The organism is Desulfovibrio psychrotolerans (genome assembly GCF_013340305.1).
Classification (GTDB): domain Bacteria; phylum Desulfobacterota; class Desulfovibrionia; order Desulfovibrionales; family Desulfovibrionaceae; genus Halodesulfovibrio; species Halodesulfovibrio psychrotolerans.
On the sequence record NZ_BLVP01000036.1, the window covers coordinates 1 to 95,343 of the forward strand.

General features: G+C 57.4%; 105 protein-coding genes and 1 tRNA gene. 64 read left to right on the top strand and 42 right to left on the bottom strand.

The features are described from left to right. Positions 1–255 (bottom strand): hypothetical protein (locus HUV26_RS16715; RefSeq protein WP_205245156.1); only part of this gene is annotated, 255 nt, incomplete at its 3' end. 42 nt (positions 256–297) lie between these two features. Between HUV26_RS16715 and HUV26_RS14495 the strand changes: the two genes are divergently transcribed. After that, a complete protein-coding gene (locus tag HUV26_RS14495; RefSeq protein ID WP_205245157.1) occupies positions 298–792 on the top strand; it encodes a hypothetical protein in 495 nt (164 codons plus the stop codon). Further along, positions 773–1,654, top strand: a complete 882-nt coding sequence (locus HUV26_RS14500) for a hypothetical protein (RefSeq protein WP_174410859.1) — start codon at positions 773–775, stop codon at positions 1,652–1,654. The genes HUV26_RS14495 and HUV26_RS14500 overlap by 20 nt, the downstream gene beginning before the upstream one ends. An 81-nt stretch (positions 1,655–1,735) precedes the next feature. Here HUV26_RS14500 and HUV26_RS14505 read toward each other — a convergent pair whose 3' ends face one another. Continuing rightward, the gene (locus HUV26_RS14505; RefSeq protein WP_174410860.1) at positions 1,736–2,650 is read right to left on the bottom strand and encodes a sulfite exporter TauE/SafE family protein; all 915 of its coding nucleotides are present in this window, start codon (positions 2,648–2,650) and stop codon (positions 1,736–1,738) included. 295 nt (positions 2,651–2,945) lie between these two features. On the opposite strand from HUV26_RS14505, the gene HUV26_RS14510 reads away from it, so the two are divergent. After that, positions 2,946–4,028 (top strand): TOBE domain-containing protein, encoded by a 1,083-nt coding sequence (locus HUV26_RS14510; protein ID WP_174410861.1) that lies wholly within the window; start codon positions 2,946–2,948, stop codon positions 4,026–4,028. Positions 4,029–4,131: 103 nt separating this feature from the next. Here the strand turns inward: HUV26_RS14510 and cmk are convergent, their stop codons facing one another. From cmk to HUV26_RS14525, 3 genes are all read right to left on the bottom strand, one after another. After that, positions 4,132–4,800 carry a (d)CMP kinase gene (gene cmk, locus HUV26_RS14515; protein WP_174410862.1) on the bottom strand — a complete coding sequence of 223 codons (669 nt, stop codon included), beginning with the start codon at positions 4,798–4,800 and terminating at the stop codon, positions 4,132–4,134. Further along, the gene (gene hisC, locus HUV26_RS14520; RefSeq protein ID WP_174410863.1) at positions 4,790–5,914 is read right to left on the bottom strand and encodes a histidinol-phosphate transaminase; all 1,125 of its coding nucleotides are present in this window, start codon (positions 5,912–5,914) and stop codon (positions 4,790–4,792) included. The genes cmk and hisC overlap by 11 nt, the downstream gene beginning before the upstream one ends. 146 nt (positions 5,915–6,060) lie before the next feature. Next, positions 6,061–6,507: a universal stress protein gene (locus HUV26_RS14525; RefSeq protein ID WP_174410864.1), complete on the bottom strand. Its 447-nt coding sequence runs from the start codon at positions 6,505–6,507 to the stop codon at positions 6,061–6,063. Between the two features lie 284 nt (positions 6,508–6,791). Here HUV26_RS14525 and HUV26_RS14530 point away from each other — a divergent pair, with 284 nt between their 5' ends. Next, complete coding sequence (locus HUV26_RS14530) at positions 6,792–7,283, top strand: hypothetical protein (RefSeq protein WP_174410865.1); 492 nt, start codon at positions 6,792–6,794, stop codon at positions 7,281–7,283. Between the two features lie 105 nt (positions 7,284–7,388). On the opposite strand, the gene HUV26_RS14535 is transcribed toward HUV26_RS14530, so the two are convergent. Next, positions 7,389–7,886 carry a CinA family protein gene (locus HUV26_RS14535; RefSeq protein ID WP_174410866.1) on the bottom strand — a complete coding sequence of 166 codons (498 nt, stop codon included), beginning with the start codon at positions 7,884–7,886 and terminating at the stop codon, positions 7,389–7,391. 315 nt (positions 7,887–8,201) lie between these two features. Between HUV26_RS14535 and HUV26_RS14540 the strand changes: the two genes are divergently transcribed. Together HUV26_RS14540 and HUV26_RS14545 are read left to right on the top strand one after the other, a co-directional pair. Next, the gene (locus HUV26_RS14540; protein ID WP_174410867.1) at positions 8,202–9,386 is read left to right on the top strand and encodes a cytidine deaminase; all 1,185 of its coding nucleotides are present in this window, start codon (positions 8,202–8,204) and stop codon (positions 9,384–9,386) included. Between the two features lie 168 nt (positions 9,387–9,554). Continuing rightward, positions 9,555–9,905, top strand: a complete 351-nt coding sequence (locus HUV26_RS14545) for a PilZ domain-containing protein (RefSeq protein WP_174410868.1) — start codon at positions 9,555–9,557, stop codon at positions 9,903–9,905. Positions 9,906–9,917: 12 nt separating this feature from the next. Here HUV26_RS14545 and HUV26_RS14550 read toward each other — a convergent pair whose 3' ends face one another. From HUV26_RS14550 to surE, 4 genes are all read right to left on the bottom strand, one after another. Next, positions 9,918–10,709, bottom strand: a complete 792-nt coding sequence (locus tag HUV26_RS14550) for a substrate-binding periplasmic protein (protein ID WP_174410869.1) — start codon at positions 10,707–10,709, stop codon at positions 9,918–9,920. Positions 10,710–10,868: 159 nt separating this feature from the next. Beyond that, a complete protein-coding gene (gene gap, locus HUV26_RS14555) occupies positions 10,869–11,870 on the bottom strand; it encodes a type I glyceraldehyde-3-phosphate dehydrogenase (protein WP_174410870.1) in 1,002 nt (333 codons plus the stop codon). Positions 11,871–11,885: 15 nt separating this feature from the next. Then, entirely contained in the window at positions 11,886–12,809 is a 924-nt protein-coding gene (gene fba / locus HUV26_RS14560; RefSeq protein WP_174410871.1) for a class II fructose-1,6-bisphosphate aldolase, read from the bottom strand. Between the two features lie 390 nt (positions 12,810–13,199). Further along, the gene (gene surE, locus HUV26_RS14565; RefSeq protein ID WP_174410872.1) at positions 13,200–13,961 is read right to left on the bottom strand and encodes a 5'/3'-nucleotidase SurE; all 762 of its coding nucleotides are present in this window, start codon (positions 13,959–13,961) and stop codon (positions 13,200–13,202) included. Positions 13,962–14,109: 148 nt separating this feature from the next. Here surE and HUV26_RS14570 point away from each other — a divergent pair, with 148 nt between their 5' ends. The 6 genes from HUV26_RS14570 to sucD all read left to right on the top strand — a co-directional run bounded on the left by HUV26_RS14570 (position 14,110) and on the right by sucD (position 21,796). Next, entirely contained in the window at positions 14,110–15,150 is a 1,041-nt protein-coding gene (locus HUV26_RS14570; protein WP_174410873.1) for a 3'-5' exoribonuclease YhaM family protein, read from the top strand. Further along, on the top strand, positions 15,135–15,782 hold the full coding sequence (tmk, locus tag HUV26_RS14575) for a dTMP kinase (RefSeq protein ID WP_174410874.1): 648 nt from the start codon (positions 15,135–15,137) through the stop codon (positions 15,780–15,782). Before HUV26_RS14570 ends, tmk begins: the two co-directional genes overlap by 16 nt. A 175-nt stretch (positions 15,783–15,957) precedes the next feature. Further along, complete coding sequence (locus HUV26_RS14580) at positions 15,958–17,277, top strand: histone deacetylase family protein (RefSeq protein ID WP_174410875.1); 1,320 nt, start codon at positions 15,958–15,960, stop codon at positions 17,275–17,277. A 58-nt stretch (positions 17,278–17,335) separates the two neighbouring features. Next, positions 17,336–18,550: a tetratricopeptide repeat protein gene (locus HUV26_RS14585; RefSeq protein ID WP_174410876.1), complete on the top strand. Its 1,215-nt coding sequence runs from the start codon at positions 17,336–17,338 to the stop codon at positions 18,548–18,550. Between the two features lie 172 nt (positions 18,551–18,722). Continuing rightward, positions 18,723–19,565 carry a lactate utilization protein gene (locus tag HUV26_RS14590; protein ID WP_174410877.1) on the top strand — a complete coding sequence of 281 codons (843 nt, stop codon included), beginning with the start codon at positions 18,723–18,725 and terminating at the stop codon, positions 19,563–19,565. 143 nt (positions 19,566–19,708) lie between these two features. Then, complete coding sequence (sucD, locus tag HUV26_RS14595; RefSeq protein WP_174410878.1) at positions 19,709–21,796, top strand: succinate--CoA ligase subunit alpha; 2,088 nt, start codon at positions 19,709–19,711, stop codon at positions 21,794–21,796. 80 nt (positions 21,797–21,876) lie between these two features. On the opposite strand, the gene HUV26_RS14600 is transcribed toward sucD, so the two are convergent. Together HUV26_RS14600 and HUV26_RS14605 are read right to left on the bottom strand one after the other, a co-directional pair. Beyond that, the gene (locus HUV26_RS14600) at positions 21,877–24,318 is read right to left on the bottom strand and encodes an ArnT family glycosyltransferase (protein ID WP_174410879.1); all 2,442 of its coding nucleotides are present in this window, start codon (positions 24,316–24,318) and stop codon (positions 21,877–21,879) included. Beyond that, on the bottom strand, positions 24,308–24,928 hold the full coding sequence (locus HUV26_RS14605; protein ID WP_174410880.1) for a phosphatase PAP2 family protein: 621 nt from the start codon (positions 24,926–24,928) through the stop codon (positions 24,308–24,310). Before HUV26_RS14605 ends, HUV26_RS14600 begins: the two co-directional genes overlap by 11 nt. 153 nt (positions 24,929–25,081) lie before the next feature. On the opposite strand from HUV26_RS14605, the gene HUV26_RS14610 reads away from it, so the two are divergent. Continuing rightward, a complete protein-coding gene (locus tag HUV26_RS14610; RefSeq protein WP_174410881.1) occupies positions 25,082–26,533 on the top strand; it encodes an MATE family efflux transporter in 1,452 nt (483 codons plus the stop codon). On the opposite strand, the gene HUV26_RS14615 is transcribed toward HUV26_RS14610, so the two are convergent. From HUV26_RS14615 to HUV26_RS14625, 3 genes are all read right to left on the bottom strand, one after another. Further along, positions 26,508–26,792: an MTH1187 family thiamine-binding protein gene (locus tag HUV26_RS14615; protein WP_174410882.1), complete on the bottom strand. Its 285-nt coding sequence runs from the start codon at positions 26,790–26,792 to the stop codon at positions 26,508–26,510. The genes HUV26_RS14610 and HUV26_RS14615 overlap by 26 nt on opposite strands. 74 nt (positions 26,793–26,866) lie before the next feature. Further along, positions 26,867–28,627 carry a motility associated factor glycosyltransferase family protein gene (locus HUV26_RS14620; protein ID WP_174410883.1) on the bottom strand — a complete coding sequence of 587 codons (1,761 nt, stop codon included), beginning with the start codon at positions 28,625–28,627 and terminating at the stop codon, positions 26,867–26,869. Between the two features lie 194 nt (positions 28,628–28,821). Continuing rightward, a complete protein-coding gene (locus HUV26_RS14625; protein ID WP_174410884.1) occupies positions 28,822–29,379 on the bottom strand; it encodes a nucleoside/nucleotide kinase family protein in 558 nt (185 codons plus the stop codon). A 248-nt stretch (positions 29,380–29,627) separates the two neighbouring features. Between HUV26_RS14625 and HUV26_RS14630 the strand changes: the two genes are divergently transcribed. Continuing rightward, complete coding sequence (locus tag HUV26_RS14630) at positions 29,628–31,826, top strand: hypothetical protein (protein WP_174410885.1); 2,199 nt, start codon at positions 29,628–29,630, stop codon at positions 31,824–31,826. 119 nt (positions 31,827–31,945) lie between these two features. Here HUV26_RS14630 and HUV26_RS14635 read toward each other — a convergent pair whose 3' ends face one another. Together HUV26_RS14635 and HUV26_RS14640 are read right to left on the bottom strand one after the other, a co-directional pair. Then, positions 31,946–33,682: a YcaO-like family protein gene (locus tag HUV26_RS14635; protein WP_243451409.1), complete on the bottom strand. Its 1,737-nt coding sequence runs from the start codon at positions 33,680–33,682 to the stop codon at positions 31,946–31,948. Positions 33,683–34,016: 334 nt separating this feature from the next. After that, a complete protein-coding gene (locus tag HUV26_RS14640) occupies positions 34,017–34,466 on the bottom strand; it encodes a hypothetical protein (RefSeq protein ID WP_174410886.1) in 450 nt (149 codons plus the stop codon). A 292-nt stretch (positions 34,467–34,758) separates the two neighbouring features. On the opposite strand from HUV26_RS14640, the gene HUV26_RS14645 reads away from it, so the two are divergent. From HUV26_RS14645 to HUV26_RS14655, 3 genes are all read left to right on the top strand, one after another. Next, positions 34,759–35,652, top strand: a complete 894-nt coding sequence (locus HUV26_RS14645; protein WP_174410887.1) for a deoxyribonuclease IV — start codon at positions 34,759–34,761, stop codon at positions 35,650–35,652. Between the two features lie 124 nt (positions 35,653–35,776). Beyond that, complete coding sequence (locus HUV26_RS14650) at positions 35,777–36,226, top strand: hypothetical protein (protein WP_174410888.1); 450 nt, start codon at positions 35,777–35,779, stop codon at positions 36,224–36,226. Between the two features lie 99 nt (positions 36,227–36,325). After that, on the top strand, positions 36,326–36,889 hold the full coding sequence (locus HUV26_RS14655) for a GNAT family N-acetyltransferase (RefSeq protein WP_174410889.1): 564 nt from the start codon (positions 36,326–36,328) through the stop codon (positions 36,887–36,889). A gap of 141 nt (positions 36,890–37,030) precedes the next feature. Here HUV26_RS14655 and HUV26_RS14660 read toward each other — a convergent pair whose 3' ends face one another. Next, complete coding sequence (locus tag HUV26_RS14660) at positions 37,031–40,234, bottom strand: DEAD/DEAH box helicase (protein ID WP_174410890.1); 3,204 nt, start codon at positions 40,232–40,234, stop codon at positions 37,031–37,033. Positions 40,235–40,491: 257 nt separating this feature from the next. Here HUV26_RS14660 and HUV26_RS14665 point away from each other — a divergent pair, with 257 nt between their 5' ends. Next, positions 40,492–42,159, top strand: a complete 1,668-nt coding sequence (locus HUV26_RS14665) for a peptide-binding protein (RefSeq protein WP_174410891.1) — start codon at positions 40,492–40,494, stop codon at positions 42,157–42,159. A 22-nt stretch (positions 42,160–42,181) separates the two neighbouring features. Then, entirely contained in the window at positions 42,182–44,332 is a 2,151-nt protein-coding gene (locus HUV26_RS14670; protein WP_174410892.1) for a RelA/SpoT family protein, read from the top strand. Positions 44,333–44,541: 209 nt separating this feature from the next. On the opposite strand, the gene HUV26_RS14675 is transcribed toward HUV26_RS14670, so the two are convergent. The 16 genes from HUV26_RS14675 to HUV26_RS16950 form a co-directional block, all read right to left on the bottom strand. Further along, positions 44,542–45,198 carry a GNA1162 family protein gene (locus HUV26_RS14675; RefSeq protein WP_243451410.1) on the bottom strand — a complete coding sequence of 219 codons (657 nt, stop codon included), beginning with the start codon at positions 45,196–45,198 and terminating at the stop codon, positions 44,542–44,544. An 11-nt stretch (positions 45,199–45,209) separates the two neighbouring features. Then, on the bottom strand, positions 45,210–45,749 hold the full coding sequence (locus HUV26_RS14680; protein WP_174410893.1) for a DUF4810 domain-containing protein: 540 nt from the start codon (positions 45,747–45,749) through the stop codon (positions 45,210–45,212). Continuing rightward, positions 45,746–46,066 carry a hypothetical protein gene (locus HUV26_RS14685; RefSeq protein WP_174410894.1) on the bottom strand — a complete coding sequence of 107 codons (321 nt, stop codon included), beginning with the start codon at positions 46,064–46,066 and terminating at the stop codon, positions 45,746–45,748. Before HUV26_RS14685 ends, HUV26_RS14680 begins: the two co-directional genes overlap by 4 nt. A 3-nt stretch (positions 46,067–46,069) precedes the next feature. Further along, the gene (locus HUV26_RS14690; protein ID WP_205245158.1) at positions 46,070–47,050 is read right to left on the bottom strand and encodes a CsgG/HfaB family protein; all 981 of its coding nucleotides are present in this window, start codon (positions 47,048–47,050) and stop codon (positions 46,070–46,072) included. Between the two features lie 454 nt (positions 47,051–47,504). Continuing rightward, a complete protein-coding gene (locus HUV26_RS14695) occupies positions 47,505–48,488 on the bottom strand; it encodes a PDDEXK family nuclease (RefSeq protein WP_174410895.1) in 984 nt (327 codons plus the stop codon). A 94-nt stretch (positions 48,489–48,582) separates the two neighbouring features. Beyond that, a complete protein-coding gene (locus tag HUV26_RS14700) occupies positions 48,583–48,912 on the bottom strand; it encodes a GrlR family regulatory protein (protein WP_174410896.1) in 330 nt (109 codons plus the stop codon). A 436-nt stretch (positions 48,913–49,348) separates the two neighbouring features. Next, the gene (locus tag HUV26_RS14705; RefSeq protein WP_174410897.1) at positions 49,349–50,419 is read right to left on the bottom strand and encodes a site-specific integrase; all 1,071 of its coding nucleotides are present in this window, start codon (positions 50,417–50,419) and stop codon (positions 49,349–49,351) included. Between the two features lie 203 nt (positions 50,420–50,622). Beyond that, positions 50,623–50,937: a hypothetical protein gene (locus HUV26_RS14710; protein WP_174410898.1), complete on the bottom strand. Its 315-nt coding sequence runs from the start codon at positions 50,935–50,937 to the stop codon at positions 50,623–50,625. A gap of 3 nt (positions 50,938–50,940) precedes the next feature. After that, positions 50,941–51,132 (bottom strand): hypothetical protein, encoded by a 192-nt coding sequence (locus HUV26_RS14715; RefSeq protein WP_174410899.1) that lies wholly within the window; start codon positions 51,130–51,132, stop codon positions 50,941–50,943. Further along, entirely contained in the window at positions 51,129–51,599 is a 471-nt protein-coding gene (locus HUV26_RS14720; protein WP_174410900.1) for a hypothetical protein, read from the bottom strand. Before HUV26_RS14720 ends, HUV26_RS14715 begins: the two co-directional genes overlap by 4 nt. Further along, positions 51,596–51,820 (bottom strand): Lar family restriction alleviation protein, encoded by a 225-nt coding sequence (locus HUV26_RS14725; protein WP_174410901.1) that lies wholly within the window; start codon positions 51,818–51,820, stop codon positions 51,596–51,598. The genes HUV26_RS14720 and HUV26_RS14725 overlap by 4 nt, the downstream gene beginning before the upstream one ends. 8 nt (positions 51,821–51,828) lie before the next feature. Next, a complete protein-coding gene (locus HUV26_RS14730; RefSeq protein ID WP_174410902.1) occupies positions 51,829–52,314 on the bottom strand; it encodes a hypothetical protein in 486 nt (161 codons plus the stop codon). A 2-nt stretch (positions 52,315–52,316) separates the two neighbouring features. Continuing rightward, the gene (locus HUV26_RS14735; RefSeq protein ID WP_174410903.1) at positions 52,317–52,496 is read right to left on the bottom strand and encodes a hypothetical protein; all 180 of its coding nucleotides are present in this window, start codon (positions 52,494–52,496) and stop codon (positions 52,317–52,319) included. Between the two features lie 64 nt (positions 52,497–52,560). Further along, positions 52,561–53,322 carry a hypothetical protein gene (locus tag HUV26_RS14740; RefSeq protein WP_174410904.1) on the bottom strand — a complete coding sequence of 254 codons (762 nt, stop codon included), beginning with the start codon at positions 53,320–53,322 and terminating at the stop codon, positions 52,561–52,563. 27 nt (positions 53,323–53,349) lie between these two features. Next, positions 53,350–53,757: a hypothetical protein gene (locus HUV26_RS14745; protein WP_174410905.1), complete on the bottom strand. Its 408-nt coding sequence runs from the start codon at positions 53,755–53,757 to the stop codon at positions 53,350–53,352. Positions 53,758–53,773: 16 nt separating this feature from the next. After that, positions 53,774–53,908 (bottom strand): hypothetical protein, encoded by a 135-nt coding sequence (locus tag HUV26_RS16950; RefSeq protein ID WP_274602468.1) that lies wholly within the window; start codon positions 53,906–53,908, stop codon positions 53,774–53,776. Positions 53,909–53,996: 88 nt separating this feature from the next. Here HUV26_RS16950 and HUV26_RS14750 point away from each other — a divergent pair, with 88 nt between their 5' ends. Next, positions 53,997–54,269: a hypothetical protein gene (locus HUV26_RS14750; RefSeq protein WP_174410906.1), complete on the top strand. Its 273-nt coding sequence runs from the start codon at positions 53,997–53,999 to the stop codon at positions 54,267–54,269. 395 nt (positions 54,270–54,664) lie between these two features. Here HUV26_RS14750 and HUV26_RS14755 read toward each other — a convergent pair whose 3' ends face one another. From HUV26_RS14755 to HUV26_RS14770, 4 genes are all read right to left on the bottom strand, one after another. Further along, positions 54,665–55,063, bottom strand: coding sequence for a protein-export chaperone SecB (locus HUV26_RS14755; protein WP_174410907.1), 399 nt, complete (start codon positions 55,061–55,063; stop codon positions 54,665–54,667). Positions 55,064–55,072: 9 nt separating this feature from the next. Further along, positions 55,073–55,591 (bottom strand): type II toxin-antitoxin system MqsA family antitoxin, encoded by a 519-nt coding sequence (locus HUV26_RS14760; protein ID WP_174410908.1) that lies wholly within the window; start codon positions 55,589–55,591, stop codon positions 55,073–55,075. Between the two features lie 14 nt (positions 55,592–55,605). Further along, positions 55,606–55,914 carry a type II toxin-antitoxin system MqsR family toxin gene (locus HUV26_RS14765; RefSeq protein WP_174410909.1) on the bottom strand — a complete coding sequence of 103 codons (309 nt, stop codon included), beginning with the start codon at positions 55,912–55,914 and terminating at the stop codon, positions 55,606–55,608. Between the two features lie 281 nt (positions 55,915–56,195). After that, positions 56,196–56,741 carry a helix-turn-helix domain-containing protein gene (locus HUV26_RS14770; protein ID WP_174410910.1) on the bottom strand — a complete coding sequence of 182 codons (546 nt, stop codon included), beginning with the start codon at positions 56,739–56,741 and terminating at the stop codon, positions 56,196–56,198. Positions 56,742–56,824: 83 nt separating this feature from the next. On the opposite strand from HUV26_RS14770, the gene HUV26_RS17020 reads away from it, so the two are divergent. Then, positions 56,825–57,043 (top strand): helix-turn-helix domain-containing protein, encoded by a 219-nt coding sequence (locus HUV26_RS17020; protein WP_373869066.1) that lies wholly within the window; start codon positions 56,825–56,827, stop codon positions 57,041–57,043. A 542-nt stretch (positions 57,044–57,585) separates the two neighbouring features. After that, positions 57,586–57,939, top strand: a complete 354-nt coding sequence (locus HUV26_RS14775) for a hypothetical protein (RefSeq protein WP_174410911.1) — start codon at positions 57,586–57,588, stop codon at positions 57,937–57,939. Positions 57,940–58,446: 507 nt separating this feature from the next. On the opposite strand, the gene HUV26_RS14780 is transcribed toward HUV26_RS14775, so the two are convergent. Then, complete coding sequence (locus tag HUV26_RS14780; protein ID WP_174410912.1) at positions 58,447–58,689, bottom strand: hypothetical protein; 243 nt, start codon at positions 58,687–58,689, stop codon at positions 58,447–58,449. A 139-nt stretch (positions 58,690–58,828) separates the two neighbouring features. Between HUV26_RS14780 and HUV26_RS14785 the strand changes: the two genes are divergently transcribed. From HUV26_RS14785 to HUV26_RS14945, 33 genes are all read left to right on the top strand, one after another. After that, positions 58,829–59,224 carry a hypothetical protein gene (locus HUV26_RS14785; protein WP_174410913.1) on the top strand — a complete coding sequence of 132 codons (396 nt, stop codon included), beginning with the start codon at positions 58,829–58,831 and terminating at the stop codon, positions 59,222–59,224. A gap of 3 nt (positions 59,225–59,227) precedes the next feature. Beyond that, positions 59,228–59,626 (top strand): hypothetical protein, encoded by a 399-nt coding sequence (locus HUV26_RS14790; RefSeq protein WP_174410914.1) that lies wholly within the window; start codon positions 59,228–59,230, stop codon positions 59,624–59,626. A 285-nt stretch (positions 59,627–59,911) separates the two neighbouring features. Continuing rightward, the gene (locus HUV26_RS14795) at positions 59,912–60,919 is read left to right on the top strand and encodes a hypothetical protein (RefSeq protein WP_174410915.1); all 1,008 of its coding nucleotides are present in this window, start codon (positions 59,912–59,914) and stop codon (positions 60,917–60,919) included. 4 nt (positions 60,920–60,923) lie between these two features. Beyond that, complete coding sequence (locus HUV26_RS14800; protein WP_174410916.1) at positions 60,924–61,607, top strand: DUF6475 domain-containing protein; 684 nt, start codon at positions 60,924–60,926, stop codon at positions 61,605–61,607. A 191-nt stretch (positions 61,608–61,798) separates the two neighbouring features. Then, a complete protein-coding gene (locus tag HUV26_RS14805; RefSeq protein ID WP_174410917.1) occupies positions 61,799–62,278 on the top strand; it encodes a hypothetical protein in 480 nt (159 codons plus the stop codon). An 847-nt stretch (positions 62,279–63,125) separates the two neighbouring features. Next, complete coding sequence (locus tag HUV26_RS14810) at positions 63,126–63,761, top strand: tyrosine-type recombinase/integrase (RefSeq protein ID WP_174410918.1); 636 nt, start codon at positions 63,126–63,128, stop codon at positions 63,759–63,761. Further along, entirely contained in the window at positions 63,739–63,933 is a 195-nt protein-coding gene (locus tag HUV26_RS14815) for a helix-turn-helix domain-containing protein (RefSeq protein WP_174410919.1), read from the top strand. Before HUV26_RS14810 ends, HUV26_RS14815 begins: the two co-directional genes overlap by 23 nt. Before the next feature lie 325 nt (positions 63,934–64,258). After that, on the top strand, positions 64,259–64,879 hold the full coding sequence (locus HUV26_RS14820) for a hypothetical protein (RefSeq protein WP_174410920.1): 621 nt from the start codon (positions 64,259–64,261) through the stop codon (positions 64,877–64,879). Then, complete coding sequence (locus HUV26_RS14825) at positions 64,879–65,091, top strand: hypothetical protein (protein WP_174410921.1); 213 nt, start codon at positions 64,879–64,881, stop codon at positions 65,089–65,091. The genes HUV26_RS14820 and HUV26_RS14825 overlap by 1 nt, the downstream gene beginning before the upstream one ends. Next, positions 65,076–65,396 (top strand): phage holin family protein, encoded by a 321-nt coding sequence (locus tag HUV26_RS14830; RefSeq protein WP_174410922.1) that lies wholly within the window; start codon positions 65,076–65,078, stop codon positions 65,394–65,396. Before HUV26_RS14825 ends, HUV26_RS14830 begins: the two co-directional genes overlap by 16 nt. A 3-nt stretch (positions 65,397–65,399) precedes the next feature. Continuing rightward, positions 65,400–65,753, top strand: coding sequence for a helix-turn-helix domain-containing protein (locus HUV26_RS14835; protein WP_174410923.1), 354 nt, complete (start codon positions 65,400–65,402; stop codon positions 65,751–65,753). Between the two features lie 222 nt (positions 65,754–65,975). Continuing rightward, complete coding sequence (locus tag HUV26_RS14840; RefSeq protein ID WP_174410924.1) at positions 65,976–66,530, top strand: terminase small subunit; 555 nt, start codon at positions 65,976–65,978, stop codon at positions 66,528–66,530. Beyond that, positions 66,520–68,445, top strand: a complete 1,926-nt coding sequence (locus tag HUV26_RS14845) for a phage terminase large subunit family protein (protein ID WP_174410925.1) — start codon at positions 66,520–66,522, stop codon at positions 68,443–68,445. The genes HUV26_RS14840 and HUV26_RS14845 overlap by 11 nt, the downstream gene beginning before the upstream one ends. Then, positions 68,445–68,948 carry a hypothetical protein gene (locus HUV26_RS14850; protein ID WP_174410926.1) on the top strand — a complete coding sequence of 168 codons (504 nt, stop codon included), beginning with the start codon at positions 68,445–68,447 and terminating at the stop codon, positions 68,946–68,948. The genes HUV26_RS14845 and HUV26_RS14850 overlap by 1 nt, the downstream gene beginning before the upstream one ends. After that, on the top strand, positions 68,948–70,507 hold the full coding sequence (locus HUV26_RS14855) for a phage portal protein (RefSeq protein ID WP_174410927.1): 1,560 nt from the start codon (positions 68,948–68,950) through the stop codon (positions 70,505–70,507). The genes HUV26_RS14850 and HUV26_RS14855 overlap by 1 nt, the downstream gene beginning before the upstream one ends. After that, positions 70,464–72,344, top strand: coding sequence for a phage major capsid protein (locus HUV26_RS14860; RefSeq protein ID WP_174410928.1), 1,881 nt, complete (start codon positions 70,464–70,466; stop codon positions 72,342–72,344). The genes HUV26_RS14855 and HUV26_RS14860 overlap by 44 nt, the downstream gene beginning before the upstream one ends. Positions 72,345–72,397: 53 nt before the next feature. Next, positions 72,398–72,589 carry a hypothetical protein gene (locus tag HUV26_RS14865; protein WP_174410929.1) on the top strand — a complete coding sequence of 64 codons (192 nt, stop codon included), beginning with the start codon at positions 72,398–72,400 and terminating at the stop codon, positions 72,587–72,589. Positions 72,590–72,591: 2 nt separating this feature from the next. Next, on the top strand, positions 72,592–72,885 hold the full coding sequence (locus tag HUV26_RS14870; RefSeq protein ID WP_174410930.1) for a head-tail joining protein: 294 nt from the start codon (positions 72,592–72,594) through the stop codon (positions 72,883–72,885). Further along, the gene (locus HUV26_RS14875; RefSeq protein WP_174410931.1) at positions 72,882–73,406 is read left to right on the top strand and encodes a phage tail protein; all 525 of its coding nucleotides are present in this window, start codon (positions 72,882–72,884) and stop codon (positions 73,404–73,406) included. Before HUV26_RS14870 ends, HUV26_RS14875 begins: the two co-directional genes overlap by 4 nt. Before the next feature lie 2 nt (positions 73,407–73,408). Further along, positions 73,409–73,927, top strand: a complete 519-nt coding sequence (locus HUV26_RS14880; RefSeq protein ID WP_205245159.1) for a hypothetical protein — start codon at positions 73,409–73,411, stop codon at positions 73,925–73,927. Then, positions 73,905–74,576 (top strand): phage baseplate assembly protein V, encoded by a 672-nt coding sequence (locus tag HUV26_RS14885; RefSeq protein ID WP_174410933.1) that lies wholly within the window; start codon positions 73,905–73,907, stop codon positions 74,574–74,576. The genes HUV26_RS14880 and HUV26_RS14885 overlap by 23 nt, the downstream gene beginning before the upstream one ends. 51 nt (positions 74,577–74,627) lie before the next feature. Further along, positions 74,628–74,963, top strand: a complete 336-nt coding sequence (locus tag HUV26_RS14890; RefSeq protein WP_174410934.1) for a GPW/gp25 family protein — start codon at positions 74,628–74,630, stop codon at positions 74,961–74,963. Further along, positions 74,960–75,874: a baseplate assembly protein gene (locus HUV26_RS14895; protein ID WP_174410935.1), complete on the top strand. Its 915-nt coding sequence runs from the start codon at positions 74,960–74,962 to the stop codon at positions 75,872–75,874. The genes HUV26_RS14890 and HUV26_RS14895 overlap by 4 nt, the downstream gene beginning before the upstream one ends. Further along, the gene (locus tag HUV26_RS14900) at positions 75,867–76,553 is read left to right on the top strand and encodes a phage tail protein I (protein ID WP_174410936.1); all 687 of its coding nucleotides are present in this window, start codon (positions 75,867–75,869) and stop codon (positions 76,551–76,553) included. Before HUV26_RS14895 ends, HUV26_RS14900 begins: the two co-directional genes overlap by 8 nt. Further along, entirely contained in the window at positions 76,546–78,768 is a 2,223-nt protein-coding gene (locus HUV26_RS14905; RefSeq protein WP_174410937.1) for a phage tail-collar fiber domain-containing protein, read from the top strand. Before HUV26_RS14900 ends, HUV26_RS14905 begins: the two co-directional genes overlap by 8 nt. 9 nt (positions 78,769–78,777) lie before the next feature. Continuing rightward, positions 78,778–79,236, top strand: coding sequence for a phage tail assembly chaperone (locus HUV26_RS14910; RefSeq protein ID WP_174410938.1), 459 nt, complete (start codon positions 78,778–78,780; stop codon positions 79,234–79,236). Positions 79,237–79,250: 14 nt separating this feature from the next. Continuing rightward, positions 79,251–80,459, top strand: coding sequence for a phage tail sheath C-terminal domain-containing protein (locus tag HUV26_RS14915; protein ID WP_174410939.1), 1,209 nt, complete (start codon positions 79,251–79,253; stop codon positions 80,457–80,459). Further along, entirely contained in the window at positions 80,459–80,968 is a 510-nt protein-coding gene (locus HUV26_RS14920; RefSeq protein ID WP_174410940.1) for a phage major tail tube protein, read from the top strand. Before HUV26_RS14915 ends, HUV26_RS14920 begins: the two co-directional genes overlap by 1 nt. An 8-nt stretch (positions 80,969–80,976) precedes the next feature. Beyond that, positions 80,977–81,219 carry a phage tail assembly protein gene (locus tag HUV26_RS14925; protein ID WP_174410941.1) on the top strand — a complete coding sequence of 81 codons (243 nt, stop codon included), beginning with the start codon at positions 80,977–80,979 and terminating at the stop codon, positions 81,217–81,219. Between the two features lie 126 nt (positions 81,220–81,345). After that, on the top strand, positions 81,346–83,253 hold the full coding sequence (locus HUV26_RS14930) for a phage tail tape measure protein (protein WP_174410942.1): 1,908 nt from the start codon (positions 81,346–81,348) through the stop codon (positions 83,251–83,253). 9 nt (positions 83,254–83,262) lie between these two features. Further along, entirely contained in the window at positions 83,263–83,658 is a 396-nt protein-coding gene (locus tag HUV26_RS14935) for a phage tail protein (protein ID WP_174410943.1), read from the top strand. Beyond that, entirely contained in the window at positions 83,658–83,870 is a 213-nt protein-coding gene (locus HUV26_RS14940; protein WP_174410944.1) for a tail protein X, read from the top strand. The genes HUV26_RS14935 and HUV26_RS14940 overlap by 1 nt, the downstream gene beginning before the upstream one ends. Positions 83,871–83,873: 3 nt before the next feature. Beyond that, positions 83,874–84,869 carry a contractile injection system protein, VgrG/Pvc8 family gene (locus HUV26_RS14945; RefSeq protein WP_174410945.1) on the top strand — a complete coding sequence of 332 codons (996 nt, stop codon included), beginning with the start codon at positions 83,874–83,876 and terminating at the stop codon, positions 84,867–84,869. Between the two features lie 112 nt (positions 84,870–84,981). Here the strand turns inward: HUV26_RS14945 and HUV26_RS14950 are convergent. Then, positions 84,982–85,077: transfer RNA gene (locus HUV26_RS14950), tRNA-Ser, on the bottom strand. A gap of 315 nt (positions 85,078–85,392) precedes the next feature. Between HUV26_RS14950 and HUV26_RS14955 the strand changes: the two genes are divergently transcribed. Further along, the gene (locus HUV26_RS14955; protein ID WP_174410946.1) at positions 85,393–85,989 is read left to right on the top strand and encodes a rhodanese-like domain-containing protein; all 597 of its coding nucleotides are present in this window, start codon (positions 85,393–85,395) and stop codon (positions 85,987–85,989) included. Between the two features lie 350 nt (positions 85,990–86,339). On the opposite strand, the gene tadA is transcribed toward HUV26_RS14955, so the two are convergent. Both tadA and HUV26_RS14965 read right to left on the bottom strand, forming a co-directional pair. Further along, positions 86,340–86,882 (bottom strand): tRNA adenosine(34) deaminase TadA, encoded by a 543-nt coding sequence (gene tadA / locus HUV26_RS14960; RefSeq protein WP_174410947.1) that lies wholly within the window; start codon positions 86,880–86,882, stop codon positions 86,340–86,342. A 1-nt stretch (position 86,883) separates the two neighbouring features. Next, positions 86,884–87,540: an LOG family protein gene (locus tag HUV26_RS14965; protein WP_174410948.1), complete on the bottom strand. Its 657-nt coding sequence runs from the start codon at positions 87,538–87,540 to the stop codon at positions 86,884–86,886. A gap of 219 nt (positions 87,541–87,759) precedes the next feature. Between HUV26_RS14965 and HUV26_RS14970 the strand changes: the two genes are divergently transcribed. From HUV26_RS14970 to HUV26_RS15005, 8 genes are all read left to right on the top strand, one after another. Beyond that, positions 87,760–89,367, top strand: coding sequence for an MBL fold metallo-hydrolase RNA specificity domain-containing protein (locus tag HUV26_RS14970; protein ID WP_174410949.1), 1,608 nt, complete (start codon positions 87,760–87,762; stop codon positions 89,365–89,367). A gap of 13 nt (positions 89,368–89,380) precedes the next feature. Continuing rightward, positions 89,381–89,953: a 16S rRNA (guanine(966)-N(2))-methyltransferase RsmD gene (rsmD, locus tag HUV26_RS14975; protein WP_174410950.1), complete on the top strand. Its 573-nt coding sequence runs from the start codon at positions 89,381–89,383 to the stop codon at positions 89,951–89,953. Further along, entirely contained in the window at positions 89,929–90,441 is a 513-nt protein-coding gene (gene coaD / locus HUV26_RS14980; RefSeq protein ID WP_174410951.1) for a pantetheine-phosphate adenylyltransferase, read from the top strand. The genes rsmD and coaD overlap by 25 nt, the downstream gene beginning before the upstream one ends. Before the next feature lie 12 nt (positions 90,442–90,453). Then, entirely contained in the window at positions 90,454–91,386 is a 933-nt protein-coding gene (gene miaA / locus HUV26_RS14985) for a tRNA (adenosine(37)-N6)-dimethylallyltransferase MiaA (RefSeq protein WP_174410952.1), read from the top strand. Between the two features lie 139 nt (positions 91,387–91,525). Further along, a complete protein-coding gene (locus HUV26_RS14990; protein ID WP_174410953.1) occupies positions 91,526–92,707 on the top strand; it encodes a murein transglycosylase domain-containing protein in 1,182 nt (393 codons plus the stop codon). Between the two features lie 126 nt (positions 92,708–92,833). Next, positions 92,834–93,433: an OmpH/Skp family outer membrane protein gene (locus HUV26_RS14995; RefSeq protein ID WP_174410954.1), complete on the top strand. Its 600-nt coding sequence runs from the start codon at positions 92,834–92,836 to the stop codon at positions 93,431–93,433. Positions 93,434–93,700: 267 nt separating this feature from the next. Then, positions 93,701–94,684, top strand: coding sequence for a class II fructose-bisphosphatase (gene glpX, locus HUV26_RS15000; RefSeq protein ID WP_174411074.1), 984 nt, complete (start codon positions 93,701–93,703; stop codon positions 94,682–94,684). Between the two features lie 154 nt (positions 94,685–94,838). After that, entirely contained in the window at positions 94,839–95,300 is a 462-nt protein-coding gene (locus HUV26_RS15005; RefSeq protein WP_174410955.1) for a hypothetical protein, read from the top strand. Positions 95,301–95,343 lie beyond the last annotated feature (43 nt).

Here is a 95,343-nt window from a genome sequence, read left to right on the forward strand (position 1 = left end):
GGATGTCTCCGGCAGAATACGAAAACAGTCAGGCATATCAAAAAGTGGCTTAACCTGCTCTCCACAAATATGTAGCAGGATCAGGGTTATACATTTGGCGATCCGGACCCGGATTACGGCGAGGCGGGAGAGCGTCTGGCACAGGAGCAGAAGCATTACGAATGGCTGAACCTGCAAATAGAGCACGATTTGGATCAGGCCTGCCGCATGGCTGATAATGCCGTGGACACTGTGCTGCGGGATTGGGTGCTGCACCGCAATGCCTATGCGGCCAGCCTGAACTGTAGTCAGGAACTTGTGCGCGACTATGCGCGTATTGCCGAAGCCTGGGAAGATACTATGCATAACCTGCTCCAGCAATTCCGCACGTTGTTTGGTGATGCCCCCCGTGTTGTTCCGTTTCCAGCGTATTGGACAGAGTATCCGGTGTTTCCGGATGATGACAAACGGCTGGACGTGAATTTTGATGCAGAGGCTGAAACGCTGAGGGCGCTTCAAGCAGAGCATGATACCGTTATGCGCAGGATCGATGCTGTGCGGGATGCTGTGCATACGCAAAAGACCAGGGAGTTGCAGGCACTGGAAGAATATATCCGTACCCTTGAAGGAAGAGCGGCTTTGGCGGCTGGCGTACCTGAAGAAGATATTATGTCCGATGATTCCGAAGCCTGTGATGATGACGACGCGGAAGGCTCTCCCGGCGTACCTTTCGGCGAGCCTCTGACTACGGACGAAGAAGAGGATGATGCCGTATTTGAAGAGGAAGGCCCGTATGCTCCCGAAAAGGCATAGGCAGCCGTTTCGCCGTATGCAGGAAGAAGGGGCGGCAGGGGCGTTGCGCCGTATGCTGCAAGGCCGGTTGCGGGAACACGCCCGTGAGGCCGTACACCGCGGAATGCCCCCCCGTGCCCGGTATCGACCGGGCAGAGAGGGGGGAACCTTTCTTCTCTCTGCCGTTATCGTGATTATAAGCCTGTGTATTGCCGGGGTGGCTCTCTGGTATTTTCTTCAGCCTCCGGTGGAGGTGGCTGCGTATCATAGGGTGTTGTTGCTGGACCGGTCCGACCCTCTTTCCCGTACGCAGGCAGAGGGGCTTCGGTCCATTGTGCAGCAGGTGGAGCGCGAAACTCCCGACGATGGCAGGGTTTCGGTGTATTATCTGGACAGCCTTTCCGGCGTGTATCTGGAGCCGCAGGTGAGTGCTGTGGCTCCCAAAAGGCATCAGGGCAATCTCATGCACAATGAGCAATTGGCCGAACAGTGCTTCCGCAAAGAGTTTATGCCCGGAATTGCCGATGCAGTTATGGCTGTGCAGAATGCCTCCAACACCGAAGAATCGCCCATTGTGGAAACGCTTGCGCGAATATGCCGTGACCCCGGCTTCTCTCCCCGGATGCGCGCCAGGAGCATGGTGCTGCATTCTGATATGCTCCAGAACTCCGGGCTATGCACCGAGTACGGGCGCACGGATGCTCCCCGGTGCACGCAGGCACTGTTAGCTGCGCATATGCCTGACCTGTCCGGAGTGAATGTGGAAATTCTGTATCTGCGGCACAAAAAGTATGAAAAACAGCAAACGCCTGAGCATATGCAAATGTGGATTTCACTGTTCCGGAACGCGGGGGCTTACGTGCGTCTGGAGCAGATTTTCTGAGCGGTACATGCCCAAAAACCCGGCGGGCAGCCAGTAAACTTCCCGCCGGGTTTCAATATTCCGCCGTTCGTTGATTGTCCGTCAGCTTAGGAAGAAGTCTGCCGCGTACTTTCCGGCCGTGAACAGGATAACCCCGGCCAGCATCCACTTTATGGCCCGTGCTGGAACGTGTTTCTGGCAGCGCGCTCCAAAGTACATCCCCGCAAGCCCGCCCAGCCCGAACAGGATTCCGAGCAGCCAGTCGGGTGCCACGGACATGCCGGGATAAAAGGGTGCCAGTGCCTGATAGAAGGCTACTCCGGCGATGGATGTCATGAACGTGCCCAGAAGGCATGCTCCGGCGATGGCATGTACCGGAAGTCCGAAAAAGGTGACAAGAAACGGGGCGATGATGGCGCCCCCGCCGATGCCGTATACCCCCCCCACAATGCCTACGATAAAACTGAGCAGTGCTATGCCCCGGAAGGAAACCTCGTAGCGTTCGCCCGCATAGGTGTAGCCAATGCGTGAGAGGCTGAACCGCACGTCTGTAATGGTGCAATGTGTATCTGCATGACGTATTCCCGGTGCTCCTGCCGTTGTTCCGTTTTTCTGTGCGGGCGGTGAGACCAGGCTCTTTACCATTCGCAGACCGATGTACAGAAGCACTGCCGAGGCGAAAAGTTTGAAGGCCGCAGGGTCAGGCAGGTAGGTAACGCGGATGAAAGCGCCGATGAAAACTCCCGGCAGCGTACCCAGAACAACAGTCCATGCCAGCGGCCAGACCATGCGGCCTTCCTTCCAGTAGCGGTACACGCCGCCCGGGGTGGCCACGATGTTGAAAAGCTGGTTGGTGGCGCTGACAGAGGGGTTTGTGTACCCCAGAAATGATATCTGGAACGGTAGCAGCAGAAAGGCACCGGAAACTCCACCCATGGACGTGAAAAAGGAGATGCAGAACGCCACAAGCGGGGGCACCCAGATGGCAACTTCTATTCCGGCGGTACTGAAAAGCATGTTCCCTCCGTGTGGTGCGTTGTGCTGTTGCTGTGTCTGTCTGCCAAGGGCAGCGGGATGCCCGGTGAGCATGATGATAACAAATTTGAATGAACACGAAAATTCTTATTTTCGTGATATGTAGAAATTCTTACTACGCTTGTCAACGGGGAATCTGTGGGTAACCTGTTGCCCGCGACGGGCTTGTCCTGTACCTATGAAGTGGCGATGCCGTATCCCCGCGCAGGCAGGATATGGCGTTGCGTGCGGCATGATCCCATGCCGCACGGTTTTTTTCCGGGAGATTGCGAAAAGTATGAAGGACAAGTACACGCCCCACGAGTCTGAAGAGGGGCAGGGGCTGGACACGGCACAACTGGGACTGCTTGAAGAGGAGTTTTGGCGGTGGGCGCAGCATGCGGTCCGTAATGATGTGCGTTACTCGCGGTTGCGGGTGCTGCTGGTCTTTCTTGTTATCCGTTATACCGGCGCAAAGCTCAGCGAAGTGCTGGGCATGAACCCCCGCAAGGATCTGGACTGTTCTCGGCAGGTGGCGGTGTTCCGTAATGGAGATCCGGCAGAATATGGAGCAGCGGTTGCGGAGGATGCGGATTCTTTAAAGCTTGTGGTCCGCGAGGTTCAGGTTTCCGAAAAGCTCTGCGGCGGTGTCCGCAGCGTGGCGGAAGCGATGGAGTCTTTCGGCGGATTGCCCGAATCGCTGAGCATGGACCCCGGATTCGTGCGCAGGAAGTTTTATGAGCGGGCGTCCGCCTGCGGGTTTTCCAAGGAGGCGGGGGGGCCGGAAATGATCCGCAGAGCCCGTGCCATGGAGCTCAAACAGGGTAATGTGCCGCTGGCGGCGGTACAGGCCATGCTGGGCCATTCTTCGCCCAACCTCACATCTGCCTATGTTTCTTTTTCCGATGAGGAGATCAGGCTGGCAACGCGCCGGTATCTTGAAAAAGAATCCGGAAGGGGTACCAGTGCCCGGAACAGTTTTTACGGCAGGGTCGGCACCATAGTGCGGGGTGATATCCAGTCCCGTGTGGAGGTGGTGACTCCAGAGGGCCACAATGTGGTTTCCGTGATAACGAATGATAGTCTGGACAGGTTGGGGCTGTATCCGGGAGTTATGCTTGTGGCGGAAGTAAAGGCCCCATGGCTTATCGTGCAACGGAGCGACAGTCCCCCGGTTTCCAGCGCGGAAAACAGCATGCATGGTACGGTGGTAAGACTTTCTTCCGGAGCGGTGAACACGGAGTATGTTATCCGCGTTTCCGAGAGCACGGAGCTGTGTGCCGTTGTCTCTTCAGGCGGTGCCGAACGGCTGGGGCTGAATGAAGGCGATCCGGCGTGGGTGCTGTTCAGCAGTTATGCCGTTGTGCTGCATCTGGACTGAGTGCCCGGTGCCTGATTTCCGCATCTGAACACGCCTGGGCGTTTTTTCGCAAAGCCACGCCAGCTGCGGCTAACCGGCGGGTTTGGCATGGGGATATGTGCAGCTATACCCTGCCTGCGTGACGCATAATTTCTTCAAACACGCCGTTTATGTCCAGTGCGGTGGTGTCTACAATCACGGCATCGTGCGCAGGGCGCAAGGGGGCTATGGCCCGGTTGCGGTCCTGTTCGTCGCGCAGGCGTATCTGCTCCGTCAGTTCCGCAAGGTCGGCGGGTTGCCCCATGGCGGCAAGCTGTTCATGGCGTCTGCGCGCCCGTTCCTGCGGAGTGGCATCCAGAAAAATCTTGCAGGTGGCGTTGGGAAACACCACGGTGCCCATGTCCCTTCCCTCGGCAACCAATGAAGTTTCCGCCCCCATGGCCTGCTGCGCGGCTTTCATGGCATCGCGCACGGGGGCCAGCTTGGCGACCACAGAGGCCAGCATGCCTACGGTTTCGCTGCGTATTTCCTGCCCCACGGGAACCCCGTTCACCGCGAGAACAGAGTCTGCCCCCGTGCCGGAGAGAGAAAAGCGGAACCCCGCAAGCTGTGCGCGCAATTGTTCATCGGTCAGGTTTTCCGCCTCTGCTCCGAGCTTCCAGCCCAGCGTGCGGTACATGGCCCCTGTGTCCAGATAGGCAATGCCCAAAGCCTGCGCCACGCGTCTGGCAAGAGTGGTCTTGCCAACGCCTGCGGGGCCGTCCAAGGTGATGATGCGGTGGCTAACGGGCATGCATAATCTCCCGGAAGGCTCCGATGAATGCGGAGTTCTCCTGCCTGCTGCCCACCGAGACGCGCATGTGGCGGGGCAGACCGTATCCCTTGTTCAGCGGGCGCAGGATGATCCCCCGGCGCAGCAGTTGCTCGTGCAGTTCGCCGCCGTCAATCGGGGCCTGAAACATGATGAAATTGGCGCGGGAAGGATAGACCGTGCACCCCAGCGCAGCCAGTTCCCTGTTCAGGTACTCGCGTCCCTCTGCGGTTACACGGAGTGTTTCATTATAGAACACGGTGTCTTCCATAGCCGCCATGCCGGCATGTTCCGCAAGAATGTTCACGCTGAACGGCGGGCGTATGCGTTTCAGGTAGTCGGCCAGTTCAGGCTGCATGGCACCGAATCCCAGCCGCAGACCCGCAAGCCCCATGCTTTTGGAAAAGGTGCGCAGTACGCAGACATTGGGATGCTGCATCAGTCTGGGCAGCATGGAATAGGCATCGCGGTCGCCGGTAAAGTCCATGTATGCTTCGTCCACAACCAGCAGACACTGCTCAGGCAGGCGGCCTGCAAGGGTGACAATTTCTTCCACGGGGGGAGTGTACCCGGACGGGTTGTCCGGCGTGGTCACAAAGACAATGGCGGTGTTTTCGTCCGTGAGGCCGACCAGAGCATCCCAGTTGAAGGAAAAATCTGCATTCAGCGGTGTCTGGCGCAGTTCCACCCCGCACAGGCGCGCAAGCACTGTGTACATGGAAAAACAGGGGTCAAAGGCCACAATGTTGTCCGTACCCGGTCGTGCCTTGGCGCGGATGAGCAGGTCGATTACCTCGTCCGAGCCGTTGCCGGTGACAACACATTCGGCCGGCAGTCCGAAGAAAGCCGCAATGCTGCGGGCAAGTCGGGGGTTGCCGGACTGGGCGTAGCGGAATACATGCCCGGCATGGGAACGGATGACCTGCTGCACAAGGGGAGACGCGCCCAGCGGATTTTCGTTGCTGGCAAGCTTTACCACGGTATCCAATCCGTAGCGTTCCTTGATTTCGTCAATGGACAACCCAGCGGAGTAGGGCGAAAAATCCATCACTTCAGGCCGAACCTGCGAAGTGGCGCGGCATCTGGCAGCGGTCATGCTGTGCTCCTTGTGCATCGTTTCAAATCGGCAAAAAAGGGCGGTTCCTGCGAACCGCCCTTGAATAGACCAGAGGAGGGGGGATGGGCAAGCGGACTTTACGCGGTTACGTGCCCAGCGTAAAACGCTGTCCCGCGTTTACAGAGTTACAGTTCGGTGGGGCGCACGGTGAGCACAGGAATGTTGGCTCCCTTCACCACTTTTTCCGCCACGGAACCGAACAGAATGCGGTCTATGCCTTTGCGACCGTGCGTGCCCATGATGATCATGTCCACCCCTTCGCGCTCGGCAGTGGCAAGAATTTCTTCCGCAGCATACCCGGTGACAACCTTGCCCGTGGTGGGAATGTCGCTGAAGTTGGTGGTGAGGAAGGCTTCCATGGACTTCTCAGCGCCGGAAACAATCTCTCCTACAAAGTTTTCAATGGAGTTGGGCGGAACATGAAAGCCCACGTACTGGCTGAGCGAAGGGGCGGCATATACCACCACCAGCGAGGCTCCAAGTTTTGTGGCAAGCAGGTTTGCGTAATCGGCGATATGCTTGCTGTGATCCGAAAAGTCCACGGCAACGAGAATCTTGTTTATGGCAGTCATGGCAACCTCCTGAGGCTGGGTGCAGTTCTGAACATCCGCCATCGGGCGGAAGTGTGTTCTAATGTTTTTCAATATAAACACATTTTGCGCCGCATAGACAAGGAAAAGGTTGTACGCTACCCTGAACATATCGCTGTACACAGTGTGCATGTGGTTCCGCCTTGCGGCAGAAAATGCCGGGTATTTTTTTGGCAAAACTACATATTTCAGCAGGTTGCTGAGGCGAGCTGTGTTGGCAAACTTTTTGCTGAATCCTGACAAAACCCTAACGAAGGGGTGCGCCAATGAAGATTCGTTCGGAACAACTGGATGCCCTGTTGCAACAGGAAGAGCTCAAGAAGCGGCCTAAGGCTGCGGAAGGGTTCGGCGATCTGTTTGCGCAGGAGCTGGAGCGTCAGGAAGGCGCTTCGGCGGCACAGGGTGCCGTGCCTCCCGTGGGGGCTCGGGCCATGGTCCTGAATCCGTTGCTGATGGCGAACCCGGTCGAAGAGACCGGTGCGGTGCAGGGTGCGGATGAGGCTGCTGAGGTGGCTGGCAGGCTGGACGGCATGCTGGACAAGTGGGAACACTATTCCCGGCAGATCGGAGCCGCCGGAGAGGCTGACCTGAAAGGCGCGCATGGAACGCTGGAAGCCATTTCCGGCGAACTTTCGCAACTGAAGGAGCAGAATCCGGACCTTGCCGATCGCTATCCCGGTTTGGGATTGGTGGTGAATGAACTGGAGGTGATGTCTTTCACCGAGCGGTTCAAACTGAACAGGGGCGACTACGTGTAGCGGCCTTGTTGTCGGCGGGTTTACCCCGCATGGCCTGAAAGGAACGGGGGAATCTCCGTTCCTTTTTCGTTTCTTGCCAGAACCGGTGCGGGAAAGCATTTTCCGCTACCGATATGCAGACTCCAGCAGGTCAAGCAACATGGGTATGGAGGCAAGAACTGTCTGTTCCCGCACGGCATGGCGCGGACCGGAAAAATGGTGACGTTGAGTTATGATGGTGCCTCTGAGGGTTGCAGCCAGCCATACAGTGCCCACGGGTTTTTCCGGAGAACCGCCTGTGGGACCGGCAACGCCGGACACGGCAATTGCCATATCCGTGCCCAGCACGGCGCAGGCGCCCTGAGTCATGGCGCGCACGGTCTGCTCGCTGACAGCGCCGTGTGTGTCCAGAATAGAACGCGGCACCCTGAGCACATTTTCCTTAACGGCATTGGCGTACGCGACTATCCCGCCAGCAAACCATGCTGAAGAACCGGAAACGTCGGTGCATGCTGCGGCAATAAGTCCGCCGGTGCATGATTCGGCTGTACCGAGCAGCAGCCTCCTTTCGGCAAGCAGTGTGCCGAGGCGCTCAATGAGCAGATGCCTATGTGTTGCGTCCATGCGTCCTCCCTTTTTATTGATGGCTGGCCTTTTCCTCCAAGCAGGGGGAGGATGCAATCCATTGAAATCTGCCATTGAAACCTGGCATTGAAATTTGGCTTTGAAATTATCCCTGGCTCCGGAGCGGGGCTATTTACGGCGGGCTAGCATGGTTTTCTGCCTGCCGCAAGGCAGTGCAGCCCCGCTTGTCTGCCGGCTTGTCTGCCCGGTTGTCTCAGAAGAGCGCGCGGGCTATGCTGGACCAGCTTGTTGCCCTACAGTTTTTAGCCATACCGCCGATGAGTTGCGAAAGAACCAACTTTTGAGGAGTCGCCTATGATGTTCCGTACAATAACCACGCAGGGCGTTGCCGCCGTTTTGTTCTGGGTCTACCTGCTTGCGGCGGGCATGGCCGTGTATTCCGCTCCGGCGCAGGCACAGCCTCCCCTGCGGGTGGTGTACGGCTTTGACCGGGAATATCCGCCGTTCAGCTTTGAAGAGGCACAGGGAAAGCCTGTGGGGTTTGACGTGGATCTCATTCAGGCTGTTCTTAAAGATGAAAATGTACAAATCACCATGCGCCCCCTGACATGGGACAAGGTGCAGGTGGAGCTTTCTGCCGGAACCATTCAGGTAACTTCGGGTATGGCCAAAACCAAGCAGCGCCTGTTGCTCTACCGTTTTGCAGACAGGCCCAGTATGCCCATGCAGGTGAAGCTGTTCACCAAGCCTGCTGCGCGGGTGGGCAATATAACCTTACTGCGCGGGCAGACCGTTTCCGTGGAGAAGGGGTCGTATCAGCAGCGGGTGCTGGAGGAGTTCGGCGGGCTGAATATCAAGCTCTATGATTCCAAGGTAGAGGCGCTCAAGGCATTGGAGCGGGACGAGGTGATCGCCTACGGCGGACCGGCACAGACGGCATACTACTACATAGACCGGCTGAAATTGGGCCCCATAAGTGCCGTGGGAACGCCGCTGGTGGTGGCGGATACCTATTTTGCCGTGAACCGTGATGCCGAGCGGCTGCTGGAGATGGTGAACAAGGGGATGCTGCGGGTTATGCAGAGCGGCGAGTACGACCGCATTTACCGCAAATGGTTTGTTCCCACCTTCTATGTGGAAGAGTATCAGAAGATGTTCGAAGCCGCACGCAACGCGGCTATAAACGCGTATTCCCCATACTCCAAAACCCCTGTGGGCGCAGCGGTGATGACTCGTTCCGGCCGAATTGTTACCGGCTGCAACGTGGAGAACGCCCAGTTTAACGAATCCATCACCGCCATACGCACGGCCGTGCTTAAAGCGGTTTCGGAAGGCGAGTACGAATTCAGGGCAGTGGTGGCGGTTGCGCCGGACGGTTCCGTACAGGCACCCTCTGCAGCCGACAGGCAGTTTCTCTTCGAGTTCGGACGTGGTATACTCTGCGCTGTAGAACCGGAAAAAGGCAGAGTGGAAATGTCCATGGTCTCGGAGTTATTGCCTTATCCGTATGCCAGCAGGCCGGAATCGTATCAGTACTGATCAATGTATGGTGGCCTGTGGTGGTGTCGGGCACGCTCCGGACGTAATGGCGGGAAGAGGATTTTCTGAACCGGGCTGCGTTGCCGCTCTCCGGTTTCCCCATTGGGAAGAGATTCTCCCTGCCGCAGGAAGGGTATGGGCCTGCATACTCCGGAAAAGGAGGGGATGATGCCCAACAGAAGAAAGCGGAGCCGTGTATTCGGCGCTTACGAAGGCATGTTGGAGGTCCGCGGCGTTCCGTGGCCCGTTCGCACAAGGGATATCTCGCTCAAAGGGGCGCTTATTGTGGCTTCGCCAGCCCCGCCGTTGAAGGAGCGCTGTGTGCTCTCCATTCCCCTTGCGGATGATGTTCTGCTGCGTATGGAAGGGATTATCGTCCGGGTGGGGCAGAGTGATATTGCCATGGATTTTACCGCCATGGATGAAGAAACTTACGGGCATCTGGCGCGTCTAGTGCGGTTGCGCGCAGAGAATGCGGATGCCATAGACCGTGAGGAGCTTTCTGAGCCGTTCGCCTGAATAGGCGGGGAGCTAAGGCGTTCCTCCGACAGATGGTTCCCAGTCCTCCAGTCCGTATGCCTTCAGGATAATTTGTAACCTGCCCTGTTCGCGCAGCATGCGCACGCCCTTGTCCAAGTCGTCCGCGTATTGCCGTGAGCGTTCAAGCACCGGGGAAAAGGCGATGTAAAGACTGTCTTCTTCAGGCTTTACGGGGTCTTCACATGCAAGGCGTATCTGGTCGGCAATCCCCATTTCCCGTGCCTTTGCAAGCACGCTTGCCTTCTGGTCCACCACCACGTCAATGCGCCCGTGTACCAGCTTGCGCAGGTTGGTTTCCAGAGCGTTGTTGCCCTGCGCTTCCTGTACAAGAATGGTGTTTATGTGCTGGTCAATCCACGCCTGCAACCTGCTGCCATAATCATAGTCGCGGATGACACCTAACCGAACAGAGGAGAAGGCATCCTTGTCTGTCGGCTTCCAGGCACTTTCCGTCAGCGTGAAAAAAGCGTTCGGCACCAGCCCCAGCGCCAGTTTGGGGAAGATAAAGTCTGGTACTTCATTGGGTACCGCCCCAACCAACCCGTGGGCTGCACCGCGTTGTACCTGATAGATGGCTCTGGTCCAGCTCATTTCCTGATACGTGAGCGTGTGCCCGGAAAAGGAAAGGGCTTCCCGCGCAATGTCTATGAGATACCCGGGAGCATCCGCCCCCTCTTCACAGTTGTACGGGCACCACGAATCGGCCACAAGCGTTATGGAATCGGCGCGAACTGGGCTGGCGGCAAATGCCGCGATCAGGATAAGGGCAAGCAGGGTGCGCATGAAACCATGCCTCAGCAGGTCAACCTGTTAGTGTGACAAGATAGAGCACGTTGTGTAGTAGTACGCATTCTATCACGAGGGAATTATTTTCTTTTTTTAGAAGTTAAAAGGCTCCGCCGTTTCCGGCGGAGCCTTGTGGGAATATTCGGAGGGGGCGGATTACAGTGAGCCGCCCACTTTTCTGAGCAGGCGCACAAGCTGGTTGGTGAACCCCGCTTCGTTGTCATACCATATGATGAGCTTGATGAGTGTGCCCTCCATAACGCTGGTACACAGGGCATCCACAACACCGCCGTGTGTGTCGCCAATATAGTCTATGGATACAAGGGGTACTTCGCTGTAGCCCATATTGCCCTTCATGGGACCTTCTGCAGCTGCCTTGATGGCTGCGTTCACTTCTTCCATCGTGGTGGCTTTTTCCACGCGGCAGGTCAGGTCTACAATAGATCCGTTGGGAGTGGGCACGCGCACGGACATTCCGTCCAGCTTGCCCTTCAGTTCCGGGATGACCAGTCCCACCGCCTTGGCGGCTCCGGTAGTGGTGGGAATCATGGACATGCAGGCGGCACGGGCGCGGCGCAGGTCTTTCTGCGAACCGTCCAGAATGCGCTGGCTCATGGTGTAGCTGTGGATGGTGGTCATAAGCCCGTGCACCACGCCAAAGGAATCGTTCAGTACCTTGGCTGCGGGAGCCAGACAGTTTGTGGTGCAGGAGGCGTTGGATATAACCCTGTGCTTTGCGGGGTCGTACAAGGCGTCGTTCACACCCATAACTACAGTGATGTCAGCGTCCGCGCAGGGTGCTGAAATGACAGATTTTTTTGCCCCGCAGTCAATGTGCAGAACAAGCCCGGCATGGTCTTTTATCGTGCCGGAGCTTTCCACGGCTATGTCCACGCCGTGCTTTGCCCATTCCCATTCCCCTGTTTTGCAGCGGGTAACGGCAACCTGCCTGCCATTGATCACAAGACCCTGCTCGTTGGCGGAGACATCGCCTTTAAAGGTGCCGTGGACGGAATCGTATTTAAACAGGTGAGCCAGCGATGCGTTGTCCGCGCGGGCGTTTACGGCCACCACCTGTAACTGCGGGTCGTCGGCGAGCAGTCTGAGCAGGTACCGCCCTATGCGTCCGAACCCGTTTACCCCAAGTTTCACAGTCATTACTCTACTCCTGACCTATATCTTGTTGGAACAGCCCAGCACATTCCGTATTTTGTGCTGAACCATTTTTTTCACGGCATCGCGCGCAGGGGTGAGGTACTGGCGCGGGTCAAAATGTGAGGGGTTTTCCGCCATGTATTTGCGGATGACGGCAGTCATGGCAAGGCGGATGTCGGTGTCGATGTTGATCTTGCACACGCCGTAGGTGGCCGCCTTGCGCAGCAGGTCTTCCGGCACGCCGGACGCGGAACCTATATCGCCGCCGTATTGGTTGGCCATCTGCACAAATTCCTGCGGAACGGAGGATGCGCCGTGCAGCACGATGGGGAAGTCGGGCAGCATGTTGGTTATTTTTTCCAGCCGCGCGAAATCCAGCTTGGCTTCGCCTGCGAACTTGTAAGCGCCATGGCTGGTGCCTATGGCAATGGCAAGGGAGTCGCATCCGGTTCGCTGCACAAAGTCCACTGCCTGTTCCGGGTCGGTGTAGATGGAGTGTTCGGACGAAACATCGTCTTCAACCCCGGCCAGACGCCCGAGTTCCGCTTCCACCACCACGCCACGGTCATGGGCGTATGCCACCACGCGTTTGGTAACGGCTATATTCTCTTCATAGCTCAGGTGCGAGCCGTCTATCATCACGGAGGTGAACCCGCCGTCGATGCAGTCCTTGCAGATGTCGAAATCCTGTCCGTGGTCCAGGTGCAGGGCGATGGGCAGGTCACTTTCGCTGAGGGCGGCTTCTATAAGCTTACGAATGTATGCCTGTCCTGCGTACTTGCGGGCACCGGCGGAAACCTGAAGGATGAGCGGGGCCTGTTCTTCGGTTGCGGCCTGAATGATGCCCTGAATGATTTCCATGTTGTTAACGTTGAACGCGCCAACGGCGTAGCCTTCTTTGTAGGCTCGCGCGAACATCTCTCTGGTGCCGGTAAGGGGCATACGTATCCTCCATGATGGACTGAAAAAACCGTGGCCGATATGGCAATGGCCAACGCACGCGCATGCGTTGCGCCGGAAAAATCTCGTGCAGAAGAGGAACCCGAGCATCTCCAGAGTAGAAGGAGGCGGCACCCCTGTCAATGAAGGCAGCGAGAGTTTACACGTGTACGGCAAGAAAATCAAAGGGGTTGATGCGTGTTCGGCCCCCTTTCATGCTCATTGTGGCGTTGTGTTTACCGTGCTGGAGGCTTTTTGCCATGCCGTCCGCGCATGGCGGGTGAGCGGCGCAGAAAAGAATTCCCCACGTGCCATAATCATCACGCAGGCGAGGCGCGCATGATGGCCCGAAACCAAGGTTTCGCGAAGGAAAAGGAAAACCACTCCTGAGCGTCAACTGTTGTCCGTGTTCAGCACGGCCAGAGACTGCATGGTGGCGTTGTCCGTGAAATCAAACCGCAGCGGCGTGAGCGTTATGTATCCTTCAGTCAGCAGGGCGCGGTCCGTTCCCGGAGCCACCGTGTCCGGCGGGATAACACCGTTCAGCCACCAGTAGTCCGAGCCTCGCGGATCTTTGCGGTGATCGTACCAGTCCTTCCAGACTGCGCTGGTCTGTGGGCATACGCGCAGCCCCTTGGTTTCCTCCATGGTGCAGGCGGGAAAATTCAGGTTCAGCACGCAGCGCGGCGGCAGGCTTGACCACGGCATATTGGAAATAAGGTCTGCCGCAAACGCTGCCTGTCCGCTCAGGTCGCCGGGGCGGAAGTTGTCGTATGAAACGGCAATGGCGGGGTAGCCCATGTGCGCGCCTTCCGTTGCGGCGGAAACCGTGCCGGAATAAAGGATATCCGGCCCCACGTTGGCTCCGGCGTTGATGCCGGAAACCACCACGTCCGGTTTCGCCTCCAGCAGGCACGAAAGGCTCAGCTTCACGCAGTCCACCGGGGTGCCGTGTATGCCTTTTCCCCTGAATCCGTTTTCTGAAAACTCTTTGACCCGGAGCGGCAACGCAATGGTTACCGCATGCCCCACGGCGGATTGCTCGGTAACGGGGGCAATGCAGTGCACGGTGTGTCCGGCCTGCACAAGAGCCGTATACAGGGCACGCAGCCCTGGGGCCTGAATGCCGTCATCGTTGGTCAGGGCTATGATCATAGGATATCCTGTGTTGCGCTTTGCGGCACATGTCATCTGCGGTTTGAAATTGACAATTTCCTTGAAAACGGGGAACCATACCGGATAAATCGGGCCTTGGAACAGTGTGTTCCGCATGGCGGCCCGCCTTCCTATCCATAAAACGGACATGCAGAAAACTCAATTCATTCAAGACATATCGGCTAATGAAGAAATAGCTTCCATCTTCGCGGTGGCGCAGGCTTCGCAGGGGCAGGCCCGCAACGGGCCGTTCTGGCGGCTGGAACTGGCAGATGCCACCGGCAGCGTGGGAGCCAAGGTCTGGAGTCCGCTGAGTCAACAGTTTGCCCAGCTTGCTCCGGGCATGATGGTGGCGGTGCGGGGGCGTGCCTCCCTGTACAGGGAGCAGCTGGATGTAAACGTGGAAGGTCTGCGCGTGCTGGACGAGGCCGAAGTGGCCGCGCTGAACATGGCGGACTTTCTTCCTGCCTCCGAACGCCACCCGGACGATATGCTCACCGACCTGACACAATTGTGCCGCAAAACCTTCACCCATAAACCGTGGCTGAAGTTCATGACCTCCGTGCTGCGCGATGAAGACATCGTGCGCCGGTTCAAAACCGCCATCGGTGCCAAGCACGTGCATCACGCCTATGCGGGCGGACTGCTTGAACATACCCTTTCGGTATGCGAGCTGTGCATGCGCCTGTGCGATCATTATCCGGAACTGGACAGGCAGGTTCTGCTAGCAGGAGCCGTCTTTCACGACTTGGGCAAGGCGTGGGAACTTTCCGGCGGCATTGCCAACGACTATACGGATGAGGGGCGGCTCATCGGCCATATCAGCATCGGGCTGGAAAAGGCCGAACCGCATCTTCTTAAGTCCGGTCTGGAGCCGGAACTGACCATGCACTTCAAGCACCTGGTTCTTGCCCATCACGGTATGAAAGAGTGGGGTTCGCCCGTGCTGCCCGCCACGCCCGAGGCTCTGGTGCTGCACTATGCGGACAATATTGACGCCAAGCTCGCCCAGTTAAGGGGGCTTTTCGCAGGATTTGGTGAAGAGGAATCCGGCTGGACGCCCTTTCAGACGACACTGGGGCGGCATATCTTTAAACCCGCACGCACGCCGGGGAGCGGGCCAGCATCCGCTCCGCAGAACGATGCCCGCAGGGAACCTTCCAAGGAAGACCAATGTTCATTACTCTAGAAGGGCCGGAAGGTTCAGGAAAAAGCACGGTTCTCACCCGGATGAAGGACTGGCTCATGGAGCAGGGGCATGGCGTGGTGCTCACGCGCGAACCGGGCGGCAGCCGTCTGGGGCGCACCCTGCGGTCCATCCTGCTGGACGTTTCCAGCAAAGATCTGACGGGAGAGGCGGAGCTTTTCCTGTATCTGGCGGACCGCGCCCAGCATGTGAGCCAGATCATCCGGCCCGCTCTTGCAGAAGGCATGGTGGTGCTCTGCGACCGGTATGCCGATTCCACCGTGGTCTATCAAGGTTATGGACGTGGGCTGGATACGGCATTGCTGCACAGGTTCAACGAGGTGGCCGTGCAGGGCGTGTGGCCCGACCTTACCCTGCTTCTGGATGTCAGCCCCGAGATTGGACTCAAACGGGCCATGTCGCGCAACCTTTCGGAAGGCAAATGCAATGCAGAGGGCCGTTTCGAGGCAGAATCGTTGCAGTTCCATCACCGTATCCGCGATGGCTACCTTGCATGGGCGGCTGTGAACCGCAAACGGTTTGTGGTGGTGGATGCCTCCCGCAATCCGGACGAGGTATTCATACAGGCGCGTGATGCTGTGCAGGCGCGGCTGGCGCAGCCTGCGGGAGCATAGCTGGGATGCGATGAATCCGGTCCCGCGATCAGGCTTTAGCAATTTGGCTCCCGTAATCTGTTCATGACGGGAGACGGCACGCGGCAGTGTTTTTTTAAAAATTGATAAGAACGAAGGCGGGACGGCGGAACGCAGCGGGAATGTTCCCATACACGGACGGGCAGGGAGACAGGGCATGTTGCAGGCCAAAAATTCGTTGGGCGTAATCTTTTTTCCGGCATTCGATTGGGCCATAAGTCCCACGCATCCGGAACGGGAGGAACGGCTGCTGTACACGCAGGACCAACTGCGCGAAGAAGGGCTTTTCGATATCGAAGGCATAACCGAGTACAAGCCGGAAATAGCTACCCGTGAGGATGTGGAACGCGTGCATTTCTGCGTGCCGGATGTCTCCACCGTATGCACCAAATCGCACCTCATTTCTGCGGGCGGCGCCATCAAGGCCGCGCAACTGGTCATGGAGGGTAAAAAGGACAAGGCTTTTGCGTTGGTCCGCCCGCCCGGACACCATGCCATGAAGGTGGTGCACGGCAGCCGCGGGTTCTGCAATATCAACATAGAAGCCGTCATGGTGGAGCGCATACGGGAACAGTATGGGCCGCTGCGCGTTGCCATCATCGATACGGACTGCCACCACGGAGACGGCACGCAGGATATTTACTGGCACGACAGGAATACGCTGTTCATCTCCATCCATCAGGACGGGCGCACCCTGTATCCGGGCACCGGCTTCCCCATAGAATTGGGCGGTCCCAACGCGCTGGGCAAAACCCTGAACATACCGTTGCCTCCCAATACGTCCGATCGGGGCTTCCTGCATGTCATAGACCATCTGGTGCTGCCCGTGCTGGAAGACTTCAAGCCAGACCTCATCATCAATTCCGCAGGGCAGGACAATCATTTCTCCGACCCCATCACCAACATGAATTTTTCCGCACGCGGCTACGCCATGTTGAGCAGAAAGCTCAATCCGCACATAGCGGTGCTGGAAGGCGGCTATGCCATACAGGGCGCGTTGCCGTATGTGAATCTGGGCATTTGCCTCGCCATGGCGGGGCTGGATTTCGACCATGTGCGCGAGCCGGATTTCGACCCCGCAATCATTGAGCAAACACCACAAGTAACCGAATATATAGAAAAGCTCTGTGATGAGATGCGCAAGCTGTACTTTGCGCCGCCTCCTGCGCCCCGACAGGGAGAGGTGAGCGGAGAGCACTTTGTGCGCACCAAAGATATTTATTACGATACGGACGGTATCAGCGAGAGTCAGGTGGAATCGGTGGTCATGTGCCCGGACTGTTCCGGCACCCTGAAGATAGAAACGTGGTCCACCGTTAATCCGCTGAGTGTGGGCATACAGATTCCCATAGACGCGTGCGACCGCTGCGTGGGGCTGGGCAAACGCATGCTGGAAGAGGCCCATGTAAAGGGCAATTACCGGTACATTCAGTGCATAAACCGCAAGGAAAAAGAGTACACCCACTATGGTTTTTAGCTGTGTCGGGCAAGGAGGGGGCTTCGTTATGTCCGCAAATCCGGTTCAAAGGCGGGGGATGACAGTTCTGCGTGCCGCGTTTCGATGTCTGGTCGCAGTGATGCTGCTGGCTGTTTTTGCGGCAGGTGCCCATGCGCAGGAAGCGCTGCTGGAACCTTTGGCGCAGGCGGCGCAGGGCGGGCGTTGGGAAGAACTGCAAAAACAGGCTCAGGCCATGGCCGCAGACGACGAGCTTTCCGCCACGCAACGCGGGCAGGCCTATACCTTTCTGTCCCTTGCGCACATCAATCTTTCTCAGCCCGGTCCTGCGCTGGACGCAGCGGATGAAGCCGTGCGTATCCTTCCCGATCATGCCCGCGGCTGGCTCATGCGCGGCACGGCGTATATGATGCTGCGGCAGCTTGCCAGCGCGGAAGAGGATTTTCGCAAGGCAGTGCGTGTGGATTCCGGCATATGGGAGGCCTACCGTAATCTTGCGGAGCTGTCTCAGGCGCGGGGAGACATGCCCGGTGCGCTGGATTGGTTCGGCAAGGCGGTGGAATATGCACCGGGCAATACGGATTTGGCCACCGAATACGCGCTCCTTCTGCACGGAATGGGTTTGCACAGTAAGGCGGAAACAGCATTAACGGATGTGATCGGTCTGGTGCCTCAGGCGCCGGGGCCTTACAACAACCGGGGCATGGTGCGGCTGGCGCAGGGGCGTTTTGATGATGCCCTGGCAGATTTTACACGGGCCATCCTGCTCGACCCGGCTTTTGAAGAGGCGCGGGTGAACAGGGGGAACGTGCTGCGGGTGTTTAAGCGCTATAAAGAATCTCTGGCAGATTTCACGCAGGGGCTGGAATCCCGTCCGGAGTCTGTGAAATTGCTTGTGGGACGCATGTATACGCGGGCAGAAATGGGCGACTATGCCGGAGCCGCGCAGGATATTGCCGCCGCATACCGTCATGCCAATGTGGACCCTTACGTTCTGAACGAATATGCGTGGTTTCTGGCCACCTGTACCGATGAAGGCGTGCGAGACGGCGCACGGGCCATGCAGCTTGCGCGCGAGGCTATAGGGCTTTCCGCAGGACCCATTCCCGGCTATTACGATACGCTTGCCGCCGCATTTGCCGAAGCCGGCGAGTTTGAGAACGCTGTGGCGGCGCAGAAGCAGGCCATCTCATTTGGTGCGCAGGCGGGATTGCTGCAACGGCAGCTGGAAGAATGGGCAGAACGTCTGGAAGGCTACGAGCACGGCCTGCCATACAGGAACAACGTGCCATAGCGGGTGCAGCGGCAAAGCGGCCATGAACTGCGGCGTGGCCAGGTTCAGGCTTCGCATATGCCCTCACCATTGCCCGCAGGAAGCTGAACGGAACAATGCCTTCACCTAATTTCCATCTTTGAACAACCTGCGGAGCAGGAGCACCGAATTTCCGAAGGAAAGGAAACAGAGAATGGCTGACAACAAGAAAAATCAACGCGGAGGCGCTTCGTCTGCCTCGTCCGCCTCGTCCGGTGTCTCGTCAGGTGTCTCGCCCGTTGTCGCGTCAGTTGCCTCGCCCGCTGCAGCAGGGCGCAAACCCGCCACAAAAAAGTCCGCTGCGGTCAAACCGGACAAGGCCCAACAGGCGGAAAACCCTGTGGAAAATTACTGGCGGCTGCGGCTTGCGGACCTTAAACTGGCGTTGGAATCCAATAACTTTGTCGTACATATGGCCCCGGATGCGGCTGCGGCAGGGCACCTGTTCATGGAAGAAATTCTTCCCTCTTTGCCGGGAGCGCAGGAGGGCGTGAAGACAGTCGCCTTCGGCGGGTCAATGACCCTGTTCGCAACCGGGGTGGCGGATGCTGTGCGCAGCGCCGCCGGGGTAGAAGTCATTGATACCATGGATAAAACCGTTCCTTACGAAACGGTTCTGCTGCGGCGCAGGCAGGCCCTGCTGGCCGATGTGTTCCTTACCGGCACCAACGCCGTGACGGAATGCGGCAAGCTGGTGAATCTGGATATGATAGGCAACCGCACGGGGGCCATCACCTTTGGTCCCACCCATGTGGTTCTTTTCATCGGACGCAACAAGGTGGTGGATACGGTGGAAGACGCCATGGCGCGCATCAAGGAATATGCCGCACCCACCAACACCATGCGGCTGGGTAAGAAAACGCCGTGCAGGCAGACATCGCGCTGTATGGACTGTGCCAGCCCTGAACGTATCTGTAATGTATGGACGATTACCGAAAAATCCTTTCCCAAGGGACGCATTCATATTGTACTGATAAACGAAGAGGTTGGATTATAGGCAGGGCCACTGGGTCCTTTCAGCAGCCAGCTAGGGAGCGTTCTGCCCGTAGAGGGGAGAAGGCGGAAGATGACAGCCGGATAATCCAGCGCACACGGCCCGGAACCGCAAAGCTGCAACCCTTCAGCCCCGGACGGAGAATCATGTTCCTGAACGAACACCTCAGCAAGCAACTCTTTGACGCAGCAGGCATCCGCATCCCGCAGGGGGTGCTTATCACACCGGACAATGTGGACATGCCGCAGGATATGCCGCCGCCGTGGTATCTCAAGGCACAGGTGCTCACCGGCGGACGTGGCAAGGCAGGAGGCATCCTGCGGGCGGACACGCCGCAGCAGTTTGCGGAGCACGCGCAGGCCATTTTCAATATGCGCATTAAAGGGCACAGGGTGCCCTTTATCCGCGTGGAAGCCGCCACAGACATACAGAAGGAATGTTATCTATCCTTTGTGCTTTCCCGTGAGCGCCGCGACCTGCTGCTGACCACAAGCCGCGCGGGCGGGGTGGAGGTGGAATCCGCCACAGGGCTGGCAAAACCGCTCATCCAGCGGGTGCCCATAGACGCAGGACTGCGCGAACACCATCTGCGGGCCGCTTTTTTCGAGATGAAGGCAGACGCCCGTTTCTGGCCCGGATTCCGGGAGCTTGCCACCAAGCTTTACGCGGCCGTGCGTGATAACGGACTGCTGCTGGCAGAGATCAACCCGCTGGTGCTTACGGCAGAGGGCGAGTGGGTGGCTCTGGATGGCAAGGTGGAACTGGATGACAACGTCGTGGACATGCGGCCCGAGAGCCTTGGCCACTACTACACGCCTGAACACCATTCCCGTGAAGAGACTCTGGCCCGCGAGGCGGGGCTCAGTTACGTGGAACTGAAGGGCTGGGTCGGCATTCTGGTCAACGGAGCCGGGCTGGCCATGGCCACGATGGACCTGCTGAACTTCAATGGCCTTTCCGCCGCAAACTTCATGGATCTGGGCGGCGCGGCCAACCGCGAACGTATGCAGCGGGCGCTGGATTTGCTGTTTCGAAATGACAATGTACGGGCCGTATTCATCAATCTGTTCGGGGGCATCGTTTCCTGTGCGGAGGTTGCCCGTGCCCTTCTGGCGGTGCTGGGAACGGACCGCGCCCCCAAGCCGCTTGTGGTGCGCATGGCAGGGCATGAGTCCGGAGAAGGACGTGAGCTGCTCGCCAAGGCCGCGCACCCGGATGTGTTTATCGCCGCAGAGATGAACGAGGCACTGGACGTTTTACGGAGCATGAAACCCGCAGATGCCCCCGTGCTGCATTTCCCCCTCGCGGATGAGGATCTTCCTGTTGCCATTCCCCCGGCCTGCATTCCGTCCGGCCGCAGGGGTGGCATACGTCTTAATAAGGAGTCCGGTGTGCTGGTGCAGGGCATAACCGGCAAGGTGGCGCAACGGCACGTTCAGCTTATGCAGGAATACGGCACGCGCATTGTTGCCGGTGTTACTCCTTTCAAGGGCGGCACAGATGTTCTGGGGGTTCCGGTCTATAACTCCGTGCACGAGGCGTGCAGGCAACACGATATTGCCGCTTCCATCATTTTTGTACCGGCTCCCTTTGCGCCGGATGCCGTGCTGGAGTCTGCAGCGGAAGAGGTGCCGTGGGTGGTGTGCATAACGGAGGGCATTGCACAGGCGTCCATGCTGTCCGCCCTGAAGAACATTGCCCCCTCTCCCACGCGGGTCATCGGTCCCAACACGCCCGGCATTATCGTGCCGGGGCAGACCAAGATAGGCATCATGCCGGGGTACGTGTTCACTCCGGGTAATGTGGCCGTATTCTCACGGTCCGGTACGCTCACATACGAGGCGTGTGCCCGCCTCTCCGCCGCAGGGATAGGGCAGTCCGTTTCCGTGGGTATCGGGGGGGATTCGTTCATCGGTTCCAGCTTCATAGACCTGTGCGAACTGGTACGCGATGATGATGAAACCCGTGCCGTGTTGGTGCTGGGCGAGGTGGGCGGCTCTGCTGAAGAAGATCTCGCCCGCTATGTGCGTGAGACGGGCTTTGAAAAGCCCGTTATTTCCTTCGTGGCTGCCCGTACGGCTCCCCCCGGAAAACGCCTTGGGCATGCGGGAGCCATTCTGGATGAGCGTACAGGAGGGGTGGAAGGAAAGCTGCAAGCCATGCGTGATGCAGGCTTTACCATCTGCCCGGACCTTGAGCGGTTGCCGGGACTGGTGCGGCGCGTGATGTGCTGAAGACAGCATTCTGGTAAAAAATGCGCCCCCGTTCCGGTATGGAGCGGGGGCGCTTGTTTTGCTGGGTATCAGCTGGACGGTTATTCTGCGGCGGGAGGGGTGGTCTCGGTCATGGGGGCGTCCTGCGTGGCGGTTGGCTCTGCAGCATCGCCCATGTCGGCTTTGCCCGTGCTTTCCGCACTGGTCGCATTGTCCGTACTGGCCCTACTGTCCGTACTGTCCATGTTGACCATGTTGTCCGTGTTGTCCGTGTTGTCTGTGCTTGCAGTACCGTCCGTATTACCCGTGCCTTCGGCATTGTCCGCATTACCCGTGCCTTCGGCACCGCCCGTATTACCCGTGCCTTCGGCACTGTCCGGGGGAGCCGCCAGTTCCGGGGTGCTGCGCCGCACAGCGAGCAGGTATTCATTATCCGGCTTGGGGTCCACCAGCATCTGGCGGTGCACTATTTCCATGTCGCCGGGCTTGGCGGGCCATTCTTCCCAGTGCTTTTTGCGCATGGCTATCACCGCGTCCGGGTGTGTTGCCACAAAGTCGTCCAGCTCGGCCCATTCGTTGGTCTCAAAGATGTTGGTCTTTGCATAGTAGGTGTAGGTTCCGGAGTAGATGCGGTAGCTGGCGGGCGCAAAGCCGTTCTGAATGTAGCTGCGCATGACCACCGCCTGTGCCTTGGGGCTCATGATGCCGTCCAGCGAGGGGGCGGTGATGATGCCGAGAGGCAGAATGAAGGCCGTAACAAGGGCTGTTAGCAACACAAGTCCGCCCTCCGCGCGCCGGGGGGCCACCATCCACAGGATAGCGGCGCACAGGGCGGCAATGGCCGCAAGGTATTGCCATCCCCCTATGTCCGCATGGAACGGGTTGTTGAAAAACTGTACGTAGATCAGTCCCCCCGCTATGCCCGCGAACAGCAGCGCGAACAGGCGGAACATGAGGCGGCAGCGGCCGGGCGTCAGGCGTATAAGGCCGCGTGCAATAAGAATTGCCATGGGCGGCAGAAGCGGCATGAGATAGACCGGCAGCTTGATGCTGACGGCAGAAAGCAGCGCAAAACCGGAAAGCAGGGTAATCCACAGGTATGCTGTGCCCATGCGCTCAGGCTGGCGCGTGGCCCAGAGATTTTTGTAGAACTGCAGGCCGAACAGACGCTCCCACGGCACGGTGATAAGGAGGAATGTCCACGGCGTCATGATTCCGGCAAATGCGCCGAAGTAGAACCACCATGGTTGTCCATGATGCCATGTGTCTGTCGCGCGTTTCACAATCTGCTGCTGGAAGATGTTGCGCAGGTAGTCCGGGTCTTCGGTAAAGTAGGCGGCGGCAACCCATGCCAGACAGACAGATACCATGACCCCGAAACCGATGGCCACATCCCAGCCCATCAGCCGCTTGAAGCGTAGCCGCCAGAGAGTGAACAGCACGGTGGAAAGGATGGGGAAGGCAAGGCCCAGTGGCCCCTTGGTGAGCGTGGCAATGCCTGCCAGCGCGAATCCTGCCACTATCCAGCCGAAGGCGCTTTCCTTCTGCCAGCCCTTGAGCAGGCAGAGGTGCGACAGGGTGATGAACGTGGCAAAGAGCAGGTCCATGCGCGAATAGTGCATCATGCCCACGGTGAAGAACGTAGTCAGCAGCACAAGGCCTGCCGCCAGCGAAGTTTTCTTGTCCTCCCCCGTCACCCGCGCCAGCAGGTAGGTGGCCCATACAAAGAGCAGGCCGGAGACAGCGGCCCCCAGCATGAACAGCTTGGGCGAGGCTTCTCCCACCAGAGGGTGCAGGGCGGCAAGGAGCCAGAAATATACCGGGGGTTTATCAGGGTAGGGCACGCCGTTCAGGTACAGAACAATCCATTTCCCTGCGCTCACAACATGCTCATACACGTTGGCGTAGCGGATTTCGTCCGAGAACCACAGGGCACGGGTATCCAGCGTGAACCATGTCTGCACTGCCACAATGGCGGCAAGAGTCAGCAGGGGCAGAAAGGCCAGCGCGTCAAATCCGTGGTCCAGCAGGTTCTTGGCTGGTGGCGCGGTTTCCTGCACAGAGGAGCTGGGGCCATGCTGCCGCGCCTTGTTGGAGAACCATCCCCCCATGGGGCGCTTTCTCTTGTTCCGGGCGGATGCAGGGGTTAGAACAGGCTCCTGCACTGGTTCTTGGTCCGCCTTCTGCTCCGGTTCCTTTTTCGGCTCCCGCGTAGGCTCCGGCTTAGGTTCCGGCTTAGGCTCTGGCCTATGCGTCTCGGCACCGTCTCCGGCGGGGGCGGAAATGGCAGCTTCAGGGGAAGAGGCCTGTAGTTGTCCTTCGGGCATATCGATCTGCGGCGCATCAGCGCCAGTCGCGCCAGTTGCATCAGGTACATCAGGGGCGCAGGGGCAGCATTCGCCGGGATGTGCAGGCTCCTGTCCGGGGCGCACCGCGTGCTGCCTTTCTGCGGCGGGAGCAGCGGAATCGCCTCCCGCAGCACCTGCTGCATCGTTCGGCAAGGGCCAGTCCTGTGACGTGGGGCGGTCGGGCTTATCGGTCATCTCGGTCTCGGTTCCAGAAGAGGTGTATGAGAAACGCGGCAAAACTGCCTACAAGAATGCCAAAAAAAACATCGCTTGTATGGTGCATCTCCAGATACACCCGCGAAAAACCCACAAGCGCACCGTAGCAACCCAGCAGCAGGGGCATGCCTGTGTGGCGGAAAAAAAAGGCCAGCGGCACGGTGTTGCCAATAATTTCTGCGGTGTGTCCCGAAGGCATGGAGTTGTATCCGCCGCTCAGCGACCACGGGGCGTACAGCCCGTCCACGCCGGGGCGGGGGCGGCCTATGACTATTTTGAAAACGCGCACGAGCAGGAAGGAGACCAGCAGCTGAATAACCAGCCATATGATGACAAACCGCGTTAAACGGGCATCGCCGTTACGGCGTCCGGCATAAAGAATCGCTGCGTAAACGATATACAGAGCCGGGTTTCCCCAGTCCGTAACAACTTTCATGAACCGGGTCAGGTCCGGGTTGCCGCCCCTGACCTGCCGGAAAAACTGCACCACCTCATCACCTGTTCCGATAAACAACGTAACGCAGGCAAGGACGGTGAACAGGGGCAGGATGCAGAGCAGATGCTGAACAAATGGGTAGCGGTTGCGCATGCGGCCTTATACGGCGAATTACCCCGCAAGTGAAGAAAAAGGTTCTTCTGACTGAGGGTGAAAAAGAATACGATACGGGTTGACGCATAGCCTCCCGGGGTGTAGCTCATTCACCCCTGTTCCCTTCAACCGATATGCTTTACGGAAAAATCGATGCTTGCTGCCTTGAAAAGACGCTGGTCATCACCCGGCGGTTACCGCGATGTGCTCCGTGTGGGGCTGCCCCTTGTGGTGAGTCTTGGCTCCACCACGGTCATGGAATTCACTGACCGCGTGTTCCTGAGCCATTATTCTCAGGACGCCATTGCCGCCTCCATGCCCGCCGCCATGACCAATCTGGTGTTCCTGCTGTTCTTCATAGGTGTGGGAAGCTACGTGAACGTGTTCATCGCGCAGTACGACGGCGCGGGGTCCCGCACCCGTGTTGGGGCCGCGCTCTGGCAGTCCATCTATTTTTCCATGTTCGGCGCCGTGGTACTGGCGTCCATGGCCTTTTTCGCTGAGCCCATCTTCCGGATGGCAGGGCATTCGGAATCCGTATTCCGCATGGAGGTTACCTACTTCCGCATCCTTTCGGTGGGCAGCGGGCTGGCCCTTGCCGCAAGCTGCGTTGGCTGCTTTTTCAGCGGCCGCGGCATAACCAAACCCAATATGATGGTGAATGTCATAGCCACCGCCATCAATATTCCGCTGGATTACGTGCTCATCTTCGGGGTGGGGCCGTTCCCGGAAATGGGCATTGCCGGTGCGGGCATTGCCACAGCCTCGTCGTGGGGCATGCAGCTTGCCATGTATTGCTGGCTGGTGTTCACCCGGAAGAATGACTGTGCATACGCGGTGCGGCGGGCGCGGGCTTTTGACAGGCCGCTTTTCATGCGCATGATGCGCTTCGGGCTGCCCAGCGGGGTGAACGCCTTTTTTGACCTGTTCGCCGTGGCCTTTTTCATCTTCATGGTGGGGCGTCTGGGGCGGGCTGAGCTTGCGGCTTCCAATATCGTGTTTTCGCTTGATACGGTGGCCTTTCTGCCCATGATAGGGCTTAATATCGCCATTTCCACCCTTGTGGGGCAGGCTCTCGGGCGCGGCAGGCCGGAAGAGGCTGTGCGGGCCACGTCCAGCACTCTGCATATTGCCATGGTCTGGATGGGCAGCATGGCAGTGCTGTTTGTCACCGCACCGGAATGGCTGCTTTCCGTTTTCCGTCCTGAAGCAATGCCCGGCGGGGCCGATGCGGTGTGGTTTGCGCAGGTGGAGCAGGCGGGTGTGGTGCTGCTGCGTTTTGTGGCGTTATACAGCCTGCTCAGTTCCACCATGCTGGTCTATTTCGGAGCGGTGCGCGGCGCGGGCGATACGGTGTTCGTCATGTGGGCCATTATGCTCAGCGCCATCCTGCTGCTTGCCGTTCCCATCTATGTGGCTCAGGCTTTTTTCGGGGCCGGGCTGAACACGCTGTGGGGCATATTCACCCTGTACGTGGTCGTGCTTTCCGTGGTGGCGTACCTGCGCTATCATCGCGGCCCGTGGAAGACCATGCTGGTCATAGAACGACCCGCCGCTGATGAGGCTGTGCCGGATAAGACTATTCCACCGCAGCCACCTTGCTGAGCATGCCGTACTCCCTGCCTCTGCGGGCATCCACCTTCAGGGTCATGTAGATGCGGTCACAGTCCGTTTCCAGTTCCCGGTAGCAGGCGGAAACAGTGTTCATCACGTCGTCCCATTCGCCCTCCATGACCGTGCCCATGGGGTTGAGCTGGAACATGAGGCCGCTGGACCGGATGACGCCGAGCACGCGTTTCACATACGGGCTTACGCTGTCGCCCTTGTCCATGGGAAAGATGGAGAGTTCGGCAATAACGGACATGGATGCCTCCCGAAAATCTGTTTTTTCCGAGGAGGCATCCTAGCCGGCATTGCGTCGCAGATAAAGGCCGGAAATCAGGCTGCCCGGTGTTCTTCCAGCGACCTCGCCCCCAGCGCGTGGTCCATGGCTACAATCTTTTCCAGCACCTTCTTAAGCGTTTCCCTGAACAGGCCCATATCCTTCGGGGTGTAGCGGGTGCGCGCATCACGCAGACCGGCAACATCCATGATTTCGTTATACAGATAGGGCATGTAGATGGGGTCCTGCCTAAGGAACATGTGCACGCTGTTGAACAGGGAGCGGATTTCCGCATAGTTCTTTTCCGGCTTCTTAAACAGCTTTTCCAGCCGTTTGTTGGCATGTCGCAGCGAGGTGCGCCAACTCGGTGCGCGTTCTTCAAAGATGGGCTGTTCGCATCCCGTGCGTGCCTTCATCATGCGCAGCCGCCACAGTTCCAGTGCCCCCCCGTCAGAGGCAAGCAGCCCGTTTTGCAGGGCATCCTCCAGCGTGGTATCGGTGGCGGTGCTTATGACATATCCGCCCCCGTACACATTGTGAACATTCAGCCCCAGCCGGGCAATGTCCTGTTCCATTTCCCGGGCCGATGTCAGGTACTGCACGCTGGTGCGTATGGGATTGCCGTCCCGGTCCTGCAGGTCCACCCACCGGGAAGCCTTTTTGCGATGGTGACCGTCCGCATGCGTGGAACTGGTTTCGCGCCATGCGAAATCCTGTCCCACAAGCACTATGTCGCGCACTCCCATCCAGTGCAGAAAGCGCATCAGTGCCACAGAAACGTTCCCCGCAGCGTCCAGGACCAGATCGTCACGTCCGGCGATGAAAGTGGCAAGGCCGCCCACCGTCCACAGCGGGATGGTGGGGCCGGGGTATTGCTTCACCACGCGCGGGTCGGTCTTGGTGGAGTAGATAAGCGGAATATCCTTGGCCCATTCAGGGTCAAGCTGTTTGTAGACGGAGAGCATCCCGTCGCTGAAGTCAATGGACATGCAGAAGTGGGGGCGCACACCCACACGTTGTGCAGCGGTAAGGGTTTGCAGTGCAGTAACCACAAGGGCGGAGTGCTGCATGGCGGCAAGCGTAGGGCCGGATTGCTCCAGCGAAGGACCGGCACCAAGGATAACCGCCTTTATCCCTTCTCCGGCATCGCACAGCGGGTTCACTGTTCCGTCCGCAAGGGCGCGCCGGAAGTTGCCCAGCTCGTTGCCCACCATTGTGTCCTGTGCGCGGCGCAGGGTGCCCATTTCCACGCTCAGGTGTTCCAGCATTTCCTTGCACTGGCGTGCCCAGTAAGCATAGGCGGGGCCTATCTGCTGACTGGGCAGGTCTGCCCGCAGATGGATTCTGCCGAACAGAAACTGCACATCGCAGGCGCGTACCGTATCCTGCAGCAGGGTGCGGTCCGGCGGCAGAAAGACAAGCTTTCCGGATGTGATGAATGGCCGGTAGTCCGTCTGCCCTAGGCAGGCAGCCAGCATTTCCGGTTCCGGCTCAAGCACATACACGGTGTGCGATGCCGGAGTGCCGGAAAGAAGATGATTCAGCCCGTACCCCAGATTGCAGCCTATAACAAAGGTGCTCTCAGCCGGTATGGCGTCTTGGGGCACCCAGCCCTGATATATAGGACCGGGAGGGATGGTTTCAAAAAGAAAACGGCCATCCTTCAGGCGAAAATCCAGCATCCCGTAACTGTTATGGCCCATGCGCGAGTCAATGTCGGCAAGGTCGGGACGGGTTTCCGCAAGCCACATGGCCGCTTTTTGTTTCTGCGCGGCCATGACCTCCAGATTCTGCGTGTAGAATGGCGAGTATTTCATGCCGGTTCAAATGCAAATGTCCTGCCAGCATGAATAAATCATTGGGATGCGCCCTGTTGCAGGCTCATAATGGCACAACAGGGCACAGGCGGACACAGCAGGGCCGGAGAATTGACACCGGTTGGAGGAAGCAAGGTAGAGCCACCGGCACCAGAGCCGTCATGCTTCCGACAGCCGCACCGCCGTCACAGGACTCAGCCCTGAATCCCCAGCATCTCCAGCACGTTGTCCTCAATCTCTTCCGGTTCCTTCCATGCCTGAAGAATGTAGTGCAGGGTCATCATGCACAGCGGTTCCAGTTCCACAAATTCAGCGGAAATGGCTTCCCGTTCCGGTTCAGTCGTTTTATTCAGGCGGTACGCCATGCGCAGCACTTCCGCCATAAGGTAGAAGACCTTCCCTTTTTCCCGCAGGGCAGCGCGGATAGCTTCGGAACGCAGGGCGATGTGCGGCAGCACAAACACAATGCCCTTTTCCGCACAGGCGGCATCCAGTGCTTCCACGGAGTCTATGGGCTGAGCGGAGCCGGACGGCGTGGCGGCTTCCGGTGCCACAACCTTCATGTTCAGGCGCCCGGCAACCCGTTCCGCCAGTTCCAGCCTGCCGCTTCCCGGCATGCCTATGAAGATGATGCGCCCTTCCTGCGGCGAAAACGGAGCCACCGGGGCTGATTTGCCGAATACGCGAACCGCGTTGGGGTCTTCGACTTCAATTTTTTCCTGAACGAATCCTTCCGTGGAAAATTTGGACATGGGCTCTCCGTATCGGTTTTCCGGGCGCGCCAATTCGTCGCGCAAGCCGGTTGATTCTGGTGTTGCCGCGCTTGGTTGCACCGGGCAGCAAGGAAATAGCCCGCCAAAGCGCTTCGGTCAATGCCGGGGCTGGCACCGCGGGCAGGGTGGCAGGCATTCCTTTTCATGCGGGGGGACATGCAGTATAGAACCCGTGTTCCGTCCATATTCTGCTTTTTATTCCGCAGATAACACGCTGGAGGTTTTTCATGCGGCAGGCCGTCTGGCTGCGATATATATGTTGTGCGTTCTGTGTGCTGGCACTGGCTTCCGGGTGCGCTCCTTCCAGAAAAAAAGCCGCTTCCGGCGGCGATACCCCGGTGGAGATGCGCGCAGACCCCGGCTACATGCAGTGGCTGGAAAAACAGGCCATGCTGCGTGCTGCGCAGGATATGTCGCGCATCGTTTCCGGAACGGGCATTCCATGGGTCTCGCCCTATGTGGTTCCACGCCCCAAAGCGCTTTTGGCGGAAGCTCCGGTATGGCTTACCGTGCATCCCGCGTCCCTGCTCACGGCAGACAATGTGTCCCTGTTCCGCACGCTTGCCCATCCGGAATTCTGGCGGCAGGCAGAGAAGCTGGGCATACGCGGGCTTCTTGCGGCCCCTGTGCGCGAGTCGGGCGGAATATGGGGATATGATGTTTCCGGTACGCAGGCGCTGGGAGCGGATACCGTGCAATATGCCTTCAGCCGCTACGCGGGAACCGAAGAAGAGTTCAGGCTTCTCACCCGTGCCGCCAACAAGGCCGGTGCCATAGCGGGCGACCTGCTTGTGCCTGCCGCCACGGGACGCGGTGCGGATTTCTTCCTCTCTGCGCGCGCCAAGCAGGAATATCAGGGCATTTACTGCATGCTGGAAGTGCCCAAAGACCTTTGGCCCCTGTTGCCGGAAACCAAAACCCAGTGGCAGGCCGAGGCGCTATCGGAAAACGCCACACAGGTGCTGCGTGAAAAACGGTTTTTACCCGCCCCCCGCGTGCGGGATGTACTCGGGTATCCCCTTGCCCCTTTCGGGTGGGCCGCCACAGGCGAAATTCGCGGTATGGACGGTATAAGCAGACGGTTTGTCTACTTGTTCTGCGAATCTCCCGCCCGGCCGGTGCTTAACTGGACCGACCCTGGCGCCGGTGCCCGCCGTGTGCTTTCCGGTGCCGTCATCCAGCAGGTGGGTACGCTGGGGGTAGCCTTCAGCGGGATAAGCGTGGCTCCGTTCATCGGGCTGGAGCCTGCCGGAGGCCCCATGGACGAGAGCGTGCAGAATGCCGCTGCCACGGCACGCGATGCGGCGGAGCAATTGGCGCAGGAGGTGCGCCGTTACGGCGGCTGGACCTTTCTGACCGATGCGCTGCCTCTGCCCATGCTCGCGGAAGTATTGCAGGCCGGGCCGGATGTGGCGGTGGACCACGCCGGGTCCGTGAGTGCGCAGGCGGCGTTGCTGACGGGAGATGTCTCCATGCTGCGCGAAAGCCTTATGGCCATGCAGGCGCTGGGCATAGGGCCGGAAAGGCTTGTGCACTGCATTCAGCCGGAAGGTGGGGTGGATTTCTCGCTTGTGCACCTGTACGGGGCGCGCAACGATGCAGCCCGTCCACTCCGGGAGTCGATGCGGCAGGCCATGCGTGAAGCCGTAACCCGCGCCGGGGGAGATACGCAGCTGAAGAACGATGTTCTGTATACGACACCGGCGGGGCTGGTGGCGCTGGCGGCGGGGCTGCGCGACCTGCGCAAGCTGTCGCCGGAAGAACGCGCTACCGTGAGCGAAGGCATGACAAATCTGGCTGCCTTTCATGCCATGCAGCCCGGTGTGTTCATGATTTCCGGCCGGGAGCTTTCCGGCGCACTGCCGCTGTCAGGCGGTCTGTTACAGGCGATTTCCGAGGATGATTCCCTGTTGCAGGGCACCATGGGAGCCTATGATCTGCTGGATGTGGCGCGGCAGTCACTGGTCACTCCGCTGGGCATGCCCCGCACGCAGATGCTGTTCGGCACGCTGCCCGAGCAGATGCTCTCACCCGGTTCCTTCGGGTGGCACCTTAACCGTATTCTGCTGGTACGCAACCACTACGGTGTACAGCACGCGGAGCGGCTGGAGGTGCTTCCGCCCGGAACAACAGGCACTAAGGGCCATGCAGGCGTGCTTGTGCAGGTGCTGCGGTTGCCTGCCACGCAGACGGGCAAACGCAACCTGTTGCTGGTGGCGACGAATTTTAGCCGTGATGCGGTGACACAGACTATTGCCAAGGGGCAGTCTGTTGCGGTGGATCGTCTTGCCTCGGTCCTGCCTCCGCAGGATGTCCTGCGCGATGAACTGGCGGAAGACGCTCCGGTAACACGCAACGCCAAGGGGCTGCACATTCCGCTCAGACCGTGGCAGACCCGCGTGGTGTTGCTGGAGAGCGGAGAATAACGCGGAGATGGTGTAAACAAAACGGGCAGCGGTTGTCATGCGGCGGGGGGCAGGGAGCTTCTTCTGCCCGCCTGAGGCACCCCCCGCACGGCAAGTTCGTCAGGCAGCCGGAACGGCAGCTATTCTCCGCATTCCCGCAGGTAGTTTCTGAACAGCCGTCTGCTTACACGGCTGAAGGCATCAAAGTCAGCGGAAAGTTCCAAGCCGGGGATAAAGGCTTTCACCACCGGGAAGTTCAGGTCTTTTCTGCGTATGTCCACATAGACGGGACGCCGGTTGTTGGCCACGAGGGTACGCTCCAGCAGGGCAAGGTTGCGGATGGGGTCTTCCATGGAGAAGTCCGGCAGGTCTTCCTGCCTGCGCACGGGCAGGTCGCGGAGCGCAGGAGCAGAAGGCGGGCTTTGCGGATAGGGGTAGGGCGTTTCCGTAAGCGCGGAGATGACAGCCCGCCTGCCGTTCAGGCCGGCTCCCGTGCCGCGTATGACGCCGCCCTTTTTGTCCATGACAAACGCCGTGTAACAGGGAATGCCCAGTTCTGTGGTCATGTCCTGAAACATCACGTGTACCCCGCGTGCCGCATAGTCTTCCAGCAGCAGCGCAACCTTTTCATCTTCGCTGGTCAGGGTAAAGCAACGGGATTTGACAAAGGGAATCGTGGCTTCCGCGTCCCGTTCTATGATTTCCGTCAGCGCCGCCACTTTGGCCTCTTCCATGATATTGCCGGATGCAAGCCCGGTGGACCCCTGCGCGGAGAAGAGGCATACCTCGTCAAGATTGCAGAACATGTAGACCATCTGCACGGGCACGAGTATGGGTTCCGGCCCGTGCTCTCCGGGCGTGTGCCCCTGCATCCAGTGCAGCGGCTCGTCATCATAGGGCACTTCCAGCGGCACCGTGTTGGGATTCATGGCGGCAATCCCTTTGGCGCATAATTCCGAATGCCGGGCCACCACCACCGGGTGGTCCATGGCTGTGTCCTCTACCGCAACGGGTCCTATGGAGGCAAAAGAGGAAGTTCTCTCCACCATTTCCATGGAATATCCCGCCCGCGTATCCGCAAGGGAGAGCCCGCGCCCGTAGGAAGTGGCTATACCCCGCAGAGTCAGGTCATGCCTGCCGCAACGGACGGAAATGTCCAGATGCCAGCGGCGCAGCAGAGCAATGGGAGAAAGCGAGGCAATGTGCCGCATTTCCACATCCGCCACAAAGCCGTATTCCACAAGACGCTCCAGTGCCCGCATGGCGGTTTCCTCCGGGGCGGGGCGTTTCCATGGCTTGTCATAAGGTTCTGCGGCCAAGGCTTTGCGTACTTCTTCCACGCGGACAGCCTTCTCCCATGAGTCGTCCTGCGCAGGCAATGCTGCAAACAGCATGGGCAGGTCAAATTCTTCCATGTCTTCCGGCAGCGGCAGAATGCGGTGGTCGTGCATGTTCGCCTTGAACTGGCGTATCCACGCCGCGTGCGCCTCCCGGTCGTCCAGCATGGTCCATTTCAGGTGGATGAGCGGGGTGTGGTGCCGCAACTCCGCCGCAGCGTTGTCAGGAAAAAAGACAGCCAGTTTGGAAAATTTGCCGTGAACAAGGCATGCCTCCAGCAACAGGGCGGCGAGCACGGGGCGCGTGTAGCCGTTATCCGAAAGAGCCTGCTGCATAAGGTTCTTAAACTGTTTCTGGTCGCAGTCCTTCAGGCGTTCAAGCAGGTGCTTGTGCATGAACTCGTCAAGGGGGCGGGCTTCCAGATAGGCAAGGCCGTCTTCAAAGGAAATATCCTGTTCGGGATTACAGGCTACATATCCCACGGTACCCTTGGTGTCCGTGAGGGTAAAAGCATAGTGCATGGTGGTGCTTTGCTGCATGCGGGCTCCCTCTATGTGGTGTGTGCTGCACACTCCATACATCACTCCGGGAGCGGAGACAATGTTATACGGAGTATGTGAATGCTTACGGGCAGATAGACTCATGATGGCAGCGCATCAGCGATACCATTCAAGACGCCGGAAAAGGTGCAGCCGCTGCCGGGCTGATTGCAGCTTGTTCAGGATGGTTGGCATGGTGGCAGGAGGAAAGCAGGTTTTCTTTCCGGGCGCGTACAGAGAAATGTCCGAACACAAAAGAGCACAGCAATGCAGCCGCGTGCGTATGGCAACGGGCAACGGTGCCACACCCGCCACGTCAGCGTAAGGCGTACCCTCAGAAGGTGACTTTGTCTGTCCTTCCCGGTACGGTTTTCACCGTTTCCATGGCGGAGAAGGCGGCTTGCACGGTTTCCTGAATCTTTCTGGGCAGATGTCTGCTGGTGGTATACACGCGCTTGCTTTCGAAGGTGCAGCCGTTGTTTGAAACAATGATGAGCTGAAAATTAGCCTGTTGATCGGGTGGGAGAATGCCCGACTTCGGATAGCAGTTCAAATGCAGGGTCGCTGTCTGATAGGCTTCATTACGGGCTGCCAGAGTGGCTTTTATGGCTTCCAGCTGGCCTTGGGTAAGGGAGCCGTCAGGCAGGTCATTGGGGTAGGTTACCGTAAGTCTGGCTTGCAGGGTGGCTTTCGCGGGTACGGCGGAGGAGGAGAACAGCAGGTATCCGTAAACGCCGCCAGCCGTAAGTGCAGCGCTGAGAATCAGAGAGAGAATCAGTTTCATCGGTTCCTCGGAAGGGTGCATGTCCGGTCGGAAGCGGCACTTCGGAACGGCCTGCCTACCCTGGCTCGGAGTCGTTTTATGGTTGATACAGCATGTAAACCTTACTAAAATTGTAGTATATTCTACCATGTTCTTTTGGGTTGGGGAATGGGGGAAAGCCCCCATGCCAATATAATCATACAATAAATACCCCAACAGGACGCAGGCGGTTCTTCTGCTCTCTGCCGGATGGGAGTTGTATGCGGCATGTGCCCGTGGAAATTAATTTTAATCAACTAGTTACGGAGATGGAATGCCACTGTTCGGTTCCCATATGTCTGTTGCGGGCGGGCTGCATAAGGCTGTGGAGCGCATAGCCCGCGTGCAGGGACAGTCCTTGCAGATTTTTACCCGCAACCAGCGTCAGTGGAATGCCGCCCCGGTTTCGCCGGAAGAGGCCCGCGCTTTTGCGCAGGCATGGCAGGAGTGGGGAGATTTTCCGGTAGTGACGCACGGTTCCTATCTGGTCAATCTGGCTTCGCCGGATGCGGCTGTGGCCGCCAAATCTGCCCGTGCTTTCATGGATGAACTGGTGCGTACAGAGGCTTTGGGTATTTCGTTTGTGGTAACACACCCCGGTGCCTGCGTGGGAACCGGGCGCGATGAGGGCATTGCGCGGGCTGCGGCCATGCTGCGGCGCTGCGTGCGTGAATCGGGCACCGGAAAGGTGTCCGTCCTGCTGGAGAACACGGCGGGGCAGGGCACTACTCTGGGCAGTGATTTCGCGGAACTGGGGGTGCTGCTTGATGAGAGCGGCTTGGCAGAAGAAGGGCGCGCGGGCGTCTGCCTTGATACCGCCCATGCGTTTGCAGCGGGGTATGATCTGCGCACCGCAGCGGGGTATAATGCTGCCCTTGCCGCTCTGGATCGGCATGTGGGGCTGGAAAAGCTGCATTGCGTCCATGTGAATGATTCTCTTGCGGCACTGGGCAGCAGGGTGGACAGGCATGCCCATATCGGGGAAGGGCACCTTGGAGCAGACGCCTTTGCCCTTTTGGTGCGCGACCCCCGGCTGGCACACCTGCCCATGGTGCTGGAAACGCCCAAGGATGAAACTCTGGAAGACGACAGGCGCAACCTTGCCCTTCTGCGCAGGCTGGCAAAAGAAGAGTCTGTCTCCTCCGGGAGTGGCGCGGGGCAGGCGTAAGTGCTAACCCGTGCTACCCCGTACCAAGTGGGCTATGCGGGCTATGGAGATCGGAGGCGCGGCTTGCACTTGGCCGCAAAAACACCTATTACCCGCAGTCCAAACCCAAGACGGAGAGAATGGCATGGCTGACAAGACCAAGCAGGAAAAGAAGCTCAAGAAGAGGCTGGAGGCCATCAAGCAGCGTAAAACCGAAGCAGCTGACGATTTGTCGGATGTGCTCCTCAAATTTTGCCGTCCGCTGCTGCAGGAAGTGCAAAACCTTAACGGCGAAGATAATGCCGTGGGCTTGGGCGTGTTCGCTTGGAACGCGGCGTTCCTCACCCGTGACCGCTGGACAGCCAACCTCAAGCGGTCGTTGGAGCAGTTCAGCCTGTCAGCAGATGCGCAGGAAACGCTGGAAGGCATAGTGGAAGAGATGATCAGGCAGAAAAAACTCATGTACCCCAATGATCTGCGCGTCATCACCCATTATGAGGTCAAGATAGAGAACAACACCATTGCCCTTACCGTGGAATCGCGCGTTGCCAAAAAGAATCTGCTGCCCAGATTCAACGAGATGCCTGCGGACTAGAGAACGCCTTCCTCTTTTGTCCCGTACCGGGGGCGGTGCGCTTCTGCCGGTGCGGCGGCATTCTTGAGCGCCTGCACATGGTATCTCCGGAGTTTTGCCATGTCGGAATGTCGCCAATTCAACTGTGCCCTGCGGCGTGTTTTGCCTGATGACCCTTCCTGCGGGACAGGCATTCTCACGTTCATACGCTCCGTGTATGAAGCCTCTTTTCCGCAGGAAGAACGGCGCCCCTTCAATCAATGCATCAGTCTGCTCCATACCCCTTTGTACGGCATGGAAGCCGTCTTTCTGGATGATGCTCCGGTCGGATTCATCGCCTTCTGGCATTTGCGTGGATATGTATTCATCGAGCATTTTGCCATGTGCGCCGGTGTTCGGGGACGTGGCGCAGGCAGTGCGGCTCTGCGGGAGTTCATGCGCCGTCACGCCGGTCCGGTGGTGTTAGAGGTGGAACTTCCGGAATCCGGGGAAAATGCCCGCCGCCGCATTGCGTTTTATGAACGGCTGGGTTTTTCCCTGTGCGATGCGGAACATGTGCAGCCGCCCTACACGCCGCACGGCAGTTCCGTGCCTCTCCGGTTCATGAGCTGCCCCGGTCCGTTGGATAAGCCGTCCCTGATTACCTTCAGGGAGGCGTTGTTCACGCATGTGTATCCTTCCTGAACGGCCGCGGCAGGACTCCGTGTGCGGCAGACGGCACATGGCCGTTATGGAACAACTCCATACAGATATCGGAAAAGGGCTGCCCGCGTACGTGCGGGCAGCCCTTGTTTTTGGGTCGTATGAAAGTTCTGTACTCGGCGATCAGACTTCAAACAGCATTTCAAGGTCGGAACGGGTGAGCGACTTCCATGTCTCCTGACCGGGGATAATGGCATCGGCTACGCCCTTTTTCATTTCCTGCAGCTTCAGAATCTTCTCTTCCACTGTGTTGGAGCAGATCATCTTGTAAGAGAATACCTGCGCCGTCTGCCCTATGCGGTGGGCGCGGTCGGTTGCCTGGTCTTCCACGGCAGGGTTCCACCACGGGTCGTAGTGGATAACGTAGTCTGCACTGGTAAGGTTAATCCCTGTGCCGCCTGCCTTGAGCGAGATGAGGAAGATGGGAATTTCCGGCGTGTTGTTGAACCGGTCCACCTGCTCAAAACGGTCTTTGGACGTACCGTCCAGATACGCGAACGGAATTTCCGATATCTGCAGCCACGAGCGGATAATGTGCAGCATGGAGACAAACTGCGAGAAGACCAGCACCTTGTGCCCTTCTTCCACTATGTCGGTCACCATGTCCTTGAATGCGTCAAACTTGCCGGAGGGCAGGTTGGTGGAAAAGCCCGGCATGTCCAGCTTGAGCAGGCGCGGGTGGCAGCAAATCTGCCGCAGTTTGAGCAGGGCATCCAGAATGGACATCTGGCTCTTTGCCATGCCCTTCTGGTCCACGTCCGAGAGCACCTGCTGGCGTAGTTTTGCCGCAAGCGCGGTGTACAGTTCCGCCTGTTCGTCTGCCAGGGCGCAGTACTGAACGTTTTCTATCTTGGGTGGCAGGTCTTTCGCCACTTCTGACTTGGTGCGTCGCAGGATGAACGGCTTTACGCGGTTGCGCAGGTAATCCAGCGTGTCCGCATCCCCATCCTTGATAGGCTTGATAATTCCTCGCTGGAAGGCGTGCTGCGAGCCGAGGAACCCCGGCATGAGGAATTCGAACAGCGACCACAGTTCGAACAGGTTATTCTCAATGGGCGTGCCTGAAAGGCAAAGCCGCTGGTTGGCCTTAATCTTCCGCACGGAGCGGGCGGTGATTGTGTTGGGGTTCTTGATGTTCTGGGCTTCGTCCAGAATAATGCAGTTGAATTCGTAGTTCTGCAGTTCCTCAAGGTCGCGCCGCAGAAGGGCGTAGGTGGTGATAACCAGCTGCGATTCCTCAATCTGCTTGAACATGTTCTCGCGGCGGGTGCCGTAGATGATGAGCCTGCGCAGGTTGGGAACAAACTTTTCCGCCTCGCGGTCCCAGTTGGGCAACACGGATGTGGGCACTACAATAAGGTTGGGGGCGGTTGCACCCATTTCCACCATATGCTGGATGAAGGAAAGGGTCTGTATGGTTTTGCCCAGCCCCATCTCGTCCGCCAGAATACCTCCAAAGCCATACTCGCGCAGAAAGTTCAGGTAACTGAGCCCCTGTGCCTGATACCCGCGCAGGGTTGCATTCAAACCACTGGGCGGCAGAATCTGCCGTATCTCGGTAAAGGAATGAATCTTTTCCCTCAGGCTGTTCCAGAACGGGTCTGTATGCACATCGGGCAGGTCTTCCAGCAGATTATCCAGTGCGGGCGCTTCAAACTGCTCAAACCGCTGCTTGGGCGGCTTTTCCGGGTCCAGCCCCATGGCACGCAGCTTGTGGGCCAGCTTCTCCAGCCATGACTCCGGCAGGCTGGTGTAGGAACCGTCCTTGAGCTGCACATAGCGCTTGCCCTGCACCCATGCCTTCCAAATGGCGTCTATGGGTACGCGCTGCCCTTCGTACTCCACCTCTATCTCCAGCGAGAACCACTTCTCTTCCTCGTTGGATTCCACCTTGGCGGTTATGCCGGGGGCGGCAAGGCGCACCTTGTATTTAGAAAGGGCCTTTTCGCCGTACACGCGGTACTGGGCAACCAGCTTGGGGTAGGCGTCCAGCAAAAAGTTAATGGCCTCTTCCGGCTCAAGGAACCACACGCGGTTGCTTCTGGGCTGAAAGTTCATCTCCAGCAGCAGATTGGTGAGGGCGGCTTCCTCTTCCTGCATGCGGCGGATGAGGTAGGTGGTTCCTTCAAAGGAATAGCTGCCTGTCATAAAACTGGGATTGGGGCCGGGCAGCAGAAATTCTCCATGCAGCGTTTCATAAAGGTTCTGAATTTCCAGCGTGAGCAGCGATCCCTCTTCATCCAGAAAGAGTTTGGGATTGTATGTGGCAGGCACGAAGATAGGTTCCATGTGCTTAAGGAACTCTTCCTGCCCGAAAAGGTCGGTGGAAGGCAGCTGCGTCCACACTCTGTCCAGAAATTCGGGAATATCTTCCTTCTCCACAATGGGCGGATTGGAGGCAAGGGTCTGCACCAGCGCGGAGTTCAGGCTGGTATACGCGGGATAAAACCCCTTGTTCCAGCAGACCCATAGTGGAATCTGCCCGTGAAACGTAGCCTCGCTGTCCACAATGGATTGCGGGGGCTTGCCCTCGCTGTGGATCATCATGTCAAAGGTAAGGCCGGATTCTTTGAGCTGCGGCTTGAGCTTAAGATCCATGGTGCCTGTTTCAATGCGGCAGGGAGAGTCCGTATCCTGCCAGAAAAGATAGTATTCCCGCTTGATGGTCCACAGAAACCATGTGAGCAGCCCGTCGGGAATTTCCACACGATGCCCGAAGTAATCGTTGTAACGTCCTATCTGCTGCGCCACCTTGGGCAGGTTGGGAGAAAGTTCGCACCAGTCGGCGTTTTCGATTATCTGCTCCAGCGTTACCTCGCTGTGCACGGTGGAAAGGCCGGATTTATTCTGCCGGGCGCGGAAAAAGGCAACTTGCAGGCGTCCCGGTTCGGGATGAAAGCGGTAGATGAAATAGTGCCGGCCTGCTTCCGGTTCTATGGCGGTGGAGAAAAATGAGCGGAATATCTGCCGCCAGTCGCTTTTGGGCTTTTGCGGTTCTGCCTCTTCTCCGCCACGGGTTTCCAGCGAAGAAAGGAACTTGAGCGCGGCTGCCCCCACATGGCGGCAGGCACCGGAAAAGGCCTCCGGGCAGTTGCACAGGTAGTTCACCGAGTCTTCGTCAGAGTCCACGGACAGGCGGGGGGAATATATCTGAAAATCCTCGCCCTGCACGGTCCCTTCAATATCCCAATATCCTTCGCTCTTTTTCAGGCTGATTTTCTGAACGCCGCCAGACTCCAGAATGGAGCGGGAACCCTCGATGATATACTCGGGGATGGTGTCTTCTACCAGATTCTGCAATAGCTTCTTCGCCGCTGCTTCGTCCATGACTGTCCGAGGCTCCTTTACAAACTGGATGTGTCTCGATGAAAAACAGGTGAGAGGTGCCGCCCGCAGCCCCCAAGCACAAGGCGGACCGAGAAGTTATGCGATTTCACACCGAATTTCAATAGGGTGCGGTTCTGCTCCCTTGATACTTGACGGTTTTCAGCGCAATATTATGCGTATGCGGGCTAGAATACCGTATCTACCGGAATTGGCAATAGCGTGAGAGAACAATGAACCATACGCGGAGAACTGGGCGCATGAGTATGTATAGGGTTTTGATATGCTTTGTCTTTATGCTTGTTGCCACCGGCTGCGGCAACACCGGGAACGAGGCCGTAAACGCAACCGGCAAGGCTCCCGTGGCCTCGGTTGCGGGCAACGCCTCGCAGGAACCTGCCGCGCAGGATGAAGTTTCTCCGCAGTATGGCGGCAGGTTGGTGCTGGGCACCATCGGTGATTTCTCCAATATGATTCCCATTCTTACGTCCGATGCCGGTTCGCATGAAATTGCCCAGCGCCTGTATGTCGCGCCGCTGCGCTATGACAAAAATCTGGAGATAGAGCCGTGGGCTGCAGAATCCTTCACCGTGCAGGACGAGGGGCGGCGCATACGCATCGTCATGCGCAAGGATGTGTTCTGGGAAGACGGAGAGCAGCTTTCCGCACGCGATGTGGAGTTCACCTACAAGCTGATGGTAGACCCGAACACGCCCACGCCCTATGCGGACGACTATCTGCAGATCAAAAAGTTCACGCTGGTGGATGATTTCACGTTCGAGGCGGAATATGAAACACCTTTCGCCCGCTCGCTTATCACATGGATGCACGACATACTGCCCCGCCACCTGCTTGAAGGGCAGGACGTGGTTTCCTCTCCGCTCACAGAGCGCCCTGTGGGGGCCGGCCCTTACCGCTTCAAGGAATGGGTTCGCGGTTCCCGGCTGGTGCTTGAGGCAAGCGAAACCTATTTCATGGGCAAGCCATACATAGAAGAGATCGTCTACCGCATTATCCCCGACCTTTCCACCATGTTCCTTGAACTCAAGGCAGGCAAGCTGGATATGATGAGTCTTACTCCCCAGCAATACCTGCACCAGACAAACGGCCCGGAATGGGAGGCTTCGTACCGCAAGCACCGCTATCTGGCGTTTGCATACGCCTATATGGGCTACAATCTGGAAAACCCGCTTTTTCAGGATAAACGGGTCCGTCAGGCCATCACCCACGCGCTGGACAGGCAGGGTATCATCAAGGGCGTGCTGCTGGGGCAGGGAGAGTCCACCGTGGGCCCCTACAAGCCGGGAACGTGGGTTTACAACGAGGACATAGAGGATTATTCCTATGATCCCGCCATGGCTAGGCAACTGCTGGCCGATGCGGGATGGACGGATTCGGACGGCGACGGCGTGCTGGACAGGGAAGGGCGCCCCTTCGAATTCACCATTCTGACCAATCAGGGGAACGAGCAGCGCATAAAGACGGCCACCATCGTCCAGAGCCAACTTAAGGAAGTGGGCATAACGGTGCGCATCCGCACTGTGGAGTGGGCCGCCTTCCTCAAGGAATTTGTGGATAAGGGCCGCTTTGATGCGCTGATACTGGGCTGGAATATTCTGCAGGACCCTGATATCTCTCAGGTGTGGCACTCGGCTCAGGCGCGCGAAGGCGGACTGAATCACGTGAAGTACCGCAATCCGGAGCTGGATGCGCTGCTGGACAAGGGCCGCACCACGCTGGACAGGGCCGCCCGCAAAGCCGCGTACGACCGCATTCAGCAGATTCTGCACGAAGATCAGCCCTATTGCTTCCTGTATGTTCCCTATTCATTGCCCATACTTCACGCCCGCATCCGGGGCATAGAGCCCGCCCCCGCAGGCATCACGCACAATATGGACCGCTGGTGGATTTCCACGGAAACGCGGTAGGACGAGGCTGGAAAGAAACCATATGATACGGATTCAGGAAATACTGGACAAGGTCACAGAGGTGAACCCCGAAGCCGACGTGGCCCTGATTCAGAAAGCCTATGTGTTTTCTGCCGCCGCCCATGCGGGGCAGACGCGCCTTTCCGGCGAGCCGTACCTTTCGCATCCGCTTTCCGTGGCATACCGGCTGGCAGAACTGCGCATGGACGAGGCCACCATCTGCGCGGGGCTGCTGCACGACACGGTGGAGGACACCAGTGCGTCGATCGAAGACATAGACGCCCAGTTCGGCGAAGAAGTGGCCGACATAGTGGACGGCGTGACCAAGATAAGCCTCATGACCTTCGACAGCAAGGAAGAGGCTCAGGCAGAGAACATCCGCAAGATGATTCTCGCCATGGCGGAAGACCTGCGCGTGCTCATAGTCAAGCTGGCAGACCGCCTGCACAACATGAAGACGCTGGATTTCCAAAAAGCGCACAAGCAGAAGCTTATTGCGCAGGAAACGCTGGATATCTACGTCCCCCTGGCCAACCGTCTGGGGCTGCACCGTATAAAGCTGGAACTGGAAGACCTGAGCTTCAAATACTTAAAGCCGGATATCTTCAACTCCATAAGCGACTGGCTGGATAACAACAGGCAGTCCGGCAGCGAGTATATGGAACGTGTCATGGACATGATCCATAAGATACTTGAGGAAAACGGGCTGCATGCCAAGATAAAGGGGCGGCTTAAGCACCGTTATTCCATCTACCGCAAGATGTTGCAGCAAAACCTTACACTGGATCAGGTGCACGATATTATCGCCTTCCGCGTCATAGTGGATGATGTGCGGCAGTGTTATGCCATTCTTGGTCTGGTGCATGCCATGTGGAAGCCCGTACACGGGCGTTTCAAAGATTATATCTCCATGCCCAAGGCCAATATGTATCAGAGCCTGCACACCACCGTTGTGGGGCCAGAGGCCGAGCGCATAGAGATACAGATCCGCACGCACGAGATGGATCAGCTTGCCGAGCACGGGCTTGCCTCGCACTGGCTGTACAAGGAAGGAGCCAAGGTCAAGGCCAAGGATGTGAAGCAATTCGCGTGGCTGCGCGAGCTTCTGGACTGGCAGAAGATGGAGAGCGACTCCCGCGAGTTCATGCGTACCCTCAAGTACGACCTGTTCAAGGACGAGGTGTATGTCTTCACGCCCAAGGGGTCGGTCATCGAGCTGCCGGAAGATGCCAGCCCCGTGGATTTTGCCTATGCCATCCACACGCAGGTGGGCGACCACTGTTCCGGTGCCAAGGTAAACGGCAAGCTGGTGCCCCTGAGCACGCCGCTTAAAAATGGCGACACAGTAGAGATAATCACCGACAACAACCGGCATCCCAGCCGCGACTGGATAAAGTTTGTCAAAACGGCCAAGGCACGCACCCGCATAAACCACTATATCCGCACAGAAGAACGTACCCGCAGCATATCTCTGGGCAAGGAGATGCTGGAAAAGCAGGGCAGGCGTCTGGGCGTAAACTTCGCCAAGGTGCTCAAAGAAGGCCTGCTGGAGATTGTGGCAGAAGATTTTTCGCTCAAAAGCGTGGAAGATCTGCTCTCGCATGTGGGATACGCGCGGCTCACGCCGCAGAAGGTGCTGCGCAAGCTGCTTCCCAAGCCGGAGGAACAGGCTGCCCCTCTGGTGGAAGAGGTGCGCCCGCAGGATGCGCAGCGGAAGAACAAGCACGCAGAGAGCATCAGCATAAAGGGCGTGGACGACGTGCTGGTGCGGTTCGCCAAGTGCTGTAATCCTGTTCCGGGCGATGCCATTGTCGGTTTCATCAGCCGGGGCAGGGGGGTTACAGTGCACACCTCCGACTGTTCTAACGTGCAGGGGCTGGAGGCAGAACGCCTCATCCCCGTCTACTGGGATGGCTTTGAAGACAAGCCGTATCCCGCCCGCATCCGCATTGTTTCCAAAAACGTGGTGGGCGGGCTTTCCCGCGTTTCCACCCTGCTGGCGGAGGAGAACGTGAACATAGATTCCGGCACGTTCCACTCCACGGTAGACGGCAACTCGGAAATCGAGCTTACGGTAGAGGTGCGGGACGCCGCGCACCTTTATCAGGCCATAGACAAGCTGCGCACCCTTCCCGGCATGCTGGAAGTGGTGCGGGCCTCTTCTGCCGAATAGGGCACAGGAAAAAACGCGTGTGCTTCTGCTATACTGCAGCAGCACACGGCACTGCTGAAAAAGCAATACGGCCCCGGTGTTCAAAGCACCGGGGCCGTTTCTCGTTGTTGCTTGTGCGGGCTGCCGCAGGCATGCGGGGGCCAAAGAGGGGGCTATCCCCTGTCGTTTGCCCCTGTCGTTTATCCCAGTTGCAAGCCCTTGCTCTGCCCTTACTTCAGGATGGTAATCTTCTCTTCCCCGTCCTGAAGGTGCCGGGGATTGTGCGGCCCCACCGGCATGGGAGCGTAGGAGATGTAGTTGGCTTTGCGGGCATGGGGCACGTAGTCTGCGGCAAGAGCGTTTATGGCGGTGGCAACCACGGCAACAAAGATGTTGCCCGAACCCCCGCTCAGATCCACCGCCACGCGTGCATGGTTTTTCCACAGAACCTCATTGGTTTCCGTAGACCGCAACTCGCTGTCAAATGCCACGGTCAGCGAACCGCCTATGACAAAGTAGACCAGATCCCATTCCGTAATGCGCGTAAAGAGCACGCAATCCGCCCCGAACTTTTCTTTGAACATGCTCGCTGGAGCATCATACAGCAGTTCGGTGTCGTACAGGCCTTCATGTTGCATGATCTCAGAGACCACGGGAACCGGGAAGATGTAATATCCCTTAAAGGACAACGGTTCGGCAATGGTGGTGCTGTAATATGCCTTTGCGTCTGCCGCCGTGGTCATGTTCATGGGCGGAAGCACAAGAATGGACTTGGGCTGCTCCGCGTACATGCCGGGATACCGCTCCTGCTTGGTCATAGTCGTGGCGCAGCCGGAGGCAAAAAGGGCCAGTCCAACCAGCATGAGTACAAGAGTTTTTTTCATCATGCGTATCCCCTTTACCCTTGCTGTGCTTCTTGCGGTGTTTCAGCGGTGTCCGCAGGGCTGGTCGCCGCCGGTGCGTCCGTATCGGTTCCACCGGCAGGAGCTGCCTCATCCGCATGGGGCTGGGCATCCGTCACAGGGGGCGCGATCTGTTGTCCCTCGTCTGCCTTGCCATCTTCCGGCTTGGCGGCATCACGGTCAATCTGCCGCTGTGCCACCTTGCTCAGCATGTCCATGAACACGCCGGATTCCGGGTAGAGTTGGCGTTCCTTTTCGTACCAGCCAAGCGCGTCCTTCGGCTTGCCGGACTTGAACAGCAGAAAACCGTATTCCGCATATATTCCGGGCGGAACAGACAGGTTCTTTTTTGCAGCCACTTCCACAATGCGTTCCAGTTCAGCCTTGTGCCGCACCTGCGTTTCTTCGCAGTCGTTTTTCGCCATGGCGTAGCACGATTCAGAGTAGTCGCACCATTCGTACTGTTGCTGTCTGGAGCCGCAGCCGGCGCACAGTATCACGCAGGCAAGGCTGAAAAGGCAGATCAGATTCTTCATGGTACAAGAATCTCCTTGGTCTGCCCGGTGCCCACAAGTACTTCGCGGTGCACTATAACCGCGTCATTCCGGGTTATGACCACAGTGTGCCTGCCGGGGCTAACCTCGTACCACTGCGGTTTGGGTTGCTTTTTGTCGTATCCGGCGGGGCGCAGCAGGAAAGGGGCTGCATCGTCAATAGAGACCATGGCCCCGCGCGTGTCGCCGACAAAAGAGAGCCACGAGACGTCTGCCTTGGACACAACGCCGTCATGGGCACCGCAACCGGCAATGAACAGTACGGCAGAGAGCATAAGGAATGCGAATATGCGTTTCATGGATTACCTCGCAGGGGCCTGAATGATAAGGGTGTCGTACTGCCGGGCGGCATCCCACTGCGCAAGGTCGCCGGATTCCAGCGAGCAGAAAGATACCTCGTCAGCGGCAGAGGAACCGGCCGTCTGCGCCACGCGCAGGCTTGCCACCTTTTTGCCGGGCAGGGTGATGAGGGTATTGGTCTGGGGGTTGTTCACCTTTTTCCCTTCCTGCATCACGTCAAACACGTCACCGGCCTTTATGCCCTGCGAAGCGCCGCCCCCCATGATGTACAGCCCCTCTTCGCTGCCCAGAATGTAGCTGCGCCATGGCTTGTTCATCAGGTTTTCAATAAGATTGGAGGCCACATCCGTAATGGCGGCGTCTATGGCTTTGTCGTTGATGGAGGAATCATAGCCCTGACGCGCCCCCACGCCAAAGACCGATCCCGCTTCGGAAAAGGCTTCCCCTTCGCCTTCTTCGGAGTAGATGATTTCACCCGTGTACACATCAACAAGGCGGATATTCACCTTGGCAAAGGCAACCTGCTTTTTGGTGCGGCTGAATATGCCCACATCGCCCGTTTCCTTGCGACCGAATTCGGAAATGGAGCCGACAATCAGATAATCGGCCATATTGCGCAGGGGAGAGGCGTTTCCTATGCCCAGTTCCTTTTGTACCTTATCCAGATCGGCACGTTCCAGCAGAATGAACTTTTCCGTGGCCATCAGCTTGTTGGAAAGAATATCCACAGCTTGTTTGCCAATACGGTCGTTGTTCTCGTCCAGAAAGAAGCTCTGGCCGTATTTGCTTTCGTTGGTAAAGCGGGCAATGGCCACTTTACGCTTAAGTCCTTTGTACGGCTCGTCCGCCGCCTTGGCGATAACGGGACTGACCACCTGCTTCGGCCCGGTGGAATCAATTTTTTCCGGCTTCTGCACGGTGGCGCACGCGCAGAGCGAAAGGCAGGCCAATACCGTAAGTAGCCGTTGCAACATTACAATCATTACTCTCCCCTAGTGTGTAAATGTTAACAGATATACAGGTAGGGGGTTTTTGTGAGTTACTTTGATAAGAATTGCAACAACAAAGTGGGTAATCGATTCTTAAGGAAATATTTTGATGGGTGGAGCGATGCTCCTATTTGTGAATGAGTTGCGATTGGTGGGGGGGTGGTTGTGCTGGGAGGGGGGGCTCGGGGGAGGGGCATTTGGGTGGCATTGAAGGGGGAAAGAAAAAACCCCAAGATTGTTTTCAACCTTGGGGGGTTGTCGTTGTTTGGGCAGCGAGGGTGGAATTTTAGCAACCTCGCTGGCGCATTCCAAAGACATTGGAATTAGGGGATGGTACACGATTGACGGAAATATGTTGAGCCAATGTGTACTAGTATTGTGAACCACATTCTTGCTGGATACAAAAGACCCATAAGGGATGTATGCTGTTTAAAACCGAGGAAGAAAATTAAAAAGGAACATCATCATGAAGGCTGAACCTGTCCACCTCTGGCAAGGCTCCCTTAGGGAGGGGCAAATTAGCTACGATGAATAGATCGAGAATGTCGTTTCGCTCCATGAACATGATTTGCGATCGTTTGGCCGCATCTAGCTTGTTTCCAAGCCAATTTCGCGCCTGCTTGGTAATCTCCCCTCCTGAAACTATAAACGCATGATCAACCAGTACGCGCCGATTTAGCTCAGGATCGAATACTTCATGACCGAGCATCATGGAAACTTGATTGTATATTTCCGCAATGTTGTTAGAACCATTTTTTCCCATACCTGCAGCATCCAGTCTTCCCTTTTTTGCCTGTATCCCAAAGTAGATAACATGAAGTGTAGGCAAGGTGAATTTCATCCAAACATCCTTGCCGTACTCCAAGGCCTTGTCTCTGTGGCCTGCAGAAGTTATGCGGTGATATCCCAATTGACGAAAGAGCGGCAACAGCACCTCTTCAATCAAATCGTCTTCCGAACATTCACTGAGATAGGTTTCTAGAAGCCGTCTTCGCTCTAATTCGAGAGGAGTCATCGGACGGTGCGGACTGTCCATTTGGGCGACTACGTTTGTTGCAATGTGGCGCAACTGTGCCGTTTCTGTTTCGTCGTAGAACACCTCCCAGCCTTCACGCTTAAGTACAACGTTCAACGCAGCCAACGCTTTACTTCTATCTTTATCTCCGTCATGAGCTTCACTCTTGTCAAGTACAGAGCGGATGATACGCACAAAAGCATCAGGCAGAATCGCAGGATTGGTCTGTGGAAGCGCCAAAACATCCCCTAAACGATCGGCAACCCATGCAGCTCGTGTAGTTCCGTCATGAGTATAATCAAGTCCGCAATCATTAAAAAACTCAGTGATGAAGTAGCTTGAGCGATACTTGAAAAAACCAACATCTCCACAAATTATTGCTCCAAGTTCGCGGAGAGTTTTCATCTTCCACTTCATTTGTAATCCTTATAATATGGACTTCGCTACATAGCATGTGGTGACGACAAAATCAAAAGAGGGAAGGGCACTTCCCTCTTTCGGTAAATACGAGTTAAGCAAGGTCTCGCAACTTATTCATTTCAAAAACCATCTGCCGCTGAGGTGCTCCAACGGGATGCCCTTGTCCTTTAATGGTCCCCGCACTGACTTCTTTACCTGAAAGGACTAGGTCGATTTTTTCAACATTTCCAAAAATGTTGTTGCGCGGTCCTTTCCAGTGTTTCACTTCGACCTTTGCACTAAAATTATTAGGGTTTTCTTCGTAGGTTCCGGCGTAAAGGTAGCTGAGATCTCCCCCATGAGCCTTGCCACTACTCAGAACAACCAATCCTCCCCCAGCACCTCCTGAAGTGCCAAACTCAACGTAATAAATGCCGTCCATGACAATCTCCTGCTTCAAGTTAAAGGTTTAGTGAGCGTATACATACAACGCGATATTGTGCAATTGTATTCTGTTTACTCAGTAAACATGAGGAGATTCGTTCATGTAACCCATGGCGATTAAATGAATAATACATTGGCTTGAGTGGTGATATACGCTTATCTTCTGTGCCATCTCAATGTACCCCACAGCCCAAACGAAAAGCCCCCAAGATTGTTTTCAATCTCAGGGGCTTGTTATTCTCATGGCGGAGAGGGTGGGATTCGAACCCACGTAGAGGCTATTAACCCCTAACTCGATTTCGAGTCGATGAATAGCCGCATTCGTGTTTAGTGAAATTGTGTAGTTACAGCATGATACGCTATTTTATTATGCCTCAAAATGCCGTCGAAAGACACTTTGTGTTTCAGAATCACGCCACAAATCACGCCGCGAATCACTCTTCATTTTGTGCCTTAGAAGCCTCAATTGGCGAGGGGTTGAAGGCATCAAGAATGGAGTGGTCAACCTGCAATTCATGTAGGTATATTTCCGTAGTGCGGACGTTCATGTGTCCAAGGAATTTTTGAATCTGGCGCGTGGTGGCCTTGTGGGAATCGGAGATACGCGACGCCACATGGTGCCGGATGGCGTGAGCTGTAAAAGGCTTTTCAAGCCCGGCACGTTCACAAACGCGCTTGAATAAATCGCGGATGAATCCGCTAATGCGGTGGTATGGTTGGCCTGTAAGTGGGTTGGGAAAAACATACGGGTTTGTTTTGTCCCGTTCTTCCCAAATGCCCCATAGCAACGAATGCAACTCTTCATGTATCCCGAGTACGCGCGGCTCTTTGTTGCCCCCACGGCGCTTTGAAGTCCAGAGGCGGAGCGCCCGCGCTTCGAAGTTTACATCTTCCCAGGTCATGCCCAGGACTTCGCTTAATCTGGCGGCGGTAAAGTACAGCGTGTCGATGATCTGGCGTTCTTCTTTTGTCGCAGCCATGCGGACGGCAGCTATATCTTCTGCGGGTGGAACATAGCGCACATATGATTTAGTCGCGTATGATTCTATGGAGATGGCGGGATTATGAACGGTATGCCCGTGTTTCATTCCCCATTTGAATAGAGTGGAGATTTCGCGGAGGTCACAGTTTGCGGCTGTTTCTCCGCGTTCCTCTTTTTGAATGCGTAGATACTCTGCCAAGTGGTCCCGCGTTACATCGCGGAGCAGGATGGTATAGCCTGAAAATGCTAAAACGCGGCGAAAGGTGCCGCGTTTATAGATGTACGTGTTTCTTTTACGTCGATCTTGTATTTCGGTGAGATAGGCATTAGCAAGTTGCTCTAAGGTTATGAGGGTCTGCCGCTGATGCTGCGGCTGAACGGGGGCTTTTTCTGCGTCGCGTAGCCAATCGCGGGCTTCCTTCTTCGTTAGAAAGCCCCGCTTGCAGGCAATGCGTTTCCCCCCGGCGTACAGTTCCGCTTTGTACCGCCTCCCTTGCTTTGTCTGATATGTCGCTATCGCCATAATTAACCCCGTTGTTTCGTACCAGGAACGCTTTGACGTCCTCTACAGAAAAACGGGCGGCGCGTCCATCCGTTGCCTTGAGGCCGGGCAATATGATGTGAGGCAGCAATTTCCATACATCTTGCAAGCGCCGATATGACATACCAAGCGCCTTTGCAAGCTGCTTGAGGTTAACTAGTGCAGCGGGTTGTGTTTGTATCTGCTTATCTTCCATTACCGTTCCCCTCAAGCCTGATGCCAATACAAATCAATTCCACGTCGCCCCCGTAGCACTCTAGAACTGCGGCCCGATCATACTCGGGCAGGGTGCTGGAATGGCGCACATCTGCCGAAGTGACAACGCCGTACAGGCGCTTACCGCCGTTGTAGCCGAGGGAGAGAGTAGCGCGGCGGCCAACGCGCACATTGCGCAGGTTCCACTGCCGCTTGTGCTGGCGGTATTCAACGGTTTTGGTGCCCGCTTCAAAGTCGGCAAAGTGCCTGGTGCGTAGGGGGATGAAAAGGGGCTTTTCATGCATGGTTTATTCTCCTGGCGTAGGTACATCACGCAAGGCACGGGCGATTTCTGCCAGCATGAAGAAGATTGCTTGCAGCAGGAACATGAAGGCGTCTTCCTGTCTGCCTTCTGCATGCGCTTTAGCTGCATCCCAAAGGCACCAGAAAGCAATGCCGGGAAGGACATAGGGCCAGATGGCAAAGAAGATAGCTTTCATTGCTCCCCTTCCCCTGGTTCTGCTGGCAGAAGTATCTTTGTCCAATGGGTATGGTATCCGGGCCAATCACTGCAAAACGGCGCGCCGCAGTATGGAGGTTCTTCTATGGGGAATGTCCACCAAAGCACATAACCTTCATCCTCGTGATATTCTTCAAGCGGACGCGGTTTGATTAGCTCTATGCCTTCAAGCTGTTTTGTCGGGATGCCCTTGCAAGCGTTGAAGGTGGCCGCCATGCGGTCAGAGAGTTGGGGGCGGAAGTCAGGAACGCCAACATACAGTTCATGCACGGGCGGCACTCCATCCGCAAAAAGCCCCGCATTATGAAGCTGTTTAGGGTTCAGTTTCAAAGAAAGGTGCTGTTCTCCGTAATTGGGGACGGGAAATGATACGAGTTCGGCCTTGTGTTCAAGAACGCGCACCACGCCTTTTAGCGTCCATATTTCCGGCGAAAAATTCTCGCTCATGCTGACTCCTGATTAAACAGCGGCATGGCGCTGGTGTCTGCCGTGGCGTTCCAGGCGGTTACGGCTTCGCCTTCCGTGCGCTTGATCGGGCCACGCGCAAGGCAGGCAGAGCAGCGAACGGAGAATTTAGGCTTGTGCGGGGTGTGGTACGAATAAGCGGCGGTAGCGTGCTTGCCGACTATTTTGGTGTTGGAACTGTTGCAGAATGGGCAGTTACGCATACCACCCCCTACGCCGCGAAGGCGACCTGCACGAACTCATGCGCCAGGGCTTCGCCGTGGTTCATGTCGGGCAGGGCCGAAAGGTCCGGGTCAAAGTGGTTGTACAGCGTGGAAAGCATGCCTTCCAGGGCGTCATACATGGCGCGGGCCTGGGTTGCGTTGTGCGGAAGCCGGTCTTTGTGCTCCACAACCATTGCCAGAGCTACGGATATGAAGGTGGGGCGGGTAAGCTGTTCATCGTCCGACCATGCGGCGCGGAGTTTATCGCCCACTTCGATCATGTAGCGGTTGTCGCTGGCGTCCAGGGTGCCCAGGGCGTCCATTTCTGCCTCTACACGGGCAAGGATGCGCTTGATGCTTTGAACGCTCTTTGACGCAAGCCTTGCTTCCGTGTCCCTGGCTTCCTTCGCTTCGGCATCGGTCTGCAACATGCCCTGGCATATTGAGCGCAGAACGTGCAGCACGACGTACAAGCGGCGTTTACTACGTGACATGGTTACGCCTCCCTTTTCTCTTCCAGATTTCCGGCCTGCACTTCCAGAACGTGCAGCTTACCGCCGAAGGCCGCGCTCATTTCGGCGCGATCTTTGGCGATGATCTGCGCGGTGTGCGCATCGTCGGCTTTCACGGGAACCAGGACCCGCAGGGCAACTTCAACGGTGTATTCTTTCTTCATGGTGTGGGTGGGGTAGTGCCGGGGGCTTGGGCGCGCCCCCGGCGTTGTGTGGAGTGGGCAAGCGCTACGCGATTACGCGCACGCCTTCGGGAAGCTTTTCACGCAGCCACTTGCTGATTTCTTCTATTGCCGCGATCTGCCATGCACCGCCGTCTGCGGCCATGAGCTTGCAGGATGCGCCTTCATCCGGGCTACCCTTAAAGCGGAGCACGAACTTGCGGGCGGGCTGCATGATTTCGACGAAGGAAGAGAAGGGGTAGAGCACAACAGGGTTGGGCACTTCGATATTCGTTTTGCGCTGGACGCCAACGCGGGCGGTCACGGTCTGCGAAAGGCCGTCGTCGGTCTGTCCCACTTCCGCCTGGGCGGAAAGGTTGCTGCAGATGGCAATGACGGTTTCCAAGTCGCCGCCTTCCGCGAAGCAGGACTGCAGGTAGGGCACGAAGCTATCCGGCCCCACGAAGCGGTCATACATATGATCGGGCACAAGGGCCGTTGCGCGCATGAATACAGGGCGTTGCAGATGGGGGCCGGTGGGAATGGAGCGAATGGCAACGTCCGTGGCATTGTTCACATGGACCAGGAGCTTATCAAGCTCCAGGCCGTCCGGGTTGTGCGCCAGGTAGTCTACCAGAGCGGTAAGGGTGTTCACGGAAAGGGTATCCGCTTCGGGGTCCTTCATGGGGCGGAAATCGCCTTTCCAGAACGGGCGGCCATTGTGTTCCTGAACGACAAACTGCGTTTTGCGTTCAACTTCCGCAGCGGCCAGTTCTTTGCCGAGGCTTACAGCGCGGTCAAGCGTTTCGCTGAGATCGAAATCAGGCATGGTGTGCCGTGTCCTTTGGGTTGCGGGTTAGTTCGCGCCGCCAGCGGCCGCGCTTTTGAAGGGGGTTACATTCTTGGAACCGGCAAAGGCTTTGCCGGGGTCTTCTACGGTTTCGGGCAGGATGTGCTGGCCGGGATCAAGCGCGCCGAACTCGCTGCCAATTGCCTTGCCGTCCAGACCCTTGCCGATTGCAATGGTGGAATCGAACGGGGCCTGAGCGGCAAGCTTGCGGTCTACCTTGACCAGTATGGCGCTGGTGCTGCGGTCCTTACCGGGCTTGAAGACCAGCTTCACGGTTACTTCGCGCATCTGCGTGGGTTCCGTGTTGGGGTCCAGGATGTTTTCGAATACTTCCTGCAGGGCATAGTCGGCCGCTTCAATTACGGCACCGCCTTTCAGGTTCGCCAGGGAAACAAGGCCGTCGTCAGTGGGCATGGTTATCTCTCCGGGGTTACATTGTTCCTGTTATGATTTGTCCCAAGCCGGAAAGGGCCAGCAGGAACAGGATGAACAGGCCGCCATAGACAAGCCGCAGGGTGAAGTCGCGTACAACGTGGAGCGTGGGAAAGAGTGGTGTGCGCTGCATGGGCTATCTTTTGTGGTTTAGGGCGCGTCATGTGTTTCTGTGCTTGGCACTTTGAATCGCTTTGGCGTATTACGGTTGTGAAATTGATATGCTGAAACCTGTATCCAAAGAGGTGCTTATGCCTGCAAAGAAAGACAAAGACATTAATGCGCTTGAAGAAGAGGTGTTGGTTATTGAAGCAAGGAGGCGGAGCCAGCTACTTGGTAAGTACTGCGCCGTTCTTGCTGGCAAACGAGGATACAAAAACCTTGAAAGAGAATTTGTGTTGTATCGCTATTTTGCTGAAACATACCATTGGACCCCTTCGCAGGTGCGAGAGCTTACGACGGATGAGATTTATGCCTTGCTTCCGCAAGGCTGATTTGCTCTCGTAGACTCCACAATCGTGCCAGCAGGCCAGCCTGTTCTGGCGTGATCCCCTTTTCGCGGCACCATTCTACAAATGCCTCGTAAAGGGGGTCTTGTTTTTCGCTGCACATAGTCAGCCTCCCATTCAATGAGCTATCAATCCCTCCCGCCTTAATGGGCCTCGTTCGCGGCGGTCCTACTAGTTTCCGTTCGGTGCCTCCCTGCCGCCCGGCGGGGTACACTCCCGGCGCGCCCGGCTGCCTACTCTGTTCCGGGGAACGTGTTCGGCGGGTTTGTCGTTCGTGTTGAAAATATGTTTCCAAAAAGAACCAGAAATGTCAATGGGAACGATTCTAAAAAGAAGCGTAGGGGGCCCAAAAAAACCCCGCGTAGGCGGGGTAGGAGTAATCAGTTGTTAGTACGCTGTTCTATTTTGGCAAGTTTAACAAAGTTAACTGGAGGGAGGAAGACTGGGGGGCTTCCGGCTCGACGGCATAAATCTGCAAGGTGCTCTCTAATGTACGGGTAAATAATAGCCGGGATGTTAACATTTTGCAGCCTGTCGAATGTCTCTTGGTCTTCAATTTCAACATCTTCAAATTTGAATTTTCCGCCGTATTCAAGCATGAATGAGTAAGGCTCGTCTTCTTTCGTGTTCCGGACCTTGACCCTGAATGTGCCAATTTTCTTTTTTTCGTTAAAGCTCTTCCCACATTGGATTTCAAGTTCCAAGTCTTCGGCAGAATCCTTTTTATCAGGGGTGTTAGAATATCTGCAGGAAAGCAATCTAATGTCAATGATATGCATGTCGGTTCCTTAAGCGCATTCTGCGAGTTCGTACGACCCTGTGTAATCTGAAAGAGTGTCAGTCTTAGAGATGTTAACTGCTACATTCATGGAGTAGTTATACTTGAACTGAGAAGCAGGTGTGTTCGCAAGGGTGCGCAGTATCTCAGGATGCTCTTTTAAAACGCGTAAGAAGTTGTCCATGATACGGCTTTGGGTGACAGAACCAGATTCATATCTCGTGAATGTTTTAATTCCAACGCCAAGTATGCCGGCAAGGTTTTTTTGACTTAACGCATACCCTGTACGGATTTTTTTTATGTCTTCAGGCCTAAGGAGCCCGTCAACATCTCGCATGAAGTTTAATATTTCAGCATCAATGTCGAGATTGTCTTCTCCAGCTTCAATATTTTGATCGCAGTGGGTGCATTCATAATATATATAACTAGGAAGATTTAATGATTTGTTTTTATATTTATATGTAAAGCCTGAGATTTTTTTAAGAGTGCCTTTTTCACAAATGGGGCAAACTGTTGATTCATATGTCATGGCTACCTCTCCTTTCAGCGTTTATGCATTGAGGTGACGATCAGATTTTCGCCATTTATCGTTTTTATTTTGAATTTTATGTAGAGAGGGATGTTCTCATGGTCGTAGTGATATACATCAAGGCTATCTCCTTCTATGTATTTGTCGGCCATGCTTTTAAAGAAGTGCTTTGGCTCAAGCTCCAACAGTATTTCGAACATCTCAAGTTTGGATATCCCAAGGCGTTTACAGGCAAAGGTTGTCTTCTCTTTGGTCGAGAATATTACTCCCTTGGGGCCATTGCGAACGATGTCTTTGACTGTCTCCAAATCGTATACAGACATTTTGTCGCCTTCGGTTTGGTATCATTATGATACCATTTTCGGGTTAGTCAACGTAAAAGTTGAGAGTTCTCGTATGATTTTCAAGTAGTATTGATTGGGCGCTCAGTCTTAGATGCGCCTAGTATGCTGATTTTATTCTCATAATTGTCTGTCGAAGGATGTTTTTAGCCTAAAAAAAAGGCTTGTGTAAAGCCTTTCTATAAGCCTTTATACAAGCCTTAACTTTGCGTATGAGATTTGCACAGGGGATTTCTTTGTGGAGATTCCCCCTGTGATTAGCTTCAAGCTGTGCGTCGTCGGGGCGCGCCTTTTTTCGCTCCGTTCTCTTCAGCTAGCTTTGCCACTCTATCAAGAACATCAGAAGGCAGAAGTCCAATGCTTTTGCAGAGTTTGTAGAAGTCTTCAACGCCCATTTGGGCTTTGCCCTGTAGCATGGCTTGAACATGGGAAAGCGGTACGTGTGATGAGTCACCATAAGCGTGTGCGTAGATAGATTGTACGGATTTTCCTAGGAGTTTAGCTCCCGACTGTAGGGTGGCGGCAAGGTGTATCTCATACAAAGAAGGTTTCCACTGTGTAGATTGGGAAGTAGGGGGGGGAGACTGGTAGTTAGGGTTGGTGAGTTGATTCAGCGGTATTTCCAGTTTTTCAAGGTGAGTAAGAAACGTTTTTAGGTTTCCTCCAACCTGAAGGCCGCTAAGCCATTTCGAAACTTGCCCTCTGTTTACCCCTAGTCGACGAGCAACGTCCGCCTGTGAAGTGCGGTCGATTTCTGCTTCGACTCGCTTGAGAAAGCTGTTCCATATGTAATCGAATTGGCTGTCCATTCTTTCCCTCTATACACTCTGCTGATTCTATTCAGAATCTTTATTTATTGACATTGTGATTCTTTTTAGAAACAATTGTGGTCATGAACAACGCCGTAGAGAAGTACCGAAATGACCACGGCCTTACCTATGCCGAACTAGGCAGGCTCACAGGCTACACCCGCGCAACCGTCCTTAAGCACTGTCGCGGGGAACTCTCCGTGGCTGGTAAAGCAGCGGTTCGCTATCACGCCCTGTTGGGCATTCCCCTGACTGACTTGTGCCCTGATCTTTTTAAGGAAGGCGCTGAAAATGCGGCCTGATCTCTACTGTTGCGTAGTGTGTGCCACTGGTCACGAAACGGCGAGACGAAAGACGGCAGGGGTTTCCCTGCGGAATGAAGACGAAGGAGTGGCGCTGGGGACGTGTCGGCTACAATTCGCAAATTACGCGATGCATGGCGCTGTCGGCCAAGGTGTACTCTGGCCGTGGGGTGAGGAAGTGCACTCCCGTGGGGCTAACGTCACGCATGTTTCTCACATTAAAAAGTTTCCAGCCGACTGTTTCTCCCGATTCGCTGTAGCCGCTCGTTTGAAAGCATCGGAGAAGGGTGTTTTCAGTGTTCGCAATCCCCATTCGGTGCGGCTCGATAGTTCTATAGCCGCCGTTGTAAAATACACGCAATTCGCTTCGGGTGTTAATTGCCTCGCAAATGATGTCCTTAAGCATTTCATTTTCCTTTTTTACTGTTGGGCTGAAATTAGGATTCCTTTGCCCATAGCAGGGAAAACTTTTTTTTAAAAGCTGGAAACCAGAGTGGACCGGTTGAAACGTGGCAGGGGTTTCCCTGCGAAAGGGGTAGGGGATGAGTGAACAGCCCTTGGTCATTGATTGGGATGAATACGAGCGCAACCTTGATGAAGGGATGAAGCGCTGGATGAATGACGTATCTCTTCCAAGTCCGCGCCTTGCGGAACTGTATGCACAGCTAAAAGAAGAGGCCGACAAGCAAAATGTCAGCCTCTTGTGCGTGTTCTTCGACGACTACTCGTTCACTTCATATCACGGCGATAAGCGGAGCCACCCTATCGGGCAGGTTCTGTATCTGGATAGTTTGTTTCGAAGATGTAGGACCGAGATAGCCGATTTGAACGCTGAATACTTTCCTCAATCACGCGAAACTGGCCCGGTTCCGGCTTCTGATGCGGGGGCACCTTAGTGAAGCCTTCGGCTACAAGTTGTTTTTCCATTTCGAGTGCATGCTTTGGCGTCGGTGCCCCGGAAGAAAGTATGCCTACAGGTTTTTTCACGGTGTTCTCCTTTCCGGCTGTGTGATTGTTGGCCCTTCATCAGTACCGGAAAGGGGACGCCATTTCAAACGATAGAGGTCAATGTAATGTGCTTGAATGTTGTTGGCATGGATAGGGATGAACGCAAGCGGGAAGCAAAATGCCGCGCACGGCGTAAGTTGCTGGAATGGACGTTGCGCAACTCGGGTGCGGACTTTTCAAACATGGTGCACTGGCGGGTTCAACCTGCTTGGCCTGTCATTGCGGGCACCAGGGAGGAGAGGCTTACCGCTATGCGAGTGATACTTAAGCGTAAGATTCTACTCGCGGAACGCGGGATGCGCGTTAACGAAATGCTGTGCCGTAATGGAGGGGCGAAGGTGCATCAATACACCCGCAAGGCGTATGCCGACGCCCTGCGGATGTTGGAAGTGGTTCTAACTGATCAGGGTTAAGGCGCTTTTGATGGTGGCGTTCAGGGCTTCAACGTAGATGGATTCTCGTGATCCCTCAGTTACGTTCATGACTTCCTGGTCCCCGTGTTCGTCCTTGATGTTCGAGACTATGTCACCCTTCGAGAAGTCGCCTCCGAGGCTTTCGAAAACGATGTGGTCACCGTCTTCAAGTTGCACGGCAACCATTCCACGGATGCGGTTAACCGCAATGACAATTCCTTTCATTTCCGTTCCTTCTGTTGCGTGTTGGTACGTCAATCTTCACGTAACAGAAGGGCGGAGCAAATAAAAGAGAGTCGCTGACATGGGCAAGAACACATTGCAAGCCTGGGAAATGATGCTTGAGGCAAAGGATTGCCTGGGCATGTCCGCGCTCGAGCGGATTTTCAAGATAGGCCACAAGCAAATCTACAAGACGATGCGGAACCCGGACTATGACGGGGATACCGCGCGGCCCTTTATTCAGCGGGTGCGCATGCTGTTGCATGACCTGAATGAAGCTGGCGGGGAAGAACTGGCGCGGGCTATGCTCAACTACATGGCCGAACCGCTTGAAATGCACTGCATACCGAACGCCACCGGCACACCGGATAAGCCGGATGTAATGGCCGAATGCCTGGACGATTACCCCGCGTTGACCAAGCTGCACACTGCCATACAGGACCGCGCGGACATGCGCGAAGTGCAAGCCCTAGCCGAAGATGTGAAGGGCGAGGTGGACGAAACCGTGGTTGCCTACCGCCAGGAAATGGAGGGGTAGGGGATGAAGACCATAGCCATTCTGTACCCCCTGGCGGACCGTACCACGCGGCCGCTGCTTCGGGCCGCACAGGAACTTGCCGCCCAAGCCTACGCGGTAGGCATGAAAGAGCAGGGTGCTACCGTTCTGGTACCGCTTTCCTCACACGAAGAAACCATGCTGGTAATGGACCGGCTGGCAGCCGTGCATTTGATCTGCATGCCGGGCTGGAAAGAAGACACGGCCGTTTCGCTGACGGTTCGTACCGCCATGTACCACGGCGTGTCTGTGCATCGGTTTTACCCGCCTAATCTCTGCCTTGCCTGTGGCCCCGCCATTGAAGCCCCCAATTCAGACGCCTTGCCGTGCGCATGGTGGCCGTGTCCGCATGGTGTGAAGGATCCGCAGTATGTCAGGCAATGACTTTGGAAAGGAGCGTGGCCGCGCTAATGCGATGCGCAAGTCGGCCCGCACTGTGTGGGGTGAGGTTGATAGCGTGCTGTTCTGTTTCCTGTGCCCGGAACGGAACATTTCAGGCGTACCGCCGTGCGAGTGCATGACGTGCCCGAATATTGTGGAGGAGGGTAAGAGAAAAAGCCCCTCAGTCCGGGGGGCTAAGGGGCGCAAGGGGCGCTAGGTAGAAGCTAGCGCATTTCGGATACGAAATAATGCCTGGAACCAGGCGAAAACGCAAGGGAATGGTTTCGGATGAGCATCAAGCAGAAGTACCGCAAGGTATCAACACACATTTGGAACGATCAGAAGTTCCGCGCGCTTTCAGAGCGTGCAAAGCTGTCTTTCCTGTTCATAATCACACACCCCCACATGACCCCGTTAGGCGCTATCCGGGCGAACCTGCCCGGCCTGGCGTTTGAATTGGGCATGGATACGCAAGCCTTTACGGAAGCCTTCGCGGAAGTCTTGGCGCAAGGCATGGCGAAGCATGACGAAAAGGGGCTGTTGATCTGGTTCCCGAACTTCCTCAGACACAACCCGCCGGAATCGCCCAACGTGGTCAAGTCGTGGGTGGGCGGGTATCACGATCTGCCCGAATGCGACCTGAAAAATACCCTCATAAAGCACGCCGCATGCACGGTTGACGGGCTTTCTCAAGGCTTTAGGGAAGCCTTCTTTGAAGCCTTTGGGCAGGTATGCCCGCAACCATCCCCTAATCAGGAACAGGAGCAGGAACAGGAACAGAAAGGGAAGAGAGAAGAGGGTACGCCCCCGCCTGACGGCGAAGGCCCTGCCCCCGCCCCTTCCGTTTCCGAGTCGGGCGAATCCGATGCCGGGGACGATGTAGACGCCGGAAGCCCGGACCCGTCCCCGAAGGTGCCACCTTGCCCTTACGGGAAGATTGCCAGCATCTACAACGCCAAGCTGCCGCAGCTTGCCCAGGTGCGGGACATGACCGACACCCGCCGCCGTGTGCTGCAACTAGCTTGGCGGGCACGGGCAGAGCGGCAAAGCCTTGCCTGGTGGGAAGGCTACTTTGACGCCGTTGCGCAGCTTCCGTTCCTGCTTGGCGAGAATGACCGGGGCTGGCGTGCTGATTTCGATTGGCTGCTGAAAACAAAGTCCATGCTTGGCGTGTTTGAAGGCAAGTACGAGAACACCAAGCCCGCCGCAGGGCAAAAGGCACCTGCAGGCCGCGCTGGCAACTCCGTAACCGAGCACAACCAGGGCGTTGCCGAACGCCTGATGCAGCAGGGGTAAGCGCATGGAATGGGAAAACCTTGATGAGCGGAAGCGGTTTCTGGTGGCCTTCCTGGGGCTGTGTGAAGCCTTTGCAAAGCAGTCCAGCGATGCCTTGCCGCGCATTTACCATCGTGCCTTGTCGGATTTCAGCATTGAGCAGGTAGAGCGGGCTGTGGACATGGCCGTGGTAAGCCTGCGTTTTTTCCCCAAGCCTGTGGAGTTGCGCGAAATCATAACCGGCCCTGCGGAAGCGCTTGAAGACCGTGCCGAAGTGGAGGCCGCCAAGGTGATTGAGGCCGTGAAAAGCGTTGGTTCGTGGCGGTCCGTGGTGTTTGACGATCCGATTACGAACGCGGTTGTGCAAACCGGGTTCGGCGGTTGGGTGAAGCTGTGCCAGGACCTAACGGCCAAGGATGAGAAGTGGACCCGCAAAGACTTTGTGCGCCTGTATGCCGCCTATGCCCGCCAGGGCGTGGAGCATTTCGGCGTGTTGGCCGGGCAGGCCGCCATAACGAACGGCGGGAACTGCATAGAGCACAATGAGGTGCCCGCCCTTATCGGCAATTCCGAAAATGCGCGCCGCGTTGCCATCGGTGCCGGGTCGGCCACCTGTGCGGCATTGCCTGGTGTGGCTATGGCCCCTGATGTGTTTCGGGCTGTGCTGGATCGTGTCGCCATTGCTGCAGGAAGCAGGGCGGACGGGTAGCCCGTGGCGAACGGTTGCCAGTTTTCCCCGCCAAACCCGCAGGCGATTGGCGCTACCTCTTGGGAGGTGGCCCGACAATGGCGGGAGCGGCACCCGAACATGCGGCCGTGTCCCAAGACCGCGCCGCCCTGGTGGTGGATTGAGCGCACCAAGTGCGCGAAGTGTGAGCATAGAGAGCAGGAGGAAGAGACGTGTACACGCCCCAACATTTCCGAATCGAAGAATTAGTCGGCCCCGAGTTTCACAAGGCGAATAAGCCGCGTGGCGACCTGATGTTCATGGCCTTTGATCAACTGGCCCTGGTCACGCTGGATCGGCTGCGCAAGCGGTATGGTCCTGTTGTGGTGAATAACTGGCACCAAGGCGGCGCGTTTCATGAATCCGGCCTGCGGGACATGGGCACCGGCACCGGTGCGGCGCTGTCGCAGCACAAGTTCGGCCGCGCCTTTGATTGCAAGTTCCGCAATGTCGCCCCCGCCGAAGTATGGGCAGAGTTGCAAGCATCCCCCAATTTGTCCTGTTTTGAGTTTATTCAACGCATTGAAGCAGGCGCGGGCATGACCTGGTTCCACTTCGACACGGGCGGCCATGACCGCTTTGATACGGCCGTTGCCGTCGTTTCGTATCGTGGTGATCGGGCGGGGTTGCCGGTGTTTGTGAGGCGGGGGTAAAATGCAGGCCTACATAAGTCGGCTTATGGGGGAGATTGGCGATCTTGTCGCGTGCGTTATTGTGTGGGATGGATAAGTTTATATATTGATTTCAAAGCGATGAATAATGCAGCAACAAGCAAGCCTGTTTTTAGTTCGGATGGAGAAAATCCGTATGAGAAATACACCGGGCCAGCTATTGCCAATATGATGATCGTAAAATGGATCTTCTGTGATGATTTGGTGATTGTGTTTGTAATTAAATAGTCAAATGCTATAGATATTAAAGTTGCTATTGATGTCCCTGTTATGTTTAGAAGTGGTGTTTCTTTTTCAATGTATAAATATATTGCAAGTGCAAGTGATAAAAGCAACGATATTAATAGTGAATATTTATTTTTTGTTTTATTTATTTTTTTTATCATATATTCTTAATATAAATTTTTATTTTAATTGCGTTTTTTGTATTTTGTACTGAAATTCAGTAATTATATTTTTTGTTTTTCTGTGTTTATATGCTCGTAAAAATATTGTTTTATTTCGATTGTGTGATGTGTAAAACAAAAAGGCCGACATTCGTCGGCCTGTAGCGTATGCCACTCTGTGGAGGATTGCACATCGGCTGCCCTAGTTTGTTACAGTCTCAAGTTGTTCAGGCCAGTTTCGAACAGCTGATACAAGCGCTGTAAGTATTGTAATTAGAAACTCAAATACAATAATGGCCTTCTCTTTTTGGACTTTGTTCATGCTCATCATCTCCTTTTCGTTATTTTTCGGGAATAGAAATATGCGAAAAGTTGGAACAAGCTTTAACAAAAATATTCTTCCATGTTTTTTAATAAATGTCAATTCTTTTTTGGGAGGAAAGATGTCCGGTTGTCGCCCCCTGTCTCAGGAAGAAGTTATTCAGGCTGCAAATGCCTTTACGGGCCGCTTTGTGGTCCGCAATCGGTGCCTGTTTATTCTTGGTGTGCTGGCAGGCTTCCGTATCCGTGAAATGCTGTCCTTGCGTGTGGCCGATGTGACCGCCTGCGGCAAGGTGCGTCTTACTGTTCGCGTGGCACGTCGTTATATGAAGGGCAAACAGGAAAGCCGCGTTGTGTACCTGGCACCGGAAGCCCGCCGGGCCATTCTGGATCAGGTGCGGGCGCTTGGGTATCCCGGTTCCGAAGTGTTCCTGTTCCGTGCCCAGGGCGACGAAAACAAGGCCATATCCTACACCCAGGCGCGCCGCGTGCTGCAGGATGCGTTCGCGTGCTGCGGCATTGCCGAAGACGTGGCAACGCACAGCATGCGCAAGACCTTTGCGAACGAGACATACGAGTTCATGCTTTCACAGGTGGCGGAAGGACGCGGCATTGATCCGTTTATGGAAGTGTCGCAAGCCCTGGGGCACAAGGACCCAAAGAGCACGACGCATTACCTTTCATTCCGCGATGGGAACCGCCGCGCGGCAATACGGCATATGGGGAGGATGCTGCATGCAGACGTTGACCGTAGTTGAAGTGGCAGAGCGGCTTAAGGTGCGGCCCGAGTGGGTGCGCAAGGCGATTAAGCGCAAAGAGTTGCGCGGGCACAACGTGGGAACGAAGGCGCGGCCGCGCTACAGGGTGCGGGAGGATGTTCTAAGCGCCTTCATAGACGCCCGGACCGTGAACGACATAGAGAGGGATTGATATGTCACTGGCGTGCAGAAAATGCGGCGCACCTACAAGCGCACCACGGGCGTTTGATGATTGCGAAAGAACGGTGCGGATACGTCGGTGTAAGCGTTGTGGGCATGAAGAAATGTCTGTTGAAGTATTCATGGTGACCATTACAAACACATTAGAGCATATTACATCAACTCAAAACAACATTGGTAGAATGAGAAAGGTATAAATTAAGTGTGTATACGCACGTAGGCACATCGCTGTGCGTGCTGCAATTTTATATCATAGGCGCATCTATTACAGGTGTGCCTTTTGTTTTGCTCAAAACGTCTATCAAAAGAGGTTTGTTATGGAAGAGACGAAGCACTTGTTACAGTCGCGCACCGTGTGGGGGGCTACCATCTCCATTCTGTGCGCCGTGCTTATGGCACTCGGGTACAGTGTGGATGATGCGGCACAGTCGCAAATGGTCGAAGTTGGTCTTTCCATCGGTGCCGTTGTGGGCGGTCTGTTGTCCGTATACGGCCGGATCAAGGCCACCAAGAGCGTAACCGCCAAGACGGGCACCAAGGCTTCCGGCGGCGTGGCGGGTGTTCTCCTGCTGTTCCTGCTGGTGCCGGTGGCGTTGCCTGGCTGCGCTCTTAAGGACCTTTCGCCGCATGAGAAAGGGCTGGCTGTCGGTAATGAACTGAATACGGCATACGCCGCATTGCATCAGGAATACCTTTCCCTGCACGCATCCTTACCCCCGGCGGGCGTCCTGTTCCTTGAAAAGAAGGTGGCCCCGGCGATGGACACGGCCAAGCGGGCCATTGTCGCCTATGATGATGCGGCCATCATCTACGCCAGGACCAAGACCAAGCCGTTGAGCTGGTCGCAACTGCTTATTGATGCCGAAACCGCCTTGCAGGACTGCACCGCGCTTTTCATCAAGGCCCGTTCTTACCTCTACAGTGAAGGGGGTGAGTAATGGACGCGCTTACCGCACTCGCAATGGCAGAAAGCGCCCTGCGTATAGGCATGCAGGGGTACGAGATGGCAAAGCGCTTGAGCGCAGAAGGCTACATCGTGCCGAGTCTGGAAGAGTTCGAACGCCAGACGGCCGCAATCCGCAACCTGCCCGACCTGACCCCCACACCCGACAACACCGCACAGGACGGCGAAGAATGCCCGAGCGCATGACCCTTGAAACCGTTTTGCAATGGATGGGGGGCTGGTGCCCCCCTGTCCTGCTGGCAATGATCGGCGGGTGTATCCGCCTGCTGCGCGGCGGTTCGCCATGCTCCATCAAGGGCGTGGTGGCATCCCTCGCTATCGCGGGCTTCACCGGGTGGGTGACGCATGGATTTTTACAAAGCCTGGGCATCCCGCCCGCCGCCGTATCATCCGGCACGGCCATAGCTGGCTATTCCGGCGGCAAGCTGCTTGATGTGCTTTCCGAACGCGTTTGCAACGCCGCCAAGACCCTCAAGCCTGACAAGGGGTAGAGCATGGACGCACCCTTACCCGAAACCGCCCAGGTAGTAGCGGACATCATAGGCCGTGAACATGCGCTGGCGCTGGCCCGCATGTGTAAGTGCCGTTCTCTGTATATCCCGAAGCGCCTGCCGCCGAAGCATTGGCTGCGGGATGTGGTGGGCGATGCCAACGCGGAAGCCCTGGCCGAAGAGTTCCCCGGCTTCATTTTGCCTATGGCGAAGTGCGCAAACGTGATCCGTGCGGAAAGGGACAAGTGCATCCTGCAAATGCGCCATGAGGGGATGAACGCGGCCGAAATCGCTGCACGTGTCGGAGTGGCAGAAAGAACAGTGTATACAGTTGTTTGCAACCATACGCGCCAGTAGGGTGCAAGCGTTTAGCATTCAAACCGCAACATTCCCCAATAACTTGCCGGTTCAAACACTGGACGCCGCTAAAAGCAGCTAAACGCCGCTAAACGGGTCCTTCCGGGAGGGGCTTTCAGCGGGTAACCCTGCCCCTCGGGATTTTCGGTGTGCGTGGATTTCAAAACCAATTTTCTGTTTCTCACATTAAAAGTATGTGGAAAAGCCGGTTAAGGGGCTGGAATGGCGACAGAAGCGAAAAAGAAAAAACAGAAAAAAACGGAGAGTTTTACACAGGTTGGCGGGGGCACTGTGGATATGCAGGGCCTCGCGCTTGCTTTGGGGCTGTCTTTGCCCACCATCCGTACCCGTTTGCGCGAGGGGTTGCCCTGTGTCCAGCAAGGGGGCAGGGGGGCCGCCTGGGTGTTCGACCTGGCCGAGTGTGTGAAGTGGCACACTGACCGGGCTGTTTCCAAGGCTGTCGGTGATGTAGGCGACGAAGTGCCGAAGGCCGTACTGGATCGGCGGCTTTTGGTTGCCCAGGTGCGTTGCAAAGAGATTGAGGCCGCCAAGCTGTCCGGCGAGGTGGCCCCGATTGAAGAGATGGAACGCGCTTTGACGGCCGCCTTTGTGGAGGTGCGTCAGGCTTTGCTGTCCATCCCGGAACGCACCGCCTTGCGCCTGATGGCTGCGGACGATGAGACAGAGATTAAAGCGATCCTTGAAGAGGAAATCGACCTTGCATTGAATGCCTTGAGTGAGGCCGATCTGTTGGAGAAAGTAGACGATGCCGATTGAGTTCGGAAGCCTGACCAACTTCAAAGGCTTACGGGAAGCCTTTCGTAAAGCCTCGCGCAACCTTCGCGCGCCGGAACGCCTGACCGTTTCCGAATGGGCGGACCGTTACCGCCACATAGGCCAGGCGAATGCCACGCCGGGGCCGTGGCGCACGGACAACGCACCGTATCAGCGTGGCCCTATGGACTGCATAGGCGACAGGGTGACACGCCGCATAACCCTGATGTGGGCAGCACAGACGGGAAAGACCGAGGTAATCAACAACGGCATAGGCTACGCCATTGCCCAGGAGCCGAAAAGCTGCATGATGATGCAGCCGACGCAATCCGACCTTAAGACCTGGACCGAAACCAAGCTTACCCCGTTGTTGCGTGATACTCCCGTGATCCGGGATAAGGTCGCAAAGCCGCGCGGCCGCGATGGCGTGAACAACTCCCTAATGAAGTCGTACCCCGGCGGCTTCCTCATGTTCTCCTGGTCTGGATCAACCAACACCATGCGCGGCCGTTCCGCCCCGGTAATCAACTGTGATGAAATCGACGGCTATACCATGAGCGAAGAGGGCGACCCGGTGCAACTGCTGTGGCAGCGTGCCGCAACCTTCGGGGACCGTCGCAAGCTGTTGGAAACCAGTACCCCCACGATCAAGGGTTTTTCCAGGGTGGAGAAGTCATACTTGGCCGGTGACCGTCGCAAGTATTGGCTACCGTGCCCGCACTGTAACCAATTCCAGACGCTTAAGTGGTCCCAAGTCGTTTGGGACAAGGACGACGACGGAACGCACAGGCCAGATACCGCCGTATATGTGTGTGAGCACTGCGGATGCATCATCGAAGACAAGCACAAGCCCGCCATGCTCAAGGCTGGCGAGTGGCGCGCGGAACGTCCCTTTATGGGGCATGCGTCGTTCCACCTCAATGAGTTGTATAGCCCGTGGCGCAAGTGGCGGGACATTGTACAGAGCTTTCTGGATAAGAAGCACGCGGGAGACTTGCAGAGTTTCGTCAATGTCTCGCTTGCGGAAACCTGGGAAGAGGAAGGCGAAACCGTAGACGATACCGGCCTGATGCAGCGCCGGGAAGAATACGGGGCCGATGTACCTGCCGGTGCCTACATTCTGACCGCAGGCATTGATACGCAGCCGGACCGCCTGGAAGTGGAGGTGGTCGCATGGGGCCACGGTGAAGAATCCTGGTCCGTGGAATATGCCATTCTGTACGGCGATCCTGACCAGCCGGACGTGTGGGAAGCCCTGGACGATTTTCTTGATCGACGCTGGACCACTGCGGAAGGCGTGGAAATGTCCATTTCCTGTACCTGTATCGACTCGGGCGGTGCCAACACCCAAGCCGTGTACGGCTACTGCAAGAAACGCAAGGGGCAGCGTGTGTTCGCCGTGAAGGGCAAGGGTGGCGACGGCGTGCCCGTTGTGTCCGCGCCAACCAAACGCAAGACCGGCCGCCGCAGTGGCCGCCCTGTGGAGCTTTTCACCGTCGGCACCGACCAGGCAAAGACTCTGTTGTACAAGCGCCTTGCCTTGCCCGGTTCCGGCCCTGGTCGCTGTCACTGGCCCGCCCACTATCAGGACGAATACTTCCGAATGCTTACCGCAGAAAAGTGCGTCACCCGGTACGTGAAGGGATTCCCCAAACGTGAATGGGTGAAGGTGCGCCCGCGAAACGAGGCGCTTGATTGCCGCGTCTACGCCCACGCCGCCCTGGTCATTTTGAACCCGAACTTCACCCGCTTTGAAAAGCGCTTGGCAAAGCAGGCTGCGGCCATGCCCGAGGAAGTGACGGCCGTTGCGGCCGAAACTGCAAAAACCGCAGAGGAAGCAGCGCCGGAAATGGGGCAGAAACGCAGAAAGGTTAAACAGCGGCGCAAAACGCGGCGTTCAAACTTTGTGATGGGTTGATGAACAGCATTCCGAAACAGATTTACCGTGGATCATCCGTTACGTGTTCCCTTGCACTGGACGGCTACCAGCCTTCGGAAGGGTGGGCGGCAACGCTTACCCTTCGCGGAGGCGCAAAGCACGACGTGGAAGGAACGGCGGACGGTGATAGCTTCGCCTTTTCCCTGCCTACGGACATGGCCGTGGGGCGCTACTGGTGGCAGGTGATCGTACAGCGGGATGGTGAACAACAGGTTGCCCTGTCCGGTGAATTGGTTGTGCTGGTGAACCTGCTTGAGGTGGACAACTACGACGGCCGCACAGAGGCCGAAATTGCCCTGGAAGCAATCAACGCCGTCTTGGCGAACCGGGCGACCAAGGACCAGCAAAGCTACAAAATCAAAGACCGTGAGTTACAGCGCATGAGCGTTGCCGACCTACTTAAGCTGCGGTCCTTCTTTGTCTCCCGCGTTAACAAAGAGCGCGGTAAGGGCGGTATACGCTCCATAGGGATACGGTTCTGATGGGTAAGATTTCCGATTTTTTCAGAATGGGCCGCAGGGCCGCAGACATTGAGCCGCAGCCGGAACCCCGCCGCCATACCCGTAAGGCGTTGCCACGTATTACCTTGCGTGGCTATGAATCCGCCGAAGGTGGCCGCCTTGAATCCTCCTGGTCCCGCATTCCGCAAAGCCCGATTACCATTGTGGAACGTGAGTGGCTTACTTTGTGTGCGCGTGGGCGTGATGCGCAGATGAACATGGACCACGGCAAAAAGTTTTTGCGACTAGTGCGTAAAAATGTGGTTGGTGCATCGGGCGTTCTCGTTATTCCTACTGTCACCTTCCCGGATGGCAGCATGGACGCACTGGCCTGCAAGGCCATTGCGGAAGCCTGGCGCGAGTGGGGCTTGATGCCCGAAGTAACGGAAACGCTTACCTGGCGAGAACTGCAAGGGTTGGCCGTTCAGAGCGTTGCGCGTGATGGTGAAATTTTTGTGCAGAAGCTGAAAGGGCGGGACTATGGCAAGTACCGCTATCAACTGCAACTGATTGACGCTACCCGCATCCCCCCGACTTTGCGCGAAGACTTGCGCAACGGCAACCGCATTCGCGCTGGTATCGAATTTACCCCCGCAGGCAAGCGGGTTGCCTTCTATATCCGTGTTGATGTTGAAGACTATGCAGACGGCTACACGTTCGGCGGTGCAAAGTACCAGCGTGTACCGGCTTCCGACATGATTCACCTGTTTTTGCCTGAGTTCATAGGGCAGCCGCGCGGCCTGTCATGGATGGGAACCGCATTGAAGCGCCTGCATCATCTTTCCCGCTATGAAACCGCCGCCGTTATCAACGCGCGGGTGGGGGCCACGAAGTCCGGTTTTTTCCAGGCCGACCCCGAATATGTGGACGTTACGGGCGACCCCGAAGACGAACTGGATTTTCCCGAGTTCGCAGAGCCGGGAGAGTTCGACGTTATCCCCCCCGGCTACACCTTCAAGGAATACAACCCGCAGTACCCGCAGGGCGAGTTCAAGACTTTCACTAGTGCGTGTCTCACATCGGCCGCCGCCGGGTTGGACGTATCCTATTCCGCACTAACCGGGGACCTTTCAGGCGCAAACTATTCCAGCCTACGGGCCGGGGCGCTTGATGAGCGCGAAACCTGGAAGGACTTGCAGCAATGGTTCGTGGATAAGCTGGTGCGGTCTGTGTACGAGGATTGGGTTTCTGTGGCCGTACTGGCCCAGGCCATAACCATAGGGCCTACGCCCCTGCGCATTGACCGCGTGGCGCAATACAAGCGCGCCAGGTTTCAGCCGCGCCGGTGGGCCTGGGTTGATCCGGCCAAGGATGCCAACGCCCACCGCACGGAACAGGACGGCCTTATGCGGTCTGTGTCCGAATCCATCCGCGAAAGCGGCCGTGATCCTGATGAGGTGTTTGATGAAATCGCAGAGGAGCGCCGTAAGTGGGGTGAAAAGGGCATTGCCCTGGCAGCAACTAAGGCGGCCCCGATAATTGAGGAGGAACCGGATAATGCCGACGAAGCAGCCGGAACAGACGAAACCGACAAGGGATAGCATCAAATCCACGGCCACGCGGGCCTTTTTCCCGATTGATGGTGTGCGTTCCGTAGATGAGGAAAAGCGCACGGTGGAAGTTGCCTTTTCCAGTGATGCGGAAATTGAACAGTGGTGGCGTGCCGTCCTTGTGCTGGAACACTCAAGCAACGCCGTGCGCCTGGACCGTCTGAACAACGGCGGGGCGGTTCTGTTCAACCATGACCGTAACGCCCATATCGCAGTGGTCGAATCTGCACGGGTTGATGCGGACGGCAAGGGCCGCGCCGTGGTCCGGTTCGGCAGGGGCAAACATGCGGATGAGAAGTTTACGGACGTGAAGGACGGCATTTTGCGTCACATCTCCGTAGGCTTTGAAGTGCATGAACTCAAGCTGGTTGAGGTCCGCGAAGACGACACCGATGTGTACCGGGCTACCGATTGGGAACCCTATGAAATTTCGTTCGTAACCATCCCCCTGGACCCGTCCGTGGGGGTTGGGCGCGGCCGTGGTGGCGCGCCTGAAACTGAAACCCTTCCGAATATGGAGGAAAGGACTATGCCCAATACAGGCACTATTGTATCCGGCGGAGGCGCGCCGCAGGTTGTTGATGAACAGGCCGTGCGTGAACAGGCCATGCAGGCGGAACGCGACCGCGCAAATACCATTCTGACCTTGGGGCGTCAGTACAGCGCCCCGGAAGATGCGGAAAAGTTCGTGCGTGATAACAAGACGCCCGAAGAGTTCCAGAGCTTCCTGCTCAAGGAACTGGACGGCCGCAGCAAAAAGCCCACCCCGGACGAAAAGAATGACGCCGTGGGCCTGTCTGAACAGGAAGTGCAGCGCTACAGTGTTGTGAAGGTGCTGCGTTGCCTGGACCCCAACAACGCACATAGCAAGGCCGTGCGTGAAGCCGCCGCGCTGGAATTGGAAGCATCCGAAGCCGCCGCCCGCCGAATGGGGCGCGAGGCAACCGGCATTGTCATTCCCCCCGAAGTGCTGCGTGCCCCGGTTCTGCGTACCTACAGCACCAGCAATGCCGCCGCCCCACATGGCGGAAACTTGGTAAGCACTGACCTGCTTGCAGGTAGCTTTATCGAGATGCTGCGCAAGCGTACCCTGCTGATGCAGTACGGAACGCAGCTTGCCGGGCTGGTGGGTAATGTGGGCATTCCCAAGCAGCTTTCCGGCGCAACCGGCTACGTCGTCGGAGAAGACGAAGACGTACCTGGTTCCGACGGTGATTTCGGGCAGTTGAACCTTACCCCCACCACGGTAGGCGCGCTGGCCGAGGTTACCCGCCGCCTGCTTATGCAGTCGAGCCTGGACGTTGAAGCCCTTATCCGCTTCGACCTGGCAAAGGCCGTGGGCCTGAAAATTGACCAGCTTGGCTTCTACGGTACCGGGGTGAATGAACCCCTGGGCATCAAGAATATTAGCGGCGTAAACGCTGTTCCGTTCGCCACCAGCGGCAAGCCTACCTTTGCCGAACTGGTGCAGATGGAAAGCGAAATTGCCGCCGATGATGCCGACGTGGACAACATGGCATACATCGTCAACGCCAAGACGCGCGGCCACGCCAAGACCACGCCCAAGTTCGCCAACACCGAGGCAACCATTTGGGAACCTGGCAACACCATCAACGGTTACAACGCTGGCGTTACCAACCAGGTAGCCGCGGCCGATGCGTTCTTCGGCAACTTCGCGGACCTTATTATCGGCATGTGGGGCGGTCTGGAACTGACCCTTGACCCCTACACCCATAGCGCAAAGGGCCGCCTGCGCATCGTGGCGATGCAGGATGTGGACATTGCGGCCCGCCGCGCCGAATCGTTCTGTGTGGGCACTACTGCTTAACGACAACGCACAACCGGGGCGGCCCCGCCGCCCCGTACCATAAGGGGTAGAACATGGCCCGCAAGACTGAAAAGACCATGACTATCAAGATTCTCGGGGAAAAGGGTACCGCCGTTCTCATTGACGGCGAAATGGTCATGCCTGATTCGGTTGTTACTGTTTCGCTTGATGTGGCGCGTAACCTCATCTATCGGGAACGCGCTGTAAAGGCTGACGAGGCGGACACTAAGGCCAAGAGTAAGTAATCATGGCTATGCAGGAAGACTTTACCGACTTCCTGGACATTGAAGAGTTCGCCGTAAAGGTGCAGGCAGAAAACCCTGCCCGCACCTTTGCGGCGATTTTCGATAACCAGGGAACGCTTACAACCATCGGCAGCGTGGAGCTTGAAACAACGGCCCCCACATTGACCTGCAGGTACAGCGATGTGCAAGACTTCGCACGCGGCGAAACGCTTTGCACCGTGCAAGGCAAGGTCTTTGACGTGGATCGGGTGGAACCGGACGGAACCGGAATGGCTATGGTCATACTGATACCATGAGCAAGCAGTACATGCAGATAAGCCTGGCGCAGATCGAAGCCATAGCGCGAGACTTTGCCGCCACGCAAAAGGATATTGAGGCCGCCGCCCGCCGTGCTGTCAGCAAGACAAGCCGATGGTGTGGCGGCCTGCTTGTCCGTATGGTGGCGCGGGAAACCGGCATACAGCAAAAGACCCTGCGGCCGCGCCTGCGCATCTACACCAGGGGCAACCACATGACCGCCCGCGTGTTCTTCGGGGCATCGGCCATACCTCTTGCCGGGCTGAATCCACGCCAAACAGCAACCGGCGTGGTTGCGGGCAAGGTGGAACGGCGGCGCGCCTTCATCGCCAATAACAAGGCCGACGAACGACAGGTTTACCGCCGTGTATCCCGTGAGCGCCAGCCGCTTGCCATTCAGTTTGCTCACATTGACAAGGAAGTGGACTTTGCCGTGCTCAACGAGGTGTTGCCCCTGCTGGAAAGCCGCTTCTACCGCATCTTTGAACAGGAATTACGATGGGAAACCCGCAAGAAATAAGCATGCAAGCCGCGCATGAAGCCATACAGGAAGGCTTACGGCAAGCCTTTCCCGTGCTTTCCGTGATGGCTTACGAAAGCCTAAAAGAAAGGGTGGCGTGCCCGGCCGCGTTTTTGAACCTGGCGGCCTTGGAACCGGGGGACGATGTGGGCACGGAACAGCTTGCCGTGCGCATCCGGTGGGAACTGCACCTGGTTATGCACTTCAAGGCAGCGAACGTGAACCTTGAAATCTGTGCCCTAGTGGGCGCTGTGTCAAAATGGCTGCACGGGAACCGTTTCGGCCTGCCTGCACATCCTGCGGAGTTCGTCGGGGCTTACCCTGATGAATGGAAGCCTGAACAGCGCGCCTATGAAGAATGGCGCATCGAATTTGAGCAACGCGTATATCTGGGCGCATCCGCATGGACAGACGAAGGCGTAATTCCGCAAACTGTGCTGGTGTCCTGGTCGCCCCGTGTGGGAGTGGACTATAAACCGGAGTATACTGAGGTGACCGATGCAGAGTTACCCACTGTCTGAACTGGATAGACGTCTGGCTAACCTGATCCGGTGGGGCACCATAGAGGCGGCGGACTATTCGGCCGCGCGCGTGCGGGTACGGTGTGGTTCCGTGGTAACGGATTGGTTGCCCTGGGTAACGGCCCGCGCGGGCGGTGACGTGTCCTGGTGGGCACCCGAAGCAGGCGAACAAGTGCTTATCCTGTCCCCGTCAGGCGAGACAGGGCAGGGCGTTGTACTGGTGGGGGTGTTCCAAACCGCCCATCCGGCACCGGCGAACACCCCGGACGTTGCCCGTATGGTCTTCAAAGACGGCGCGATTATCGAATATGACCGGGCCGCGCATAAGCTGGCGGCCACCATTCCCGGTGATGTGATGGTGCAGGCCACCGGGGACATTACGGCAAAGGCGGGGAAAGAGGCGACAGTAGAGGCTGGCACAAAGATTTTTCTTACCGCCCCCCAGGTGCTTGTTGAGGGCACATTGACCACGGCGGGCGGGCATGATGATGAAGGCCAAACCATAGGCGAGGAATACAAGCACGCCCATACAGAGCACAAAGGCAGCTACACCCTTGAAGGGGATATGACCGTGAACGGCAATGTCACTATCAACGGAGACTGCACCGTTACCGGAACCTTGCGCTATGGGGCCATTGCCCCCTTGTAGACTGCAAAAACCGCAGAGGAAGCAACTTGCCGCGCATCGTATAGCCTACGTATGCGCGGCATTGATTCTTCCACCGGCAAGCCGCTTGAAGGACTTGCCCACCTCAGACAGTCCATTCGGGACATTCTTACCACGCCCATAGGTTCCCGCGTGATGCGTCGGGAATATGGGTCACGCCTCTTTGAATTGGTGGATTCTCCCGCCAACGAAGCAAACCGTATTGAATACATTGCCGCCACTGCCGAAGCCCTAGACAGATGGGAACCGCGCCTGCGCGTTACCCGAGTGCAGGTTTCGGCCACGGATGCGGGCAAGGTGCTTGTGGCGCTTGATGGCGTGTACCTGCCGGACGGCCGGGAAATCACAATGGACGGGTTGCAGATATGAGCGGCTTTGATGCCATTGACCTTTCCGGCCTGCCTGCGCCCGCCGTGGTGGAAACGGTGGATTATGAAACCGTGCTGGCCGAAATGCTGGCGGACCTGCAAGAGCGGGATACCGCCTTTACCGCCCTGGTTGAATCCGACCCCGCCTATAAGGTGCTTGAAGTTGCCGCCTACCGCGAAACCCTGCTGCGCCAGCGTGTGAACGACGCGGCCCGCGCCGTTATGCTGGCCTATGCCAGCGGGGCGGACCTGGACCAGATAGGCGCGAACTACAACGTGGTGCGCCTGGTCATTGATCCGGGTGACCCTGACGCCTACCCGCCGGTTGCCCCCACCTATGAAACCGATACCGCGTACCGCAGGCGCATTCAAATGGCGCTTGAGGGTGTGAGCGTTGCAGGTTCACGCGGTGCCTATACATTTCATGCATTGAGCGCCGCCGATGAAAACGGCGTTTCCCTGGTCAAGGATGCCTACCCTAATAGCCCGACCCCTGCGCATGTAGTTGTGTACGTTCTCGGGCGTGATGGTGACGGCACGCCGGATCAAAGCACCCTAGATGCAGTGGCCGAGGCTGTGAACCGTGAGAAGGTGCGCCCCCTTGGCGACTTGGTGACGGTTGAGCCTGCGGGCATTGTTGAATTTTCCGTTTCGGCCGTGCTGCATGTGCTTGATGGCCCGAGTACCGCCACGGTTACCGCCACGGCACAGGCCGCCCTGCAAACTTATCTGACCGCCTGCCACGTTATCGGGGCAGGGGTGGCACTTTCCGGCATATACGAAGCCCTGCATGTTGCGGGCGTGCGTCGTGTTGAACTGACCGTACCGGCACAGGATATTACCGTACAGGCATCCGAGGCCGCGTATTGCATCGGCATCGATGTAACGGCCGCAGGGGGCGCGAATGGCTAGCCTGTTGCCCATCAGCGCTACGCCGCAAGAGAACGCCACGGCGCTTGCCATCGCCCGCCTTTCTGACGTGCCGGTCCCCGTGCGCGATGTGTGGAACCCGGACACCTGCCCCGAAGACCTGTTGCCCTGGCTTGCCTGGGCTTTCTCCGTTGATATGTGGGACGATGCCTGGACTACGGACCAGAAACGCGCGGCCATCAAGGCAAGCGTGGAAATCCACCGGCACAAGGGTACCCCCTGGGCTGTTTCTTACGCCCTGGGCGTTCTCGGGTACGAAGCGCACCTGCAGGAATGGTTCGACTACGGAGGCGATCCGTGCCGGTTCAAGGTCAGTTTTGCCCGCAATCTGCCCATCTCAAGTGCCACCATCGACCGCATGTTCGGCGTTATCCAGCGCTACAAACGGCATGCCGCCCACCTGGATGCCCTGGTAACGCCCAAGGGCACGGTGGCCGCCCCCACTGCAGTGGGCTTTGTCCGTATGCCCGTTGTGATACGGGCCGCTATCCACTTCGACGTGGGCACAAATGAATCTCATCCCGTGGCCGTGGGCGTTGTCCGTTTCGGCCAGAGCATAACGGCAACGGTGGTCATGCCTGTTGTGACCGTTCAGCAACCGCAAACCTATGGCGTTGGAGTGGTCCGAATGGCCGCCCCGCTGGGGGTAACACATGAGTGATTTTCGTAAAATGAGACTGACCCCGGACGGCCGGGAACTGCTTGCCTTGGCGCACCAGGGAACGCCGCTTGAGTTCTCCGCAATCGTTTTGGGGAATGGGGTATGGACTGAGGCGCAACAGGCGGACGCCAGCGTTTCCGCTCTGGTAAGCCAGAAGGTGAGCGTTACCATTACCAAAATCACGCAGACGGGTGATAGTGCCCGGCTTGAGGCGCTGTTGACGAACGCCGCGCTTGTGGCCGGATTTTCAATTACGGAAATCGGCATTATCGCCGCGCACCCCACGCGGGGCAACATTCTATACATGGTCGATTACTGCGCGCCGGAAAAGGCCAGCTACATACAGAGCAAGGACGGCGTACCGATTGAGGTACCCCTTGCTATTGATGTGCTGGTGGCAAGTTCACAGGACGTGACCTTGACCATTGACGATAGGTTTTTCGGTGCTACCCGCCAAGACATTTCGGACCATAATAACAGGCCCGATGCCCACGGCGTGCTGCTGGATTCCGTCCGCGCCCATGCGCCGCTGGTGATCGTGGCGGGCAGTGCGGATATCTGGGAAGGCGAATCCACGCAACTGCTCATACAGGACTGGCACACCTATGAATGGGCGTCTGAGGTCAAAGTGCGCATCACCGATGCAGGCGGTACGGACCGTACCGCGCTGTGGACCGTTACCCCCAACCTGACCACGGGCCGCATCGACCTGACCGCCCCGCAGGTGGATGCGGATCAGACCTACGGCGTGGCGGTGCAGGTGTGGGAGCACGGGCTGGTGCGCTCTCACTGGACGCAGCCGCTCACCATAAACGTAGGCGATGTGCCCATCAACCGCCCCGCCATAACCGCGCCCGCTGCCGGGGCAACTGGCGTGGGAGAGACGCCCACCATAACCACCGGCGCATTCAGCGCGGATGCGGACCAGACCCACGCGGACGCGCAGATGCAGATTGCCACGGACAGCGGTTTTGCGGCCATAGTGCGCGATACCGGCAGCCTTGGCCCGGTGACGGCGTATGCTGTGCCGCCCGGCATCCTGACCACCGGGCATGTCTACTACGTCCGCGCACGGCACAAGGGCAGCGATGGCAACTGGTCGCCGTGGTCGCCCGTGAGCAGCTTCTTTACCGCCGCCAGCTTCATCTACGTGGACCGCCCGGTGAACACCTCGCCCGTGGCAGGCGCGGGAGAGATTGGCGAGACGCCCACCCTTGCCGCGTCCGCCTATTCGACCAATGGCACGGGCGACCATGCCCACACCCGTTTTCAGGTGGATGTGGCAGGTGGAGACTTCTCCGCGCCGGTGCATGATTCCGGCCTGCTGGGAGCCGTGACCGAGTATGCCATCCCTGCGGGCGTGCTGGACGTGGCCACGCAGTACATATGGCGCGTGCAGTATACGGATGATTCCGCCGGGCCTGTCGCGTCCGAGTGGTCCAGCCCCACGGCGTTTACCACGGCGCAGACCTTCCTCACGCCATGGCCGGAGTGGGATGAAATGCACGAGATGACGCTTGCCCACCCCGACACGTTCGTGTGCCTGTTCGACAACCCCAATGCCGGGGGCAACGAGCTTGGGTCCGGGGGAGGATTGTCCGGCACCGCTGCAACGCTGGTGCAGGGCGGCAACCTGCCCGGTGCAACGGGCTCACCCGGCAGGCGGACGTTTGATGCCGCCCACTATCTGACCATCCCCGAAGCCGTGCTCCAGATGCTGTGCCGAACGCAGTTCACGCTTGTACTCAAGCGCGGACCGACCAACAATGTGCAGGGCTCCGCAATCACCTTCCACCTTGGGCCGTCTGTGGCAGCCCCTGTGTACCTTGTTTCAATGGGGATGTGGCACGGAGCCGGTAACACCAGCTTTGAAATCACCGTCGCCGGGGCCAATATATGGGACTACAAACACCTTGTGGCTTCCTACGTGGAAGAGCAGGCGCTGTTCGGTAACGCTGATCTGTACTTCGCAATCTGGAGTGACGGCGCGAATGTGCGGGTGGGCATTTCCAAGGTCAAGCCGACTAAACTGTCGGAGATAGCTGTGCATGCAGTTGCGCAGATTCCGCCGTCCAGCTTTGCACTCGGCACCCCTAACGCATCCAAGCTGAACCGGATCAACAACTACGTGTACAATGCTCAGTACTGGCCCCTTAACGGCGCGTACCATTACCTCGTCGTCAGCCGCGAATGCCTCATCGACAACAACGCTTAGGAGCACGCCATGCAGATACTGGATTGCACCACGACTACATACATGGACCAGCACGGCGGTGGAACCCGCTACCCGGACCTTGCCGATACGCCGGTGCTGGACTGGATTGAGCGCGGCCAGCGCCTTGTGCTGTATCTGGGCTGCGACGAGGCAACCGCGCAGGCACTTGCGGAAACCAATGCGCCCTTTTCCGTGCGGATCGTGGCCGCCGAAGAGGTGGCGGATTTTGTTTGGCAGGCCACCCGTACCAAGCGCAATGACCTGCTTTCCGCTGCCGTCGGCATACGTGACCGTCACCGGGACGAAAGGGAGCTTGTAGCCGCTGCCGTCCGTACTGAAACAACGCTCACCGAACCGCAGTTTATCGAACTGCTTACCTACATCGACGCACTCAGACAGATTCCGCAGGGATTTCCGTATCCGGCTGCGGTTGAATGGCCCGAAGCGCCCGTGTTTATTAACCAGTAACAGAGAGGTTTACCATGCCTGAACAGTTCTTACACGGCGTGGAAGTCGTTGAAATCGACGCCGGGCCGCGCCCGATCCAGACGGTAAAATCGTCCGTTATCGGCATTGTGGGTACCGCACCCGATGCGGACCCGGCGGCCTTCCCGCTGAATACCCCCGTGCTTATTGCTGGCAGCCGCAAGGAAGCCGCCAAACTGGATACCGTGGGCGACTATGCCGGAACTCTGCCCGCAGCACTGGACGCCATTCTGGATCAGTGCGGCGCGATGGTGGTAGTGGTCCGAGTGGAGGAAGGTGCGGACGAAACCGTAACTATGACCAACGTGGTAGGCGGCGTGGACGGCGTAACCGGCCAATACGAAGGGGTGCAGGCGTTGCTGGCATCCAAATCCGTACTTGGATTCACCCCGCGCATTCTGCTTGCCCCCGGCTTCACGCACCAGCGGCCGGAAGATTCCGAGAACCCCGGCACGTACCTGAAAAACCCTGTGGCCGCAGAACTGGAAGGCATAGCCGAACGCATGCGTGCGGTTATCCTGGTTGACGGGCCGAATACTAACGACGCGGCCGCAATCGCTGCAATCGGGGATTACGGTACAGCCCGTGTGTACATGGTGGACCCCTGGGTGAAGGTGTACCGCAACGGCGCATATGCGAATGAACCCGCAAGTGCCCGCGTTGCAGGGGTTATTGCCCGCACGGATAACGACAAGGGCTTCTGGTGGTCCCCGTCGAACAAGCCCATTTACGGCATTTCCGGCACGTCCCGCCCGGTTGATTTTACCCTGGGTGATGCCAATTGCCGAGCCAACGCCCTGAACGAAAAGAAGGTCGCCACCATCATCAATGAAGGCGGCTATATCCTGTGGGGCAACCGCACCGCGTCCACTGACAGCAAATGGCTGTTCCTGTCCGTGCGCCGCACGGCGGACATGATTAACGAAAGCCTGCTGCAGGCGCATATGTGGGCCGTGGACCGCAATATAACGAAAACCTATGTTCAGGACGTGATTGAAGGCGTGAACGCCTACCTTCGCCACCTGAAAGCCGTTGGCGCAATCCTGGGCGGTTCCTGTTGGGCGGACCCGGAATTGAACACCCCGGATCAAATTGCCCAGGGCAAGGTGTACTTCGACTTCGACTTCACCCCACCGTACCCCGCCGAGCACATCACGTTCCGGTCCCACCTGGTGAACGACTACATTACGGAGGTCTTTGAATAATGGCCGTTGCAAGCGACATTTTGAAAGGGTTTGCCGTGTTCGTGGACGGGCGCGGCTACGCCGGGGAAGTGCAGGAACTGCAACTGCCTAAGCTGGCCCTTACCACCGAGGATTTCCGTGCCGCAGGTATGGACGCCCCCGTGGGTGTTGAAACCGGCATGGAAAAGCTTGAAAGCACCATGACCACCCCCAAGCAGTGCGCCGAACTGCTCTCCCTTTTCGGCCTGACCACGGGAGGCGAAACGCAGCTTACCGCGCGCGGTTCCCTGGAATCGTTCGACGGCACCGTTACCCCTGTGGTTGTGCAGATGCGGGGCAAGGCCCGGTCCATCGAACCGGCCGCATGGAAGCAAGGGGAAGTCGGGGCGTCTACGTACACCTTCGACCTCACGTACTACAAGCGGGAGCAGGGCGGCACGGTCCTGCATGAAATCGACGTAATCAACATGGTCCGCATCATCGGCGGCACCGATCAGCTTGCCGCACGGCGTAGCGCCCTGGGTATGTAGGGGAAGGTATGAAAACAGAAATCACATTGAGTTATCCCGTGGAAATGAACGGCGAAACGGTTACGTGCCTCAACATGCGCCGCATGAAGGCGCGGGACCAGGTGGCCGTTGCCAAGCAGGGCGGTACCGATGCGGAACAGGAAGTGCGCCTGTTTGCGAACCTGTGTGAGGTTGCCCCCCCGGTCATTGAGGAACTGGATATGAAGGACTACCGCAAGTTGCAGGAAGCCTACCGGGGTTTTTTGTCCTAGATGAGGCGACCACCCGGAGGGCCGTGCTGGTGCTGGCCCATTACACCGGGTGGCCCCTCTCTGAATTGCTTGACCTGACACTTGAAGAATTGATGGCGTGGGTTTCCGCCCTGCCCAGGGGAAATAATGGCTGATAAGCGCAAGTATTCCGCAGTAATCGAAGTGGGAGCCGCCGTGGCCGGGTCTATGCGCACCGCAATGCGTACCGTGCGTGGTGACTTGTCCGGCGTGGGTGACTCCATCCGAGACCTGAAGGACAAACAGGACAAGCTTAACGCCTATGACCCCACCTCTGTGCGCAAGGCTGGCCGTGAGTACCGGGACCTGAAACGGGAAGCGGCCGCCCTGCGCAATGAGTATGAGCGGGCGGAAAAGCCCACGGCCGCCATGAAGCGCGCTATGGATCAGGCGGAACGATCCGCAGTCAAGGCGGAAAAGACATACAACACCAAGCGCGAAGCCCTAGACAAGCTGGAAAAGGAACTTGTTGCCGCCGGGGTGAACACGCATAACTTTGCCGGGGAACAGAAACGCCTTGCCGCAGAGATGGGGCGCGCCCAACGCAAGTACGAAGCCTTCCAGAAAGCCTTAGATGCTGACGTAGGCGGCAAGTTCAAGAACATGGTAGGCGAGGCGGCCAAGTTTACCACCGTTGTTGCGGCCGGAACCACCGCCATAGGTGCCGCCGTTACCATGACAAACAGCATGACCGCCAAGCAGGAAGGACTTGCAAAGTCCCTGGGCATTTCCGGCCAGTACATGCGCTTATGGGGCGGTATCGCTTCCGAAGCTGGACTTGAAGCGGATAACGTGGGCGACCTCATTGAAGAGATGAGTAACAAGCTTGGTGAATCCAAGGGGCTGGAAGAGATAACGCCCGTGACCGAAGCGTTGCAGATTCTCGGGTTGCGGTTTGAAGAGTTGAAGGACTTGAAGCCCGAGGAACAGTTTAACCGCATTGCCGAAGCCGCAAAGAACCTGGACGATCATCAAGAGGCCGTTTCCGCCGCTGACATTCTTATGGGCGGCGAGGCGAACAAATTTATCGGCTACCTGCGTACCCGCAAGGAAGGCGTGAACGATTTGTTGGAGCAACAGAAGCGCCTCAACCTGCTTTCCGAGGAAGGAACGAAGGGTGCCTTTGCCTACACCACGGCCATGAACCGCTTCACTACCGTGGTGGGCAGTGCCTGGCAGGAGGTTTCCGGGCTAATCGGCGGTGCGCTGGCCCCACTTATTGAAGAGATGGGGCCGAAGCTGGCCGACTGGCTGCGCGAGAACCGCGCTACCATTGTGGGCGTGGGTGAATCGTTCAAGGAATCCATCCCCAAGATTGTTGCCTTCGGGCAAGGGTTGTGGAGCGTGTTGCAGTCCGTCGGGTCTGCTGTGTCCTGGGTGGCGGATAAGTTGGGCGGGTTTGAAAATTTGGCTATGGCCGTGGGCGTGCTTATGGCGTCCAAAACTGCCATTGCCGCGTTCCAGTTCGGGCAAAGCCTATGGCAAGTCGGTAGCGCCCTGGCCCCGCTTGTATCAATGGCGTTGCCTGGCCTGGCATCCGGCATGTTGGCCGTGGGCGGTGCTCTTAAGGTCGTGGGGGCTGCCGTAATGGCAAACCCGTTGGGTCTTATCATAACGGCCATCGCGGCCGCCGTGGCGGGAGTGTATCGCCTGGTTACCGCGTGGGACGATTTGAAAAAGGCGTTTGAAGTGGGCGGGGTATGGTCCGCCGTTAAAACTTTTTTCGGGGCGGACGTGCCGGAAGTGGGCGACGCTGTGAAGCAAGGCACCGGCGGCAAGATGGCATCCGGCACCGTGCCGGGCACTGCTATTCCTTCGCCGTCTGTGCCCGATCTGCCGCCCATTCAGCGCGGCGGAACGGCCACGGTTACGAATACGGTAGGGGATATTCATATCAGTGGGGCACCTGGGCAGGACCCCGAGGCCATAGCGGATGCCGTGGCCCGCAAAATCAGAGAACGCCAGGAGGCGCAAAGCCGCCGCGCGCTGTACGATGATGCCAGCGTGGCGTGGTAGGGGTAGGGCATGGCCGGAATCATGATGAAGCTAGGCGGGTATGTGTTTTCGCTGGATACGGCCGCGTACCAGCAATTTGCCCGTACCACGGCATACCGCTGGCAGGCGCTTGAGCGCGTGCATCAGCTTGCCGCGCTGCAATTCACCGGACCGGGTGAAGACTCCATTACCTTGAACGGGACCATTCTGCCCACCTTCCGGGGCGGCCTGGGGCAGTTGGATGCCATGCGCGCGCAAGCCGCCAAGGGGGAACCGTTGATGATGGTGGACGGGCGCGGCTATGTGCATGGCCGGTGGGTTATCCTGGGCGTGAACGAGACGCAAAAGACATTTGAGAAGGGCGGCGCACCGCTGCAGGTGGATTTCTCCATACGCCTGCGCAAGTATGATGAGGGGCTTAAGTGATGCAGTACCGCACGAAAGACGGGGACACGGTAGACGGTATTTGCTGGTGTTACTACGGGAACCAGGCGGGCACGGCCACGGCTGTTGCCCTGGTGCTGGAAGCGAACCCAGGTCTTGCCGATCATGGCCCGGTGTTGCCTGCAGGCGTTTCTGTTCTCCTGCCTGACCTGCCTACACCCGTGGCAGAGCAGGGCGTAAGCCTTTGGGATTAGCATATGGCCGTTGAAACCTTCCGCCCGTCATACCGTATTGAAGCCAACGGTAACGACATTACCGCCGCGATCCGTGAGCGGTTTCTTTCTTTGACCATTACAGACGAAGCCGGGCTTGCGTCCGACTGTTTAACCCTGGAACTGGACGACAGCGGCACCGGCATAAACCTGCCCGCCACGGGCGCGGAATTGCGCGTATGGTTGGGGTATGAAGGTGCCGCCCGTTTCATGGGCCTGTATGTGGTGGATGAAATTGAATTGAAGGGGCCGCCGGATACCCTGACCATTACGGCCAAGGCCGCCCCGATGAAGGATAGCAAGGCGTACACCGCCCTACACACGCAGCATAACCGATCATGGACGCCGCGCACCCTGGGCGACCTGGCCGCGTCCATTGCGGCCGAACACGGACTTACCCCGGCCATTAGCCCTGCGCTTGTTGCCCACCAGTTGCCCCACCTGGACCAGGTGGACGAAAGCAACATGAACCTGTTGACGCGGGTTGCAAAGAGCGTGGGGGGCATTGCCAAGGCGAACGACGGCAAGCTGATTATCGTACCGCAGGGAGAAGGAAAGACCATAAGTGGCAAGAGCATGCCCACGGTTTCCATTGCCCGCACCAGCGGCACAAGCCACACCGTGAAATTGATAGGCCGCCAGGACTACCAGAAGGTTGTGGCCGTGTGGCGCGATGCCAACGCCGCCCAGGATGTGGAAGCCGCTGCCGGTGCCGGTGAGCCTGTGCGTCGCATCCGTCACGTATACCCGGACCAGGCTGCCGCCGAGAAGGCCGCGCAAAGCTCTTTGGAAGCCTACCGCCGTGGAAAGTCCACCCTTTCAGTAAGCCTTCCCGGAAGGCCAGAACTTGCCGCAGAGGGGCGCGCTATCCTTTCCGGTTTCCGTTCCGGAGTGAATGGCGAATGGAGCATTACCCGCGTAACGCACAAGTTGAGCGCTGGCGGGTATGTTACGGATGTGGAAGGCGAGGTGCCGAAGTAGCGGATAAAAACAAAATCACGCCAAAATCACGCCAAAAGACGTTTTTAAGCGACACTGAGGAAACAAAAATAGCCACAAAGCGTTTAGCTAAGTGGCTATTTTATTTACCCTATGGCGGAGAGGGTGGGATTCGAACCCACGTAGAGGCTATTAACCCCTAACTCGATTTCGAGTCGAGCGCGTTACGGCCGGACTTCGCTACCTCTCCGCTTGCTTCGTGTATCCTTTCGGGCACCTCGAAGGGATTTGGTTTCTAAGCTATTTTGTACCCACACGCAAGCGGAAAGTGGTACAGTGGCTGCACAAGGGAAAAGCTCTTAGCAGGAACGGCCTCCGGGATGGGGCGGCATGCGGGTTGCGCATGCGGGTTGCTGTTTCGGGCAACTGCGTCCGGCTTATCCCTTCCGTAACGGCAGCCGGGGCAGGGTGCATGTTTTGTTTGTAAAATATACCCGAAGGGGGTATGTTGCGGCCTTATCGAATCATCCCTCCGCAGGTCGGAGGCTTTCAAGGAGATGCACATATGGCTTCCGTATCCCATATCACACCGGAAAACGCGCGAAAGATGGCACAGGATGGCACGGGCCTGCTGGTAGACGTGCGCACCGTGGGCGAGGTGCTTGGCGAATCGCTGCCCGGTTCCGTCTATCTGCCGTTTGATCTTGTAAACGCAGAACGTCTGGCCGGAATGGGCGTTCAGGGCAAAAAGCCCATTCTGGTCTGCCGGTCCGGCACACGGGCGGCGCAGGCCGCAGAGTCGCTTGCTCAGGAAATGGGCGATGTGGCCGTGCTGGATGAAGGCATAGCAGGCTGGAAAAAGGCCGGGCTTCCGGTAGATGAAGGAAAAAAAGGCATGCCCATAGAGCGGCAGGTGCTGGTGGGCGCGGGGGCCATGGTGTTCATGTTCACGCTGCTCGGCCTGCTTGTCTCGTCCTTCTTCTTCGCCTTTGCCCTGTTCATAGGCTGCGGGCTTATGTTCGCCGGGTTTACAGGCACCTGCGGAATGGCCCGCGTGCTGGTGATGATGCCGTGGAACAAGGCCCCCCTTGGCGGCTGCGGCGCATCATGCGCGGTGGGGGCATCTGCCGCCGGGACCGCCGGAACCAAGGGGCGCGGCTAGCCCCCTTCTTCGCAGATGGTGCAAGCTGCTGGCGCACTACAGGTTACCAGTTGGCGAACGTCTACGAATGTCTGCGAATGTCTGCGAATGTCTGCGGACGGTTGCGAACGCCTGTGAACGATGGCCGATCACTGGCAGATCACTGGCTATCTTCGGCTGATGTCTGACAACAGGCTGGTAACAGACTGACGAAAGGCCCGCGAAAGGCTGACAACAGGCTGGCACTAGAATGACAAAAGGCCCGCAAAAGGCTGACATAAGGCTGACAAAAAGGCCCGCCCGTGCGTTACGCGGGGCGGGCCATTGTATTTGCTTGGGGGGGCAGCGGGCGTTGCAGGGTCGTGGGCGGCTCACTCTTTGCGTTTCAGCCGGTCCTGTTCGGCACGCCTGCGCCGGAAAAAGGCAGAAAGCTGCTCGCTGCATTCTTCTGCCAGCACGCCCCCGGTATGCCACAGGGCGTGGTTGTGAAAGTCCAGTTCCAGCCCGCGCATCCTGGAAACCACGGCCCCTGTTTTAGGGTCTGCCGCGCCGAACACAACCCCGCGTATACGGGCATGCACCATGGCCCCCACGCACATAAGGCACGGTTCCAGCGTTACCACAAGCACGGCATCCTCCACGCGGTGGTTGCCAAGGGTTCGCGCTGCCTCGCGCAGGGCCAGAATCTCCGCGTGCGCCGTGGGGTCGCGGTCCGTTATGGTGCGGTTGCAGCCGGTGCCGGATATGGCCCCGTCCGGGGCCACCAGAACAGCCCCCACAGGCACCTCGCCCAGAGCTTCCGCCTTGGCGGCTTCGACCATGGCAAGGCGCATGAAAGCCTCCCACGTGGGGTGCCCCTGCGGCGGCGTGCAAAGCTCCGCAAGGCGGTGTTCCAGTTCTCTCCGGGTGGTCATGTTAAATGATCACGTGCTTCTTTATGTGGCTCACCACCTGTTCCGGCGTATCCAGCACGGTGATGAGGTCAAGTTCCTTCTCGTTGATGAAGCCCCCCTTCACCATCTGGTCGCGGGTCCAGTCCAGCAGGCCGTTCCAGAACTCGCTCTTGTACAGAATGATGGGGAAGGGCTTTATGCGGTGGGTCTGCGTCAGCACAAAGGCCTCGGTCAGCTCATCCAGCGTGCCAAACCCGCCGGGCATAACCACATAGGCCATGGCGTACTTTATGAACATGAGCTTGCGCACAAAAAAGTAGCGGAAGTTGCAGCGCACGTTCATGTAGTTGTTGGTGTGCTGCTCCATGGGCAGGTGGATATGCAGCCCCACCGAGGTGCCGTTGGCGGCAGATGCCCCCTTGTTGCCGGCTTCCATCAGTCCGGGCCCGCCGCCGGTAATAACGCCGTATCCGGCCTCCACCAGCATGCGGGCGATATCTTCCGTTTCCTTATACAACGGACTCTCCGGCGCCACGCGGGCAGAGCCGAATATGGAAACGCACTGCTCCAGTTCGCTCAGGGTTTCAAATCCGTCCACCAGTTCAGACATGATTTTGAAAAGACGCCACGACTCCTTGATGGACAGGCTGTCGATAACGTATTGCTTCGATGAAGGCATATGGTCTCCTTTCGGGCGGCAGGTGCCGAATGCTGTTTCGTGATTGCGTGGTAGAAGGGCAGGAACGCTGCCATATCCAAGTATACCGGTTTCACCCTCTGCACGCAACCAGTGGAAATCGCTTGCGCTTGGCGGTATCTGCCGCCATAGTGGAGTGCTTCTGGCGCCAACGCGCAACACATCTGAACACACGTATAACGGGCGTATAACGAGCGGAATATGAAGATACAGTTTTTGGGAGCCGCGCAGACAGTGACCGGCTCCTGCTATATGATAGAGGTGGGCAACAGGCGGTTCGGCATAGACTGCGGCATGCATCAGGGCAACCGCGAGATCGAAAAGCGCAACGTGGATGCGGATATCTACGAGCCGGAGCGGATAGACTTTTTCTTGGTGACGCATGCGCACATAGACCATACCGGACTTTTGCCGCGCATGGCACGCATGGGATTCAAGGGCACAGTCTACTGCACGGAACCCACGCGCGACCTGCTGGAAATCATGCTGCAGGACAGCGCCCACATTCAGGAAATGGAAGCGGAATGGGCAAGCAAGAAGCAGAGCCGCAAGGGCAAAAAACCTGTGGAGCCGCTCTATACGCAGGACGATGCCGCAAGGGTCTCCCGCTTTTTCAAGACCGTGGAATACAACAAGAGTTTTGAACCCTGCCCGGGAGTGCGCGTAACCTACAGAGATGCCGGACATATTCTGGGTTCTGCGTTTCTAGAGGTGCATGTCACCGAAAACGGCGACAACACCCGGCTGGTCTTTTCCGGCGATCTGGGCCGCCCCAACCAGCTCATGGTGAACGACCCCGATGACCCCGGCATGGCAGACTACCTTTTTCTGGAATCCACCTACGGCGACCGCGACCACAAGGACAGCAGCACCAGCCGCGTGGAACTGGCGGAAGCCATTGCATACAGCTACGGGCATGGCGAAAAGGTCATCATTCCCGCCTTTGCCGTGGAGCGCACGCAGGAGGTGCTCTACACCCTGTACCTGCTGGATAAAGAAGGCAAGCTGCCCAAAGATATGCCCGTGTATCTGGATAGCCCCCTCGCCATACGCGCTACGGAGATTTTCCGTAAGCACCCTAAATACATGGATGACGAACTGCGCAAAATTATGGATTCAGGCGAAGATCCGCTTAATCTGCCCAATCTGCGCTACACGCTGAAAACCCATGAATCCACAGCGCTGAACACCATGGAAGGTCCGGCCATCATCATTTCCGCCAGCGGCATGTGCAACGCGGGCAGGGTAAAGCACCACCTGCGGCATAATATCTGGAAAGAAGGTGCCTCCATCGTCTTCGTGGGCTATCAGGGACAGGGCACACCGGGCAGAAAGATCGTGGACGGAGCGCAAACCCTGCGGCTGTTCGGTGAAGATGTGGCCATAAACGCCAGGGTTTTCACCATCGGCGGCTTTTCAGGCCACGCGGGGCAGAGCCAGATTCTGGACTGGGTTGCCCCCATCGCCCGGCCGCAGATGGAGGTGTTTCTGGTCCACGGCGAAGAACGCTCCCAGACCCCTCTTGCGGAACTGCTGCGTGAGCGGTTCAATCTTACCGTCCATGTTCCCGATTATCTGGAACAGATCACCCTCAAGCCCGGGCGCGATGTCCAGGTGGCGCTTGACCCGCAACGCGCACAGCCCCGTGTGGACTGGAGCTTCCTCATCGCGGAAACGGAAAGCAAGATGGCGCAGGTGCGTCGCCGCCTTGAGCGTGTGGAAGAGAAGGACTGGGTTGAGCAGGTGGAAATCCGGGATCGTCTGGTGGAACTGAACAGCGAAATCCTGAGCTTTCTGTCTCAGGCGTAGCGGGTAATCATCTATGCGGATCATTTCGGGAGAATACGGCGGCAGAAGTCTGAAGACCACCACCGGGCCGGGTTACCGTCCCGCCACTTCCAAAGTGCGGGGGGCGGTGTTCTCCATGCTGGAGGCGCGGGGACTGTACTGGCCGGATATCCGGGTGCTGGACCTCTTCGCGGGCAGCGGCTCGCTCACCTTCGAAGCCCTCAGCCGGGGAGCAGCAGAAGGCTGGTTTGTGGAGATGAACAAGAAGGCGGCTGCCCTGATAACAGAAAATGCCGTGGCGCTGGACATTGCACCGCACAGGTACCGCGTGTTCGCGGAAGATATGCGCAACGTGCTGGCAAAGCGTCCGGCTGAGCCGTTCGATCTTATTTTCATTGACCCGCCCTACGGGTTCAATCACCTGACCCCCGCACTCAAAGCCGTGCTGCGCACCGGCTGGCTGGCGGTAGGCGGCTTCGTCTGCGCCGAGGTAGAGTCCAAGCTGCCTCTGCCCGCAGAAACGGACCACCCCGATCTGGAACTTCTCGCCAACAGGGCCTACGGCCAGACAAGGATATTGCTATGGACAACAAGGGAGAGCGCATAGCCGTCTACCCCGGCACCTTCGACCCCCTGACCAACGGGCACGTCAGCCTCATCAAGCGCGGCTGCCAGATATTCGACAAAGTGGTCGTGGCCGTTGCCAACGATACCCCCAAGTCGCCGCTGTTTTCCATAACGGAGCGGGTGGCCATGGCGGAGGAGGTCTTTGCCAACGACAACCGCATTGTGGTGGAATCGTTTTCCGGCCTGCTCGTGGACTATGTGGAGCGCAGGGGGGCGGGGGTCATTCTGCGCGGCCTGCGGGCCGTTTCGGACTTTGAGTATGAGTTCCAGCTCGCGCTCATGAACCGCAAGCTCAAGCGGCACATCCAGACCGTGTTCCTGATGACAGACTACCAGTGGCTGTACATAAGCTCCACCATCGTCAAGGCGGCGGCAAAGCTCGGCGGCGACATTAAAGGATTGGTTCCGGACAGCGTCTACCGTAAGCTGCGGGAAAAATACGGCTACCCCTATCCGTTGAATATGTAGGCCGGTATCGTCATGTCCAGCATTCCCGTTGTTTGCCTTGTCGGCCCTACCGGGGCAGGCAAGACAGCCGCCTCGCTCCATCTGGCCCGGCGTTTTACCGGCTGCGTGATCAATCTTGATTCGCGTCAGGTCTACCGCGATTTCCCCATCATCACCGCTCAGCCTTCGGCAGAGGAGCAGGCGAGTTGCCCGCACCGGGGCTACGGTTTTCTGCCCACTGAAGAAAAGATATCCGCAGGGCGGTTTCTGGATATGGCACACAAGGCCGTGGCCCAGACCCGCGCGGAAGCCCGGCTGCCTCTGCTTGTGGGCGGCACCGGCCTGTATCTGCGCGCGTTGTTGGACGGTCTGGCCGATATCCCGCAGGTGAACCCGGAAATCATGCAGCACTACGAGGCGGAATGCGACCGCATAGGCCCGGAAGCCCTGCACGTGCGCCTTGCCCTTACAGACCCGCAATACGCTGCCCGTATCCACCCGCACGACAGGCAGCGCATCTGCCGCGCGCTGGAAGTATACGAAGGCACGGGCAAAACCTTCAGCTGGTGGCATGCCCAGCCGGTGGCAGCATCGCCGTACCGCGGCCTGCGCATAGGCATCCGTACCGACCTTGCCGCCTTAACTCCCCGGCTCGGCGTCCGCATAGAACATATGCTGGCGCAGGGGGCGCTGGAAGAGGCGCGCGCGGCAAAAACACGGTGCGATAACCCGCAGGCTCCCGGCTGGTCCGGCATAGGCTGCGCCGAACTGTACAGATATCTGGCGGGCGAACTGAACATGGAAGAATGCAAGGCTCTGTGGTTGAAAAATACCCGCGCCTATGCCAAGCGGCAGCTTACATGGTTCCGCCGTGACGGGGCTGTGCATTGGGTGGAAGGAACGGACTTCACCGCCATGGACGCACTGGTGGAGGCGTTTCTGGAGCAATCTGCCGCCGGAGAATAGGTGTCACAGCCCGACCGGGCCTGCCCTTTCCCAACGTTGGATTGTGGCAGGTGGATGCATGCTTTTCAGCATGGCCCGGTAATGCGGAGCACGGTGCGACGGGTCAACCGCATCGCAGAACAATGAACAGGAAGGAGACATGAGACGGCTGGTATCGTTGATGATTTTGGTATGCCTGTGCACGGGCATGGTTTCCGGCTGCACGGCCTCGCAGGCGGTTCGGGCAGGAAGGATTGTTGCAGCGCGCGATGTGCAGGGCGCCGGAACCTGGGCTGCGGAAAAAGGCGCAGGCTATGCGCTAAACCCCAAGCAGCTTGAGGCAGATATCAAGCGGTTCACTGAGCGGCTCGCATCCTTCCGCAAATCCACCCGGCGCGTCTGGGGTGAAAAAGATGCGCAGGAACCGGAACCTAAAAAGTACGTCAAATACACCCAGAATTATCTGAGCAGGGCACTGGTAGATTTCGATGCAGGTGTCATCACCGTAGAAACCGCGGACCAGCAAGACCCGCAAAAGAGCCTGAAGAACGCCATCGTCACCACCTTGCTCACTCCCTATGATCCGCGCGGGCTGGACCTGTGGTCCGACAGCGAGGTCAAGCTGGGCGAAACCCCGTATCTGCTGGGGCAGGTGCGTGATTACGACGGCGAAGTGCTGCGCTACATGTGGCGTACCGAGCGGTTCGCAGACATGCTCATCCGGCGCGAGAGGCGTATGCGGCAGGTGCAGGCGGAAGGGGGCTACCGCACCGTGCACTCCGTGCAGATTCCCATGGTGTCCAACCACGGGCATTTGCGGGCTCTTAAGTTCAAAGAATATGTGGATCTGTATTCCCGCAAATACAACCTCAGCACCAGCCTCGTCTATGCGGTGATAAAGACGGAAAGCGATTTCAACCCGTGGGCTGTAAGCCATGTGCCCGCATACGGCCTCATGCAGATTGTGCCCAAAACCGCGGGAGCAGACGTCCATGCCTTCCTGCACGGTTCACAGGGCTACCCCTCATCCGGTCTTCTGTACCAGCCGCAGAGCAATATCCAGTATGGGTCGGTCTATCTGCACCTGTTAGATACCCGTTATCTGGCGTCTATCCGCAATCCGGTATCCAGAGAATACTGTGTCATTGCGGCATACAACGGCGGGGCAGGCACGGTGCTGCGTACCTTCCATGCAGACAGGGCCAGGGCCGTGGATGTCATAAACGGCATGAGCCCGCAGCAGGTGTACGAAAAACTTACCCGCTACCTGCCGTATCAGGAAACAAGACGGTACCTTGGCAAGGTGGTGGCGGCGCGTAAGGAATTTGTGGGCTTTCAGTAGTCAATGTGGCCCCCGCTCTTGTGCATGTGCCAAGGGTGGTTTATCAATGCACTTCCGCATGGGCACAAGGCCCTGTGCGGCAGGGTGACGTGAAACGGAATATTTTATCCAACACATGGAGTTCATATGAAAAAAATGGCACTTTTCGGTATCCTGTCCCTCGCACTTGTTATGGGATTGGGCGGCTGCAACAAAACGGAACAGGCCGGTCCCAGAGTGGCCGTGGTAGATGCCGGAAAGGTATTTCAGGAGTCCGCCCCCGGTAAGGCCGGCGTAGCCTATCTGGAAAAGATCAGCATGTCGGCGCAGGAAGAATTCAAGGCTATCCAGACAGAGGCCGAAAAGGACAACTCGCAGGAATCCATGATGAAGATGCAGCGCGTGCTGGGTGATATCCAGCAGCGTATGAACTCCGAACAGCAGTTGGTCATCGGCAAGCTCAACGAAGCCTTCCGCAAGGTGCTGGACGCCTATCTTGCTGAGCGCAAGCTGGATGTCATTCTGCCTTCCGATCAGGTCATGTCCTTCGGTCCTTCGGCCGATGTGACCAATGACATCATCGCCGCCATGAACAAGGAAACGGTGGTGTACGAGTCCGAAGACGTTGTCCCCGCAGCGCCTGAAGCCGTTCCTGCGGCGGAAGAGGCAGCAGCAAAGCAGGATGAAGCAGCTCAGCCCGCGTCTGAAGCACCCGCCGCCCCCGCAGCGGAAGAAAAGAAAGAATAGAACGTTTTTCCGCCTGTTTCAGCCCGCCTCCCGCCTCGTTTCAGGCGATGGGCGGGCTTTTTCATATCCTTTGCGGTTCGGCCCGTCTTTTGTCTTGAAGCCTGCACCCGCGTAGGGTACATTGCCGCGCTTGTGAATGGCGCGGTCCTGCTGCGTTGTTGCAAAGCGATCAATATGATTCTTTCCATCGGTTCGTTTTTTTCATACTATGCCTCATGCCGCCACAATGTGTGGCCGGAAACCGTTTTCAAGCTGGAGGAGTACCTCATGGAAGCCCCGGAAAAGAACCTTGCTCTGGACCTTGTCCGTGTTACGGAAGCAGCTGCGCTGGCATCCGCCCGGTGGCTCGGCAAGGGTAATAACGATGCGGGAGACGCTGCGGCGGTAGATGCCATGCGCCTGTCTTTCAATTCGCTGAACATCAAGGGCACCGTCATTATCGGTGAAGGCGAAAAAGATAACGCCCCCATGCTGTACTGCGGAGAGAAGGTCGGCACGGGCAACGGGCTTGCCGTTGACGTTGCCGTAGACCCCGTAGAGGGCACCAAACTCCTTGCCTACGGGCGTCCCAACGCCATTTCCGTTGTAGGCACCGCTCCTGCGGGCACCATGTATAATCCCGGTCCCAGTTTTTATATGCAAAAGCTCGTGGTGCCCCCGGCAGCACGCAACGCCGTGGATATTGACGCCCCTGTGAAGGAAAACCTGAACAACATCGCCAAGGCACTTGGCAAGGATGTGGACGACCTGGTGGTCTTTGTTCTGGACAAGCCCCGGCATGAAAAGCTCATCGCCCAGATCCGGCAGGCGGGGGCGCGCATTCAGCTGCATACGGACGGCGACGTGGCTGGCGCGCTTATGGCGGTGGACCCGCGTTCTGAGGTGGACGTGATGATGGGCACCGGCGGCACTCCAGAAGGCGTTCTCGCTGCCTGCGCCATTAAGGGAATCGGCGGACAGCTGTTCGCCCGGCTCGACCCCCAGTCCTACGTGGAAAAGGAAGCCATTCAGGAAGCAGGCATTGACCTGCGCGAAATTCACACCGTGGACACGCTCGTCCGCAGCGACGATGTGTTCTTTGCCGCCACCGGTATTTCCGGCGGCACCTTCCTGCGCGGCGTGCAGTATACCGGTGATGGAGCCATTACGCATTCCATGGTCATACGTGGCAAGACCGGCTCTATCCGCTACATGGAAGCCATTCATAACTGGAGCCGCCTGATGCGGATCAGTTCGGTTAAATACGACTAGCAGAGCAGACAGCAAGCACAAGCCGACTCCTTACGGGTCGGCTTTTTTTCTTGGTGCAGTTTTTTTCGCCATCAGCGGCGTGCTGGGCGTAGAGTGTGTTGAGAGTCTCTGTGAACGTACCTGAAAGTATCTGTAAGAGTATCCGGGAGGATGTATGCAGAGCACGGTTCGCCTGTTGGGGGCGTTAGTTTCGGTCGTGTTACTTCTGTGTGCCGGGCAGGTTTTTGCGGCGCAGGAAGGGGAGAAAGGCTTCCATGATCAGCCGCCCATGACCAATGCGGAAGTGGAACGCTTCATAGCGGACTTTCCCGCCTTCAAGCAATGGATGATGCATGAAGGCGGTGATGCGCAGCCCGTGGTGGATGCAAAGGGACAACCCTCTTTCCTGTGGGATGCAAAGACCGCCGTATGGTTCTCCGGCAAGGAATGGACACCTGAGCGGTTCTTTTATGTCATGACGCATTGTTCCGCAGCCGTTGCGCTCATCCGGTTCGGAAGCGAACTTGCCGGTGATAAGCGTCCGCCGGATATGCCCGTCATAGATGAGTACGAGATGAATCTCGTCAGGCGGTATGAAGAAAAGCTGTTGCAGGCTCTTTCCGCCAATACGCAATAGCGGCAGGCTTCGTCCGTCCCCCCCCCCCCCCCCCCCCAAAAAA

What these genes read in the sequence shown, in the direction of transcription:
- HUV26_RS14500 (WP_174410859.1), top strand. Translation starts at nt 773, where the DNA reads ATGCTCCCGAAAAGGCATAGGCAGCCGTTTCGCCGTATGCAGGAAGAA.
- HUV26_RS14505 (WP_174410860.1), bottom strand. Translation starts at nt 2,650, where the DNA reads ATGCTTTTCAGTACCGCCGGAATAGAAGTTGCCATCTGGGTGCCCCCG.
- HUV26_RS14510 (WP_174410861.1), top strand. Translation starts at nt 2,946, where the DNA reads ATGAAGGACAAGTACACGCCCCACGAGTCTGAAGAGGGGCAGGGGCTG.
- cmk (WP_174410862.1), bottom strand. Translation starts at nt 4,800, where the DNA reads ATGCCCGTTAGCCACCGCATCATCACCTTGGACGGCCCCGCAGGCGTT.
- hisC (WP_174410863.1), bottom strand. Translation starts at nt 5,914, where the DNA reads ATGACCGCTGCCAGATGCCGCGCCACTTCGCAGGTTCGGCCTGAAGTG.
- HUV26_RS14525 (WP_174410864.1), bottom strand. Translation starts at nt 6,507, where the DNA reads ATGACTGCCATAAACAAGATTCTCGTTGCCGTGGACTTTTCGGATCAC.
- HUV26_RS14530 (WP_174410865.1), top strand. Translation starts at nt 6,792, where the DNA reads ATGAAGATTCGTTCGGAACAACTGGATGCCCTGTTGCAACAGGAAGAG.
- HUV26_RS14535 (WP_174410866.1), bottom strand. Translation starts at nt 7,886, where the DNA reads ATGGACGCAACACATAGGCATCTGCTCATTGAGCGCCTCGGCACACTG.
- HUV26_RS14540 (WP_174410867.1), top strand. Translation starts at nt 8,202, where the DNA reads ATGATGTTCCGTACAATAACCACGCAGGGCGTTGCCGCCGTTTTGTTC.
- HUV26_RS14545 (WP_174410868.1), top strand. Translation starts at nt 9,555, where the DNA reads ATGCCCAACAGAAGAAAGCGGAGCCGTGTATTCGGCGCTTACGAAGGC.
- HUV26_RS14550 (WP_174410869.1), bottom strand. Translation starts at nt 10,709, where the DNA reads ATGCGCACCCTGCTTGCCCTTATCCTGATCGCGGCATTTGCCGCCAGC.
- gap (WP_174410870.1), bottom strand. Translation starts at nt 11,870, where the DNA reads ATGACTGTGAAACTTGGGGTAAACGGGTTCGGACGCATAGGGCGGTAC.
- fba (WP_174410871.1), bottom strand. Translation starts at nt 12,809, where the DNA reads ATGCCCCTTACCGGCACCAGAGAGATGTTCGCGCGAGCCTACAAAGAA.
- surE (WP_174410872.1), bottom strand. Translation starts at nt 13,961, where the DNA reads ATGATCATAGCCCTGACCAACGATGACGGCATTCAGGCCCCAGGGCTG.
- HUV26_RS14570 (WP_174410873.1), top strand. Translation starts at nt 14,110, where the DNA reads ATGCAGAAAACTCAATTCATTCAAGACATATCGGCTAATGAAGAAATA.
- tmk (WP_174410874.1), top strand. Translation starts at nt 15,135, where the DNA reads ATGTTCATTACTCTAGAAGGGCCGGAAGGTTCAGGAAAAAGCACGGTT.
- HUV26_RS14580 (WP_174410875.1), top strand. Translation starts at nt 15,958, where the DNA reads ATGTTGCAGGCCAAAAATTCGTTGGGCGTAATCTTTTTTCCGGCATTC.
- HUV26_RS14585 (WP_174410876.1), top strand. Translation starts at nt 17,336, where the DNA reads ATGACAGTTCTGCGTGCCGCGTTTCGATGTCTGGTCGCAGTGATGCTG.
- HUV26_RS14590 (WP_174410877.1), top strand. Translation starts at nt 18,723, where the DNA reads ATGGCTGACAACAAGAAAAATCAACGCGGAGGCGCTTCGTCTGCCTCG.
- sucD (WP_174410878.1), top strand. Translation starts at nt 19,709, where the DNA reads ATGTTCCTGAACGAACACCTCAGCAAGCAACTCTTTGACGCAGCAGGC.
- HUV26_RS14600 (WP_174410879.1), bottom strand. Translation starts at nt 24,318, where the DNA reads ATGACCGATAAGCCCGACCGCCCCACGTCACAGGACTGGCCCTTGCCG.
- HUV26_RS14605 (WP_174410880.1), bottom strand. Translation starts at nt 24,928, where the DNA reads ATGCGCAACCGCTACCCATTTGTTCAGCATCTGCTCTGCATCCTGCCC.
- HUV26_RS14610 (WP_174410881.1), top strand. Translation starts at nt 25,082, where the DNA reads ATGCTTGCTGCCTTGAAAAGACGCTGGTCATCACCCGGCGGTTACCGC.
- HUV26_RS14615 (WP_174410882.1), bottom strand. Translation starts at nt 26,792, where the DNA reads ATGTCCGTTATTGCCGAACTCTCCATCTTTCCCATGGACAAGGGCGAC.
- HUV26_RS14620 (WP_174410883.1), bottom strand. Translation starts at nt 28,627, where the DNA reads ATGAAATACTCGCCATTCTACACGCAGAATCTGGAGGTCATGGCCGCG.
- HUV26_RS14625 (WP_174410884.1), bottom strand. Translation starts at nt 29,379, where the DNA reads ATGTCCAAATTTTCCACGGAAGGATTCGTTCAGGAAAAAATTGAAGTC.
- HUV26_RS14630 (WP_174410885.1), top strand. Translation starts at nt 29,628, where the DNA reads ATGCGGCAGGCCGTCTGGCTGCGATATATATGTTGTGCGTTCTGTGTG.
- HUV26_RS14635 (WP_243451409.1), bottom strand. Translation starts at nt 33,682, where the DNA reads ATGCAGCAAAGCACCACCATGCACTATGCTTTTACCCTCACGGACACC.
- HUV26_RS14640 (WP_174410886.1), bottom strand. Translation starts at nt 34,466, where the DNA reads ATGAAACTGATTCTCTCTCTGATTCTCAGCGCTGCACTTACGGCTGGC.
- HUV26_RS14645 (WP_174410887.1), top strand. Translation starts at nt 34,759, where the DNA reads ATGCCACTGTTCGGTTCCCATATGTCTGTTGCGGGCGGGCTGCATAAG.
- HUV26_RS14650 (WP_174410888.1), top strand. Translation starts at nt 35,777, where the DNA reads ATGGCTGACAAGACCAAGCAGGAAAAGAAGCTCAAGAAGAGGCTGGAG.
- HUV26_RS14655 (WP_174410889.1), top strand. Translation starts at nt 36,326, where the DNA reads ATGTCGGAATGTCGCCAATTCAACTGTGCCCTGCGGCGTGTTTTGCCT.
- HUV26_RS14660 (WP_174410890.1), bottom strand. Translation starts at nt 40,234, where the DNA reads ATGGACGAAGCAGCGGCGAAGAAGCTATTGCAGAATCTGGTAGAAGAC.
- HUV26_RS14665 (WP_174410891.1), top strand. Translation starts at nt 40,492, where the DNA reads ATGAGTATGTATAGGGTTTTGATATGCTTTGTCTTTATGCTTGTTGCC.
- HUV26_RS14670 (WP_174410892.1), top strand. Translation starts at nt 42,182, where the DNA reads ATGATACGGATTCAGGAAATACTGGACAAGGTCACAGAGGTGAACCCC.
- HUV26_RS14675 (WP_243451410.1), bottom strand. Translation starts at nt 45,198, where the DNA reads ATGATGAAAAAAACTCTTGTACTCATGCTGGTTGGACTGGCCCTTTTT.
- HUV26_RS14680 (WP_174410893.1), bottom strand. Translation starts at nt 45,749, where the DNA reads ATGAAGAATCTGATCTGCCTTTTCAGCCTTGCCTGCGTGATACTGTGC.
- HUV26_RS14685 (WP_174410894.1), bottom strand. Translation starts at nt 46,066, where the DNA reads ATGAAACGCATATTCGCATTCCTTATGCTCTCTGCCGTACTGTTCATT.
- HUV26_RS14690 (WP_205245158.1), bottom strand. Translation starts at nt 47,050, where the DNA reads ATGATTGTAATGTTGCAACGGCTACTTACGGTATTGGCCTGCCTTTCG.
- HUV26_RS14695 (WP_174410895.1), bottom strand. Translation starts at nt 48,488, where the DNA reads ATGAAGTGGAAGATGAAAACTCTCCGCGAACTTGGAGCAATAATTTGT.
- HUV26_RS14700 (WP_174410896.1), bottom strand. Translation starts at nt 48,912, where the DNA reads ATGGACGGCATTTATTACGTTGAGTTTGGCACTTCAGGAGGTGCTGGG.
- HUV26_RS14705 (WP_174410897.1), bottom strand. Translation starts at nt 50,419, where the DNA reads ATGGCGATAGCGACATATCAGACAAAGCAAGGGAGGCGGTACAAAGCG.
- HUV26_RS14710 (WP_174410898.1), bottom strand. Translation starts at nt 50,937, where the DNA reads ATGCATGAAAAGCCCCTTTTCATCCCCCTACGCACCAGGCACTTTGCC.
- HUV26_RS14715 (WP_174410899.1), bottom strand. Translation starts at nt 51,132, where the DNA reads ATGAAAGCTATCTTCTTTGCCATCTGGCCCTATGTCCTTCCCGGCATT.
- HUV26_RS14720 (WP_174410900.1), bottom strand. Translation starts at nt 51,599, where the DNA reads ATGAGCGAGAATTTTTCGCCGGAAATATGGACGCTAAAAGGCGTGGTG.
- HUV26_RS14725 (WP_174410901.1), bottom strand. Translation starts at nt 51,820, where the DNA reads ATGCGTAACTGCCCATTCTGCAACAGTTCCAACACCAAAATAGTCGGC.
- HUV26_RS14730 (WP_174410902.1), bottom strand. Translation starts at nt 52,314, where the DNA reads ATGTCACGTAGTAAACGCCGCTTGTACGTCGTGCTGCACGTTCTGCGC.
- HUV26_RS14735 (WP_174410903.1), bottom strand. Translation starts at nt 52,496, where the DNA reads ATGAAGAAAGAATACACCGTTGAAGTTGCCCTGCGGGTCCTGGTTCCC.
- HUV26_RS14740 (WP_174410904.1), bottom strand. Translation starts at nt 53,322, where the DNA reads ATGCCTGATTTCGATCTCAGCGAAACGCTTGACCGCGCTGTAAGCCTC.
- HUV26_RS14745 (WP_174410905.1), bottom strand. Translation starts at nt 53,757, where the DNA reads ATGCCCACTGACGACGGCCTTGTTTCCCTGGCGAACCTGAAAGGCGGT.
- HUV26_RS16950 (WP_274602468.1), bottom strand. Translation starts at nt 53,908, where the DNA reads ATGCAGCGCACACCACTCTTTCCCACGCTCCACGTTGTACGCGACTTC.
- HUV26_RS14750 (WP_174410906.1), top strand. Translation starts at nt 53,997, where the DNA reads ATGCTGAAACCTGTATCCAAAGAGGTGCTTATGCCTGCAAAGAAAGAC.
- HUV26_RS14755 (WP_174410907.1), bottom strand. Translation starts at nt 55,063, where the DNA reads ATGCATATCATTGACATTAGATTGCTTTCCTGCAGATATTCTAACACC.
- HUV26_RS14760 (WP_174410908.1), bottom strand. Translation starts at nt 55,591, where the DNA reads ATGACATATGAATCAACAGTTTGCCCCATTTGTGAAAAAGGCACTCTT.
- HUV26_RS14765 (WP_174410909.1), bottom strand. Translation starts at nt 55,914, where the DNA reads ATGTCTGTATACGATTTGGAGACAGTCAAAGACATCGTTCGCAATGGC.
- HUV26_RS14770 (WP_174410910.1), bottom strand. Translation starts at nt 56,741, where the DNA reads ATGGACAGCCAATTCGATTACATATGGAACAGCTTTCTCAAGCGAGTC.
- HUV26_RS17020 (WP_373869066.1), top strand. Translation starts at nt 56,825, where the DNA reads ATGAACAACGCCGTAGAGAAGTACCGAAATGACCACGGCCTTACCTAT.
- HUV26_RS14775 (WP_174410911.1), top strand. Translation starts at nt 57,586, where the DNA reads ATGAGTGAACAGCCCTTGGTCATTGATTGGGATGAATACGAGCGCAAC.
- HUV26_RS14780 (WP_174410912.1), bottom strand. Translation starts at nt 58,689, where the DNA reads ATGAAAGGAATTGTCATTGCGGTTAACCGCATCCGTGGAATGGTTGCC.
- HUV26_RS14785 (WP_174410913.1), top strand. Translation starts at nt 58,829, where the DNA reads ATGTCCGCGCTCGAGCGGATTTTCAAGATAGGCCACAAGCAAATCTAC.
- HUV26_RS14790 (WP_174410914.1), top strand. Translation starts at nt 59,228, where the DNA reads ATGAAGACCATAGCCATTCTGTACCCCCTGGCGGACCGTACCACGCGG.
- HUV26_RS14795 (WP_174410915.1), top strand. Translation starts at nt 59,912, where the DNA reads ATGAGCATCAAGCAGAAGTACCGCAAGGTATCAACACACATTTGGAAC.
- HUV26_RS14800 (WP_174410916.1), top strand. Translation starts at nt 60,924, where the DNA reads ATGGAATGGGAAAACCTTGATGAGCGGAAGCGGTTTCTGGTGGCCTTC.
- HUV26_RS14810 (WP_174410918.1), top strand. Translation starts at nt 63,126, where the DNA reads ATGTCCGGTTGTCGCCCCCTGTCTCAGGAAGAAGTTATTCAGGCTGCA.
- HUV26_RS14815 (WP_174410919.1), top strand. Translation starts at nt 63,739, where the DNA reads ATGCAGACGTTGACCGTAGTTGAAGTGGCAGAGCGGCTTAAGGTGCGG.
- HUV26_RS14820 (WP_174410920.1), top strand. Translation starts at nt 64,259, where the DNA reads ATGGAAGAGACGAAGCACTTGTTACAGTCGCGCACCGTGTGGGGGGCT.
- HUV26_RS14825 (WP_174410921.1), top strand. Translation starts at nt 64,879, where the DNA reads ATGGACGCGCTTACCGCACTCGCAATGGCAGAAAGCGCCCTGCGTATA.
- HUV26_RS14830 (WP_174410922.1), top strand. Translation starts at nt 65,076, where the DNA reads ATGCCCGAGCGCATGACCCTTGAAACCGTTTTGCAATGGATGGGGGGC.
- HUV26_RS14835 (WP_174410923.1), top strand. Translation starts at nt 65,400, where the DNA reads ATGGACGCACCCTTACCCGAAACCGCCCAGGTAGTAGCGGACATCATA.
- HUV26_RS14840 (WP_174410924.1), top strand. Translation starts at nt 65,976, where the DNA reads ATGGCGACAGAAGCGAAAAAGAAAAAACAGAAAAAAACGGAGAGTTTT.
- HUV26_RS14845 (WP_174410925.1), top strand. Translation starts at nt 66,520, where the DNA reads ATGCCGATTGAGTTCGGAAGCCTGACCAACTTCAAAGGCTTACGGGAA.
- HUV26_RS14850 (WP_174410926.1), top strand. Translation starts at nt 68,445, where the DNA reads ATGAACAGCATTCCGAAACAGATTTACCGTGGATCATCCGTTACGTGT.
- HUV26_RS14855 (WP_174410927.1), top strand. Translation starts at nt 68,948, where the DNA reads ATGGGTAAGATTTCCGATTTTTTCAGAATGGGCCGCAGGGCCGCAGAC.
- HUV26_RS14860 (WP_174410928.1), top strand. Translation starts at nt 70,464, where the DNA reads ATGCCGACGAAGCAGCCGGAACAGACGAAACCGACAAGGGATAGCATC.
- HUV26_RS14865 (WP_174410929.1), top strand. Translation starts at nt 72,398, where the DNA reads ATGGCCCGCAAGACTGAAAAGACCATGACTATCAAGATTCTCGGGGAA.
- HUV26_RS14870 (WP_174410930.1), top strand. Translation starts at nt 72,592, where the DNA reads ATGGCTATGCAGGAAGACTTTACCGACTTCCTGGACATTGAAGAGTTC.
- HUV26_RS14875 (WP_174410931.1), top strand. Translation starts at nt 72,882, where the DNA reads ATGAGCAAGCAGTACATGCAGATAAGCCTGGCGCAGATCGAAGCCATA.
- HUV26_RS14880 (WP_205245159.1), top strand. Translation starts at nt 73,409, where the DNA reads ATGCAAGCCGCGCATGAAGCCATACAGGAAGGCTTACGGCAAGCCTTT.
- HUV26_RS14885 (WP_174410933.1), top strand. Translation starts at nt 73,905, where the DNA reads ATGCAGAGTTACCCACTGTCTGAACTGGATAGACGTCTGGCTAACCTG.
- HUV26_RS14890 (WP_174410934.1), top strand. Translation starts at nt 74,628, where the DNA reads ATGCGCGGCATTGATTCTTCCACCGGCAAGCCGCTTGAAGGACTTGCC.
- HUV26_RS14895 (WP_174410935.1), top strand. Translation starts at nt 74,960, where the DNA reads ATGAGCGGCTTTGATGCCATTGACCTTTCCGGCCTGCCTGCGCCCGCC.
- HUV26_RS14900 (WP_174410936.1), top strand. Translation starts at nt 75,867, where the DNA reads ATGGCTAGCCTGTTGCCCATCAGCGCTACGCCGCAAGAGAACGCCACG.
- HUV26_RS14905 (WP_174410937.1), top strand. Translation starts at nt 76,546, where the DNA reads ATGAGTGATTTTCGTAAAATGAGACTGACCCCGGACGGCCGGGAACTG.
- HUV26_RS14910 (WP_174410938.1), top strand. Translation starts at nt 78,778, where the DNA reads ATGCAGATACTGGATTGCACCACGACTACATACATGGACCAGCACGGC.
- HUV26_RS14915 (WP_174410939.1), top strand. Translation starts at nt 79,251, where the DNA reads ATGCCTGAACAGTTCTTACACGGCGTGGAAGTCGTTGAAATCGACGCC.
- HUV26_RS14920 (WP_174410940.1), top strand. Translation starts at nt 80,459, where the DNA reads ATGGCCGTTGCAAGCGACATTTTGAAAGGGTTTGCCGTGTTCGTGGAC.
- HUV26_RS14925 (WP_174410941.1), top strand. Translation starts at nt 80,977, where the DNA reads ATGAAAACAGAAATCACATTGAGTTATCCCGTGGAAATGAACGGCGAA.
- HUV26_RS14930 (WP_174410942.1), top strand. Translation starts at nt 81,346, where the DNA reads ATGGCTGATAAGCGCAAGTATTCCGCAGTAATCGAAGTGGGAGCCGCC.
- HUV26_RS14935 (WP_174410943.1), top strand. Translation starts at nt 83,263, where the DNA reads ATGGCCGGAATCATGATGAAGCTAGGCGGGTATGTGTTTTCGCTGGAT.
- HUV26_RS14940 (WP_174410944.1), top strand. Translation starts at nt 83,658, where the DNA reads ATGCAGTACCGCACGAAAGACGGGGACACGGTAGACGGTATTTGCTGG.
- HUV26_RS14945 (WP_174410945.1), top strand. Translation starts at nt 83,874, where the DNA reads ATGGCCGTTGAAACCTTCCGCCCGTCATACCGTATTGAAGCCAACGGT.
- HUV26_RS14955 (WP_174410946.1), top strand. Translation starts at nt 85,393, where the DNA reads ATGGCTTCCGTATCCCATATCACACCGGAAAACGCGCGAAAGATGGCA.
- tadA (WP_174410947.1), bottom strand. Translation starts at nt 86,882, where the DNA reads ATGACCACCCGGAGAGAACTGGAACACCGCCTTGCGGAGCTTTGCACG.
- HUV26_RS14965 (WP_174410948.1), bottom strand. Translation starts at nt 87,540, where the DNA reads ATGCCTTCATCGAAGCAATACGTTATCGACAGCCTGTCCATCAAGGAG.
- HUV26_RS14970 (WP_174410949.1), top strand. Translation starts at nt 87,760, where the DNA reads ATGAAGATACAGTTTTTGGGAGCCGCGCAGACAGTGACCGGCTCCTGC.
- rsmD (WP_174410950.1), top strand. Translation starts at nt 89,381, where the DNA reads ATGCGGATCATTTCGGGAGAATACGGCGGCAGAAGTCTGAAGACCACC.
- coaD (WP_174410951.1), top strand. Translation starts at nt 89,929, where the DNA reads ATGGACAACAAGGGAGAGCGCATAGCCGTCTACCCCGGCACCTTCGAC.
- miaA (WP_174410952.1), top strand. Translation starts at nt 90,454, where the DNA reads ATGTCCAGCATTCCCGTTGTTTGCCTTGTCGGCCCTACCGGGGCAGGC.
- HUV26_RS14990 (WP_174410953.1), top strand. Translation starts at nt 91,526, where the DNA reads ATGAGACGGCTGGTATCGTTGATGATTTTGGTATGCCTGTGCACGGGC.
- HUV26_RS14995 (WP_174410954.1), top strand. Translation starts at nt 92,834, where the DNA reads ATGAAAAAAATGGCACTTTTCGGTATCCTGTCCCTCGCACTTGTTATG.
- glpX (WP_174411074.1), top strand. Translation starts at nt 93,701, where the DNA reads ATGGAAGCCCCGGAAAAGAACCTTGCTCTGGACCTTGTCCGTGTTACG.
- HUV26_RS15005 (WP_174410955.1), top strand. Translation starts at nt 94,839, where the DNA reads ATGCAGAGCACGGTTCGCCTGTTGGGGGCGTTAGTTTCGGTCGTGTTA.